We start from the raw sequence: 112,248 nt of genomic DNA on the forward strand, positions 1-112,248 counted from the left end.
CGATAATCACATATAGCAGTAAAAAGGCCTTCTTTGCCGCCAAAATATTTATAAATAGATGCTTTGGAGCCTCCAGCATGTTGAACAATATCATCCAAAGACACAGCATCGTAGCCACGTTCCAAGAATAGCGTATTGGCGCTTAGCAATAATGCTAAACGTCGTTCTTGACCACGGCGAGTATGGGGCATATCACAACCAGAAGTTTCAATATGCGGAAATGGATGTTGCATGCAGTAACAATAGCGAAAATGAAATTGAAGATGGAGTATAACAAATTAAAGCACTTAACGCCTGACACTCAAAATAATAACAAAATCAAAAAATGAATGATAATTCATTTTTATATGACTAAAGTTTTAGAGCAAAAATACTAAACGGTCACATATCAAACTAAATTTATAGATATACTAAAAACTCGATAATTATAGTAAACACTGTGGAAAGGAATATGACAGAACAATCGTCTGCAGGCTTAAGATTTAGACAAGCATTAGAAGTGGAAAAGCCATTACAAATCATCGGAACTGTAAATGCATATGCAGCAATGATGGCAAAACAAGTTGGCTATAAAGCAATTTATCTATCAGGCGCAGGTGTTGCAAACTATTCCTATGGTCTTCCTGATTTGGGAATGACGAGTTTAGATAATGTGCTTGAAGATGTTCGTCGTATCACTGAACGTGTAGATACGCCTTTGCTTGTGGATATTGATACAGGTTGGGGCGGTGCATTTAATATTGCACGAAGTATCAAGCAAATGATCGCTGCTGGAGCTGCTGCAGTTCATATTGAAGACCAAGTTGCGCAAAAACGCTGCGGACATCGTCCGAATAAAGAAATTGTGTCACAACAAGAAATGGTAGACCGTATTAAGGCTGCTGTTGATGCAAAAACTGATTCTAATTTCGTGGTCATGGCACGTACAGATGCACTGCAAAAAGAAGGGCTTCAAGCTGTCATTGATCGTGCATGTGCATGTGTTGAAGCTGGAGCTGATGCTATTTTTGCGGAAGCGATGACTGACATAAAGATGTATAAAACAGTCTGTGATGCTGTTGGTGTGCCTGTGCTAGCGAATATCACTGAATTTGGTGATACCCCTTATTATACGACCGAAGAGCTAGCAGAACAGGGGATTTCAATGGTGTTATACCCATTGTCTGCGACACGTGCGATGCAGAAAGCAGCATTAGAAGTGATGCATTCAATTCGTAAAGACGGCACGCAAGTGAATGTTATTGATAAAATGCAACAACGAAAAGAATTATACGAGTTCCTTGATTATCATACTTTCGAAAACACACTAGATAAGCTATTCACTCAGGAGAAATAAAAAAATGGCTGAAGGAAAAGTATTGACTGGCGCAGGATTGCGTGGACAAGTCGCAGGTAAAACAGCACTTTCAACCGTTGGGAAAAGTGGTGCAGGCTTAACATATCGTGGTTATGATGTTCAGGATTTGGCGGAAAATTGCCAATTTGAAGAAGTTGCTTATTTAATTTTCTTTGGTGAACTACCTACGGCGCAACAACTTGCGGACTATAAAGCAAAACTAAAATCACTGAGAGCGTTACCGCAAGCATTAAAAGAAGTGCTTGAACGTATCCCAGCAGATTCACATCCTATGGATGTTATGCGTACAGGTGTTTCTATGTTGGGTAACTTAGAAACAGAACAGTCCTTTGGTGAACAGCAAGATATAGCTGATCGTATTTTGGCAACATTGCCAGCCATTATTTGTTATTGGTATCGATATAGCCATGATGGTGTTCGTATCGAAGAAAATACTGATGACGACTCAATTGGTGCTCAATTCTTGCATTTATTGCGTGGCGAAAAACCTAATGAATTGCATGAACAAGTCATGAATGTTTCTTTAATTCTCTATGCAGAACATGAATTTAATGCTTCAACATTTACGGCACGTGTGTGTGCTTCGACGTTATCAGATTTACATTCGTGTATTACAGGTGCGATTGGTTCTTTGCGTGGTCCACTGCATGGCGGTGCAAATGAAGCGGCAATGGATATGATTGAGCAATGGAAATCTCCTGAAGAAGCTGAGCGCGAAATGCTGGGTATGCTCGAACGCAAAGAAAAAATCATGGGCTTTGGTCATGCAATTTACAAAGACAATGATCCACGTAATGGGATTATTAAGGTATGGTCTGAGCGCTTGGCTAAGGACGTAGGAGATACTGTTTTATATCCAGTATCAGTACGTTGTGAAGAAGTCATGTGGCGAGAGAAAAAATTATTCTGTAATGCTGATTTCTTCCATGCTTCTGCTTATCACTTTATGGGTATACCAACGAAGCTATTCACGCCAATTTTTGTGATGTCTCGTGTAACAGGATGGGCGGCACATGTGATGGAGCAGCGTGCGGACAACCGTATTATTCGACCAAGTGCAGATTACACAGGACCTGAATTACGCAAAGTTGTACCAATTGAACAGCGTGCTTGAAAAGCATAATAAAAAGCTCCTTCGGGAGCTTTTTATTTTGTTGAGCTGAGTAAAATGGCATCTTGTTTTTCGTAGCCTGTTTCAGTAGGAATACCCATGTAACTAATGACTGCAACGCGATAATTGGGGAAAGTGTAAGGAAATGCGTAAAGTTTTTTGATCTGAGGTAAATTACGATGATATCGAATATTCTCGAATTGTTGACTTTTATACTTTGAAGGATCAGAGCTTTGGCTGAGTTGTACCTGAGATTGGAATTTACTTACTTTAATTTCAGGCACGTTTAACCAAAAATTTCCAGTCTGTTTTCTTTGTCTATTGAATTTTAGTTTAGCAGTCTTGGGACTTAATGGTGTTGGTTTGACAAGGCGAGCTTGAATACTTTGAATTTTGCGTAGCGTATGCTGAATTTCAGTAATGTGATTTCGGCTATTTAATGGGGTATAAATGGATTGAACCTTAATCGCTTTATGTGGGTTTCTGCTGTTGAGCAAATAATAATAGAGTGTTGGTAGTCGACCAGATTCATCATGGTAATGGCGTAAATAATATATTTTATGATCTTTAATATCTGAACCTAGTACTTCTATTGTCTCCGGACCGCTGACTGTGGCAAAGGAGAGTGAAGAAATAAGGCAGAAGATGATACCTAGATAAGTTTTATGCTTTAAGTGATTATTGTTCATTTGGACTCATCTTTTTGTATTTTATATTGAGCATGATTTAAAATTTTAGAATTATGATGAAGAATAGGTTAATCAATTGTGTTGATTAACCTAAATCTAGAAGTTTACTCGGCAGTAGTGCTTACAACTTCATCTTCATCATCTTCAGCAGTATCCATTCCTAATTCTTTTAGCTTACGAGTCAAGGTATTGCGACCCCAACCTAAAAGCTCAGCAGCATGGCGTTTTCTTCCTCGAGTTTGTTGTAGTGCCGCATTAATTAAGGTGCGTTCAAACATAGGCGTGGCGATATCCAATAATTTCATTTCGCCATTTTTGAGTTTTTGTACAGCCCACTGACTAAGCAACTCATCCCAATGCTGAATAGCGATACGATCTGCTTGATTGTGTGGATGATTTGGATCATCAGATTTTTGGATTGGTAGTTGTTTTAACTCAGAAGGAAGATCTTCTGGGTAAACCTCTCGTCCAGTAATCATCACTGTCAGCCAGCGACATGTGTTTTCAAGTTGACGTACATTACCTTGCCAAGGCAACTGTTTCATGTATTCAATAGTTTCTGTACGTAAAATCTTTGGACTTACACCAAGTTCTTTACCTGCTCGTGCGAGAAAGTGTTGTGCGAGCATCGGAATGTCTTCCGAGCGGTGAGCAAGTTTAGGAATATGAATACGAATTACATTCAGACGATGATAAAGATCCTCACGGAAGCGTCCATCATGTACTAATTTTTCTAGATCTTGGTGAGTCGCAGCGACAATGCGGACATCAACACGCACTGGAATGTGTCCACCGACGCGATAAAACTCGCCATCAGCTAAAACACGCAATAAACGCGTTTGGGTTTCGAATGGCATGTCCCCAATTTCATCAAGGAATAATGTACCGCCATTGGCTTGCTCAAAACGACCTTGTCGCTGAGTATTAGCGCCAGTGAATGCACCTTTTTCATGACCAAATAATTCAGTTTCAATCAAATCTTTCGGAATGGCAGCCATATTAAGCGCAATAAATGGCTTACTGCTACGAGGTGAATGACGATGCAATGCATGAGCGACTAACTCTTTACCTGTACCTGACTCACCATTAATTAATACCGTAATGTGTGATTGCGACAAACGTCCAATTGCTCGGAAGACTTCCTGCATTGCAGGAGATTCTCCAATGATCTCAGTTGATTGAATTGGCTGTACGGTTGATTTCGCAGATTCTTGTTGTTGGAGCTTATTAATGTGCATGATGGCACGATTGACAAGTGCTAAAGCCTCATCAATATCAAATGGTTTTGGTAAATATTCAAAAGCACCCGTTTGATAGCTTGATACTGCTGACTCTAGATCCGAATGTGCCGTCATGATGATCACAGGTAGATCAGGATAATGACCTTTGACTTTAGCGAGAAAGGTAAGACCATCAATTCCTGGCATCCGTATATCTGTCAAAATTACATCAGGTGTATCATCAAGTAACTGATCCAGTGCAGATTGAGCTTCTTCGAAACTGGTAACATCTAAACCTTCTTCTTTAAATGTTTTTTCTAGAACCCAACGCATGGCGCGATCGTCATCTATTACCCAAATTTTATTTCGCGACATGGTTTAACTCCCAAGGTATATAAAGACTAAATACGGTTTTGCCCGGAACGGATTGGCATTCAATCATTCCATTGTGTTGATGCATAATATTTTGTGCGATGCTCAGACCTAAGCCTGTTCCTTTAGCGCGTCCTGTGACTAATGGATAAAATACGGACTCTAAAATTTCCTCTGGAACACCAGGGCCGTTATCTTCGATATCAATTCGAACAGTTGAGCGATGTAAAGTTCCGTTAATCGTGACAAGGCGATGAATACGTGTACGCAGGGTTAATTCAGGTTGAGTGTCTTGAAAAAACTCTTTATTTTCAGTCATGGCCTGAATAGCATTTACACTGATGTTCAACATCACTTGAATAAGTTGATCCCGATCTGCTTCAACATCAGGTAAAGAAAGATCATAATCACGAGTAATTTTAATTTTCTTTTTTGTTTGGTTCACAATCAGAGAACGAACGCGTTCCAAAGGCTCGTGAATATTTACAGGTTCATAGCTTGGTAACTGCCGAGAACCGAGCATTGTGTCAGCAAGATTTCTCAGGCGATCTACTTCACTAATAATAATGTCCGTAAATTCTTTATATTCAGGATCATTTAAACTACGTGCCAATAATTGAGTTGCGCCACGTATGCCCCCTAATGGATTCTTAATCTCATGCGCGACACCTCTGATTAATTGGCGTGCGACCTGATGTTGTTGAATAAAATTTTCTTCTTTAGAAATTTTCAACATTCGATCAATTGGATTGAGTTCAATCAGAAGGAGGGGGTGATAACTTTTGCCAGTGTTAAGTTGGGCAACAGAATAGTCAACATGTACATCTTTAAAGTTCACAATAATAGTCGCTTCACGGCGGGTATAAGCTTGCCCCGTGAGTAATGTATTTGTGAGCGCTTCTTCGGTGTTAAATGAATCACCTGGAGATTGTAAAATACTGAGCACAGATTGACCTGATGCTCTTAATAAGCTGATATCAAAGAGTGCTTCACATGAGGAATTTAAATAAAAAATATTTAATTCACTATCGACTAAAAGTATCGCAGTGCTCAAGTTGTCTACGAGTAAACGGTAATCAATCGTTGGTTGTTGATTCATTAACCTCAAAATCCTGTCTTAAAATAGAGCAATTGCATCTATGTGTTTTTCCATCACTGCTCACAAAGAGGGAGTTATTTAATTTTAACGTCCTCAAATAAAGCAAAATATGAGCCAACTTTGTTTGAAATCGTTAAAAACAACTAAAATGAACTCATTTATTAAGAAAAAAAGCGCGAAGCGATTGCAAAATATTCATGCAAAGTTGGGTTTATTTAATAATGCATCATATTGGTGCGATTGCAATATTTTTTAAAATTTATGGGAATATTTTGGTGCGTTATGCAAAGAGTGGGGTTTTCAACTGTTTTTATGAATTGAAAAGACATACAATACGCGGATTCTAGTGGAGCGCAGATTCATGAAATCCCCCAAAGTCGGTTTTGTTTCTTTAGGTTGTCCTAAGGCATTGGTAGATTCCGAGCGAATTCTTACTCAGTTAAAAACTGAAGGTTATGATGTAGCGTCGGATTATGACGGTGCTGATTTAGTTGTTGTTAATACCTGTGGTTTTATTGAATCTGCAGTACAAGAGTCATTAGACGCGATTGGTGAGGCGATGAGTGCGAACGGTCGCGTCATCGTAACAGGTTGTTTGGGTAAAGATGAAGAAAAAATTCGTCAAATGCATCCAAACGTACTTAAAGTTACTGGTGCAGCAGCTTATCAAGAAGTAATGGAAGCTGTGCATCAATATGTTCCTGAACCTCCTAAACATAATCCGTTTATTGATCTTGTGCCAGAACAAGGTATTCGATTAACACCAAAACATTATGCATATTTGAAGATATCTGAAGGCTGTAACCACCGTTGTACCTTCTGTATTATTCCAAGTATGCGTGGCGATCTCGTATCTCGCCCAGTTGGTTCTGTATTAGACGAAGCGGCGGCTTTAAAACGATCTGGTGTAAAGGAAGTCTTGGTTATTTCTCAAGATACTTCGGCATATGGTGTAGATACAAAATACAAGCTTGATTTTTGGAATGGTCAGCCTGTAAAAACTAAGTTCTATGATATGTGTGAAGCATTAGGTCAATTGGGTATTTGGGTGCGTCTGCATTATGTCTACCCATATCCACATGTTGATGCGGTTATCGATTTGATGGCACAGGGTAAGATCTTGCCTTACTTAGATATTCCATTCCAACACGCTAGCCCTAAAATTTTAAAACTAATGAAGCGTCCAGCGCATAGTGAAAACACGCTAGAGCGTTTAAAAGTTTGGCGTGAAAAGTGTCCTGATTTAGTCATTCGTTCAACATTTGTTGTTGGCTTCCCGGGTGAAACTGAAGAAGATTTCGTGCAACTTCTAGATTGGTTGAAAGAAGCTCAGCTCGATCGCGTTGGTTGTTTTACATACTCTCCAGTTGAAGGTGCAACTGCAAATGATCTGCCAGATCATGTGCCTGAAGAAATTAAACAGGAGCGCTACGAACGCTTTATGCAGGTTCAGCAAGAAATTTCTGCTGCAAAGCTACAAAAGCGTATTGGTCAAACCATGACCGTGCTGGTTGATGATCTAGAAGAAGAGTTTCCAGTTGCAGTGGCGCGTTCTTATGCAGATGCTCCAGAAATTGATGGAAATGTCTTTGTAGAAGATATTGATAAGAGCAAGATTAAAGCAGGTGATTTACTGGTTGTTAAAATCACTGATGCGGATGAATACGACCTTTATGCAGAATTGATTGAAATTAAAACCGCATAATTGTTTGAAGTAATACATATAAATGAATTCGGATATTGGAGTTTGTAATGTTAGATTCTAAAAAACCACGCTTTGGTCGTATTCTGCTAAAACTTTCGGGTGAAGCGCTAGCAGGCAATAAAGATATGGGTATCGACGCACAAGTGCTTGATCAAATGTCTTTATCTATTGCTCACTTGGTTGGTCTAGGTGTGCAAGTTGGTATCGTTGTGGGTGGTGGTAACCTTTATCGTGGTAGCCAATTACAGCAAGATGGGTTGGTTGGTCGTGTAACAGGTGATCAAATGGGTATGCTAGCAACTGTGATGAACGGTTTGGCGCTACGAGATGCATTGGTACGTCGTAATATTAAAACCCGTTTAATGTCAGCATTACCAATCGGTACAGTTGTAGAATCATATTCTAGCCGTGATGCGATTCGTCATTTAAATAATGGTGAAGTTTGTGTGTTTGTGGCGGGTACTGGTAATCCATTCTTTACGACAGATACCGCTGCTTGCTTACGTGGTATTGAGATTGAGGCCAACTTAATTCTTAAAGCGACTAAGGTAGATGGTGTCTACAATAAAGATCCAAGCAAATACGAAGATGCTGTTAAATATGATGCATTAACATTTGACCAAGTCTTAGATGAGAAACTTGGTGTAATGGATTTAACCGCGATTTGCTTATGCCGTGACCATAATGTTCCACTTCAAGTATTCGATATGAATAAATCAGGTGCGTTATTGTCAGTGGTTATGGGTGAAAAAGAAGGTACTCACGTTACTAATTGATGTACGTGGCTTTCAAAGCTATTTATACTAAACACTATTTTGATTTAAATTTTGAGAATTAGGTAAGGAAGATCACATGATTAACGATCTTAAAAAAGATGCTGAAGAGCGTATGAATAAATCATTGGACTCATTAGAGCATGGTTTTGCTAAAGTTCGTACAGGTCGTGCACATCCATCAATTCTTAACGGCGTAATGGTTCCTTACTATGGCTCTGATGTGCCATTAAACCAAGTTGCTAACATTGGTGTTGAAGATTCGCGTACATTGCTTGTTCAACCTTTCGAGCGCACCATGGTTGCTGCAATCGATAAAGCAATTCGTGAGTCAGATTTAGGTTTGAACCCAATTACTGCTGATTCAATTCGTGTACCAATGGCGGCATTAACTGAAGAAACACGCCGTGATATGCAAAAAGTGGCACGTAACGAGGCTGAAAATGCAAAAGTTGCGATTCGTAATATTCGCCGTGATGTATTAGGTGATATTAAAGCGTTGTTGAAAGAAAAAGAAATTTCTGAAGACGATGAGCGTCGTGCTGGCGATGAAATCCAAAAAATCACAGATAAATTTGTTGCTGAAGTTGAAAAGCGTTTAGCAGCAAAAGAAGCTGAGTTGATGAAGGTCTAAGCTATATAATGACCATCTCAGCAGAGCTTCTGCCACAACATGTTGCCATCATTATGGATGGCAACAATCGTTTTGCAAAAAAGAAACATCTACAAAAAGGTGATGGACACCGTGAAGGAAAAAATGTCCTTGATCCGATTGTAGAGCATTGTCGTAAAGTGGGTGTAAAAGCACTTACTGTTTATGCCTTCTCAAGTGAAAACTGGAATCGACCTCAATATGAAGTTGATTTGCTCATGAAATTGTTGCAAGAGACGATTAATGAACAAATTCCTCGAATGATAAAGTTTCAGATTGGGCTCAGATTCATCGGGGATCGCTCTCGTTTATCGCCAGAATTGCAACAATTAATGTTGCAAGCAGAACAAAGGACTGCTACTTTCACAGAAATGACGCTCACAATTGCTGTGAGCTATGGTGGAATGTGGGATATCGCACAAACTGCTAAAACAATCGCACAACTCGTCAAAGAACAAAAAATTGATGTTGATCAAGTTGATGTTGATTTGTTTGCTCAGCATGTCAGTTTAGGTGACTTACCTCCAGTCGACTTATTGATTCGTACTGGTGGTGATTATCGATTGTCTAATTTTTTATTATGGCAATCTGCATATGCTGAGTTGTATTTTACTGAGACGTTGTGGCCAGAATTCACAACAGAAGAATTGGATCATGCCTTTGGTGTGTTTTTAGGGCGTGAAAGGCGCTTTGGAAAAACCTCTGAGCAGGTCCAACAAGAGAAAATAGAGAACTAATAATGTTAGAGCGGATAATTACCGCATTGATTTTAGTGGCTGTAGTCTTGAGCTGTATGTTTGCAACTACATCCATTTATCCAATGTTAGCGTTAATGATTATCGCTGCCGGGGGGGCTGGCTATGAGTGGTTTAAACTCATGCCTCGTCAAACTGATCAAGTGAATAAATTTAAAGCAGGATGCTTTGGTGTAATCACTGCGGTATTTTCTGCAATTGCGCTTTATTTTGATGATCTAGTACTGCTGTTGTGGAGTGCTTCGATTATTACTTGGGTTATTACCATTTATTGGGTTAAGCAATATCCTCTTTATGATGCGTGGTATAACACTTCACTGAATTGGATTGGTGTAGTGATTATTAGCGCTGCAGTATCGGCAATATACGAAGTCTGGATAAGTTCACCTTGGTGGCTCATGTATCTATTCCTCTTAGTGTGGGGTGCTGATAGTGGGGCGTATTTTGTAGGTAGGAAGCTTGGTAAGCGTAAGCTTGCACCTGAGGTGAGCCCGAATAAATCTATTGAAGGGTTAATCGGTGGTGTAATTACAGTCATCATTGTTATCTTATTTGTACAATTTAACTATTTAGATTTAACCGCAGTAGAGCATATTCTATTTTTACTCCTATCTGTGCTGACAGTATTTAGCTCAGTTCAAGGTGATTTATTTGAATCAATGATTAAGCGTCGTGCAGGTATTAAGGATTCAGGTCGTATTTTGCCTGGTCATGGTGGTGTATTAGATCGCATTGACTCATTGCTTGCTGCCGCACCTATTTTTGCTGCGGGAATATTTGTTTTAAAACTTGTTGGTGTAGATTTATAGATGTCTCAATCAGTATGTATATTAGGTGTAACGGGTTCAATTGGACAAAGTACCTTAAAAGTCATTGATCGACATCCAGAGAAGTACAATGTTTTTGCGGTATCTGCATTTAGTCGTGTAGAGCAGTTAAGCGAAATATGTCAACAATATCATCCACAGTATGCTGTTGTACCTTCAGGCAAGGTGGATGAACTACATCAATTTTTCAAATTAAAAAATATCACTTCAACCGAAATTCTCTCTGATGAGTCGGGTTTAATCGCTGTTGCTGAGCATCCTCAGGTTGATATCGTGATGGCGGCGATAGTGGGTGCGGCAGGATTATTGCCAACACTCGCTGCTGTTCAAGCGGGTAAGCGTGTTCTTCTAGCAAATAAAGAATCGTTGGTGATGTCTGGTGACATCATGATGAAGGCCGCTAAAGAGAATAAAGCCTTATTATTACCTGTAGATTCTGAACATAACGCAATATTTCAGTGCCTGCCTCAAAATTATTTACAATTAGATACAGGTGGTAAACCCCAGTTAGGTGTTTCACAAATTTTGTTGACTGCTTCTGGCGGTCCATTTTTGCATCATACGCTAGATGAGCTCAGTAATGTGACACCTGCACAGGCTTGTAAGCACCCTAATTGGTCAATGGGACAGAAGATATCAGTTGATTCGGCAACGCTAATGAACAAAGGTCTCGAGTTGATCGAGGCCTGTCATTTATTTTCAATTCAAGAACATTTTGTTACAGTGGTTGTGCACCCACAAAGTATTATTCACTCAATGGTTCAGTATGTTGATGGTAGTACTTTGGCTCAAATGGGTAATCCTGATATGTGTACGCCGATTGCACATGCATTTGCATGGCCAGATCGGATTGAAACACATGTTCCTCCGCTAGATTTATTTCTAAACGATACGCTTAATTTTATGCAGCCTGATACTGTACGCTTTCCAGCGTTGCAATTGGCTCGTGAAGCAATGAAGTCTGGAGGATTGGCGCCTGCGATCTTAAATGCTGCAAATGAAATCGCGGTTGAAGCATTTTTAAAAGATAAAATCAAATTTTTAGATATTCCTAAAGTTGTTGAATCCACTTTGAATCATGTTCAAAATTCAAATGCTGATTCTTTAGAGCTAATCTTAGAGACTGATGCGCTTGCACGTCGCTATGCTATTCAACTCACGAATTCACTGAGTACCTAAGATGAATATACTTTTCATTATCGTCGCGGCTATTTTGCTTCTAGGTCCATTGATTGCAATTCATGAATTTGGACATTACTGGGTAGCACGAAAACTTGGCGTTAAGGTTCTTGTTTATTCAATTGGATTTGGTCCAACAGTTCTAAAGTGGACCTCTAAAAAGTCAGGCATTCAATATCAGCTCTCTGCATTGCCTTTAGGTGGTTATGTAAAAATGCTAGATGAGCGTGAAGGTAATGTAAGTGCAGAGGATTTACCTTATGCGTTTAATCGGCAATCCCCTTTAAAACGAATTGCAATCGTTGCTGCGGGACCACTTGTTAATTTAATTTTTGCTGTTTTACTTTTTTGGATTTTGTTCTTACCAGCTCAGGAACAATTAAACACTCGAGTTGGTAAAGTGATTGAAAATACGCCAGCCGCACAAGTAGAGATGCGTTCTGGTGATAAAATCATAGCAGTGGATGGAACTGCGACACCAACTTGGGAAAAATTGAATTATGCGCTGATTGATCGCGTAGGTGAAACTGGTACGATTCAAATTCAAGCTGATCGTGATGGTCAGGTACAAACTTTTAATTTACCGATTCAGCAATTTTTAAAAGATCAGTCTCAATCACCATTGGATGTCTTGGGGTTTTTACCATATCGACCTCATATTCAACCAGTTGTACATAAATTATCTGAAGATGGTGCTGCTATACGCCAAGGGATGAAAGAAGGTGATGTAATTGTCGCGATTGATAATAAAAAAATTAACGATTGGTTAGAAGTTGTTGATATAGTACAAAAATCACCAGAAAAACTATTGAATATCGAAGTGATGCGTCAAGGCGAGATTGTTCAATTAAAGGTCATGCCGCAAGGAAAGCGTGACAATATGGGCAATACGACAGGAATGTTGGGAGTGCAAGCTCAATCTGGTCAGATCAATATTCCTGCTGAATATAAGCATACAATTCAATATGATCCAGCGGAAGCTTTTGTGGTTGCGGTTGAAAAAACGGGTCAATTATCTTCTATGATCCTTGGCTCAATTGTCAAAATGATTCGAGGATTGATTGGGTTGGATAATCTCTCGGGTCCAATTACGATTGCTAAAGTTGCAGGTCAAAGTGCTGAAATGGGGTGGCAAACTTTCATTTCATTTATGGCATTAATGAGTGTAAGTTTGGGGATATTAAATTTGCTTCCGATTCCGATGTTGGATGGTGGGCATTTAGTTTATTACATAATTGAATTAATTCGTGGTAAACCTGTTTCTGAACAAATACAATTGGTTGGATTAAAAATTGGTATGGTGTTGCTGGGAAGTATGATGTTTCTCGCAATATTTAATGATTTTATGCGTTTATAAGCGTTATAGATGGATAATTAACTTACTGGAAAACAATAGGCATGCAGCACAAACATTTATTTATGCCATTGGCACTCGTTAGCGCAATGGCAGCAGTACAACAAGTATATGCAGCAGACGAGTTTATCGCGCGGGATGTGCGTGTTGATGGATTAGTTCGACTAACGCAAGCTAATGTACTCGCAATGTTACCGGTGAATGCTGGGGATCGCATTAATGATCCAGTGATTGCGAATGCGATTCGTGCGTTGTATGCCTCTAATTCGTTTGATGATATTCAAGCTTTCAAAGAAAACGATGTTTTGGTTTTCAAAGTCGTTGAACGTCCTATTATTTCTAAAATCAATTTCAAGGGTAATAAGCTCATTCCAAAAGAAGCCTTGGAAGAGGGCTTGAAGAAAATGGGTCTAGCTGAAGGTGAGGTGCTCACTAAATCTGCACTTCAGACGCTAGAAACTGAGCTTGAACAGCAGTATTCACAACAAGGTCGCTATAATGCGGATATTCAGGTCGAAACTGTTGCAAAAGCCAATAACCGTGTTGATGTCAATATTAATTTCATTGAAGGTAAACCAGCTAAAGTTTTTGAAATTAATTTAATTGGTAATACTGTATTTAAAGACGATGAAATTAAGCAAGTCTTTGCTGTCAAGGAAAGCGGATGGTTATCTGTCATTTCCAGAAATGATCGCTACGCGCGTGAAAAAATGGCAGCAAGCCTTGAAGCATTAAGAGCTTTATACCTTAATAAAGGTTATATCAATTTTGAAATTACCAACTCTAATTTGAATATCAGTGAAGATAAAAAAAATATTTTCATTGAAGTTTCAATGAATGAGGGTGAGCAATTTAAATTTGGTGAAACCAAATTTTTAGGTGATGCTTTATATAAAGACGAAGATCTTCGTGCACTAAAGATTTATAAAGATGATGCAACTTACTCACAAGAGTTGGTGAATGCAGTAAAACAGTTGTTACAGCGTAAGTATGGTAATGCTGGTTATTACTATGCTGAAATTAATGTTGTGCCTCAAATTGACAATGAAACAAAAAAAGTTAATTTGAATTATTACATCAATCCGGGTCAGCAAGTTACGGTTAGACGTATTAATTTTACAGGTAATACCAAGACTGCTGATGAAGTTTTACGTCGTGAAATGCGCCAGATGGAAGGTGCATTAGCGAGTAACGAAAAAATTGATCTTTCAAAAGTCCGTTTAATGCGTACTGGATTTTTCAGTAAAGTAGATGTTAAGCCGGTACGTGTTCCGGGGGCGCCTGATCAGATTGATTTGAATATCGCTGTTGAAGAACAACACTCAGGATCAAGTACTTTAGCTGTGGGTTATTCGCAAAACGGGGGTATTACGTTCCAAGCAGGTTTAAGTCAAACTAACTTCTTAGGTACAGGTAACCGTGTAGCGATTGATCTTTCTCGTTCTGAGACACAAGATTATTATAACCTAAGTGTTACTGATCCATACTTTACAATTGATGGTGTCAGCCGTGGTTACAATCTCTATTATCGTAAGACGAAATTAGACGAAGACTATAACGTTAACAATTATGTTACAGATAGCTTCGGTGGTGGTCTGAGCTTTGGTTACCCTATTGATGAGAATCAGAGCTTAAGTGCTGGTATTAATATTGATCAAACTGAAGTAACGACTGGTCCATTTGTTTCTACTTATGTGCGTGATTATTTACTTGCCAATGGTGGTAGGGAAACAAGTACTGGTAAGTATTGTCCAGTCGACTTAGAGCCAATTAAAGATGATAACGGTAATGTAATTGGTTATGAACCTTGCTCTGAACCTGAAGTTGAGTACGGTAATGAGTTTAAAGGTGATTTCTTTACTTATAGTTTAAATTTAGGTTGGTCTTATAACACATTAAATAATCCACGCTTCCCAACGTCGGGTATGTCTCATCGTGTTAATGCAGAGATTGCATTGCCGGGTAGTGATGTTGAATATCAGAAGGTAACATACGATACTCAAGCCTTTATTCCTTTAGGAAAGGATTTTGTATGGCGTGGTTATGGTAAGGTAGGTTTCGGTAATGATTTACCATTCTATAAAAACTATTACGCTGGTGGTTATGGGTCTGTTCGTGGTTATGATAATAGTACATTAGGTCCAAAATATCCGAGTATTACAGATGCTGCTCTAACTCGAGAAGATAGAAACCCTGAAGAGGTGGGGGGTAATGCATTAGTTCAATTTGGTACTGAATTAATCTTACCAGTTCCTTTTAAAGGCGACTGGGCGCGACAGGTCCGTCCTGTTATTTTTGCAGAAGGTGCTCAAGTGTTCGACACTCAATGTGACGTACCTACTGGAAATATTTATTTTGGCGCAACCAATTCGACTGCATTCGATGCTAGACAATACTGTAAAGACAACTTTGGTTTCGATGCTGGAAATATGCGATATAGTGTTGGTGTAGGCTTCACATGGATTACGATGATTGGTCCACTATCATTAAGCTATGCGTACCCACTGAATGATAAGCCTGGTGATGAAACTAAGTCTGTTCAATTTGAAATTGGTCGTACTTTCTAGTACGGCCTTTTGCCTTTAAGGAATAATAATGAATATGTTTAAAACAACGATTTCAACGGTTTTACTCACATCTGTAGTTGGCTTTGCGCATGCAGCAGGATATGGAGTAATTGATTTAGAAAAAGTCGTTGAAAATAGCACGTACTTAAAACAGCAGAATACTCAGCTTGAGCAGACAATTAAACCGCAAACGGTAAAATTAGAACAATTGGGTAAAGAAATTGAAGCGTTGGCTAAATCGGCTCAAGCCAATCAATCGAATGCCCAGCAACTATCCTCTCAATATCAAACGAAGATGAACGAATTTCAATCTTTGCAACAGACTGTTCAATCACGTGTTCAAAGCACCATTCAAAATACAAATAAAGTTTTCGACTCAAGAATTAAACAAGTTGCTGAACAATTGCGCAAAGAAAATAATCTTGATTTAGTTTTAAATAAAAATGCTGCCTTGGCATATGACCCAAAATACGATTTAACTGCTAAAATGATTCAAAAGGTTAATGCAATCAAATAGTCAATGAAATCAAATCAATTTCGTCTCGATCACTTGGCCAAACTTGTACAAGGCCAAGTTATTGGTGATGCAGATCTGTTGCTAGAGGGTCTTGCAAGTTTAACTCAAGCGAACTCAAACCAAATTTCTTTTGTAAATTCTGATAAGTATTTAGACGAAGCGATTTCATCTCAAGCAGGTGCCTTAATTGTCACTTCTGAGATGCAGGCTCAGCTTAATCAGCATAATAATTTTATTGTCGTACAAAATCCGTATCTTGCTTTCGCGATTTTAACTCATGTGTTCGAATCTAAAACTGTGCAACGTGGAATCGAGGCCACCGCAGTAATCGATCCGAGTGCTATGATTGGAGATAATGTATACATTGGTCATTACGTTGTAGTTGGCCCACATGCCGTGATTGGTTCAAATACAGTAATTCATTCGCAAACTAAAATTGATGAGTATGTTGAAATCGGTGAGGATTGTTTCATTGATTCGCATGTCACGATTACGGGTCGATCTAAAATTGCTAAACGTGTTCGTATCCATGCGAATACCGTAATTGGAGGAGAGGGTTTTGGCTTTGCTCCTTATCAAGGTAAGTGGAACCGAATTGCTCAACTCGGGTCTGTTCAAATTGGAAATGATGTCAGAATTGGTTCTAACTGTAGTATTGATCGTGGCGCTTTAGATGACACTATACTTCATGATGGTGTGATTATTGATAATCTTGTGCAAGTCGCACATAACGTTCAAATCGGTGAAAATACTGCAATTGCTGCAAAATGCGGTATTGCGGGCAGTACTGTGATTGGCAAAAACTGTATCCTTGCAGGTGCTTGTGGTATCTCAGGACATCTAAAAATTGTAGATAATGTGACGCTAACAGGAATGTCAATGGTCACAGGTAGCATTTTAGAAGCTGGTACATATTCTTCAGGAATGGGATTGCTCGAAAATTCTCGTTGGAAACGAACAGTTGTTCGTCTAAGACAATTAGCAGATGTGCCATTGACCAAATTAGTCAAACGAATAGATGATATGCAGGCTCAGTTAGAGTCAATCGAATCAACTTTAAAATTGCGTAAATAATATGACAGAGTCTACTTTATCTTTTTCAATTCCTAAATTGCCGATGAATATTCAAACAATTCGTGAATATTTGCCGCATCGTTATCCATTTCTATTGGTAGACCGTGTTACAGAAGTGACTGAGAATGGAATTGTCGGATTTAAAAATGTCTCCATAAATGAAGAGTTTATGCAAGGTCATTTTCCAGGTTATCCAATCATGCCGGGTGTCTTAATCGTTGAGGCGATGGCACAAATTTCTGGCGTTCTTGGCTTTATTATGAACAATGAAAAACCCAAACCGGGTTCACTTTTTCTTTTCGCTGGCGCTGAAAAAGTTCGTTTTAAAAAACAGGTCGTTCCTGGTGATCAACTCGTGTTAAAATCAGAGCTTGTAATGCAGAAACGTGGTATTTACAAGTATCTTTGTAGTGCGAGCGTTGATGGTGTAATTGCAGCGACAGCTGAAATTATTATTTCTCATCAGAAATTAGAGCAAGCATGAGTAACAGTGATTTAATCCACCCTACAGCAATTATTGATCCTACGGCAACGATTGCTTCTGATGTAAAAATTGGTCCTTATTCGATTATTGGTCCTCATGTGACGATTGATAGTGGGACAGTGTTACATTCTCATGTGGTGGTTGGTGGATATACTCGCATCGGTAAATCAAACGAAATTTTCCAGTTTGCCAGTGTGGGTGAGGTGTGTCAGGATCTTAAGTATGCTGGTGAAGAAACTTGGCTTGAGATTGGCGACAACAACAAAATTCGTGAGCATTGCAGTCTGCATCGCGGTACAGTGCAGGATCAAAGTATTACTAAAATTGGTAGTAATAATCTGTTGATGGTCAATACGCATATTGCGCATGACTGTGTGGTGGGTAATAACAACATTTTTGCAAACAATGTTGGTGTCGCAGGTCATGTGCATGTTGGTGACTTCGTTGTTGTCGGTGGCAACTCCGGTATTCATCAATTCTGTAAAATCGACTCATACAGCATGATTGGTGGAGCATCATTGATTTTGAAGGATGTTCCTGCTTATGTGATGGTGTCTGGTAATCCGGCGCATGCATTTGGAATGAATGTAGAAGGTATGCGTCGTAAGGGGTGGTCCAAAGATGTAATCAATGGTTTACGAGAATCATTTAAGTTGATTTATAAAAGTGGTCTGACGACACAACAAGCCATTGAGCAGATTACTGCTGAAATTTTACCAAATGTTTCTGAAGCTCAGCTCCTCATAGATTCTCTAAATGAATCTAAGCGCGGTATTGTTCGTTAAGAGCTTTTGCTAGCAATAAAAAGACATCTTATGATGTCTTTTTTATTTAACTTTTTTTGAAATATCCAGCTTCTTCTGAGTCAGGATAGGTGCTTAGTAGTTTATTTTTATAAATTTCAGCAGTTTGAGCGTTTTTATTTACATCTTTCGCGATGCTATACAGCTGATATAAAGATCGCGCTGCTTTTCCTGAATTTGGAAACTTCGAAGCGACAGTTTCATAGTGTTTTCTTGCTTCTTCATAATTGGGTGGTTCAATTGCTAAATTGAATTCAGCTAACCAAAAATAGGCATTACCTGTATACACACTATTTGGATTGTTACGTACAAAGTTTTGCATAGGTGCAATGGCTTTTTTTGCGCCACCTTGTTTGTATGCATCTAAGGCAACTGTATAAGCCGCTTTATCAAGTTCTTGTTGGTTGGTTTGATTCAAGTTCGTTGCATTTTGTGATGCTGTGGTATTGGAGTTAGTGCTAGTGCTTGGTGCAGTTGGCTCGTTAGGAATGGGTGGTGCAGCATTAGGATCATCGGCATTGGACTCCTCCACAGGATCAATTTTTTGTTGAAGGAGTTCTAATCTTTGATCTAGATCTGTATAGCGATTTTTTAATTCGTTGGTCAGTTGATTAATTTGATGTTCTTGTTCTTCTAATTTGCCTTGAAGTGCACGAATTTGATTTTCTAAGCGTTGATTTTGTTGGATAAGCTGCCAACTGGTGTTGGTAGGGGCTGTAGCGGTGTTATTCGCTGCGACTGCTGTTTGGTTCAAACTCGAATTTTGGCTTAATCCTTTTGATTCGATAGGAATATTGGCAAAAACTGATGTTGAGCTCATCAATGCTAGTGCAAGAAAAGTACGCTTATTGAGCATGTTCATTATTCCATTTGTGTCCATACTCAAATTTGAACTTTGAGTATTTTCAATTCTTAATAATCAGATCATTAAAAACGTCATAGCATTTAAAATCAATATAAATTTACAATGAAACTGTATAAATGAAGAAATTTAAGTTGAATTTATTTAGATGAAAAATATCAAGTTTGTTGTTAATAGATTAGTAAATATTCACTTGAACTTTTTTAGTGCCTTTAAAGCCCATTATGGTCTTGCAAGATCATTAAAAATCTCTATACTCTGTTCTTGCAATGGTAGCCCTGCTGGTGGCTTCGCAATTGTACTCTGAGAACCCCGCCAGGACCGGAAGGTAGCAACGGTATCAGAACTATGATGTGCCGGAGTTTTGCTAGTAGGGTTGCCACCATTATAATAATTTATCTCTTATTCTTCATTCTCTTTTCGTTTTATAGCTTTCATAATCGCATCCATTTCAAAGCCTCTATATTGTAAAAAGCGAATTTGTTTTGCTTTTAATTTTGCGTCCTGAGCAACTTCATAGCCATATTTTTTGACTTTCAATAAGTATGCTTGTTCATACCAATCTATTTCTTCCATTTCTGGTTCAGCCAAGGCTTTATCAACGTGTTTGCTTTTAAGCGCTAGCTTTATTCGATTTGGACCTTTTCCTTTACGTAATTGGCTGCGTACCATCATTTCTGCAACGCGAGCATCACTTTGATAATTTTCTCGCGCTAGCTCATCAACTAAGCTCAAAACCTCTTCCTTATTTTGTGCATACAAAGCAAGTTTATCAATTAAGTCTTTTTTTGAGTATTCTTTGCGAGTTAAGACTGCAAATGCATACGATCTCAAACGAGTCCCTGTTAAGCCTTTATTCTGTGCTAGATCTGATGAATGAGTGTCATCTAAATCACATTCATCTGGTGCTTGATTGGCGAGGTATTGATTAGACGAGTGTTGATCGTTAATGAGATGTTGAGGTTCATCTTCATTCATTATTGATTTTAAGTCCTCATAATGAATGAACTTGGGAAACTTCTCTGACATTTTAAATCCATGCTCTTAAACAAAAGCGCCCATAATTTGGGCGCTTCGATTTCAAATTTTTTGAAAAATTATACTTCAAATAAATCAGCTTCTTCGTCATTTTCTTCGGTTGGAGCTGGTGTTGCTGTGGTTAACAACTGTTCACGAATCATGCGATCAAGATCTTGTGCAAGTTGAGGATTTTCCTCAAGATGACGAATCACGTTGTTCTTACCTTGTCCAATCTTGTTACCTTGGTATGAATACCAAGCACCAGCTTTTTGAACAAGTTCTTGTTGTACAGCGAGATCGACCAATTCAGCAAGCTGATTTGTACCTTTACCGTACATGATTTGGAATAATGCTTCACGGAAAGGAGGTGCCATTTTGTTCTTCACCACTTTAACGCGTGTTTCAGAACCAACAATCTCATCGCCTTCTTTCACTTGACCAATGCGGCGAATATCTAAGCGTACAGAAGCATAGAATTTGAGCGCATTACCACCAGTAGTGGTTTCTGGACTTCCAAACATGACTCCAATTTTCATACGAATTTGGTTAATGAAGATCACCATGCAGTTGGAGCGCTTTGCATTACCTGTAATTTTACGCAATGCTTGGCTCATCAAGCGTGCTTGTAGACCCATATGAGAGTCACCCATTTCACCTTCAATTTCGGCTTTAGGGGTTAAAGCTGCTACAGAATCGACAACAATTAAGTCGATAGCGCCAGATCGTACCAGCATATCTGCAATTTCTAGTGCTTGTTCACCGTGATCAGGTTGTGACACCAATAAGTTATCGATATCTACACCAAGTTTGCGAGCATATTGAGGATCTAAAGCATGCTCAGCATCGATAAATGCACAAGTACCACCAGCTTTTTGACATTGCGCAATCGCTTGAAGTGTCATGGTGGTTTTACCTGATGATTCTGGACCATAAATTTCAATAATACGGCCTTTAGGTAAACCACCAATACCTAGTGCGATATCCAATGTAAGAGAGCCTGTAGATACAGCTTCTACAGCTTGAACAGTATTGTCACCAAGGCGCATTACCGTATTTTTACCAAATTGTTTTTCAATTTGGCTTAAAGCAGCACTCAGTGCTTTGCTTTTATTATCATCCATCTCATAACCTCAAAACGATGTAAATCACTGATAATTTAAGTGGATGTCTTTAATTAAGTCTAATGTCCACGGCATTTATAGTGACAGAAAAAATCGGACTGTTCTATAATTTTAAACTTCAAAACGACAGTATTTGTCGCTTTAACTTATTCATCATCGTATGACCAAACTTCGTCATATTGCTGACCATTTTGTTGACGGAATCTTGTAATATCACGTCGATCTTTTTTGCTTGGTCGATGATCTGGTCGTGCAAGATTATGCAATTTTCTTTGTGCAGAAAGCAACTCACGACGCGCGATACTGACTTCAGTTTCTTCATAGAGTAATTGTGCAGTAGGTGCCCCGCCTCGTACAGATGATAATGCTTTCACAATGACGGTTTTCTTTTCAAATCCCTGCTGAATCGTTAACTCCATTCCTACACGTACTTCTCTGGAAACTTTAACACGATCATTGTTGTGATGAACTTTACCACCTTCTATTGCTGCTTTGGCAATTGAGCGGGTTTTAAAAAAGCGTGCTGCCCAAAGCCACTTATCAATTCGCATTGAATCTGTGATTTTAGTTTCATGCTGTTTTGACATTCATTTCTTTCTCATGGTTAATTTGGTCTAAATAGGGGATTAATGATCTTAGATCATTGATTGCAGGATACTGAAGTTTAGACCTTTCGCGCTCAGGTTGAGCGCTAGATGGTTGGGTAATTGTGATTAGATGCTCAATACCAAAAGATTTAGCACCTTCGAGTACAACCGCAGTATCATCAACGAGAACGCAGTGACGAGGTTCAAATGGGTGCATTTGCTGTAATTGATCCCAAAATTCAAAACGCTCTTTAGCAAAACCGATCGTTTCGCTGCTGATCATCACTTCAAAATAAGAGGTGAGGTCAACTTGATTCATTTTCAATGCCAAACCTCTTTCATCAGCATTGGTGACTAACCACATTCGGTATCCAGCTTGCTTAAGGCTTGATAATAACGCAATGCATCCCTGTCTCGGCTTGATGAATTCTTTGTGATCGTGTTGAAGCTGAAAAGTATTAACGCCGACTTTGGCTGTCCAAAAGCGCGTAGAATACCAATCGAGCGTGTGCTTATGATCTTGATAAAATTTAAATAGAATTTGATTGCTCTGCTCTAAACTGATTTGATGAGTTTTGGCATGTCGCTCAGGGAGTTTGTGATTCCAAATTAAATCGTCAAAAGCAAGATCGAGTAGGGTTCCATCCATGTCGAACATGATGATGGGTTTATTCATTCATCTTTCCTCAGGTATTGTTGCAATTTAGCACAAATAAAAACAACAAAATGGGTGTTATTTAAATATCGATTTACACCATCATTTGATGCAAAAGGTTGGACTCGCATCAGCATTTTAAAATTGAACTTCAAGAATGGGTGTGCGTGGTGACTTCTATATTTCATTCCATTCGTATTATATCGAATTAGATGTGTGAGGTCACAAATTTAGATCTTGATAATGAATACAAAAATAGTATAGAAGTCGCTATGAAAGCATCATATTTGTTGAAAATGGTGCATAGGAGTTTGAAGTATGACAAAACATGATAATAGTTCGAAACCACACAAAGAATCTAATGAGGATAAAGGGAATCAGGACTCTTTTAAAAATAAAGAGCCTGTAAAAAAACCGAATGAACAGCCTGAAAGTCCAGTCAAAGAGCAAAAATAAAAAACAAGCCTTCTTTAAGAAGGCTTGTTTTTTTATGTTGATACTGACTCTAAGGCGCGCTCTGATTTTTGGAACTATTGCGGGTGTTATTTAAGATGTATTGAGGGTTGTTGGCAATCACGCTTCGGATTTTGTTTTAAAAGTGTTAGAGTTCTTATGATTGAAATGGGTTATGTGTTTCAAAGTGGTTATATTTTATAGGTTTGCTACTATAAATATAAATCCAACAATGCAAATTAAATCACGCTGCATTTTAGGCTGAGGTTCTTAATATGATCGTCGTGCTTAGAGTGTGTAGCGCCAGAAAAAATAGGTTTTATCCATGTTTATCACAACGCATGCTCCCCAAGATCAACAAATGTTAAATTTGGTTCCGATTTTGGCTGTTGCAAGCCAAATATTATTAGAAGAATATCAAAACTATTGTGCTGGACGTGATTTTAAAATCAACGAAAAAGATGACCATTCTCCTGTAACTCAAGCAGATTTAAAGGTCAATCAATATCTGCTCAGAGAGCTTGCAAAACTTACACCTGATATTCCGATCATTTCTGAAGAAAGTGATTATTCAGAGCGACATGAATGGCCTCAATGTTGGATGCTAGACCCTTTGGATGGTACGAAGGAGTTTATTCATGAACGTGATGAATTTACAATTAATCTGAGTCTTATTCAGAACCATCAAACTGTATTTTCAGTCATAGTCGTGCCGACTGAGAAAGTTATGTATATGGGCTATTTGACGGATCTTCCTTATAAATATTCATTTATGAACAATATTTGGGAAAAATATTGCAAATTTAAAGCCTCACCAGTCGATGCCATCCAAATTGGGCTGAGTCATAGTAGTAAAAATCCTAAGTATCAACACTATATTGATTATATTGAAAGAGAAATACCGGTTATACGTCGTGAAGCTGGAAGTGCTTATAAATTTTGTATGATGCTTGAGGGTGAAATAGATATTTACCCAAGATTTCATCCAACCTCCGAGTGGGACACTAGTGCTGGACAAGGCTTGCTAGAGAGCATAGGAGGTGGTTTGTTGACCTTGGATTCTGTGCCATTTACCTATAATCAGCGTGATACTGTTTTGAATAATGGTTTTATCGCCTATCGTGATCCTGAAATGAGGCAATTGGCTTTAGATGCGTTGTCAAATGTACTTTAGGGGAGTGGAACTATAATTTCATCGTGTTATAGTCAAATTAATTTCATTTATTAGAATTATTATGTCGCTGAAGTTGCTTCCTCCAAGTATGCTCAGAGCGGTTGATTTACTGCCCGATGTTGCTGTGCCTGTTACACTATTTACTCGCCACTCAATTCGTGAAATGGTGGTGGGCCAAGGACTCGCTGGATATGATTTGCAATTAACAGATCAAGGTAAGGATTTGGCACAGGCTTGGGGGGCTTATCTTATTGATCAAACAGATCGTGTGATTGAACACTGTATTTCTAGTCCAATTCAACGTTGTATTGATACTGCAGCACTGATGATTCAAGGTGCTGATCAAATCAATCCTAAGTCAAATACCCATCATATTAAAATTGTTGAGCAGGGGCTTTTGGTCGAGCCTGGTAGCTTCGTTTTAGATATCGAGCAAGCTGCGCCATATTTTAAGCAACAAGGTGCTTTGGGATTTATTAATAGCTTTGTAAACAATACTTTACCTGGGATGAAGCAGCCAATTACAGGTGTGATTGATGTTTTACATTTGCTTTATCAAACTCACCCTCAACAGAATCATGGATTAAGTTTGGCGGTTAGCCATGACACTATTCTGGCTGGTATTCTGGCTGTGATTTCAGGTAAAACACAGATTATTCAGCAGGATTGGCCAGAAATGATGGAAGGTTTGTTTGTTTGGTTTGAAGGTGAAGCATTCATAGATGCAAAATTGAAATGGATATGGCGTGGTGAATGTAATGAGCTGTCTATTCGTGAATTTGTAGAGCAAGAAAGATAGTAATTTTAATATTATTTAAGTATTGTTGATAAATTTAAAATATAAAAAAAGCCCTTAAAGGGCTTTTTTTAACGCAACTTAGTTAGAAGCTAGAGCTTTAACTTGTGCATTTAAACGGCTCTTATGACGAGCAGCTTTGTTCTTATGGATGATACCTTTGTCAGCCATACGGTCGATTACAGGTACTGCAGTTTTGTAAGCTTCAGAAGCTGCTGCATAGTCACCTGCAGCGATCGCTGCTACTGTGCGTTTAAGGTAAGTACGAACCATAGAACGTAAGCTTGCGTTGTGTTTACGTGCTTTAACGTTTTGACGAGCACGTTTTTTTGCTTGAGCAGAGTTTGCCACTCGTGCACTCCTTGAAATTGATTGGTCTGGGCGGGCTGAAATTTCAACTAAATACAAACATTAGAAGAATTTACACCAGCCCGTAAACAAGTGCCATATTGTGATTAAATGATGCGGCAAAGTCAAGTCTTGACATGCTTTGACAACATTTTTGATGCAGATAAAATGCGGTTAGCACGTTAGATTAGATAAATATTGGAAGGAATGGCGAAAAAATGATTAAAAATATTAAAAGTGCAATAGTTATAGGGGCAACTGGTTTAGTTGGTCGATCTTTGGTAAATCATTTGAATCAATTGGTAGATTGCGAAAGAATTGTCGTAGCTGTTCGTAAGCATGATGAACAATTTGAACAGTTCACCAAAGTTGATCAGTTGGTCATTGATGACTTTTTAATGTTAAATGATGAGGACGCTTCTGAATTCTCACATGCGTTTAGTTGCCTAGGAAGTACAATTAAAAAAGCAGGCTCTAAAGAAAATTTTTACAATATCGATTTTGAGATAAATGCTCATTTTGCTGATTTGCTCGTGAATACCGATACTTTTTTTGCAATTGTAAGTGCGGAAGGTGCGAATGAAAGATCTCCATTCTTCTATAATCAAGTGAAGGGAAAGTTAGAAAATTATCTAAAATCATTATCACTCTATCAATTGGCGATCATTCGACCTTCACTCTTAATTGGTGAAAGAGCTGAAACAAGGACACTCGAAGATATTTCTCAGAGTATTTTCAAGCGAGTATCGCAATTTCTGCCAAATACATTCAAATATAAGCCAGTGACAGCAGAGCAAGTCGCTAATACTATGGTCGTGAGCGCAAGAACTCAAAATGAAAAAATTAAGATTTATGATAATTTAGAGATTCAAAAACATAACTGAGGGTATAAAAAGTGACAACGCCAACATTTGTGACGTGTGATTTACTGGATGACCATCCTGATTTAGATATTCAAGTATTGTATCCATCTATTGATGGAAAATTCTTCAAAAGTTACGGCGGTGTAAAAAGCTTTGGGGGTGAAGCTGTCACTGTTAAATGTTTTGAGGACAATTCACGAGTAAAAGAGTTACTCGCTACAGATGGGCAAGGCAAAGTTTTAGTTGTAGATGGTGGTTCTTCCATGCGTTGTGCATTGATGGGAGATATGATTGCTGAGTCTGCCGTTAAATATGGATGGGGTGGTGTCATTATTAATGGTTGTGTTAGAGATGTTGATGCTATTGCGAGTTTAAATCTAGGCGTGCACGCACTTGCGGCTATACCTCAAAAAAGTAATCGCAAAGGGGTGGGCGAAACCAATATCACGATTCAAATTGGAAATATCACAATCCAACCAGGTGATTATATCTATGCAGACAATAATGGAATTATTGTGTCCAAGACAAAATTAGTCGATTAATTTAAATAAAACAAAAACGAGGTAATCAGTATGGTGATTCATCAATTAAAAGTGGCTCAGGCGCTAGCTTCAGCTGTTGCAGAAGGTGGACGTGGGACTTCAGGTACACCGTTTCCTAAACAGCCAGAAAAAGCATTAAAGCTTTACGAATTTGAAGGATCACCATTCTGTCGTCGTGTAAGAGAGGTGTTGACTTTACTTAATCTTGACTACGAAGTGTATCCTTGTCCGAAAGGTGGAAGGGTCTATCGAGATCAAGTAAAAACACTTGGTGGTAAGATTCAATTTCCTTTTTTAATTGATGAAAATACTGGGGCTAAACTTTACGAGTCTCAGGATATTATTCACTATCTTTTTAAGCATTATGGTGAGACAGGTCAAACACCGAAGCAATTCTCACACTACCCCAAATTGCCTGTAGTTGCTCTAGCTGGAACACTGATTAATGGTGCTCGTGGGATTTTTATAAATAAAGCGATTAAGCAGAGACCACAACCCGAGCATTTAATTGAGCTGTGGGGGTTTGAAGCGAGTCCATACACCAGAATCGTGCGCGCTGAACTCACAGAACTTGAATTACCATTTAAGTTTCATAATGTTGCTAAAGAACGTTGGCAGGATCAAGGACCAGCGATTTTACGATTGAAGCCTGGGAAATATATTCCTTTGGCTGGCGGTAAACGCGAGCAGGTTGTAAAGGTAATGAATCGCAAGGGGAAGGATATACAAGTCCCGTATTTAGTTGATCCTAATACAGGCGTAAAATTGTTCGAATCGAAGAAGATTGTAGAATATTTAAGAAAAAATTACGGTTAATTTTAGTTTGAGTGCTTTTTGGTCATGAATATAGGTGTATTCGTGACCAAATGCTAAGATAAAACATTATTTTGAGTTTTCAGCTTTTCTTACCGAACTATGTTTAAAAAAATTTCTGATTTGTTTCAAAAAAAACCATCGGCTGAGCAAGTTTATTTACAGACCCATCAAATTCGTCATGATCCTGAATTAGGATATATTATCGATGACGTTGTTTTGAATGAACTAAATGAAAGATTGTCATATTTTTCGAACCGAAAGGTTACTCGTTTTGATGATTTGGAAAATTTATTTTATCGGGGAATGTTGATCAAAGAGAAAATAGATCTCGAGTTGAATACAGGTCGTTTTACTACGAGATTAGGTAATAATCAACAGAATCTAGAACAGTTAAAAAAATTCGTGATATTGCTCAATGATTATTATCGTGAATTCAAACGTGAGCGCTAATGTTTGCGACTGAATGTTTGTGATATCTAAAAATAACTCATTCTCGATTTTGAACATGATAAAATAGTGCAATGTCCTACCAGACTTTTAAAGCGATCTTCATGTTCCAAAAAGAAATTTCTCAACTTAATCTATCACAAATAAAATCTGGCGAAAAAAGATGGTTAGGGGCGCTTAAAGGCTCTGCCATCGCTTTGCTTTTAAAAGAAATAAGTCAAAACTCTGATCGACTCTTTGTTCTGGTAGCTAGAAATAATCAACATTTAGCTCAACTTGAGAGTGAACTTGAATTTTATGGTGTGAAGCCCACCATCTTTCCAGATTGGGAGATCTTACCTTACGATCGGTTGTCTCCGCATCAAGATATTGTCTCAGAAAGATTATCAGTGCTCTCTAATATGCCAGCAAAAGGGATACTACTCATTTCAAGCACAACTTTGGCACAACGTGTTGCGCCGACGTCTTGGGTGTTAGGTGAGCATTTTGATATTAGCGTTGGGCAAAAATTTGATTTAGAAAAGCAGAAACAACGCCTGATTCAGGCTGGTTATCATTTGGTCGATACTGTATATGATCATGGAGAATTTGCTGTTCGGGGAAGTTTAGTTGATATTTTTGCTTCAGGGCAAGATGCTCCAATTCGAATAGATTTGTTTGATGATGAAATTGATTCTTTGAAATTTTTTGATCCAGAAACTCAAAGGACCACGACGAAACTTGAACATTTTAAGGTTTTACCAGCTAAAGAGTTTCCTTTAAAAGAAGGTAGAGCTCAATTTCGAGACCGTTATGCTGAAGAGTTTCCAACGGCGAACCCGAAAAAAAATCCGATTTATCAGGATGTAATGGAGGGTATATCTTCACCCGGATTGGACTATTACTTTCCGCTGTTCTTTTCAAAAAAAGAAATGCTAGAACAAAGTAGTATTACATCATACTTACCAAATCATTCCATTGTCATTACAGATCGAAATATTGAAAGTGAATTAACTCAATTTTGGAAAGATATTTATCAGCGTTATGAAGACCGACGTCATAATGTTGATCAACCTTTATTAGCTCCAGAACAAATCTTCTTTCAACAAAATCAAATTTTTGAACAACTCAATCAGTTTCCTCGTATTATCGCATCTGACGAAGTTTTTGAACCTAAAGCGGGTGTAATTAATACCTCTGCTGAACAGCCACCTCGTTTAGCGGTAGAGCCTAAACATCAACAGCCATTTCATGCTGTAAAATCATTTATTGATGCTGCGCAACACCCTGTCTTACTCGTTGCTGAAAGTGCGGGACGTCGTGAATCGTTAAAGGACTCCTTGCGAGCAAGTATGGGTGAAATTCCTGTTGTAGAGCATTATCAGGAGTTTATTAATCAACAATATTCAGTAGCAGTAACGCATGCACCACTTGAACGTGGCTTGGAGATTAAAGGACAAATATCTGTCATTTCAGAAAATCAACTCTATGAGCATCGTGTTGTACAACGCCGTAGAAAACGCCAGCATGAAGTTTCTGAAGAGTTCTTAGTTAAAAGTTTAACTGAATTAAGTATAGGTGCTCCTGTAGTTCATATTGATCACGGTGTAGGTCGCTATGCGGGATTAGTGACTTTATGTATTGATGAGCAAGACCACGAATTTTTGCAACTTAATTATGCTGATGATGCCAAAGTCTATGTTCCTGTCACCAATTTGCATCTGATTAGTCGATACAGTGGAGGTGATCCTGATTTAGCACCACTGCATAAACTTGGTACTGATGCTTGGAATAAAGCTAAGCGCAAAGCACTAGAGCAAATACATGATGTTGCAGCCGAACTTCTTCATATTCAAGCAAGACGCCACTCAAAACCAGGTATTCAATTTGAATTAGATCACACTGCTTATATGCAGTTTGTTAGTGGTTTTGCTTATGAAGAAACGCTTGATCAAGCGAATGCTATCGAAGCGACTTTATACGACATGCAACAAGCTAAACCAATGGATCGTTTAGTCTGTGGTGATGTTGGATTTGGTAAGACAGAAGTGGCGATGAGAGCTGCTTTTGTTGCTGTACAGAACAATAAGCAAGTTGCTGTTTTAGTTCCAACAACTTTACTTGCGCAACAGCATTATGAATCTTTCAAAGATCGATTTGCTGATTGGCCTATCCGTATTGAAGTGTTATCTCGATTTGGCTCAAATAAAACACACTTAAAAACGATCGAAGATTTGGCAGAGGGTAAAGTTGATATCGTCATTGGAACGCATAAAATTTTGCAGGAAAATGTCCAGTTTAAAGAACTTGGATTGATGATTGTTGATGAAGAACATCGCTTTGGTGTGCGAGATAAAGAACGTATTAAAGCGATGCGTGCCGATGTAGATATGCTGACGCTAACCGCTACGCCAATCCCGCGTACCTTAAATATGGCGTTTTCAGGTATGCGTGACCTCTCAATTATTGCTACACCACCTGCACGCCGTCTCGCTGTTAAGACCTTTGTCAATGAGCAGACCGATGCCACGATGAAAGAGGCGATCTTGCGTGAACTATTACGTGGTGGTCAGGTTTATATTTTGCATAATGAAGTGGATACCATTGAACGAGCGGCTGAAAATATTCGGTTGTTAGTTCCTGAAGCTCGGGTTGCAGTTGCGCATGGTCAAATGCGTGAGCGTGAGTTAGAACAGGTCATGCAGCAGTTTTATCATAAAGAATATAATGTATTGGTGTGTTCGACCATTATTGAAACGGGAATTGATGTACCAAATGCCAATACAATTATCATCGAGCGAGCAGACAAGCTAGGTTTGGCACAACTTCATCAACTGCGTGGTCGTGTGGGGCGCTCTCATCATCAAGCCTATGCGTATCTGATGGTTCCGTCTATTAAAGGCTTAAAAGGTGATGCTGAAAAACGACTTGATGCCATTCAGCGTGCTTCTACTTTAGGCGCTGGTTTTGTATTGGCAACAGAGGATTTAGAAATACGTGGAGCAGGCGAGCTTTTAGGTGAGCAACAAAGTGGTTCAATGCATGCAATTGGATATAGTCTATATATGGAAATGCTTGAGAAAGCGACTAAAGCTATCCAAAATGGTAAGACTCCTAACTTTGATGCCCCTTTGTCACTCACGGCTGAAATTAGTTTACATATGCCTGCATTAATTCCAGATGAATATTTAGGTGATGTGCATCAGCGTTTATTGTTCTATAAGCGAATTAGTAATACGGATACACAAGAAAAACTCGATCATATCCGTATGGAGCTTATCGATCGTTTTGGTGTGCTACCTCAACAAGTGAAATATCTTTTTACTGTTCATCAGGTGCGTATAAAAGCAGAAAAATTAGGTATTACCAAAATTGATTGGAGTAAGCAGGGTGGCCAAATTGAATTTTCACCTGATACTCCTGTTCAAGCGATGAGTATTATCCAAATGATGCAAAAACATCCGACATTTTTTAGAATGGACGGTGGTCAACGTCTGAAAGTGATGGTTATGCTTGAGGAAAATGATAAAAGAATTCAGTTTATTAATGATCTTTTAGATGAGTTGATGAGAGGGCTCAACTGATCTAAGTTGGGCTTGAATCTAGACTTGTTCATTGCTCAAAATGCACTGGCTGACAGTCAACCTTATAGGTTGATTTTTTAGCGATGCATTGCAATGAATGAGTGAGATTCAAATCAATGAAATACATATTTTTTTGTATCGAAACACATGACTAATAATACTCAGTCTAAAACTGTTGTGTTAGTATTAGCTATCCATTTAATTTTTGCGTCATTTATAAATATATGTTTAGTTTGCATCCACAACTTGCTCAAGATACTTTTTTTGTTGGCGACTTTCCACTTTCAACTTGTCGTTTAATGAATGACATGCAATTTCCATGGTTGATTTTGGTACCGCGTGTTCCTGGTGTAACTGAATTATATGAATTAAGCCAAGCAGACCAAGAACAATTTTTAAGAGAATCTAGCTGGTTATCTAGTCAATTATCTCGAGTTTTCCGTGCGGATAAAATGAACGTTGCAGCACTAGGAAATATGGTTCCTCAACTTCATTTTCATCATGTAGTTCGTTATCAGAATGATTCTGCATGGCCTAAGCCTGTTTGGGGTGCTTCACCTGCAGTTCCTTACAGTAATGATGTTTTAGCGCATATGCGTCAAACGCTCATGCTCGCGCTACGTGGTCAAGGTGACATGCCTTTCGATTGGCGTATGGAGTAAATACGTCAATTTCAAGGAAGAATAAAAATAATGTGAATTGAGGTAATAGCAATTGCCATTTGAACGAATGCTGGATAAAGAGCCACAGCAGTTTGAAGTACTCCTCAGGATGATGGGGTATGTGATGATCGCGATTCTTGTTGTGATCTATTATTTCACTTCACAAAACCAAAATTATCAGATTTTATACCCTCTATTTATTTTCTTGCTGATTCTATTGGCACCCCGAATTTCACACAGTATCCAATATCGTTATGGTAGTAAAACCAGACGTTTTGCGTTCTTTATTATTGATGTTGTTGTTGTAGCTACCGCCTTAGCAGCAGTGCATTTAAGTTTGTTGCCAACATTTGTTTTCCTGTTTGGATTGGTGTTTACCGCCGTTAATAATAAAATTTCGATGATGGTGAGTTCGATTGCAATTTTAGTTGCGATCATTGTTTTTTATATTTGTACAATTTTTATTTTTGGTTTTGAAGATTATTTCCAGCAAACTTCAATCGAATTGTCCGTAGTCTCGTGTATATGTGCGATTCTTTTTGTGAATTTTGCTAATTATTATCAGAATCGACGTGTAAAAAAATTAGATGCTCAACGTCAAACTTATTTTAAAGAAATGAATCGATATATTGAGTTATCGAATCAGTTAAGCCGCTATGCACCAATTCAATTGTGGCAATCAATCATGCGTGGTGAAACTGAAGCGAAACTTGAATATAAACGAAAAAAAATTACGATTTTTTTCTCTGACATTCAGGGATTTACTGAGCTTTCAGAGACTCTTATTCCAGATGACTTAGCTTTTGTTTTGAATGATTATCTGAGCCATATGACTGAAATTGCCAAGCAATATGGTGGAACAATTGACAAGTTTATGGGAGACGCGATTCTCATTTTCTTTGGAGATCCAGATTCGCAAGGGGTTGAGCAGGATGCCAAAAATTGCATCGATATGGCGATGGCAATGCGTCAACAAATGAAATTTTTGCGTGAACGCTGGGTGAAAATGGGATACTCAGCACTGCATATACGTATGGGCATTAGTACAGGTTATTGTCACGTTGGTAACTATGGCGCAGTTCATCGAATGGCATATACCATTGTTGGGCGGGATGCAAATTTAGCTGCAAGACTTCAAAATGCTGCAGAAATTGATGAAATTTTAATCTCGGATGAGACTTATAAGTTAGTTAAAAACTATTATCTTTGTGCACCTCAGGAACCTATAGAGCTGAAAGGGATTCATGGTTCAATTAAAAGTTGGCAGGTCATGGAAAAATATAGCACCAAGCAAACCCATCAACATTGGTTTGATTACGAGTACAAAGGGTTTCAACTGGTGCTGAATATGGAAGAAGTACAAAATTACGAATATGCTGAATTAATCGCAGTTTTAGAAAAAATGATTGAACGTATTAAACTTCAGCAGGATTTAACCAACTCTTCTGGTATTGTGAAGTTAAAACTATCTGATGAAGTAAAATATCTAAATTAGGATTTTATATCTACATAAATAAAAAGGTCACTTAAGTGACCTTTTTTATATGGTTTTACAAATGATTAATGATTTTCAGAAGCATGGTTAATCGTGTACTTCGGAATTTCAACTTCTAAATCATCATTTTCAATTTTTACTTGACAAGAAAGACGTGAATCAGGCTCTAAACCCCAAGCACGATCGAGTAAATCTGCTTCTACATCATTCATTTCTTCAAGACCGTCAAAACCTTTACGAACAATGACATGGCAGGTCGTACAAGCTGCAGACATATCACAAGCATGTTCAATTTTGATACCATTTTTTAGAAGGCTTTCGCAAAGATTGGCATTTTGCTCAACTTCAAACTCAGCACCTTCAGGGCAAATTTGCGCATGTGGAAGAACTTTAATACGTGGCATAAATTTTTACCTATGTTTAGTTTGAGTTTGACCAATCGTCAAGCTTAGTGCCTTTGAGAGCATGATCAATATGTTGATTCATTCGTTTTGCAGCAAATGCATCACTATGAACTTTTAACGCAGCAACAGCAGCTTCAATTGCTTCAATATCAGAAGTTTCAAGTTGTTGAGCCAAATGAGTTTGTGCAGAAATTAAATCCTGAGCTTCCTGTTCAGTCAAGAGTTTAATATCAGCTTTAAGCGCTTGAGAAAGAGCTTCAAGTTCTCGTTGAGCTTCAACTTTAGTTTCATGTAAATGACGAAGGGCTTTATCTTCTGCTGCAAATTTAAAACCATCAACCAGTAGGCGCTCCATATCAGTATCAGATAAACCGTATGATGGTTTAATATCAATCTGAGCTGAGACGTTAGATGTTGTTTCACGAGCAGATACCGATAAGAGACCGTCAGCATCGACTTGATAAGTCACTTCAATGCGTGCTTGACCAGCAGTCATCGGTGGAATGCCGCGTAAAACAAAACGTCCGAGACTACGGCAATGTTCTACTAAATCGCGCTCACCTTGGACAACATGGATTAACATCGCAGTTTGACCATCTTGATACGTGGTGAACTCTTGACGACGAGCGACAGGAATTGCAGTATTACGTGAAATTAATCGCTCTACTAATCCACCCATGGTTTCAATACCAAGTGATAATGGTGTTACATCAAGTAGTAAAGAACCATCGGTGCTATTACCAATTAATTGGTTGGCAGTAATTGCAGCACCAATTGCAACGACTTCATCTGGATTAATGGTACACAGGGGTTCTTGACTAAATACTTCTGCTACAGCTTTTTGTACCGCATAAGAGCGAGTAGAGCCACCAACTAAAACGACATTTTTAATATCGTCTAATTCCAATTTAGCATCACGTAATACTCGTTTGCACACTGAAATCGTTTTATCTAGAGCAACTTTAATGATGCTTTCAAACGTTGCACGATCCAATGTTAATTCGTTTTCTAAAAGCTGAAGATTAACTTGATCTTGGTCCGATAAAGCTTCTTTCGCTTTACGTGCTGCAACAAGGAAGTGTGCATACTCGTTATCATCTAAGGTCTCGATATTGAGCGATTTTTTAGCCCACTTGACGATAAGACGATCTAAATCATCACCTCCAAGTGCAGTGTGTCCACCTGTAGCGAGTACCTCAAATACACCCTGTGATAAACGTAGGATGGATACGTCGAAAGTACCACCACCTAAGTCATAAATCACATAGTTTTGATCTGTACTTAAATTTGTTGCTTGATCTAAACCATACGCTACAGCTGCTGCTGTAGGTTCGTTTAATAATCTCAGTACGTTTAAACCAGCGAGCTGTGCAGCGTCTCGTGTTGCTTGGCGTTGTGCCTCATCAAAATAGGCAGGTACTGTAATGACAGCACCATTTATGGGATTTTTTAAACTTGCTTCAGCACGATCTTTTAGATTTTTTAGAATTTCAGCAGAAATTTCGACAGGTGTTTTACGACCTTGCGCTGTTTCAAAAGCAGGCATCTGATTGTCTTCACCCACCAATTGATATGGGTGTTGAAATTTAATATCAGCTTTTGAGCGTCCCATAAAACGTTTTACAGAGACAATAGTATTCTGTGGGTCACGAGTTATAAACGGTTTTGCGTCATTGCCGAGCACAGTAGAGTTTTCAGCATAATGTACGATAGAAGGAAGTAACACTTGACCTTGTTCATCGTTTAGAACTTTAGGTTTGCCAGAAAGCACAGTTGCTACAAGAGAGTGGGTCGTACCTAAATCAATACCAATAGCAATGCGATGTTCATGTGGCGCACTTGATTGTCCAGGTTCAGCAATTTGCAAGAGTGCCATGTGTTAAATCCCTTGAAAATAAAACAAAAAAATAAAATTAGAATTCGTCATCTAAGTCAAAATCTTCATCATCGAGAATACGATCTTCAGCTTGATGTATATCATTCATCACTTTTTGGAAGAAACGTAATTTTCGAACAGTATCGCGAGACTCAGCCCAATCTTCAGCTTCAAAGTCTATTTTGAATTCGCGAACTAAACCATCAATCCATTGTTGCACTTCAGTTTTTAAAGATGAAAGTTGTTCAGAACTTTGAGCTTCATCTAACTGTTCACGAATTTCTAATGCAGATTGTAAAAATTCGAAATCATTGATGGATTGATCTAAATGATAGTCTTGTTTTTTGAGTGTAAGTAAATATCCAGCACGGCTGTCAACTTGAGATAAAACTTTATAAGCTTGATTGATTTCGCTAGATTTGATCAAGGCTTGGTCTTTATTTTCAGCTTTATCTGGATGATATTGTTGCTGCAATTTTAGAAAGTTAGCTTTCAAAGTTGCTAAATCAATATCGAGTGCTACAGGGAGATTAAACAACTCAAAATGATTCATGGATTGGAAATTCCAAAATAGTGAAAAATAAAAGTGGGCGCTGAATAGAATTAAAACAGTGCAGGGCACTGTTTTAATCAGGTAAAAAGAGAATGATTATCTTAAACAGTGAAAGATTCACCACAACCACATTCACCTTTTTTGTTTGGGTTGTTGAATTCAAAACCTTCGTTTAGACCATTTTTAACATAGTCCATTTCCATACCTTCTAGATAAACAAGGCTCTTCGGATCAACGAAAACTTTAACCCCAAACTGTTCAAAGACTTGATCATGTTCGTCAACTTCATCAACGAATTCGAGAACATAAGCCAATCCAGAACAACCTGAAGTTTTCACACCAACGCGAATACCTTCACCCTTACCGCGATTCAATAAATAATTGCTGATATGAGTTGCAGCATTTTCAGTTAAATTGATCATGAAAACTCCATTCAATCATCAAGCGCTAAATTAAGCTTTCGCTTTTTTGCTACGGTAGTCTTCTACAGCAGCTTTAATTGCATCTTCTGCAAGTACAGAGCAGTGTACTTTTACAGGAGGAAGCGCAAGTTCATTTGCAATATCAATATTCTTGATTTGCTGTGCTTGGTCTAAAGTTTTACCTTTTAGCCATTCAGTTACAAGTGAACTTGAAGCAATTGCAGAACCACATCCGTAAGTTTTGAAGCGAGCTTCTTCAATTACACCATTCTCATCCACTTGGATTTGAAGACGCATAACGTCACCACAAGCTGGTGCACCGACCATACCTGTACCTACGTTTTCTGCGTTTTTATCTAAAACACCAACATTACGAGGATTTTCGTAATGATCAATCACTTTTTCGCTATAAGCCATGATGCGTCTCCAAACCTCAGGGTCGGCTGATAATATTTAATATGGGTGCATCTTATTAAATTTCAATATTTAAGCTTAATAAGATGCATGTGTTTGGTTTAAATTAGTGTTCTGTCCATTCAACTTTCGACAGATCAATCCCTTCTTTGTACATATCCCAAAGTGGAGAAAGGTCACGTAATTTTTCTACAGCAGCTTTTGTCACTTCTAGTACGTGATCAATGTCTTCTTCAGTCGTATATTTACCAAAACTGAAGCGAATTGAACTGTGTGCTAACTCATCAGATAAGCCTAATGCACGAAGAACATAAGAAGGTTCTAATGTTGCAGAAGTACAAGCTGAACCAGATGAAACAGCAGCATCTTTAAGTGACATCATTAAAGATTCACCCTCAACGAAGTTAAAACTTACGTTTAAGTAGTTTGCTACGTTTTGAGTCGGATGACCATTTAAGAAAACTTGTTCAAGATCTTGTAGACCATTCCAAAGTTTGTCACGTAGAGTGCGTAAGCGAGTTTGTTCAGCAACTAGGTTTTTACCTGCAAGTTCAAATGCTTCACCCATACCAACGATTTGGTGTGTTGCAAGCGTACCAGAACGCATACCGCGCTCATGACCACCACCATGCATTTGAGCTTTAAGACGCACACGTGGACTACGACGTACGTAAAGTGCACCGATACCTTTAGGGCCATAAATTTTGTGAGCAGAGAAACTCATTAAATCAATTTTCATGGTTGATAAATCAATTTCAACTTTACCAGCAGCTTGAGCGGCATCTACGTGGAAATATGTCTTATTCGCACGAGTTAATTCACCAATAGCGGCAACATCAGTCACAGTACCAATTTCATTATTGACCATCATTAATGAAACAAGAATTGTATCTGGACGTAAAGCAGCTTGAACCATTTCAGGAGTAATTAGACCTGTTTGAGCTTCTGGTTCAAGATAGGTAATTTCAAAGCCTTCTTGTTCTAATTCACGGCAAGTATCTAAAATTGCTTTATGTTCAATTTTACTCGTAATGATGTGTTTGCCTTTTGAAGCGTAGAACTGTGCAACACCTTTCAGTGCAAGGTTGTCAGATTCTGTAGCGCCAGATGTCCAAACGATTTCGCGTGGATCTGCTTTTACAAGATTTGCAACTTGCTCACGAGCGTATTCAACTTTTTCTTCAGCTTGCCAACCATATGCGTGCGAACGTGATGCAGGGTTACCAAAAGTCCCATCGAATGTAAGGCATTCCATCATGCGCTCAGCAACTTGTGGGTCGACTGGAGTCGTTGCAGCATAATCAAGATAAATTGGACGTTTCATGTCAAATACCTGTAACCGATAAAAGGGCTGAATCTAATGGAGCTGTATTCTGGCGGATCGCAACAGTTTGAACGTTATCGCGAGCAACTAAATCAGCAAGAGAGATTTTAGCTAAGTAATCGGCAATGTGGAGGGAGAGTTCTTGCCATAAATCGTGAGTTAGACACATTGCGCCATTTTGGCAGTTACCTTTGTGGTCACAACGTGTTGCATCAACAGTTTCGTTTACAGCTTCAATAATTTCTAAGACCGTAATATCAGAAGCATTACGCGCTAAATGGTATCCACCATTAGCACCACGTACACTCGAAACCAAGCCATGACGCTTTAATTTAGCAAATAGTTGTTCTAAATAAGCCACAGAAATAGTTTGGCGAGTAGCAATTTCTGCCAAAGTAATGGTTTGTTCAGTCGGCTGCAAAGCTAGATCAAGTAATGCAGTCACTGCGTAGCGACCGCGAGTGGTTAAGCGCATGATTCGATACACGTGTAAAAGGCTAGATGATGAAATTTTATGAATTCCGACTAATTTAGTCAAGTATTTTTTCTAAAAACCAACTAAATTAATCGGAATTAAATATGGCGAGGATTTAAACAGATAAAACTTTATTATTTTAATAAATAATCAATAAATTATACACGATTAAAGCCACGAAGAGAACCGAAACTATCCCGAACGCAATATTGATACGTTTTTGGTTGGTTTGCATGCGACGAATACGATTTTTATATTGTTTTACCTCTACTTGAAGTGTATTGATTTTAGATCTTTGTAAGTCAATTTTTTCAAGTAATGGTGCAATGCGTTTTCTCGAAGCCTTTGTATCTTGGTCTTCAGAAGCTGTTGTTAACCAGTTTTTCCAATCTGAAAGTAATTTCGGTGTTGAGAGATGTAATGCTAAATCTCTGAATTCGTCTTTAAGGGTTTGATCACCTTCAATACGCATTTTTTTCAAACTTCTGCGGTTTGCAAACCCGAAAATTTGAATGATATCGACTAAAGTACTACTTACCTTGAGGTCAGGTTCTTTTTCTGGCGCTTGAAGGTCAAATAAGATGCCTTTATCCGTAAATTGGATATAGAAGTCAAAATAGGGGATATAGCTATTCATTTTAATTGTAATTTGTTGTTCTACAAATTTTTTTGCTTGAAGGCGAACAACATGGTCATGTTTTAAGACGAAAGAATAGAATGTCTCTAAAACTAACATAACAATGTTAAGCAACAAACGGGTATGACCTTGTTGTTGTTGCGATTCACTCATAAAAAAATCCTATTCAAATTTAATAAATCTAAAAAGTTCTATTAACACAAACTTAAATTAAGTCTAAGATTACATCATTTATCATTGCTTTGTAGAACAGTTTTGAACAAGGTTCAATAGCGATATTTGATATTATCAATGTATTTTATGCACGAATAGTCAGTTTAGAGGCTAAAATATACAGGAGTGTAATGGTGGATCAAGATGTAAATAACAATAAAGAACAGGAATTAATGGACAACTCACAACCTGCAAACTCACGTAAAACAAAGCATCAACGCAAGTCCACACTTGATTTTCGTAAATATACTAAACAAATTTGGCTTGCTGGTTTAGGTGCTTTTTCTCGCGCAGAGGAAGAAGGTAATAAAATGTTTGACTCTTTAGTCAAAGTTGGTGAAGAGCTTGAATCAAAAACGGTTGAATTTACAGATCAAACAGTAAACAAAGTTGCGGAAAAAACTAAAGAGTCTGTTACGGATAAAAAAGATAAGGTGGAAAAACTTTTAGATCATGGGGTGAGTACTTCGCTTAATCGTATTGGGCTCGTCTCAACTAAAGATGTACAACATCTTGAGAATATGATTTTAGATATTCACCAGAAATTAGATGTGCTCATTGCTGAAAATCAAGCTTTACGAGCCAAACTCGAAAAAAAATGATGGATTTAGAGATAAAACTGTAATTTTGGTATTTTTTGTCGCTTATTTTGATCAAAACAGGTCGAGCAGTATTGCGTTTCCCCCCAAAGCATTGCTATAAAGTCGTCATGGCCTTTTAAAATACAAGCCTTGGATTTTAAACAAACGATATAAGAGGACGTAATCTTCATGAATAAATCAGAATTGATTGATGCGATTGCAGAGAAAGGGGGATTGTCTAAGACTGATGCTGGTAAGGCATTGGACGCGACTATTGCTTCTATTGGCGAAGCGCTGAAAAAAGGTGACTCTGTTACTTTAGTAGGATTTGGTACTTTCAGCGTTAAAGATCGTGCTGCACGCACTGGTCGTAACCCGAAAACTGGCGAAGAATTACAAATTAAAGCAAGCAAAGTTCCTAGCTTTAAAGCTGGTAAAGGTTTAAAAGATTCTGTAGCTTAATTCTTATTAAGTCCAAAACGCGCCGACTTGGCGCGTTTTTTATTAAAAAGAAAATTTATGGCTTCATCTGATATATTCGGTTTGGATTATCAGTTAGAATCGCTTTGAAATAAAATATTGGAATACCTATGGAATCGTTTCGTAAACTCATTAAAGGGTGGCTCGGCAAAGTCCTTCTAGTATTATTTTTGACACCATTGGCATTGGTCGGTATTGAAGGCTATTTCGGTGGTGGAAACAAAGATGGGATTGCTAAAACCGTTAATGATTTAGAAATTTCTAATAAAGAGCTAGAAGTTCAAACGAAGAATTATAAAGATCAATTCTTACAAATGGTTCAAGGTGATGAATCACTTCTGAATCAATCGTATATTGAACAAATGGCTCTAGATAGTTTAATTGATCGTGCTTTATTGGTTCAGCAGGCTGAAAAGTTAGGCATCAGTTTAAGTGATGCTCAGATTGAACAAATGATTGCTCAACAGCCAAGTCTGCAGGTTGATGGTAAATTTTCACAACAAACTTATGAAAACTATCTTCGATCAATTAATATGACGAGCCAGGGTCTAATCCAAAATTTAAGACAAGATCATGCGCTTCAAATGTTAGTTTCAAGCATTCGTGATAATTCTTTGGTAAGCCAAAGTGATATTCAGCAAATCGCAAATCTACAAGGTGAGCAACGTACGTTATTTATGTCATCTGTAAAATTGGATGATTACAAAACGTCTGTAAAAATAACTGATGCTGAAGTCGCTGCTTATTATGAAAAACATAAAGTGCTGTTTAAGCAACCTGCCTCAGTTGATCTTGATTATGTATTGGTAACGCCTGCTATGGTAGCAAATGCCACAACAACTGTTACAGATGCAGAATTAAAACAAGCTTATGATCAATATGTAACTCAACAAAATAAAAATGCCAAAGTTGAAGTCCAACATATTTTGATTACAACAGATAATCGTACTGCGCTTGAGGCTGAAAAAATAGCCAATGATGTTTATGCAAAAATTCAATCAGGATTATCTTTTGCAGAGGCTGCTCAACAGTATTCTGAAGATTCTAGTTCCAAAGATAATGCGGGTCGAGTTGATGGTTATGAAGCCGGTGTATTCGGTGATGCTTTTGATAATGCAGTTCAAGCTTCAAAAGGTACGATTTCTAAGCCAGTAAAAACCGATTTTGGTGTACATATTATTCAAGCTAAAGCTGCTCAAGTGAATGTTGCTAGTTTTGAGTCTGAAAAAGCACGTCTTGAAGCTGATTTATTAAAATCTAAAAATGCCAATGCTTATTCTGATCTAGTAAATGGTTTGAATGAGCTCGTTGTAAGTAGCGATGCTTTAGATGTAGTCCCTCAGGAATTAAAATCGGCTAAATTGGTTACTGCGAATAATGTAACTCTTGCCACTCAAAATACAGTCCTAGCGGATCCTGCTGTAAAAGCTAAGATCTTTAGTCAAGATGTAAAAAATGGTGATCGTAATGCGACCAGCAATATACAATTGGCGAATGGTGATACAGTTTGGTTGAAAGTTCGTGAATACCGTGAAGCTGGTGTTCAACCTTTATCAGTAGCCAAAGCGAAGGTTAAAGAAAAGCTGTTGAATCAAAAGGCATATGAAGCTGCTCAAGCAAAAGTTGCTGCAATGTTAAAGGATTTTAAAACACTACCTTCACAGCAGGTTTTAACTAAGCATCAGCAATCTTTCGTAAATGCAGGTGTGTTTACTCGTTCTCAAGGTCTTAAACGAGAAATTGAACGTGCTGCATTTAGTGTGCCTGCACCTAAAGCAGGAATGTGGTCTGTGACTACAGCTCAATTACCAAATGAAATGGTAATTATCGGTGTGGCTGAGGTAAAAAAACCATCTATGGATTCGATTTCGGCTGAAGAAAAACAGCAGCTTGCACAGCTTTATCAAAACTATCGTGGTACACAATTACTTAAAGATTACACTGAGTATTTAAAGTCAGTTGCAAAAATTAAGTAACTCACCAGTAATTCTATCTTCATAAAAAAAGCACTTCGGTGCTTTTTTTATTTTGCTATGATTTATTTAATTCGATTAATTCAAATAAGTATTCCGATACTGGCTTGGACTGCATAGATAATGTTTTTTGAAGGCTTGACTAAATGCAGTCTCTGATGAATAACCAACTTTGTGCGCGATTTGTTGGATTGAAAGCTGGCTCAAGCGTAAAAGTTGACTGGCTAATCTTAAACGGTGTTTCTGTAAGTATGCTAATGGTGTTTCATTCACCATATTTTGAAATAAATGAGCGAATTTTGAACGCGACATAAAGCAAGTTTCTGCCAATGATTCTACAGTCCAGTTTCGTTCTGGTTGGCTGTGAATCGCTGAAAATGCAGGGCTCAATTCTGGGTGAGTAAGTGCATTTAACCAGTTATTCTGATCTGTAAGCGTGGAAATGTAATCTCTCACGCATTCGATTAACATAATACTCACCACGTGATCCATAATCTTATGGCGACCAGGTCGGTTCATCTTGGTTTCATCAGCCACGAAATAAAGCCCGATCCTTAACCACTCCGGCTCTCTAGCATTCAGTGCATTGTTTAAATGGATATAAGTGGGTAAGGCTTGAATCAATGGTCCACCCATAATACTGTCCATGTTAGATCGTATACTGAAGATGAGAGATTTCTCAGATTTATCATCTTCGTCACCGAGGATAATTTCATCATCTCTTAAACCTTTAAATAAATGATCTATTTGAGTAATGTTGACTAATGTTTGTTCTTGATGGCTATAGGCTTGATGTGACATTCCAGAAGGAATAATTGCCATATCTCCAGCTTTTAAGTGTAGCTTTTCGCCATTTTGAAATTTAAAAAAGGCTTCACCGTATAATAAAATATAGGTAATCATGGCTGTTTGATGACTTAACTCAAAAGCCCATTTACCTTGTGCTTGAAGGTAGAGATATTCCGTATTTTTGAGGTGAATATCTTCAAAAACTTGACTGAGGGCATCCATGTTTTTCGTATATTCCCTATACGCTTACAATTGCTGAATCTTAACATGTGTAAAGATTTCTATAATGTATTTTAGCTTCAAAATCGTTGTGGAAATACGACTCAATAGCTTTTTTGGACGATTACGACTGTATTTGAAATTTGAAATGAACAAAGATAAAAATAAGAAATAGAAAAGGAAAATTGCAAGTGAATGCAAAGGTAAAAGTTGAAGAGTTATTGAGTCAGAACCCGATAGCGCAAGGCTTACAACTGGATAAGAAGCGTTACTTATGGTTGCTTAGTCCAGCACTACCTGTATTAGGGATGGGCTTTTTGGCTGGATATCAATACGGACCTAAAGCAACTAAAAAATTGTTTGCATTAGGTGGACCTTTATTATTACACGTAATTATTCCCACCATTGATGCTTTGGTCGGTACTGATGAGAATAATCCGAGTGATGAGCAGATCAAAAAATTAGTCAGTGATCCTTACTATGATCGTATAGTAAAAATGTTTGTTCCTTTACAATATGCAGCCAATTTTTTTGCTGGATACGTGGTCTCTCGTAAAGAAACCCCATTGTTGGATCAGTTGTTGATTGGTTGTACTATGGGGTTGATCAACGGTATTGGTGTGAATACTGCCCATGAACTATGCCATCGACCGAAGCGTGCAGATCATTATTGGTCACACGTGACACTAGCACCACTTGGATACAATCATTTCCGTATTGAGCACCCATATGGGCATCATAAGCGCGCAGCTACTCCAGAAGATCCAGCGACTTCTAAGATGGGTGAGACCTTTTACGAGTTTCTTCCAAGAACCATTAGCGGTGGCTTGAAGTCAGCAATACAGATTGAAAAACATCGATTAAATCGTAAGGGTGAGTCGTTCTTTTCACTGAAAAATGAGTTATTTCACGGCGCAGCCATTAGTGCAACTTTTCACGCAACGATGCTAAAACTGTATGGTAAGAAAATTTTACCATTCTTAGCCATACAGTCACTTTACGGTGTGACTTTATTTGAAATGGTCAACTATCTTGAGCACTACGGCTTATTGCGAGAAAAGAAAGAAGATGGAAGTTATTCGCGTACTATGCCTGAACATAGTTGGAATAATAATAACATCACAACCAATCTATTCTTATACCAGTTGCAGCGCCATTCGGATCATCATGCTTATCCGACACGACCATTCCAAGCATTGAGAAACTTTGAAGAAGCGCCAGTGTTGCCAAGTGGATATGCGACGATGTTGATCCCAGTTTTAATACCTAAGTTATGGTTTAAAATTATGGATAAGCGCGTATTTGACCATTATGGTGGCGATTTAAATAAAGCCAATATTCATCCAAAACGACGAGCAAAAATTTTTAAAAAATTTGGTGTTATTGATAAATTATTGGGCTAACACTCAAAAATAAAAAAACCGACCATGGGTCGGTTTTTTTATAATACTTTTAACATGCGTATTTCGCATGCATCACTATGTCCAGTATTTCCTAATGGGTGTTGTAGATGTTGAAAACCTAATTTTTCATATAATTTTACAGCCTGCCAGAGAGATGCTGTGGTTTCGAGATAAATTTGCGTGTAACCCTGATCTCGTGCAAATTGGATACATTTTTCTAGAATTTGTTTTGCAAAACCCAAACCTCGTATTGAGGGCATAAAATACATTTTTTGTATCTCTAGGGTGTTTTCGTGGCCCAGCAAAGGTGCAATGCCCCCACCACCAAAGACCTCGTGTTGGTCATTGCTAATAACCCAATATATGGAGTGAGGTTTTGTATAAACGTCATAGAGTTGATCTAGAATTGGATCTGCTACTGCGAAGCCTGATTCAGCAGCGAGAGCAAACTCCACTGAGACTTCACGAATGATTTTTGCAATATGGGGATTATCTTGGGGTTGAATAGTTCGAATAAAGTACATAATTGATGAAACTTAGTAAATCTTCACAGAGTATATCTAAGTTTCATCGGAGTTGAGTTTAATTCAACGTGATTTATTTCAATTCGCTTGATGATTTTCCAAGTTCACGGCGCGCAACAATAAGCTGTTGAATTTGTTGTGTACCCTCGAAGATATCTAGTATTTTGGAGTCACGCGCCCATTTTTCCAACAACTCATCTTCGGTATAGCCTACACTTGCAGCAAGTTCGACACACTTCAATGTAATTTCATTACAAATTCGTCCAGCTTTCGCTTTTGCAATTGAAGCTTCACGCGAGTTAGGCTTTTTATTGTCAGCCATCCATGCAGCTTTTAGGGTTAATAAACGAGCAGCTTCCCATTCTGCTTCCATACGATAAATCTGAGCTGCAATATTTGAGGATTGAAGGTAGGGGGTGGCATATTCAGCATCTAGTTGGTCTTTAAAAATTTCCTTGATACGCTCTAAAGACGCTTTAGAGCACCCAACTGCCATTGCGGCCACAAGAGGGCGTGTATTATCAAAAGTTTCCATGACGCCAGCGAAACCTTTTGCAACATCGATTTCAGCATTGCCTAATAAATTTGCAGCAGGGACACGACAATCGATAAAGCGAATGACAGCAGTATCTGAAGCTTTAATTCCGAGTTTATGTTCAAGACGTTCAACGGTCATGCCAGGCGTGCCTTTAGGAACAACAAATGATTTGATTGCTGCACGCCCAAGTTTTTTATCGAGTGTTGCCCAAACCACGACTGAATCAGCTCGTTCACCAGAAGTGACGAAAATTTTCTCGCCATTTAAAATATAATCATCACCATCTTTAGTCGCTGTGGTGCGTATTGCTGCAGAATCAGATCCACAGCCTGGCTCGGTAATTGCCATCGCAGCCCAAGTTCCTTTGAAGCGTTCAAGTTGCTCTTCATTGGCTACAGCAGCAATTGCAGAGTTACCTAATCCTTGGCGAGGCATGGTAAGTAATAAACCAGTATCGCCATAACAAATCTCAATTACACCCAAAGCAGTAGACATGTTCACGCCATTTTTGTTGCCTTGAGTCGTATCTCCACGTTTATTGACGGCAGCGCCAGCATTCATGCCATCGCCACCTTCATTCATACCATCCAATAGGGATGCTAACATGTCGAGTTCTTTGGGATAAGCATGTTCAGCTTTATCATATTTGCGTGAAATAGGGCGAAGCACGTTTAACGCTGTCTGATGAGCTTGATCAACAAGCATTTTAAATTTTTTCGGATTTTCTAAATTCATCATCTTTGTCCTTAAATTTTTATTATTTGATTAAGCATGTAAACCAGAATGCATAATGGCAGTAGCACGCAAATCTCGATACCAACGTTCAACTGGATGTTCTTTGGTAAAGCCATGTCCACCTAAGAGTTGTACGCCATCAGTGCCAATTTTCATTGATTTTTCTGCGCATAAAATTCGTGCTAAATATGCTTCGCGATGGAAACTTAAACCTGATTCTGCACGGCTTGCAGCATTCAAAACCAACATTTTCATAGCATCAATTTCAATAGCCATATCCGCGATCATAAATGCAACACTTTGACGGTGGGATATTGGTTCACCAAATGCGGTGCGTTCATTGGCATACTGAATGCAATATTGTTTAACCGCTTGGCATGTACCCACTGCCATTGCACACCACATTAAATTGCCCAGATCAATGAACGCTGAATAATCAAAATCTTGCTCATTTAGTTTAAATGCTGGTGTGTTGTTAAATTTTAGGCTCACAGATTGGGTTGCTTTAAGCCCCATTGCTGGATTTGCTTTATATGAAATCGTTTCATTTCGCTCAACAATGAAAACCTGAGCTGTTCCATCTAAATCTGCGGAAACCAATAAAAGATCTGCCTGCTCACCTAGAATAACGATAGTTTTTTCACCATTAATGACAAAATGATCGCCTTGGCGTGTCGCTTTTGTTTTTAATTGGAAAGGGTTGAAAGCAGGTGTATTTTCCTGAACAGCAAAAGTTGCAAATAGATCATCTTGTTCGCTAAATGCCGACAAATACTTATTTTGAATCTCTGCTGAACCCCACTGTGTAATTGCATTAATGACTGAGAACGTGGAGAGTAATGTAGCTGTTAATGAGAAGTCACCTTGTGCAAGTTGCTCTGCGATCAGCACATTTGTAACCACATTCTTTTCTGAAGCAACGCCGCCGTATTGTTCAGGCAATGCATAATAATTGACACCTAAATCTTTAAATTGAGCCCATAAGTTTTCTGGAAAAGTAGCTTGGTGGTCGGCTGTATGTGCTAGGGGGTAGAGAACTTCATGAGCAAATTGTTGCATCGCATCAACAGTCATCTGTTGTTCTTCAGAAAGGCTGAGATCAAATAACCCTTTTTGCTGATTGGATAGACGTTGAGTCGGAGTATTGGATTTTTGTTTAAAAATTTTCTGTGTAGAGCCCAAGGTTTTAAATCCAGCCTTAGAACCTTGATAAAGCGAGCGTTCGATAATTTTTCTTAGTTTTAATTGATCGATTAAATCACTGCCTGCGAGCTTAGTGATCAAGGCTAAGCCTAAACCTTGCGCTTTGTTTGCGATATCATTCATTGTTGTAAATTCCCTGATGGTTTTTTTATACAACAAGATCGTGACATGTGTTTAGTGAAATGACTATGTCGAAAATGACTAGCTTAAAAGACTTTTTTGACCAAACAGATAAATGGTAATTGAATAGGTATTCTAATGAAATTTAAGATATATTCTTTTTAGTAATTAAATTTTTTATTTAATAAATTGACCATAGTGACACGATAGATCACTATGGTCTTTGTTCCTTAAACATATGATTGGATCATTTTGCGCACATTTGTTTTTGCTTCGATCACAGTCATGAATGTATATGCACCTATGAACTTACGACTGATGAACATAAATTCTTTCGGTGGAACTGAAAAATAGCGCGATGCCATCGACTTGGATGCTCGTTGCATCACACGGCTATGCAGTTGGCTTTGTTTCCAATCATAGCGCTGCTGTTCATCCATAATGCCTGTTGGTAGGTCTGGATTATTGCTATAAGTACTAAAAGCTTCAGTAGCTAGAAGGAACACTTTTGCCATGTCGGGTTTAATGCTTAATGGCATTGCATCGAAAAACTCATAACCTGTCATAGCATTGACCATGGCTTGAGCATCATGATGATAGCCCGCGGTAATTAAATTACGAGCTACCTTGAGGAGTTGATCATCAAATTGACGGATCGCACCGAAGTCTAAAAGAATGATTTTATCTTCAATTTGCGCGCCGTCACCTAAGCGTACTAGGTAGTTACCAAAGTTAGGATCAGTCTGCATCTCGCCCCATTCAAACACTTCACGAACGGCAATTTCAAGCGATGCTTCACCTAATTTGTTGCGACGCTCCTGAGGGAGTGAAAGCATGACTGGGCTATTAATCGGAACACCACGCTCAAAAGTCATACAAAGCACTTGATCTGTACAATATTGATCAATAATTTGTGGAACAACATAACGCGGATCATCTTTTAAACGCGCTCTAAAACGACGTGTTGTTTCAGCTTCAATTTTGTAATTTACTTCACGGTGCATCATTTCGCGAACCTCATCAAACCATTGATCAAATTCACGAGTTTGAGGAACCATGCGTGTAAGTTTGAGCATGTTCTTAAACAAGCTCATATCTGAGTCAATTGCGCTTGCTACACCTGGATATTGAACTTTGAGCACCAATTCAAGACCATCAGACTTACGTGTTGCACGGTGAACCTGTGCTAATGATGCGGTGCCTAAAGGCTCATGATCAATGGTGAGATCATCGAGTTTAGAGCCAAGTTGGTTGCGCAGTTGCTCATGGATCGCAGGCCACGCGAGGGCAACGGTCTGATTATTTAAAGTGTTTAAAGCTTGCGTGATCTCTTCAGGTAGAAAATGCTCACCATATAACGCCATCATTTGACCAATTTTGACGATAGAGCCTTTTAATTTACCGATTTCAGCAACAAGATAGTCAGCTTGTTCTTTCATCGCTTGTTTACGTTTTTTTTCTTTTTCTTCTTCGCTTGAAAAAATAGAACTCGCACTTGAAGCAGCCCAGCGTGTGCCAGCCAGTAGAGAAGCTTTCGCAATCGAAAGACGGCGATCCATTGAAGAAGTTTTTAATTGTTTAAGCTTTTCATTCTGATCTGACATGAAGTTTAGGTCCTTTAAGCGAATCGCGCAGAGAAATCATTGTATTGAATATTACATGTTATGAACGTATTAAAATAGTTCAAGTATTTCAATATCAGGTGTATAAATGGTCAATTTATTCAAACTTAAATAGCCTAAGCTTTTTAAATTCGATATTTAACTGGGAGTTGAGCTCGAGTAGACAGAGACACGCGATACTCAGAGATGAATAACTTCATTAAGTTGACAACAGTTTCATGAATAAATCCAAGGGCATATGCTTTGATAATAATGACGCTAGGTAAGCTGAAGAAAAAATATTTAACATCATCCAAACTTGGATTTTCAAAAATTTGATGATCCATCAAAAATTGCTTAAGAAATTGTTTTTCTGTTGTGACACGAGGGGAAGAATCATCACTCCAGTAATTTTGACGCATTGCCATTAAATTATTGTGTTTATAACTCATACTTTAACTTTTGAAATTCACTTTAACTTTTATTAGTTTGAGTCTAAATTTTCTTTTTCAAGTCTGGTGAGCTTTTCGAGAGTCAAAAAAAAGCGGGCAAAGCCCGCTTTTTTTAACAGTTAATTAAACTGCTACGATGTCAACAGCGTTAGGACCTTTAGGACCTTGAGTTACGCTGAATTCAACTTGTTGGCCTTCAGCCAAAGTTTTAAAGCCTGAACCTTTGATTTCGCTAAAGTGAGCAAAAACGTCAGGACCGTTTTCTTGTTGGATGAAACCGAAACCTTTAGTTTCGTTGAACCATTTAACTGTACCTTTAACAGTATTAGACATAATAGGAATCCTAATAAAACTTTAATGTTATGAGTTTGAACTCAATGATGTAACTTGGAAAAAAAATGAAACTTAAAATCTGAAACCAAACGTAGGATTATGACTAACACTGCGAAATAAAAGATTTAATGAAACAACATAAATTTTCTAGTTGGCTTCGAGTATACACGATTATTTTCAATATCGTTAGTTTTAATCAACTTTCTCGCTATTTTAAAACCTGAATGAGTAGACCTTATTCAATGGATAATTCTAACTATTCAAATTTTCAATACAAATTTGCCGAATAACACGGATAGAACTTTTTATTAATAGGATAAAACAAGGTATCATAGACCGTTTTTAAAAAATTGACCTTGGAGACGCCTTAAGTGGATCGACCGACTATTAGCCCTGAACATCTACAGGAAGCCGCTGAAAACTTAACAACTATTCGAGATTTTATTCGTTTTGGAGTTACAGCATTACGTCAATACGATGCACACTTAGGTCAAGGTACTGAAGATTATTTTGCTGAAAGTTCTGCTTTAGTTTTACAAACTTTGTCACTAGACTGGAATGCCGATGCTGAGATTTTAGACTCAAAATTGCTGCCAAGCGAAGTTGCGGAATTCTTGAGTTTACTCGAACGTCGTATCAATGACCGTGTTCCTACTTCATATTTATTAAATCTTGCTTATTTCTTTGGTAAACCATTTTATGTAGATGAGCGTGTACTGATTCCACGCTCACCAATCGTTGAGCTGATTGAAAATCGTTTTGCACCTTATTGTTTGACTGAAAATGGTGAAATGGGTGAAGCGGTCAATAATTTGCCAGTGAATCCAAATCCTAAAACTCCACAGCGTATTTTGGATATGTGTACTGGCTCTGGTTGTATCGCAATTGCTTTGGCATATGCATTCCCTGATTCTGAAGTCGATGCTACTGATATTTCAAAAGAAGCCCTTGAAGTTGCACAAATCAACTGTGAGCATCACAATAAACAGTATCAAGTCGCTTTATTGGAATCTGATCTTTTCGCTAAAATACCTGCCGAAAATCAATATGATTTAATTGTTTCTAATCCGCCGTATGTCGATGCTGAAGATATGGCAGATTTACCAGATGAGTTTCATCACGAGCCAGAATTGGCATTGGCAGCGGGTCAAGATGGTTTGGATCTTGTGCGTAAAATGCTGGCTCAAGCCGCAGACTATTTAACTGAAGATGGTTTAATCGTCATTGAAGTGGGCAACTCAGAATGGGCGATGAAGCAAAACTTTAATACTGTTGATTTCTACTGGTTGCAATTCCAACGTGGTGGATCAGGTATTTTTGCACTGACTGCAGCACAATGCCGTCAATATCGTGATTTATTCATTCAATCTGTTCAAGTTTAAAGGAGTTGTTGAACATGGCTGGCAATAGTATTGGACAATTGTTCCGTGTAACAACTTGTGGTGAATCTCACGGTGTTGGTTTGATGGCGATTGTAGATGGAGTTCCACCAGGTCTAAAGTTATCAGCTGAGGACTTACAAATAGACTTAGATCGTCGTAAACCAGGTACCTCTAAATTTGCAACACAACGCAAAGAACCAGATGAAGTTGAAATTATTTCAGGTGTGTTCGAAGGTAAAACCACTGGGACATCCATTGGTCTTTTAATTCGTAATACAGACCAAAAATCTAAAGATTACGGTAATATCGCACAAACTTTCCGTCCAGGTCATGCAGACTATACTTATACACAAAAGTATGGTTTCCGTGATTACCGTGGTGGTGGTCGCTCAAGCGCACGTGAAACAGCGATGCGTGTTGCAGCGGGTGCAATTGCTAAAAAATTCTTATTTGAAAAGTTTGGTATTGAAATCCGAGGGCATGTAACACAAATCGGAACTGAAAAAACAGAAAAACTAGATTGGAATGAAGTGCCGAATAATCCATTCTTTTGTGGTGATGTTGATGCCGTACCACGCTTTGAAGCACTTGTGACATCATTGCGTGAAAAAGGAACAAGCTGTGGAGCACGACTTGAAATTATTGCTTCTAAAGTACCCGTAGGCTGGGGAGAACCTGTTTTCGACCGTTTAGATGCTGATATCGCTCATGCGATGATGTCAATTAATGCGGTTAAAGGTGTAGAGATTGGTGATGGTTTTGGCGTGGCTGAACAATTTGGTCATGAAACACGTGATGAACTGACAACTGATGGCTTCTTAGCGAATCACGCTGGTGGTATATTAGGTGGTATCTCAAGTGGTCAAGATATTCGTGTATCAATTGCACTAAAACCTACTGCTTCTATTACCACACCAGGCAAAACGATTACCATTAATCGTGAAGATACGGATGTTCTTACTAAAGGTCGTCACGATCCTTGTGTGGGTGTTCGTGCGACACCAATCGCTGAAGCGATGCTTGCAATCGTGTTAATGGATCACTTTATGCGTCATCGTGCCCAAAATGCCGACGTTGTTGCGCCATTTGAGCCAATTTAACCAAAGTAAAAAAGCGTATGATGTAAAAAGCCAGATGATTGATCTGGCTTTTTAATATAATTTTAAAATTGCAATTGAACGTTTTATGGGGAATTCAATTGAAAATAAGGATATTGGTTGGGGCGATGGTCTTATGCGGATTATCGTATAGTTATGCGAATGGCTTAACACAATCTCAGTTTGATATTGAAGTGAAGTCAATTTATAACGAAATTGAAGCGAGTCAAATTCGATTACATCAATCGGTCGATAGTAAGCAGAATATTTCGTTGATCATTCAAAGAGCTTGTGAATATGCAGATGCATTAAATGCTTTAGAGCGAATAGCACAAAAGAATATTCATATGGCTAAAGCAAAAGAAGAAGCATTATTTGCAAAAAAAATGAGAAATTCTTTTGAGTTATCATTCCAAGATTTAGGAACAAGTTATCAAAAAAGTTGTAAGCCTTAAAAAAAAGCCAGTTCAACAAACTGGCTTTTTAGTGAATAATTCATTTATTCGATAGTTTGACCTGTATAACCTTTGATAAATGTTAAGTAAGCAGAAGACTTCTGACCGTCAGCTTGCAGGATGGGACGAGTCACTTCGCCGTTAGCTGTCACGATTTTTAGATCAATTTGTTTTGCGTCTCTAAATGAGTTTAAAAAACTTACAGGAACGACAATAAAATTAGATGAATTCGTTACACCAGCTGCAGTTGCATATTGGGTTGGTTGAATTGTTGAATAGACATAAGGCTGACCATCAACAATAAAGTTCAATTGTTTTATATCGTGCTGTATAGTGTCATTTACATCTGCAGTTATTTTAAAACCATTACGCTTTTCATCATTCCAACGGAGTGCAAGCTCAGGGCAAATTTCATCAGTAGCACAGATGAGAGGTCCTTTGGTTACAACACGTTCTGGATAACTTCCTGCACAACCTGTTAATACAACCAATGCTGAAATAAGCGCTAGTTTGATTTTCATGATTTTACCTATTGTCTTGTTTATTATAACTGTGTACACAATTTGTTAAATCTAACGAAAAATTCTAAAAAATGAAATACCTAGCAGTCTAATAACACGTTGCAGTTTTGTATCGATGATTAAAAAAAGACCCATAGTGGGTCTTTTTTTACTTTTGCTTAAATTGTTGGTAGCCACTTTTAAATGTTTGATAGGCAAATGATGCATGCCCATCTTTTAAAATGCTATGCGTAATAGCACCTTGATCTGTCACTACAGCAATATCGATAGATTTAGACTGATCAAACATAACGACAAAATTCATTGGTACATCAATGTAATTTGAAGAGTTAATGAGATCGGAATTGTTGACTGATCGTGTATTGGTTTGAGTTAAAGTTGTATAAGGATAAGTTTGACCATCTAGCGTGAAAATCACTTGCTTGATATCAAAAGATTTTCGATCAAATAGATTGGTATGTACTCTAAATAAATTATTGCTCTGCTGTTTCCAATCAAATGTTAACTCAGTACATGGTTTTGATGGTTCACAAATCACCTGACCACGTGTTTCAATTCGCTTGGCATTTTCTGAAGGTTTAAAATCAATAACATTAGATGCATAAGCTTTTGCAGAACTTGCATTTGGTTTATTGGATACAACGATACACCCACTCAGTGAAAGAGCAGTAAGAATAGATATAAATTGAACTTTCATTATTATCAACCAGTTAAATAGATGTTGTTTTTGTATATGCTAAATTTAGCATACAATCCATATAAATGTTAACCAGTTATCAAAAAATATATATTTATTGTCGTGTTTTGCTATTTTTCTTTTTGTGATGCTTGTCAGGTTGCTTGAATTAAGTTTAAAGGTGGTAAAAAATAATTGATTGAGTCCTTTATGGTCAAACATTTCTATTTTTGATTGAACACTTTTCAAAAGGTGATATAACTAAAAATAAAGCGTTAATAAAAGAGTATGAAATGAAAACGACTGTGAAATATGTGGTGCTGAAGAGCAAAGACTATCAATTGGGCACTCCATTGTTTGAAGAAACCATCGAGGCAGACTATGCGTATTTCGATTCAATTCCATCAGTCATTCAGTACCAGAATCATGAGTTTAAAGTGAAGTCAAAAGAACTTAATCGAAAGCAAATATTTGATGACTTTGAAGAATCACAAACAATCTTAGTTAAAGTCATCGCACTGAATTAATTTAAAGGCAGCCTTGAGCTGCCTTTCTTATTCTCATCACTATTCATTATCTATTTTATAATATAGTTCTATTCGAAATTAAGCACGGTTCAATATGCACCAAACATTCCCAATCCAAAGTAGGTTAGGTGGATTCTACTTTTTCTACTATGCGATTGTCGGTACCTTCATGCCGTATTGGAGTCTATATCTGCAAGATCAGGGATTTAGCTTTTTAGAGATTGGGTGGCTTAGTGCAATTGCAATCATGACACGTTTTTTTGCGCCGTTTATTTGGGGTTGGGTGGCGGATAAAACGGGTAAAAGAATGCTATTGGTGCGAATCGCAACATGGATGGAAGCGAGTATATGGTTCCTCATTTTTATTATACCCAATAATTTTCAATCAATTGCCTTGTTAATGTTGATCTTCAGCTTTTTTCAAAATGCGATACTTGCTCAATTTGAAGGCGTTACATTATTTTGGTTAGGCGAAAAACGAAATGAACTTTATGGCAAAGTGAGAAAATGGGGATCGATTGGGTTTATTGTTGGTGTTTTCTTTATTGGTCTAATTCTTGAAATCATCGATATTCAGTATCTCCCGATTTTATTACTGAGTATTTCATTTCTGGCGTTCTTATGGTCATTTACAGTAAAAGAACCGAAGGGCGCACCAAAAGCCCAAAAAACACTTGAATCCATTATTCCAGTCTTAAAACAACCAGTTGTGAAAGCAATTTTCTTAATTGAGTTCATTATGTTGTTTGCTCAAGCACCATTCTATAGTTTTTATAGCAATTACTTACAGTCATCTGGATTTAGTACCACAGCAACAGGATTTCTTTGGTCAACAGGTGTTATTGCTGAAATCATGATGTTTGCCTATGCATCATTTTTTTTAAATCGTTTTACATGGCGTCAGTTGGTTGCGATCTGTTTATGGATGACTGGGCTTAGGTTTTTGATTGTTGGTTTATTTCCTGAAAGTTTTGTTCTCCAATTTCTCTCCCAGACAATGCATGCATTCAGTTTCGGTTTATTTCACTTATTGGCGATGCGCATTATTTTTGAGCACTTTTCTGCTGGGCAGCAGGGTAGAGCTCAAGCTTTGTATAGTACGATGTGGGGCTTGGGTGTGGCATCTGGAAGCGTATTGGCAGGACAGTATTGGGAGCTGATTTCTGGCAGCTATATTTTTATCATTGCAGGAGCTTCAACGTTGATTGGTTTCATATTTTTATCCGCTTTACCAAATCTCAAGCCCACTGAAGCAAGATAGTGACTTATGATGTTTGAGTCAATAGTAATTGCGGATCCACGCATAATCTATTTCGTCCTTCAGATTTCGCTTGATAAAGGGCAACATCTGCACGATTAATCAATTGTTGGAATGGGGTGCCAGACGGAAGTTGTTGATAACTTAAACCTATGCTTACACTAATATTGAGATGTTGATTTTGCCTGATCATAATCGGTGTTTCTGCCACGCGGTCGCATATACGCTGTGCGATTTTAATGCAGGCTGGTAGGTTACTATCTTTAATTAAGATGGCAAATTCTTCACCGCCAACTCTACCGAATAAATCATTTGATCTAATTTGAGATCTGACGATATTGCTAAAGTCTTTGAGAACAATATCACCTATTTCATGTCCATATTGATCATTAATTTTTTTAAAGTGGTCAATATCGAGTAGTAGAATAGACACGCTGTGAATATTGGATTTCGCCTCCCTATGAGTTGAGTCTATCGTCTTTTCGCTTTCTTCATAAAAATATCGGCGATTCATAGTCGTTGTTAAACTGTCATGGTTCGCTAAATATAATATTTGGTGATATAGCTTTTGGCGATTCAAACTAATAATTGATAATGTTAGTGGGCCTAAAGCCAGCATGAAAAGACCGATGCGAACAGACAGTGTTGTCGAAATAAATGCTTCTGGAGATTCTGTTAGATAATATGCACTTAAGCTGTTGTATAAGAACATACATACAAAGCAGTTGATGATTGCAACCAACAATAAATTGTAGGTTAATGCTGCCCAGATGAGTGCTCCGATCGGGAACATGATGGCGCCAGGGCCAATAAAAAAGTGAGTTAGAATTACAGATACAACGACAAATATGAAGGGTAAGACAAAGGGCAAACTTAAACGTTGATTTTTTTGATTTACAAAATATTGTTGAACTGTAGTTTTGTTTGGTAATGCGAGAACAATAGGTAAAAAAGCGACAAAGTTAAGAATTTCACCACTCCACCACATGCCAAAATCAACCCAAATACGGCTGAGTTCCATAAAGCTGTTAGGAACATAAGGGATGGTTAAAATCGCAAAGGTTGGGCTCGCTAGGCACCCGCCAAAAGCACTAATTAAAAATAAGTAAACAAATGTAAGACCTTTATTGAATTCTTGATAATTGATTTTTAACCGATTCAGTAGGTATAAGGTCACTAATGGGTTTAGCAAGTTAGCAAGAGTTAACAACCAAGTAAGTTGTAAAGTGTTGCCAGTACCTAGGTCTGCAAGCATATACCCAGAAAAGGCCCCAAGCCAGCCACCAAGATTATTGAGATAACTAAATCTTAAAAAAAGACCAAGTAGTACGGCATTTGCAGGCCAGAAAATTGCAAGAAATGAGAGAGGTCGACCAAGTATTCCAGCCAAAGCACAAAGTGTAATGATGAGCATGACAATCAAAAAAGATTGTGCATTGTTTTTAATCAGCTCTGTTCGTATCCATATGGTCATACTTAACGTATATTCCCTTGCATAAAATCTTATATTTTTAAGCTTTCTGTGAGGTATAGAATGAATATTATTCTGATAAGAATATATTTTTGCACTAATAAATCAATAGATCGCATTAAACTGCTGATGATTTAAAGTTCATCAATAGGGAATTCATTTTCTTATATAAAATTGTTCTTATCACGTTAATTCTATGAGTTTTCTTGCTGAAATGTGCTAATTTAGTTCTAAACGTTGACCTATAGATGTTGTATGAAAAAAACAGTTTTTTTTGCACCTTTACTTTTATTAATGACGTCTTTTTCTTCTGCCGATCAAAATGTCCAAGCGCAAGCTAAAGGTGCTGATTTACAACAGCCTGAAAATAATATTCGAATCAACATGCGCCCAGAAATTTTAGGTTTATGGGGAATGGAAATTCCAAATAATAAAAAATGTGTTGAGTATTATAATTTCCGTGGTAACAATGAGGTGGTCGTGAATAGTGCTAAAGAGTGGTCGGTCGGTTTATTTGAGTATCAACCATCTCAAGACAGCTCTTCGGGCTTGTTGCCTACCTTGGTCATGCAAGTCAATTATGAGAACAACGAAAAAGACTGCTCTGGTAATCAAGTAGATCAGGCAGGAGATTTGTCTCAATATTTTGTAAAATGGGACAATCCGAATCAAATCAATTTCTGTGCATCTGAAAAGGGTGGACAATGTTTTGCAAAACTTAATCGTATATTGCCTTAAGCTAAAATCTTTGCAGTCTATTCTTCAATAATAAAAAAGCCTCTTGAAAAAGAGGCTTTTTTATTCATCTTGTAAAGCTGTAATTACTCAGCTTCGCTATGTCCTTGTACCTGTTTCAACAAATGTTTCTCTAAGTAGTGAATATCCATAGCTTGTTCTGCAAAGTTCTTATCTTCAAGGATGAGATCTTTGTGTAGCGGAATATTGGTTTTGATTCCAGTTAAGATCATTTCATCTAAGGCTTGTTTCATACGAGCCAAAGCGGTTTCGCGATCTTTACCATGTGCGATTAATTTAGCAATCATCGAATCATAGTAAGGTGGAATGCTATAACCTGGATAGATATGAGAATCTAAACGGATGCCTGCACCACCTGGTGTGTAGAATTGCTCGATTTTACCTGGTGATGGAAGGAAGGTGGTTGGATCTTCTGCATTAATACGGCATTCAATTGCATGACCGTGTACTTTGATTTGATCTTGTTCTAGATTTAAACCAAGACCAGCGGCTACACGAAGCTGTTGTTCAATAATATCGACACCCGTTACCATTTCAGTCACAGGATGTTCTACTTGAACACGTGTATTCATCTCAATAAAGAAGAACTCACCATCTTCAAATAAGAATTCGAACGTGCCTGCGCCACGATACTGCATTAATTCGCATGCTTTTACGCAAGCTGCTAAAATTTCAGCACGAGCTTCTTCTGGAAGGTTCGGAGCAGGAGCTTCCTCAAGAACTTTTTGATGACGACGTTGTAATGAACAGTCACGATCATATAAATGTACGGCGTGACCATTACCATCGCCAATCACCTGTACTTCAACATGGCGTGGCTTTTGAAGGAAACGTTCCATGTAAACCGTATCATCACCGAACCACATTTCAGCATCACGTTGAGCTGCTTGTACAGACTCCAACAGTGTATCAACACGTTCAACAATTCGCATACCGCGACCTCCACCACCAGCAGCAGCTTTAACGATAAGTGGGAAGCCAATCTCTTTTGCTTCGGCCAAGGCATTGTTTGGTGTTACAGCATGAGCTGAACCTGGAACGGTTGGTACACCAGCTTTACGCATCGCCATAATCGCTGACACTTTATTCCCCATAAGGCGAATATGTTCAGGACGTGGACCAATAAAGATAAAACCAGAACTTTCTACAATCTCAGCAAATTCAGCATTTTCTGATAAAAAGCCATAACCTGGATGAATTGCATCTGCACCAGTCACTTCCGCTGCTGTAATAATTGCAGGAATATTTAGATAACTTTCGCTACTTGCACCAGGACCAATACAAACGGCTTCATCAACAAAGCGTAAATGCATGAGGTCTTTATCGGCATCCGAGTAGATACCGACTGTTTTAATACCGAGTGTTTTGCAAGCACGTGTAATACGCAGTGCAATTTCACCTCGGTTGGCAATGAGAACTTTTTGCAACATACCAACCCCCAACGATTACGCGCGGTAGCGGAATAAAGGTTGACCGAATTGGATTACATCACCATTTTTAACTAAAATTTCTTCAATCACACCACTTTGAGTTGCCTCAATTGGGTTCATGATTTTCATTGCTTCAATAATTCCAAGCGTTTCGCCTGCTGAAACAGTTTGTCCTATATTTACAAATGGTGCTTCGCCTGGACTTGGTGCAGCATAGAACACGCCAACCATTGGTGAGGTTTCAACAGCACCACGAGAAGCTGGTTTCACAACTGGAGCTTCTGGCGCAGCAGATTGTATTGGTGCAACACCAGCGGCTACGATAGGATTACGACGCGCTAAAGCAATGGATTGATCACCTTCTTTTACTTCAATAGATTGAAGATCCGATTCAATCATTAAGTCGATGAGCTTTTTAATTTTGCGAATATCCATGAATTCGTATTCCTAAGGTTAAAGATGTGTAGAAGTTTGAATTTTTTGCACGGCATGAGTTAATGCAAATGAATAACCCTGTGCGCCTAGTCCACAAATGACACCGACAGCTTTATCTGAGAGATAAGAGTGGTGTCTAAATGCTTCACGTGCGTGAACATTTGAAAGGTGAACTTCAATAAATGGGATCGCAACACCTAATAGGGCATCACGTACTGCTACTGAGGTGTGGGTCAGTGCAGCAGGATTGATGATGATAAATTTTATACCATCAATTTGGGCTTGATGAATTCGGTCGACAATGGCACCTTCCCAATTGCTTTGGAAGGTTTCAAGTTGAATTGAACTTTCTTGAGCTTGCTGTATGAGTTGATGATTGATATCGTCTAAAGTTAAATGTCCGTAAACTTCAGGTTCTCGCTTTCCTAGCAAATTTAAATTTGGTCCATGTATGACCAAAATGGTCGAACTCATGAAGACAGCTCCAATATGAAAGTTGCAATATAACCTTGCAAGATGTCTGCAAAGTTTGCATATTATGGCATGTTTTTAAGCTTTTCATTTATATTTTGTTTCAAAAATAGCAAAAAAACAATGTCGTCAATGAGCTGTATTTTGAGAACTTTGCAGTCAATTGGCAATGTTAAAAAATTACATTTTTCTTTTAATTCTTCGAGTCTGCTATTTTAAACCGAATTGACCAAAAGTATTCATTTGTTTTGTGTAACCGCCATATGTGAGTCATCAATAGTCAGCATTTCTGACCATGAGGTGGTATAGCGTGGAGAGTGGTGCAATTGCTTCATTTTCCATTGTTGTTGATTGGTATGATAGCCCACTTGAATACAATGCTTTCCAAAGCGGTTTTTCATAGCGCCAATTGTTGTCATGAGTGAATCTCGCTGCTGGATTAAATCATGAGGCTGCCAAAGGTCATGTGTATGTGTTTTTTTAGCACTCAAAGCAGAAAACATGACGGAAACTTTTACATAACGTATATTTTCTTTAAATAAAACATCAATTTGCTGTTGTGCTGCATGGGTCAGGATTAATAAATCATCCGTCGGATATTCCAAACCAATTACATGAGAATGTGATTTCTTGAATGGTTTTACTGGAATTTTTTCATAAAGAGACACATGGACACAGGCGCATAATTGTTCTTGCTTGGTTAAACGCTCATGAGCCCGACTTAAATGAAAAATCATGGCTTGCTTGATTAATGCTTTATCCTTTAATGCTGATGCAAAACTTCGTGATGCTAAGATTCGTTTAGACGGTAAATCAGGATCTTCTAGTGAAATACAGGACTGACCTTTTAGCTCACGAATGGTACGCCCCATGAGCACTGAAAACTGCTTCATCAAATAGTGTTCATTGGCAAAAGTTAAGTCATAGCAATTATAAATACCGTAACTTTCAAGTTGTTTACTAATTTTTCGACCTACGCCCCAAATTTCCGATACTGAGGTTTCTATAAGTAATTGATCAAAACTGCATGGATCCAAATCCAATAAAGAACACACTCGGTTAAAACCAGAACGTTTTTTGGCAAAGTGATTGGCGAGTTTAGCTTGTGTTTTACTGTAACCAATCCCGATACAACAAGGTAAACCGATCCATTGTTGAATACGGTCGACTAATTCTCGACAAAATTTTTCTAAATCAAAAAGACTTTGATAATGTGTTAGGCGAATAAAACATTCATCAATTGAATAGGGCTCTAGATCTGAATCTGCATGAAAGTGTTGCTCTAAAATAGTGAAAAAGCGACTAGACATATCGCCGTAGAGGGCATAGTTGCTTGAAAATACTTTAACACCAGCCTTAAGCATATCTTTTTCAATTTCATACCATGGCACGGCCATGCCAATATTGAGAGCTTTCGCTTCCTCACTACGAGATACGACACAACCATCGTTATTACTTAAAACAACGACCGGTTGACCATTTAAACTTGGATTAAATACACGCTCACAACTGACATAGCAGTTATTAATATCAATGAGCGCAAAAATCTCTTGATGATAAATATTTTGCATAGGAGTAGGGTGAACTGCTTAGATCAATTTATTTCAGTTTTTTTAAAATACAAGTCACTACACCCCAGACCATGATTTGTTCTTCGCTACGAGGATAGATGTCAGGGTAGTCTGGATTCTCGGCTTTTAACCATAAAAGGATCGTTCCATCATTTTGTTTTTCTAACATTAATCTTTTTACTGTGAATTCATTATTAATCAGCGCCAAGACGATATCACCATGTTCTGCATTCAAACTCCGGTCAATCAAGATTTGATCACCAACTTCAATCCCTGCATTTTTCATTGATAACGAATTTACGCGTAGTATAAAAGTAGATGCTACGTTGTGAACCAAGTATTCATTTAGATCAATATGTCCTTCTACATAATCTTGTGCTGGGGAAGGGAAGCCTGCTGCCACAGATTCAATAGGATAGGCGATTTTTAAACGTGTTCTAAATTGGATTGGTGAAATTTCAATTTGTTGATTGAAATCATCTTCAGGTCGTATTTTTAACCATTCTTTAATTTGAATCACTTTTGATTCAGGAACACGCATTACTACTGTTTTTTCTGAAAACTGTGATTTTCGACCTGCATTGGCACGTTTACCACCATGTAGAGAAGCGGTATTTGTTGCTGAAATATTTGAATTGCTGCTCATATGAAATTCCCCCCCCCATTTAATCTTGAATATGTAACAAAATCAAGATAGCAAAAAAAACATTGTAAAAACAGATTGTTTCGTCGGATTGATTGTGCTTATACGACACTATGCTTAAAATTAGGTCTGAATTTATGATGAAAATGGAATCATCCATGTTGCAAGATTTTATTGAAGAGCAAAAATTAGTCTGTGAGGAGTTTGATTCTGCTTACATCAAAGTGAATGAAGATGATGTTGTTGCTGTGGCTAAGCATACTTTAGATCAAGAGCCAATCGTCGGTTTGCGTAATAAGCCTGAACCAGGTGAGAAAGTGGCATGGTTTATTTATGGTGGTGAATTAGGCGAGGGCGAAGATTTTTTTGAGACGATGACGGTGAAAGAGCTTGAAGAAATTTTACCCGATGCCATTCCATTTCTTGCATTGGAAACAGGTTTCCGTTTTATGATTGATCGAGATGATTATGAGGATGTTTGGAAAGTTGAGCCTGATTTAGGAATCTAATGCGCATGTTATGGGTGAGGTTGATTTTTGTAGGTTTAAGTTTTGTTGTATCACAACAGGTTGTAGCGAATGATTTGATTGATGCACAACAGATGGTGTATCAGCAAAAACTGGATCATGAAATGCAGCTGATCGAACAAACCAAGCAGATTTTAGATGATGAACACAGTACAGCCACACCGATGGAGCAACAACTTGCTTTATGCGGAAGGTTAAAGGCCTATCAAAACATTGTTGGTTTAGCAGACCAGTTTATTCAAGTTGAACAAGCACATGTAATGAAACGTATTGCGCAATTTTATTTAAATCAGCAATCTACGAGTTTTCAGCAATCGGGCATGACAATTGATGATTGGTGTAGCGCAAACTAGCAAATTTGTCAGATATTGATATGAATTTGGACTGAATTGATAACTCGAGCTTTATTATAATTTTTTGCGTTGAGTTGACGTATTCCAATTTCCCTGATTGACACGCGACATCTTAACCATCATTAGTCTAGGTGATGTCTAAACCCGCTGCATAGCGGGTTTATTAATGTCTATTTCACTGATTAATTCATTTTTTAAAGCTACGAACTGACTCGATATGCTATGTAAATCAAAAAGTAGTTTTGGTTTACAGGCAATTGGCGGGCTTTGGTATTCCGGCTAATCGACTTAGATGGCGAGCAACTAGGCCTGTTTTAAACTTTTCTTGCAATACTGCATTATCAATGTCAGCGCTGACGTGTTTCATTAAAAATTTGATTAAGGGACGAGTTGCAGGAGAATGACCAAATTGAGCGTAGAACTGACGCACCGCATGCAATACTTCGAAATGCCAAGCTGTTAGCTCAAGCTCGAGTGTATTCGCGAGTACTTGCGCTACATTTTCATTCCAAATGGTATAGTCAACTAAATGACCATCTTGATCGAGTTCAAGGGATAATTCAGTGGTCATGGTAAAACCTAAGTCAATAAATTTGTTTTATTTAAGGCTAATACAGCGTGTAAAGCCCAGAATGATATCTGCAAAAGTGGTGTAATCAATCACTTCAATTTGAAAATACTCGCCGTTCAATAGATGCGAAGGTAATAACTCAGCATCTCGATCTAAAACGTAGACCTTGTTTTGAATCGTAAGTACAGATGGTGTAAACAATGCCAACACCGCATCCCCCATAAGCACTAAAGCATCATTAGTATCCAGTGATTTTTGAACCTGTTGAATACAATGTTCAGTATTTGCAAATTGAGATTGTATTAAATAAAGCGTTTTATCGGTCATATGAGTTACCAATACAGCACATGGTCAAAGCTTTGAATTAACTCTTTATTAAATTCAATAAATTTAATTTCATGCGTAGTATGTTGAACAAAGGGATTATCTTGTTGATTGGATTCAACCAAAATAGGGCTTAGATCGTAAAACTCAAAGCTATCGACGAGGTTGGAAGCCAGTTTAAACGCATGTTTAATGGGTTCGAAGCTTAATTCGGAACGGAGTAAACTTAAGGCTGCGCCTTGCAATAAAACTTTTACTTCAGCGCCAAAAGTTGCTAAAACCATGGTTGCAGAAAGGCTCTCATGAACTTGTAGCGAGTTGAGATTTGATTGGGTTAATATAACCAGTACAGATTTCACACAATTTACCTTTCAATTGCAACAATCAATGAAAAATGAATAATTTAGAATTGAACTAGACGTGCTGAAGATGAGACAGCATCTGCCAATTCACCGAGTCCTACCAGCTGAAAACCTTCGGCCAGATTATGGGACTCAATGTGATGGCGTTGAGCATTTTCAGCATCAGTGATTCCACGTGCTAGGGCAGCACTTACGCAAACAGGAAGTTTGATATTTAATTTTTGCCACTCTTGTGTGAGACTTCTTTGATCATCTGGCGACCACTGTAAGTTGTTTGCAACTTGAACGCCGTCTTGATAAAAGAAAACTCGAAAAATTTCGCCTTTCGCTTGCAATGATTGTGCGAGTCCTAATGCATGCCAAGCATGGATTGAGCTAGGTGCCGAGGTAATTAGTAATAACGTACTCATTTAAAACTTCGCATAGGGTGATCAAACTGAAAATAGCTTGTTCAGGCTTTTAAACAAAAAAGGTAGTATACAATGATTTTAGTGACAGGTGGATTAGGCTTTATAGGTTCACACGTTGTTTTAAGCTTATTGGCACATGGTCAAGAAGTTGTCATTGTAGATAATCTTGCCAATGCGAATTTACAAACGCTTGAACGTCTTGAATACATTTCTGGGATGTATGTACCTTTTGTAAAGCTAGATGTTAGAAATACGCCTGCTCTGAATAAAGTTTTTGAGCAGTACTCAATCCGTGCTGTTATACATACTGCAGGATTTAAGTCTTTAGAGGAATCTCGCTTAAAACCACTTGAATATTATAATGATAATGTCAGTTGCATTATGAGTCTGATGCGTGCAATGCAACGAACTGGTGTACGAACATTATTGCATCTTTCAAGTATGGCGGTTTATGGCACTTCGAGTTTGAATCTAAATGAAGAACATCCTCTCAATTTTGCCAATCCAAACCCTTATATTAAATCCCAGCAAATGATTGAAGAGATCATCCGTGATACCTCTAAAACGGACGAAGAATGGAGTATTGCGATCCTGAGACTAGCAAATGTAGCTGGTGCTTTTGAACATGGAGTTTTGGGTGAAGTGGTTGCCCCTTTACCTAAAAATATTTTGCCTTTGGTGTTACAAGTCGCAGCCATGCAGCGCGATTCCATTCAATTACAAAAGAATGCCAAGACAAAAGACCAAACGGTTGAACGAAGTTTTGTGCATGTCATTGATGTGTGTGAGGCAGTCATTGCAACTTTAAAGTGGTTATTTAATCAAAGATCAACGTGCGAAGCATTTGATATCGCAGGTCAGCCAACTTCAATTCAAAACTTGATTAATACGGTAGAAAAAGTGACTGAAACAAAAATTCGAATTGAGGAAACTGATTATGTTTTCCAAGAATTAGATCAAATTGGTTCGAATAGTTTAAAAGCATTTGAATTATTGAAATGGAAAGCACATCGATCACTAGAACAAATGATTGAAGATCAATGGCGATACTATCAAAGCACCTTTAATAATTAAAATGATAATCATTTACATTTATGGTTTTTTTGATTAGCATCAAATCAACGGTGGATGAATCCGAATCAAACATGATTCTTCCAAGGAATAGCGAAATATTTGAGGCTGATATGCAAACACGTATAGAACACGACACGATGGGTGATGTAGAAGTACCAAGTGATGCGATGTGGGGGGCTCAAACCCAGCGCAGTTTGCAAAATTTCAAAATTGGTGGTGAGCGACTTCCTCGTGCGATGATCCGTGGTATGGGGCTGGTCAAAAAAGCTGCTGCACTTACTAATGCTGAGTTAAATCAGATTCCTGCTGAATTGGCGAATTATATTGTGGGTGCTGCAGAAGAAGTGATTACGGGGCAATGGGACAGTCAATTTCCATTAGTGGTATGGCAAACAGGTTCTGGTACTCAAAGTAATATGAACTGTAATGAAGTCATTGCAAATATTGCGAATCAAAAACTGGGTAATCCGCTTGGAGCACAAAAACCCGTTCATCCAAATGATCATGTTAATCGAGCTCAATCTACAAATGATTCGTTTCCAACAGCGATTCATGTCGCTGCTAGTTTACAGATCAATGAGTTACTGATTCCAGCAGTTCAAGCTTTACGTGAAACTTTACATCAGAAGTCTCAAGAATTTTCAAATATCGTTAAGATTGGGCGTACACATTTACAAGATGCAACGCCGTTAACTTTAGGCCAGGAATTCAGTGGTTACGTATCCCAACTCGATCATGGATTAAAGCGTCTAGAGCAAGCTTTAGAAGGGTTATATGAATTGCCATTAGGTGGTACAGCTGTCGGGACAGGTCTAAATGCTCATCCTGATTATGCTATAAATGCAGCAAAAAAATTGGCTGAGCTTACGGGTTTACCTTTTGTGACTGCACCAAATAAGTTTGAAGCACTAGCAGGACGTGATGCTGCAGTATTTGCTTCTGGCGCACTGAAAACACTTGCTGCGAGTTTAAATAAGATTGCCAATGATATTCGTTGGTTAGCGAGTGGTCCTCGTTGTGGTTTTGGGGAGATTTGTATTCCTGAAAATGAACCAGGGTCGAGTATTATGCCGGGTAAGGTGAATCCTACTCAAAGTGAAGCTATGACGATGGTTGTTGCGCAGGTTTTGGGTAATGACACGACGATTAATATCGCTGGTGCTTCAGGTAATTTTGAACTAAATGTTTTTATGCCGGTTATTGCTTATAATTTACTGCAATCAATTCAGCTGCTAGGTGATGCATGTAATAGCTTTAATGAGCATTGTGCTGTGGGGATTGAGCCGAACCAAGATAAGATTGATTATTTCTTGCATAACTCGTTGATGTTAGTTACTGCATTGAATCCTGTGATTGGTTATGAAAACGCGGCAAAAGTTGCTAAGACAGCATATAAGGCAGGTAAAACACTTAAACAAGTTGCTGTAGAGCTGAATTTAGTCACAGCTGAGCAGTTTGATGAAGTCGTTGTACCTGAGAATATGGTTTCACCTAATGTGAAGTGATTTTGATTTGGTGAATTTTATGATTTGAATGTTGATAACATATATTGACAAGCAACTGTCTTTAATATATTGACCAATTATTCATTTCAGAATACTATTTATATAACGACCTTTCATACGTCACTTAAGGCTTTTACAAAGGAGACAATCATGAATAATTATAAAGCTCGTCTAATCCTTGAAGAAGGCTATGGATTAGGTTGAGACTCATTTAAATTTGTGTAATAAAAAAGCATCCATTAGGGTGCTTTATTTTTGAGTAAAATAAAATTGAATTACTTTTATACTTATCTTCTGATAATTCCATATGTCACTGTAATTGCTTATTTTTATATTTATCGTAGAGATAATTTCTTTATTAAGATTAGAAGTAGTAATCAACTCCTTCTCATCTTAATTTTATTAGGTATCACGTTTGTAGAAATATTAATTTGGAAAAGTTTTTTTGAAGATTATAAATTTCTAAATTTTGATATAGAAAATACAGATGGGCAGTTTAAAACGACAGCATTAGTTACGGTTTTAGCAGCTATAGCTGCCGTTTTTGGTTGGATTTTTACTTCAAGGGTGCAAATGATAAACACTATAAGAAGTCATTCAGTACAAGTATTGATGAATAGTAGGAATTCTACTGCGTATATTGCTAAGGTTGATATTGCAACTAAAATAAGAAGGAATTTGGGGAAGGATCAAAACGTAGAGTCGAAAGATAAAGTGCAATTGACTAGAGAAAAATTTAATTCATTGGAAGATGAGGAAAAATCGGCTGTAACATATTTATTAAATTTTTTGGAATTTGTAGCAATTGGAATCAGACATAACAACTTAGATGAAGACTTAATAAAAAGTAGTTTCAAATCAATACTTAAAGCTAATTACAATCTCTTCCAACCTGTAATTGAATATTTAAGAGAGATTGATAGTCCTAAAATTTACAATCAACTTGAAATTTTGCATAAAAGGTGGGAAGAGAACAAAAAACCAGAATGTATCAATTGTAAGCAAGGTATTGATGATGAAGTTCAGAATAGAAAGAAACATAAATTTAATAATCTTCGGAACATTACATTAACAATTTTAACGGGCTCAGGGTGGCTAATAATGATAGCTATCATAAGAATTAATAGAGAAATTAACGAAATACTCAACAGAGGAAGATTTATTATGCGATAACTGCAAAACATTAAAAAAATAAGTAAAAACTTCATCACATAGTCATGTAATTATTATGAGATTGATTAACTCGTCACAATTGTTAAAATACGCATTGCTTTTAATTGCTGTTGTATCAAAGTTCTTATCTTAGACTTAAGACAGCCAATCTACGGAAATTTTCAATGCTCGATATATATTTAACAGATGTTCAAAAAAATGTTCAATTTCAAGATTATCCAGGTGAACATCCTGTTAAATTTATTCTTAACTTTAAAAAAATCTTCCCAAGTATTATGGAATTACTACTTCCTGTTCTACCTAAAGATGAAAATCTAGAAGACATGACGTGGGAATCAACAACAAAAGATTTTGAAACGTTCAGACTCCTACTGACAGGTTGGGGTGTGATTGAACTGCGTCTAAATGCCATTACACAATTCAAAAATCGAGAATTTGCAGATCAGCTAGTAAAAACTGCTCAACAAAAAAGAGTAAAGTTTTCTAAAGACCACCCTAAGCTCAGTACAGTAGATTTAGACTATTTGTTCATGCATGAAGTTCATACGGCGATTGATGCTGAATTAGTAGAGTTAGGTGAAAAATTCTATTTGCCAACCTTACGCTCCCTATGGAAAAACCAAGTATCGGCTCAGGTTCTTGAGGCTAAATTTTAAGCTTATATATGCCAAGACAAGCCCTCTATTATGGAGGGCTTTTTACTGTTGGGTAAAAAAAATACGAATAAAATCAGATCTTCTAATTAGGGTTCAAAATGGATAGATGTTGGTCTGATAAATGCTTAATGTAACACTACAACATATTTGATTTGTTGAATATTTAATCTTATGTTAAGTATTTCTAATGAATTAAAAGTCAGAGTATCGTATTTCCCCGAGGAAATACCAAAGGATTTCAGAAAATGTCGAATCAATTTTTAGATTTAATTAAAAAGCGCCGTACGATTTATGCTTTAGGAAAAGCAGTTGAACAATCTCCTGAGTACTTAACAGATCTTATTCAGAATGCGATTAAACAAAGCCCATCATCTTTTAACTCTCAATCTTCACGTGCGGTAATTTTATTTAACGCTGAACATGAAAAGTTTTGGGGCTTTGTGAAAGAGAAGCTAAAGTCATATGCGAAGGACGAGGCGAGTGCAGCAAAAACTTCTGCAAAAATGGATAGCTTTGCTGCAGGCGTAGGCACTGTATTATTTTTCGAAGAAATGGATACGATCACTGACTTACAAGAGAAATATCCTTCGTATGCGGAAAACTTCCCAATTTGGGCGGAACATTCAACAGCAATGGCACAGTTTGCGGTTTGGACAGCTTTGCATACAGAAGGTTTAGGTGCAAACCTTCAACATTATAATCCGATTGTAGATGATCAAGTCCAAACTGAATGGGCTATACCAGCTTCGTGGAAACTACGCGCACAATTGGTATTTGGATCTAAGGAAGGTGAAGCTTTCGATAAAGGCTATATTGACGACGCCACACGTTTTAAAGTGTTTAAATAAAATATGGGAAAGCACTCATAGGAGTGCTTTTTTTAAACCCATAAATAGCCTAAGCATTTTTTGTATTTTGAACGTTTTTCCCATGTAATACATAATATAAGACAATGCAAAATAACGTCCCAATAGCACTATATAAATAGAGTTGTTGGTAACTGATCAAGTCTAAAGCTAAACCTAAGAAATAAGGACCGAATCCTAAACCTGCATCTAAAAAGATAAAGTAAGTTGAGGTTGCAAATCCCATCCGTTCCAAACTAGTACTTTTTACTGCTATTGTTTGGCAAATTGATTGGATATTACCGTATCCTAAACCTAATAATCCTGCGCAAATCAACAAGAGACCCGAACTGTTAGCTTGGCTCAACAAGAAGAATGCAAGTGCCATAATGAGAAAGGCTGGATACATAATTATATTTTCGCCTTTCTTATCCATCAGTGGTCCCGTAATAGGACGAGAGAGCAGAATCGTCAACGCATAAATGAGAAAGAAAAACGATGCTGCTTCAACCAGATCGATTTCTTTGGCATAAAAATTGATAAACGATAGAACACCTGAATAGAAGAGGGAGCTTACCAACATGATCAGAGCAATGGGTAAGGCGCTCTTTTCAATATATTGAGATAGAAAACTATTTTGAGTATGGGCCTGATCAGGTATAGACGAAACCTGATGCAATTGAGGAACTTGAATAAATAATGCTGTAATTAAACATAAAACTGCAAGGATTGAAGATAGGGCAAAAATAATGTTGTAACTGACATGAAGCATTAGCCAGATTGCCAAAAATGGTCCAATTGCAGTTCCTAAAGTACTACTCATACTGTAGTAACCTATACCTTCACCACGACGGGTTGCGGGAATAATTTGAGCGATAATTGTGCCAAATACGGTGGAGGCAACCCCCATCATAAAGCCATGCAAGAATCGAACGATTAATAAGGTTCCAACCTCTAAATGGAGAAAATAAAAGCCTGAAAATATGAGAAATCCAGTGAGTCCGACCAGCATGGTGACTTTAGAACCGAATTTAACGAGGAATTTAGCCACCAATAAACGACCAATCAGTGTACCCACAATAAAAAGTCCTGATACTAAACCAGCCTGCGCCGTCGTCGCTCCAAGTTCTGTTATCGAAAATCCCACAATGACAATGACGAGAAGATAAAAAGTCAGTACCAATTGAAAGTTAATTAAACTGACCAAAATAAAGTTACGTGTCCAAAGAGGCTGATTAACTTGATTTGAGGAAGTACTCATAACTCCTCCACGATATTTAAGCTTTTATAACGCTCTAAAATAGACAAAAACAGTTGAAGTGTCTCAGCACTTTGAGCAATGTCTTCAGGATTTACTTGATTCAAAAACTGTTGTTCAAATTGATCAATCTGAATTGTACAAATTTGATAAAGATCTCTACCTTTTTCGGTTAATTGAATTAATTTTTGGCGTTTATCAGATGATTCTAAAAACTGAATAACATCTAATTTATGTAAAGTATTAATGCGTTTTGCAATTGATGGTTTAGAAACATTGAGTTCATGAGCCAAATCAATTGAAGTGATGGAGTCATGATCATAGATATGATAAATCAACTGCCACATTGAATAGTTCAGTTGGTATTGAGCCAAGATATCATTTAAACGGTCACTAAAGAGTCGCGCACTTCGCAGCAATACGACACGGAATTTGGGAGAATTTTGCATATAGTTAACCAAGCTAACTAGTTTGTTGGCTTGAATCTACGCTCAATTATTAGACGAATCAAGCGTAATGAACTTATTGATAATCAGGGTATTGAAAATATTAGTTTTTTTGTTTTCTAAAAGTACTTGGTCGAATAGGACGGGTCCCGCGCCAGAGACCACGTTTATTGCGTTTTGCACTATCTTGTAGCGAGATCATATATTTTAATTGCTTTGGATCACGTATGTATTCTTCGTAAACCCACGCACCACCACGCCTCACTAATTCTTCATTCATATTCTTGCGATAGCGGTAGACCACACCCACGCAACGTCCATAACGATCAATATCCGTGATTTTTACACGAACAATTTTACCTTGAACCATTTTCTTAACTAAGCGTTGGGATTCAAGCCCGTAACTTTGATTAGATTCAGGCGCATCTACAAAAGCAAAACGTAATTTAGTTTTAGAACGCCTCAAATTCAAACGATGGCAGGAGAGGGTGTCACCATCACTCACCGCTGTAACACGGCACCAATAAGTTTTTTCTTTTTTAAAAGGTTTAAATACTTGAAGAAGATAAATCCATATTTGTCTGAAGATAATAAGAAGTAACAAGCATAAAATTGCACCAAGCCCAATGAGCCATGATGCAGGGAGTTGATCAAACATAGAAAATACAAGAGAAAACAAGCCTTAATATGATAAATCAACTCGAAGTGAGTGTTTGATTCAATATTGAACAGATGGTGTTCACACAGATTTTCAACTAAATAGCCTAAGCAAAAATTTTATTAATTTCTGAAATTAAATATTCAAACTTTTGATGTGATGCTAATTGTGAATTCCAATAAATTCCCATTTTCATTAAAGGAAATTCAACAGGGAGTTCAGAAATTTTTAAATCTTGAGGTAATTTTAAATTTTTTAAAATACTAAAAGGTAAGGTTAACAATGTGTCAGGATACTCCTTCAAAATTTGTAGTGCTGTTGAGTAATGTTGACAGCGTAAAAAAATATCACGTTGAATATTCAACTTTTTAAAATGTAAATCTTCAATAAGCACACCAGAATGCCTTGATGAAACACCAATATGTTGGGCATGTTTGTATTGTTCTAAATCTTCGATGGTTGTCAAACCACATATGACAAAGCGATCATTCACTAAAGGGTTAAAATAAATTTTCTCATCAACTTTCTGTTGAAGATCGACCACTAAATCAAGTTGCTGTGATAATAAATCTTTTGCCCAATTATTTCGATCTAATTTGATACTTTGAAACCGTGTCGCTAGTCCTAAATCACGAAAATGACGAATTAACTGCGGAAAAATTAAAGGCTCAATTTCATCATGAATTGCTATACGGATAGATTGAATCGTCAATGGGTCAAAAGATATATGATGAGTAGAGATATGCTGAATTGCGATTAATGTTTCTTTTATTCGCGGATAAATTTGATGTGAAAAGGGTGTCGCAACCATCTTTATACCACTTCGGATAAAAAGATCATCTTTCAATTGTAATCTTAATCGCTGTAAAGCATGACTGGCTGCAGATTGTGTAATACACATCAAATTTGCGACTTTGCTGATACTTTGATGTTCGTATATCGCAATAAATAATGGATATAGATTGATATCAATGTGTGAAAAAGCGCTCAGATCCACAGATTCCTGATGAATTATATTCATAAAGTAATATTTAAATAAATCATTTCATTCATAGTAGGTTTCAAGCTATGTTGATGTAAAGCGTGATGAGAATATAGTTCGAGGGATTAATGTTTCAATTAACGGAAAAAGCTAAACACTTTTATGATTTAGCACAACGCTTTATTCAAGACGAAATAGAGCCTATAGAACAAGAATTTTGGCATAAAGCTCATCAATTAAATTCAAGTGATGAGTGGACATCATGGATGTGGCCAGCAGAACTTGAAGTACTCAAACAAAAAGCTAAATCGCAAAATTTGTGGAATCTTTTTTTACCAGACCCAGAATTTGGTCAAGGTTTAACAGTTCAAGAATATGCACACATTGCTGAGTTAACTGGCCGTAGTTTATTGGCTCCTACGGTTTTCAATTGTAATGCGCCAGATAGCGGTAATATGGAGTTAATTTGGCGCTATGGCTCAGAACAACAAAAAGAGCAATGGTTAAAACCTCTCTTAGACGGAAAAATTCGATCCGTATTTTGCATGACTGAACCAGAAGTTGCTTCTTCAGATGCGACGAACATGCAAGCCACTGCTGTAATTGAGGGAGACGAAATTGTTTTAAATGGACGCAAATGGTGGTCTTCGGGTTTAGGCGATCCTAATGCAAAAATCATTATATTTATGGCACATACACCAGACGCAAATAAAGGTCGACATCAACAACATTCAATGGTTTTAGTTCCAGTTGAAACTGAGGGCGTAAAAATTGAAAGAATGTTACCTGTATTTGGTGATTATGATGCGCCACACGGTCATGGAGAAGTAACCTTTAATAATGTTCGTGTTCCAGTCACTCATTTTATTGGTGGAGCAGGTCAAGGGTTTGAGATTGCACAGGGGCGACTTGGTCCAGGACGTATTCATCATTGCATGCGTTGTATCGGTGCTGCTGAGAAATCATTGGAATTAATGATTGATCGTGGAATGCAAAGAAAAGCATTCGGTAAGGAAATTTTGAAACTTGGTGGTAATTTGGAAAGAGTCGCGGAAGCGCGTGTTGCCATCGATCAAGCACGTCTTTTGACCTTATATGCGGCATATAAAATGGATAAACTGGGCAATATGGCTGCACTCACTGAAATCTCTGCAATTAAAGTCGTTGCACCTAGTGTTTTGGAAAAAGTTGTCGATATGGCAATGCAAATTCACGGCGGTGCAGGTCTATCTAGAGATACGCCATTGACAGGTTTTTTTGCACAAGCGCGTGCATTACGTTTGGCAGATGGGCCAGATGAGGTGCATAAAGGCATGATTGCAAAATTGGAACTTGCGAAACGTGGTTTTTCAACTCGTCATTCTCAATAAGATGAGCACTCGATTTAAGGAAGAAATATGTCAGTTATAGATACAGCAGGGCAAGTCAGACGTGGTGAAGAGCTCGATATCGTTTCAGTCACAAACTGGTTAAATCAAAATGGTGTGGAAGTGATTGAGCCTGTAGAAGTTACACAATATTCTGGTGGAGCTTCAAACTGGACATACCGGCTAAAATATAGCAATGCAGATCTGATATTAAGAAGACCACCCGCAGGAACCAAAGCCAAATCTGCTCATGATATGGTTCGAGAACATAATGTTCAGAAAGCTTTAAAAGATCTATATCCAGTCGTGCCCAAAATGCTGGCATTATGTCAGGATGAATCTGTACTCGGATGCGATTTTTATGTGATGCAGCGAATCGAGGGAATTATACCAAGGGCAAAGCTTCCACCAGAACTAAAACTCACTGAATTTGATGTGCATCAGCTTTGTATAAATGTTTTAGACAAATTGATTGAATTGCACCAAGTTCCTTATCAAGGAACAGCACTTGAGCAAATTGGAAAAGGTGAGGGGTATTGCCGTCGTCAGGTCGAAGGTTGGGACAGTCGCTACGACAAAGCCCATACCATCAATGTGCCGACCTTTAAGTTTGTACGAAATTGGCTTAAAGACAATATTCCTGAGGATTCAACCAACTGTATTATTCACAACGATTGGCGTTTTGATAATGTCATTTTGAATCCTCAACAGCCTACTGAGGTCATCGGGGTGTTGGATTGGGAAATGGCGACAATTGGTGATCCACTTATGGATTTAGGATCAGCCTTAGCATATTGGGTTGAAGAAAACGACAATATGATCTTTAAATCGACACGTCGACAACCTACACATCTTAAAGGCATGTTTACACGTAAAGAAGTTGTGGATTATTACCTAGAAAAAACAGGACTAAAGCCATCTAACTGGACGTTCTATGAAGTTTTTGGGATCTTTAGATTAGCGGTCATAGCACAACAAATTTATTATCGTTATTACCATAAACAAACGGATAATCCTGCATTTAAAGATTTTTGGATTGTGATTCATGCATTACATATTCGTGCTTTAAAACTTATAGGTATACAAAAGCTTGAAGCGAATGAAATTGCAAAAACTTATCTCGCAAAATTACAGGATATTCTGCCAAGATGACGACAATATATTTGGTCAGACATGGTCAAGCTTCATTTGGTGCTGAAAGTTATGATCAGCTTTCTCAGAAAGGTGAAGTTCAAGCACGTGTGTTGGGACAATATTTTCAAAAGTTACTACAAGAGCGACCATATGTCATAGCTGGCTCGATGAAACGTCATCAGCAGACGGCGGATATCTCTATGAAAGAGTGTTTTCCTGACAGTCAGATTGATATCGATCCACATTGGAACGAGTTCAATCATCAACAAGTGTTTGCAAAATATGAACCACGTTTTGCAGATCCTGCATTACTTAAAAAAGATGTTAGTCAAGCGGTAGATCCACGTGCCTATTTAGGAAAAATTTTTGAAGGTGCAATTCAACGTTGGACCAATGGTGATCATCATCATGATTATGACGAAAGCTGGCTTCAATTTCAGCAAAGAGTACTTCAAGGCTTGAACAAACTATGTGTACAACTTGAAAAGGAAAAACCTCGCTATGCCGTAGTTTATACGTCTGGTGGTGTTATATCTGTTGTTGCAGGGCATTTACTTGGTTTAAGTGCAGACAAAACTTTTGCATTGAACTGGGCAATCACCAATACCAGTTTTACCACCTTAAGATTGGTTGGTACAGAACCACAATTACTCAGTTTAAATGAACATCATTATTTAAAAGAACAAGATCGTGATTTGCTCACTTGGATTTGATCAAGGCTATATGCCATAGAGAGAAAATGGAATGAACAAAACTATATTAATTACAGGTGCAAGCTCAGGTATCGGTGCTGGGATGGCACAAGAGTTTGCAAAAAAAGGATATAACCTAGCGATCTGTGCACGTCGTTTAGAAAGGTTGTATGCTTTAAAAGATGAAATAGAACAACGCTATCAGGTAAAAGTAAGTGCGAAGGCATTGGATGTCACGGATGATGAGCAAGTCTTCCGTGTATTTAAAGAGTTTAAAGATGAGCTAGGCACTATCGATCGAGTGATAGTCAATGCTGGTGTGGGCGAAGGACGTCGTATCGGTAAAGGTAATTTTGCGATTAATAAAGCAACAGTTGAAACTAATTTTATTTCTGCGATGGCACAATGTGAAGCAGCGGTCGAAATTTTTAGATCTCAAAATTCAGGACATTTAGTTGTAATTTCGTCGATGAGTGCTTTGCGTGGTATGCCAAAACATCTTACAGCTTATGCTGCCAGTAAAGCGGGAATTGCGCATTTAGCCGAAGGGATTCGAGCTGAACTTCTTGGAACACCAATTAAAGTTTCAACGATTTATCCTGGTTACATTCGAACTGAAATTAATGAAGGTGCTGGAAAATTACCTTTTGAGGTCGATCAAGCCACAGGATCACGACTATTAGCTGAAGCAATCGAAAAGCAACCAGTCAAAGCATATGTTCCAAAGTGGCCATGGTTGCCATTGGGTTTTGCAATGAAGGTTTTACCGCTTCAGCTCGTCAATAAGCTGAGTTAAAATAACGTCTTATAAATCCCACATTTAGTGGGATTTATTTTTAAAGAAATATTTCAAAGCATCTTGTATGACGATTTGCCAAACGGCATATGAATGTCCGCCTATATATTCTTGATAGTGAACATTGTGTCCCTGATCGATTAAATCCTGAGCGACAATCGGAGAGGTTTCTAGAATGCTTAAGCTATTATTTTGTCTCGAATTTTCATAGCTATTGGCTGAAATATACCAATTGAGTTTCTTTGTATTGTCTAATGTTGAAGCTCTGATCAGTTTACTCATACCATTGATTGTATCGTTTGGATCAGATTTCCACCAAAATGAACCAGAAAGTGGCACGACGTGACTAATATCATTGGATGTTTTTAACGCCAAATAAGCAGAACTCAGACCACCTAAACTTGAACCCAATAAGACTGTTTTGTTGTGATCATGTTGGTAGGGCAAATGTTGACTCATCCAAGGCAATAATTCTTCTTGAAAAAACTGTGTGTATTCTGGATTGGGGCTAAGTTCTTTAGCACGTAATTGATCATTTGGGTGTCCAACAAAAACAGCCTGTATAGGTGGGAGTTGCTGTTGTTGAACCAACTGATCTAATATCTGGGGAACTTTAACAAAATGCGCATATTGCTCACCATCAAAAAAAATCAGAGTGATATATGATTTTCCGACTTGAGGTGGAGTTGCATAAATCTGAATAAGACGATCATTTCCCAAAACTTTACTTTTCAACACGGATGAAACTAATTGTTTTTCACTATTTTCAGCCATTTGAGTTGGATCAATAAAATTGGGCGCTCGACTGAGTTTTGCGATATTTTCATTCCTCAGCGTGGTATTCGTTTTTAAGGCAATGTTTTTAGAATCAAACCACTTATGAGGATTGAAAGGGTCGAGTTGTTGTACCTTTAAAATAGATCGACGCTGATCTCGTGATTCTTTTAAATTTGGGTTTAAATGTGGGCAGTAATTTGATAAATATCCATCGATATTCGGCGAATCCACAGCAAAACTATAACTTCCGATAAATCTTGAATCGACAATACTTTCTTTAAACCAAATATCAGTACCTTTAAGCCGAGTTAACCATTCATGATCATTACTCGGACCACCGATTAATCGCACATTGTGTTTTGCACCACGATATAAATAAATGACACGTTGGTGTGTTTCATTAAAATCTTCAATTATTGGGGTTTGATTTTTACGAATTTCCGACCAAAATTGATCGAGGAGATGATTTTTTTGCTCAGGATGCATCTGAATCTTGTTTTGGATTTGCTGAAGCACTTTACTTTTGGCATCCATATCTTCACATGCAGGGGCATAAGGTTGAGTGCTGACTTGTAATGAATTATTTACAGAAAGATCAGCACTTACTGCGGCACTCATTAACATCAATATAGAAAAAAATTTGATAGGATGATTCATAGATTATAGCTTTGAATTAATCATTGTAAATGATAATTATTTTCAATAATAAATAGCAATGAAAATATCAAAAAATCGTTTAAAATAGGAAATATCAAAACCTAAAATCAAATACATGTTTCTTAAATTAGCGACAATCGCACTCATTCCAGCATTACTTGTGCAAGGTTACCAAGTCAAGAAAAATACACCTCGTTTAGCAGAAGCTTTGGGGGAAAGAAATGGTTTGGTTGGGAATGGCCCTCAAATATCAATTTTAATTTTAGGTGATTCAGCTGCTGCTGGTGTGGGTGTGCAATTTCAAGAAGATGCGCTAAGCGGAACATTGTTACAAGAACTAAGAGATCATTTTCAAATTCGCTGGTCATTAATTGCAAAAACTGGAAATCGTACTTCAGATGTAATTCGAACTATACAGGCTATTAATGACGATCAGTTTGATATTGTAGTAACTTCGATAGGGGTCAATGAGGTAACACAGCTCATCTCACCACATAAATGGATCTGCCTACAAGAACAATTATATTCACTGATCGCTGAGAAATTTTCACCCAAGCTCATTATCGCGACTGGAGTTCCACCGATGAATGAGTTTCCTGCATTACCAAATCCTTTAGCTTGGTTGTTTGGAAAATATGCCCATCAAATGAATGTTGAATTGGAAAATTGGATTGAACCACAACCAAAATTTGAATTGGTTAAATATGATTTGGATGAGTATAAACAACTCAATTTGAAGATGGCTGAGGATGGATTTCATCCAAGTAAAGAAATCTATCAGCTTTGGGCAAAAAAAATCAGTTCGATTATTCAAAATCACTTTAAATCGAAAAATTAGACCGAAATTTGATATGACTGATATCGAAACACATCCACTTGAGCCATTTTTACCTCAACAAGCCAAACTGCTCATGCTTGGCAGTTTTCCTCCGCCGAAAACAAGATGGAAAATGGATTTTTATTATCCGAATTTTCAAAATGATATGTGGAAAATATACGGGTTGATCTTTTTTCAAGACCCGCATTATTTTCTAGACCGTGAAAATAAACAATTCAAAGAGCAAATGCTAAAAGATTTTCTAAATGAGTTGGGCATTGCAATATTTGATACAGCCTATCAAATACGGCGTTTGAAAGACAATGCCTCAGACCAATTTCTAGAAATCGTTACACCGACAGATATGTTTCTATTGCTTAAAAAAATTCCATATTGTCGAGATATTATGACCACAGGTGATAAAGCAACTGAGACCTTATTAAAGTCAATGAATGCATCTGTACACACTAAAGTTAAAATGGGTACAGTCGTGGATCTGCAATTTGATAACAAAGATATCCGAATTCATCGTATGCCATCTTCTTCAAGAGCTTATCCTTTAGCTCTTGAAAAGAAAGCTGAATACTATCGTGAACTTTTCCAGTCAATTGGATTAATTTAACATCGTATTTAAGTAAATCGAGATGCTTATTACACATCATAATCTACATAATCCCACAAGTTTAAACGTGATTTAATTTCTTTACGAATATGTGGAAGCATATTGAGTAGAGTACCATCAATCCATAAAGATAATGCTTGAGCAGATAATTCTTGTCCTTTTTCATCAACTAAGCGGGCACCCTTCACAATCACGAGTGTTTGCTCTGAGACAGAGGTTTCAATGCCTTTGAACAAAACTTGTAACTCATGACCATTGTCTAAAATTAACCAAGCCAATTCAATTTGAACATTATGGTTAGACTTTAAGGTGATAGAACCTTCAATTAGGTCTTCATCAGTAAGGCAATCATAATCAACACTGATTTTAGCTAAATACCATTCATGCTGAGATAAATCTTCAAGGGATAAAAAAGGCGTGAGTATGTCGTTCAGATTATACTGTCGACTAAGATCAAAAAATTGCATGGGAGTAGAGTAGAACCAAGGGTTCAAAAAATAAAACGTGAATAATAATGCAATTTATCCTGGTTGTACAAACCAGTCACAACAAAGAATTTACATCATCCATTCGATTGGGAGATAGGACAAAGACTTGAACATAAATCTCTGAAAACGAGTCGTTTCAGGGTCATGATCATGTATTAACTTTTCTTCACCTCGTTGTTCTTCCCATCTTAAGTTTTGATGTGCATCCAAATGTAGTTGATAGGCAACTTTGGGAAGATTTTCATTTAAAGATTGAGATATCTCTGTTTTAAAATCGGCTGACTCAATGATCAGTCCAAGTTCAGTATTCAAATACGCTGAACGTGGATCAAAATTGAATGTTCCAATAAAAACTTTATCATCTACAGTAAAAAATTTAGCATGAAGCCGCGACGCATTTTTTCCTTTCGCAGGAATAACATTACCCGTCATAATTTCATACCAAGTCCGATCAGACCGTTCAATATAAGGTTTAAACTCGTAAAGTTTTACATCTGACCTTAAGAGTGAGGTTCGATATTTTTGATAAAATGCATGAACAATCGGGACATCATTTGCCAAATATGAGTTTGTTAAAACTCGAACTTTGACATTCTGCTCACTCAATTGTTTGAGTAAAGACTCACCATGAACAGTAGGAACAAAATAGGCAGACACCAAGTTTATTTCTTGAGCAGGTTTCCCCATAATGGATTTGAACTGATTAAACAGCAGTTCATGAGATTGAGCTTTCGCTCTGATTTTATTGGGGCTGTCTGCAACAAAATGAGCTTTAGACCAGCGAATAGGATGTTTTTTTAAATTTTCTTCTAAAAAACGTTCTGCTTGATCAATACGTTTTTTAGTTTCAGCACCTTGAAAATTTTGCTTGGTTGAATAATACGATCTTAAATGCGCCAATTCTTTTTGAGACTCAGGAATTATTTGCTGAATATCATAACTCAGCTCATCATTCCAAAATTGGTGAAACACCGTGTTTGCAGCTGAAACTGATTGCCCTGCAAATAAAATATCCATATCCGCGAATTGAAAATTGTCACTGGCATCAAAATATTCATTACTGATATTACGCCCCCCAGTAACAGCAATCGCTCCGTCAGCAATAATCAGTTTGTTATGCATTCTATGATTGATTTTATTAAAGCGAAACACATAATCCAAAACTCTAAAGCTGCGAAATTTGTAGGGATTGAATAGCTTAATTTCGATATTGGGGTGTTCAGACAATGCACTTAAGGTCGAGTCTAATTGAGTGCCATTTTGATCATCAATTAACAGTCGAACCTTCACATTACGATCAGCTGCTTTAAGTAGGTCAGACAATAAATGCTGACCAATCACATCATTTTCCCAGATATAGTACTGTAAATCGATCGTATGTTGTGCTTCACGTATTAAATGAACACGTGAAGCCATACTCATAAAAGGATCATGAAGCGGTAAGAATGCAGTTAAACCTTGTTCAATATTGCGTTTTGTTTCTGGTGTATTGCTGAGCCAATGTGTTGTATGAGGTTGGATTGGGGCTTGTTTTATACTTGTATTCATCGCCAAATTACATCCAGTTAAAATAAAGAATGTGAGTAAACACAATATATATCGCAACATAAGCATCAAAGCTGTCGTTCCTAAATCTTATTATTCAGTTGTATGGCTATAATATCATCAATCAAATAGTTGAATGTTTTTATCAAAAGCGGTTACTGTAACTTATCTGTTAAATCTTAATTTACAAAGGAAGTTTTCATCATGAAATCACGTGCAGCGGTGGCATTCGGTCCAGGTCAGCCATTACAAATTGTTGAATTAGATGTTGCTCCACCACAAGCTGGTGAAGTATTGGTGAAAATTACGCATACAGGTGTTTGTCATACTGATGCATTTACACTTTCTGGTGAAGACCCAGAGGGCGTATTCCCTGCGGTACTGGGTCACGAAGGTGCAGGTATTGTAGTTGAAGTTGGTGAAGGTGTAACCAGTGTAAAACCAGGTGATCATGTCATTCCACTTTATACTGCAGAATGTGGCGAATGTTTGTTCTGCAAATCAAATAAAACAAACTTATGTGTCTCTGTACGTGCCACTCAAGGTAAAGGTGTTATGCCTGATGGAACGACTCGATTCTCGTATAACGGCGAACCTATCTACCATTATATGGGATGTTCAACATTCAGTGAATACACAGTTGTTGCCGAAGTATCGTTAGCAAAAATTAATCCTGAAGCAAACCCTGAACACGTTTGTTTATTGGGTTGTGGCGTGACGACTGGTATTGGTGCGGTTCACAATACTGCAAAAGTACAGGAAGGTGACACTGTTGCTGTGTTCGGTTTAGGTGGTATTGGTTTAGCAGTTGTTCAAGGTGCTAAACAAGCCAAAGCTGGCCGGATTATTGTAGTGGATACTAATCCAGAAAAATTTAAATTGGCTGAGCAGTTTGGTGCTACAGATTTCCTCAATCCTAAGGACTATGATCAACCTATTCAACAAGTCATTGTAGAGATGACTGGCTGGGGTGTTGATCATTCATTTGAGTGTATCGGTAATACAAACGTAATGCGTTCAGCGCTTGAATGTGCACACCGTGGTTGGGGGCAATCTGTCATTATCGGTGTGGCTGGTGCAGGTCAAGAAATCTCAACTCGTCCATTCCAATTAGTGACTGGACGTAAATGGATGGGTACAGCATTTGGTGGTGTAAAAGGTCGTACTCAATTACCAAAAATGGTTGAAGATGCGATGAAGGGTGACATTCAATTAGAACCTTTTGTTACTCATACTATGGGGCTAGAAGACATTAATAAAGCCTTTGACTTAATGCACGAAGGTAAATCAATCCGTACAGTTGTACATTTTTAATTGGGCAATAAAAAACGGGCGATATGCCCGTTTTTTTGTTTTTAAGCGGTAGCTTTCAAAACTTCTGCAATTGATTCAGCCACATAATCAATATTATTCAAGTTTAATCCTGCTGCGCACATACGGCCACTACGGACTAAATAAATACCATATTTATCTTTCAAAATATCCACTTGTTCGCCAGTCAAACCTGTATAACTGAACATACCTTGTTGTTTTACTAGATAGCTAAAGTCACGTTCAGGCAGAGCCGCACTCAATTTAGCATTTAACAATTCACGCATTTTAATAATACGTTCACGCATTTCTTGTAATTCAGCTTGCCATTGAGCAGTTAGATCTGCGTTGTTTAACACGTTTTCAACCAACAATGCACCTGTGCTTGCTGGACTAGAATAAATACGGCGTACAGTTGCTTTTAATTGTCCAAGCACTTTTTGAGCAGTAGCTTGATCATCACAGACAAATGTTAAGCCGCCGACACGCTCACCATACAGTGAGAAGATTTTTGAGAATGAATTACTCACAATGAAATTCATACCTGATTTATCTAAAGCACGAATAAGGTATGCATCTTCTTCAAGACCTTTACCGAAACCTTGGTAAGCGATGTCAAGGAATGGAATAAGATCATTCGTCTTAAGTACTTCGATCACTTGATCCCATTCTGCTGGCGTTAAATCTGCACCAGTTGGGTTATGGCAGCAAGGATGAAGCAAAACAATACTTTTTGCTTTTAGTGTTTTTAATTCCTCAAGCATTGCTGGAACGTTAACGCCATTTGTATCAGCATCAAAATAAGGATAGAAATGAGATTGGATACCAGCGCCATTAAAAATTGCGATATGGTTATCCCAAGTTGGCTGACTTACCCAGATATCTGACTCAGGGAAATATTTTTTCAAAAAATCAGCACCAACTTTAAGTGCACCTGAGCCACCAAGTGTTTGAATCGTGACAGCACGACCATCTTTACGCGCTTGACTATCAGGACCTAAAACTAATGCTTGAGTCGCTTCGTTATAAGATTTCAAACCATCCATTGGTAAATAAAGTTTAACTTTATCGTTGCTCGGTTCAATATTTTTGTACGCAGCTTTGACCGCATTTAACTGAGGTACAATACTGTCTTCGTTATAATATAGACCAATACTCAAATTCACTTTTTGAGTACGCTCATCTTTACTATATTCTTCCATAAGTGAAAGAATAGGGTCACCTGCATAAGCATCTACATGATGAAACATGGTCTAAATTTCCTAAAATGTTCAAAGTAAAAAGTTTAATCGGATAATATATATAATTTCCGCACGATCACAAGATCGAATTACAGGACTAATTTTTATAAAACTCAATACTTTTACTTATAACCGAATTTTTTTGATTGTCTTTAATTTACTGAATTATATAAATAAAAATTAAACTAACACTAAAATACAAAATCTACTGTTAGAATTTGAATCACATTTTTAAAGCTATTTGAGTATATATATGCGACTAAATGCTGAGATCACCAAATCAAATGCGAATCAACGTCAACCTGCTCTTGTTCTGATTCATGGTCTTTTTGGTAGTTTATCGAACCTCGGCATGCTCGCGAGAGCATTTCAGGAAACGCATGATGTCATCCAAATTGATTTGCGTAATCACGGTTTATCACCTCATTCTAATCAAATGAGTTATCAACTCATGGCGCAAGATGTTGTAGAAACTTTAGATGATATGAATGTGCAACAATTTCACATCATTGGTCATTCGATGGGGGGGAAAGTTGCTATGCACTTAGCAAACCTTGTACCACATCGAGTAGTTAAGTTGATTGTACTTGATATGGCACCCGTCGCTTATCAAAAATCTCATCATGATCAAATTTTCAAAGCTTTAGAAGAAGTTCAAAAAGCTCAAGTTGTTTCAAGAAAGGAGGCAACCGAGTTGATGCAGAAATATATTAATGAAATTGGCGTTATTCAATTTCTGCTCAAATCTTTCCGCAATGGACAGTGGCTATTTAACTTAGATGCACTTAAACAACAATATTTTCAGATTTTGTCATGGGAAAGTCTTAATCCACAATCGAATGAAACTTTGTTTTTAAAAGGAGAATTATCCGATTATATTAATCTCGAGCGCGATAACGATCTTATTCGGTTTCAATATCCTAAAGCTAAATTTGTGACGATTGATGGCACTGGACATTGGTTACATGCAGAAAAACCAAGTGAGGTTATCAAAAACATTAAAGATTTTTTATAATAAATTAATAATAAGTTTAGATTATTTTTATATTAGTCGATACCTACTTAATATAAGTAGGTATTTTTTTTTAATTAAAATCGGAATTATTTAATTCTAAGATGTCGAATTATCAAATAAATTCATTATTGTGTCGTATTTCATTATTTTTTATGCATTTTGTCTATTTAATATTCACAAGTGATAAAAATTATGTATCATGCAGAAATGGTATTTGTATTAATTTAATCCATTTAAGTGTTATTATTATCACGTATTTTAAAATTAATGATGATTAATAATCATTATTAACGAAATTTAAATACTGATTAATTAAATTCTAAATTTTTACGCTGATTTTTGTATTCGTCATTTTGATGGGTTGTTATTTTCGAATAGGTGAACTATGAGCATTCTGGATCTGAATAGAGCTGATCATTTACAGTCCAAAGCTGTGCCTTTGCATCTAACACTGTCAGATGACTTTAAATTTGCACTCGATTTACTGCCCAATTTGATTTGGGTCAGTCACACCAACTCAGGGTATTGTAATCTCGCACTTAAACAATATATCGGTGCGGATACGCAAATCTTACGTGACGTAGACTGGCTTAAATTTGTTCATCCTGATGATGCTGAACATCTTTATCAGATTTGGAATGATGCTCAAAAAAACGGTCAGAAATTTGAAAAAGAGTGTCGTATAAAAAATAAATCAGGTGAATATCTTTGGTTCTTAATGCTTGCTGAACCTAAGGTGATTCAATCCAACCAGCAAAATTGGATGATAAGTTGCACAAATATCCATGATCGTACAATCAAAATGCGTGAAACTGCTGAGGCCTTGCGTGCCAATACAGATATGCTCGATGTCAGCGTAGACTGTATAAAAATTATCACACCAGATGGCAAGCTTGAACACATGAACAAATCTGGATGCATGGCATTACTGGGTCAAGAGCGTGTTAAGAAATTTGGAATGGATTGGTTAACGCTGTTACCACCTGAAGTACGTGAACAGGGGGCAAAAGCGATTAAAACAGCAGCTCGAGGGAAGAATGCCCGTTTTGCGGGGATGAGCACACACGGCGATACTGTGATGTATTGGGATAATATTTTAACACCTGTGCATGATGAACAAGGAAATACGACCAGTATTCTCTGTGTATCACGTGATATTACCCGTCAACGTGTTGCCGAAGCTAAACTAAAAATCAGCAGTGAATATGATGATCTGACTGGTCTGATGAATCGTCGTGCCTTCAAAAATAAATTAAAAGCGGCGATTTCACAAGCAAATCGTGAAAAAACACTTATTGGTATGATGTTTATTGATCTCGATCATTTTAAAAACATTAACGATACTTTAGGTCATCCTGCTGGAGATCATCTACTTAAAGTCTTATCTAAACGTCTGCAAAAGAGTTTAGATCGCAAGTGTATTGTTTCACGTTTAGGTGGAGATGAATTTGCAATTATTGTCTCAGGGATGACCTCAGAAGAAGAATTACATCAAACCACACAGAAAGTGCTTAAACAAAATATTGCCCCCATTACTTATGCAGGAAAAGTGATTAATAGTGGGATGAGTATTGGATGTGCCATTTATCCTAAAGATGCTCAAGATGTATTCGGATTGATGAAATGTGCGGATACCGCTCTAAATGATCTTAAAGAAAAAGGTCGTGGTGGGTATCGTATGTATGATGACGAAATGTTTGCACTTGCTGAAAAGAAGATGCAACAACTTGATACTGCTCGCTATATCATACAGGACAATTTAATCGAACCGTATTATCAACCTAAGGTTCGCTTAGATAACTGTCAGCTAATCGGATTTGAGGCTTTGATGCGTTGGCATGATACACAGCAGCAACTTCATTATCCAGCTTCAATCTCAGAAGCGTTTAACGATTATGAGCTGGCCAGTAAAATCAGTGAAATCATGCATCAAAAGATTTTCAGTGACATGGCAGATTGGATGTCTAAGGGCGTTCAACTTGTACCGATCTCAATTAATGCCTCTCCAGTTGAATTCATGCGTGACAATTATGCAGAATTGTTAATTCAACGTTTAGAACGACATCAAATTCCTGCTCATTTAATCGAGGTTGAGATTACAGAACATATTCTGGCTGAGCGTGGAATAGAATTTGTGATTCGAGCACTACAAAAGCTCAAAAATTATGGTCTTCGAATCTCATTGGATGATTTCGGAACCGGTCATTCTTCAATGACGCATTTAAGAGATTATCCTGTCGACTGTCTCAAGATTGATTATGCTTTTGTGAATCGAATGAATGAGGAGAAGTCAATCAATTCAATTGTAGAGGGCATTGCTAAGCTCGGACCTATTCTGTCATTGGATGTGATCGCAGAAGGTGTCGAAACATGCCAACAGCTCTTAAGTCTTCAGGATGTTGGCTGTGCATATGGTCAAGGCTTTTTATTTAGCCAAGCGATTTGTAAGTCTGAGGCTGAGCAACTGATGCTCAAACAAGTATGTGCTATAAAAGATTGGCTTCCTACAGATAAGCAATAAACCATTGATATATTTGAGTTATGATTGATATAACAATATTTTTTATATAAATTGCTTGTCAATCAGCCTATTTATGCGTATTTTACTTTTAAGGGTTATATTTTAGATAATTTGATGAAAACGACACACTTGATTACTAACGCTTATTATTATTTTTGGCAATTTAACATCTAGTTGCCTAGACGCGTTCGGGCAACAAAAATGTTGCCCATCAAGTTTATACCTGATTGGCAACACCAATCAGGTTTTTTTTCATCTCAACAAATATAGGAGCATCTCATGAAAACATTGAATACTTTTTATTTTAGCAACGGTTATTGGTTCTATTTTAGTCAAGAACAAAACCCAGCCAATAGACACCTCACGCTCAAATAAAAGATAGGGCAATTGCTGCCCAAAGGAATTCAAGATGAATGCAATTAATTCTCAGCTTATAACCACAGCTCAACATACTTTAGAAAAAAAATTAAGCTTACCATTAGAACTAAAATCAGCTTTACCAGTTAGTCCGATAGTTTCACTTCAAATTCGTCAACATCGCCAAACAATACAAGACATTTTAGCGGGTCATGATCCACGTTTATTGGTCATTACTGGTCCATGTTCGATTCATGATCCTAAAGCAACCCTCGAATACGCACAAAAATTAAAACAACTGCAAGAACAAGTCAAAGATCAGATTTTCATCGTGATGCGTACTTATATTGAAAAACCTCGCACCACTGTAGGATGGAAAGGCTTCTTGTATGATCCAGATTTAAATGGTTCAGCAGATATGCAAAAAGGACTTGAACAGTCTAGATCACTCTTCATTCAAATTGCTGAAATGGGTTTGCCGTTGGCCACAGAAATCTTAAGCCCAATGGCAACAGGATATTTTGATGATTTGATTTCATGGGGCGCGATTGGGGCGAGAACAAGCGAATCGCAAATTCACCGTGAAATATCTAGCCATATGCCTTATAGCATTGGGTTCAAAAATGGTACAGATGGATCAATCCAAATTGCATTGGATGCCATTCAGTCCGCTTCACAACCGCATCAATTTCTTGGTTTAAGTCAAGATGGTGGTCCAAGCATTTTATCTTCAAAGGGTAATCCGCACGCACATTTGATCTTACGTGGATCGAATCAGGGTACAAATTACCAATTCGCTGAAATTAAAAAGATTCAAGAAAACAATAATCATGTATTACCAGCTTTGATTATTGATTGTAGCCATGGGAATAGTGCTAAAAATCCATTGAATCAACCTGCTGTATTAAAGCAAATTGTGAATGAACGACCTCAAACACAAGTCCGTGGCGTCATGCTAGAAAGCTTTTTAGTCGATGGCAATCAGAAAATTTCTGATCACATGACTTATGGTCAATCAGTGACTGATGGATGCTTGGGTTGGTTAAATACAGAGCAATTGATTTTGGATGTTGCTCAACAACTCTCCTAATATAATTCGTAAAAAAGAACCCATGAAATATGGGTTCTTTTTTTTTGCCTTTAAGATTTGAATGTTTGTTTAAAGCATTAAATATTTGATGAAACAGCTGAAATAACCTTATATTTCTATTAGTATTTTAAGTATTTAATATTTATAACTTGGGGAAATTAATGTTCAGTAATGAATTACTTAGCGAAGCTCGGCAATTCATGTTCAGATTGCTTAAAAGCGTTTTTGAACACGAGGGATCAGATTTATTTATTTCAGCTGATTTTCCTCCAAGTATGAAACATCAAGGTTCAATGAAGCCTTTAAGTTCTCAAGCTTTGACTGCAGAAAAAACAAAACTATTCGCTTATAGCTTAATGAATGAAAAACAAAGAGCAGAATTTGAGAGTGAATTAGAATGTAATTTTGCCATTAATGTCCCAGATGTATCGCGCTTTCGCGTGAATGTTTTTCAACAGCAACTTAATGTAGGGATGGTCATTCGTACCATTACCTCTGAAATTCCAAACTTTGAAAAGTTGAAATTACCAGAAACATTGAAAGATGTGGTAATGGAAAAGCGAGGTTTAATTCTAGTGGTTGGTGGCACTGGATCGGGTAAATCTACTTCACTTGCTGCCATGATTGATTACCGTAATGAGAACTCAGCAGGGCACATCATTACTGTAGAAGATCCAGTTGAATACGTGCATAAACATAAAAAATCAATGGTCACTCACCGAGAAGTCGGAGTGGACTGTCACTCATGGCATAATGCGCTTAAAAATACACTTCGTCAGGCACCAGATGTAATTTTAATTGGCGAAATCCGTGATACGGAGACCATGGAGCATGCGATCGCTTTTGCAGAGACTGGTCATCTGTGCTTAGGCACGTTACATTCGAATAATGCCAATCAAACCTTGGATCGAATTATCAACTTTTTCCCTGAAGAACGGCGCAATCAGTTGCTTATGGATCTTTCATCAAATATGAAAGCCATTATTTCTCAACGTTTAGTTCGAACTGAAGATGGTGTCGGACGTAGAGCTGCTGTAGAAGTCATGCTAAATACACCTTTAGTTTCTGATTTGATTTTGAAAGGTAACTTTCATGAGTTGAAAGAAATTATGACCAAGTCGCGAGAACTTGGTATGCAAACATTTGACCAAGCATTATTTGATTTATATAACGAAGGTGCGATCAGTTATGATGAAGCCATTCGTAATGCTGACTCTAAAAATGAATTACGTCTACAGATTAAGCTAAAAAGTACACGCGTCCGAGAGAATGCTGAAACCTCTTCACAAACCTTCAGTATGTTTGATGAAGATGCAGAGAGCTAATTAAATAAAAAAGCCTTCATCTGAAGGCTTTTTTTTGGACAAATTTTTAGCTATCTAGACCGCTTTAACTTTAGTTTGAACAACGAAGCGGTAAAACAGCAAGCTCAAAAGCGTCAATATCGCGCATAATATATATGCAATCGAATACTGATAGTGTGTGATCACAATACCTAGAATAAAAGAACCTAATGCGATGCCAATATCGTAAAAGGTGTAAAAAGTTGAACTCGCATGTCCAACTCGTTCACGTGCTACAGCTTGAATGGCTTGCGTTTGGAGACATGGCTGAGCAGACCCAAAGCCTATACCAATAAAGACAGCAGATATCAATAATCCGGCAGCAGAATGAATTTGGCTTAGAATGAATAGCCCAATGCTAAAGCTCACAATCGCTGGATAGACAACGTAGGCAGGACCCTTAGAGTCATATAACTTTCCTGTGAAGGGTCTTAGAAGCATCATGGAAATTGCAAAAACAGCAAAGAATAAGCTTGCATAGGTCAATAAATTTTTTGATTCAGCATATGTCGAGATAAAAGACATGATACTTGCATAAGAAAATGAGATGAGCATCGCCATCATCGCAACAGGTAAAGCTTTAATCTCAACAAAATCATGAACACTAATTTTTGTTTTGCGCTTAACAGTTTGAAATTGTGTCTGGATCGGAATCAAAAAGCAGAACAAATAACCAATAAAAACAATTGCAGCTAAAAGTGTAGCCACTGGAATATATCCCCATGGTTGAATGAGAATCAAGCCCAACATGGGTCCTAGTACAATGGCAAGATTGACTGACATGACAAAATAGCCCATGCCTTCACCTTTACGCTGATTTGGAATGAAGTCATTGACGATTGGTATCATGGCAGTGGTCAAAATACTGAACCAAATTCCTTGTAGTAACCGAATGACCAGTAATAGGGTTAGATTATCAGCAAAGATATAAGCGAAAGAGAGCAGTACAAAAAATGACTCAGAGATATAAAGTGCTTTTTTAAGCCCAATCTTCTCGATAATGAGACCGGTAAACGGTCGTATTGCGATCGATGAAGCTAGAAATAAAGTCAGTGCAAGCCCAGCTTGGGTAATATTACCATTTAAATCATTAAGAATATAAATTGGCAATATCGTTGTCTGAGCAAAATAGAAGATGAAAATAAATAAGTTATTAATTAGACACAGAATAAAAGATTTATTCCATAGATGCTCAGCATGTATAGAGGACATAGACAACCTTGAAAAATTGAACCATTAAAAGCTTCAATCTGTGCCAAATAAAATTATTTTTGGTTTTGGTCAGCAATGAAGTAGGGAGAGAAGTTGAATTAATTATAATCAAATTACATGAAAATTACATCAAAAAGTGAGCCATTCATCCGAAAATGTATAAATAAAAAACCAGTCCGTAGACTGGTCATAAATATCACAAACCTGATTCATAATCTGTATTTGAGAGAAGTTGTTCCACATCTGCCAAATTAGATGGTTTAATTTTGTAGATCCAGCCTTTGCCATAGGGATCATCATTTACAAAATCTGGATCATCTTCTAGATTTTCATTAATTTCTACAACTACACCACTTACAGGAGCATGAATATCAGAAGCTGTTTTCACAGACTCAACTACACCCGCTTGTTCACCAGCAGTCAATTCACGACCTACTTCAGGTGCTTCTACATAGACAAGATCACCCAATGCATCTTGTGCGTGATCTGAGATCCCAGTAACAACGAGATCACCTTCAATACGTACCCATTCGTGTGTGCGAGCATATTTAAGCTCTGAAGGATGATTCATCACGACTCCTCAATTCGATTTGAAAAATTTTCTTGTGTTATACAGTGTTTTATTTAAAAACGAAAGTTCTATAAATATGGATCTTTACGCCAACTGCTTGGACTTCGACCACTCCAACGTTTAAATGCACGACTGAAATTCGCAACATCTGAATAACCGAGTTCATCTGCGATTTGTTCAAGTGAATAGTCAGTACGTGACAGTAGGGAGGTTGCATGACGATATCGAACTTCATCCACTAAGGTTGAAAAAGAAGTTCCTTCTGCAGCCAACTGACGTTTCAGTGTACGATCAGACATATGCAGGCGATCTGCCACATTTTCAATACTTAAATAGTGCTGTTCAGAATGTGTCAAAATATCGCGAACACGCATTGAAATTCGACGGCGTTCTCCAAGCTCTGATAGTTCTGCTTCACACTGATTAATTGCAATTTGACTGGCAATCGGATCTGCGTTAACCATCTTCAAGCCTAAATAACTTTTATCGAAACTGGCAAGAAAATGAGTCTGGTCAAAATGAATAATCGTTTTAGGGTGTAGACGACTGATGTATTTGTCAAAGCCTTCAGGTTTAGGAAAGTCGAAATTAATTTCGCCATACAAATCATTTATGCCTGTCAGTGCTTTTGCCATGGTAATGACACCAAAAGTCAAAGCCATGACAATTTCAGTTCTCAGCGGTTCAAGATCAATCTCACATTGTAACTGCAAAGAAACTTGTTCTGTAAATGTCGAAAAATGAAATTGCAGAAAAGGCATACGCAGTTGTATAAAGCGGTTGGCTAAAATAAGTGCATCAGTAATCTCATTCGAGGTCATAATGGCATAGCCAATAAAACCATGGATAGAAATCCGCATTTGGTTACCAAGATGATAACCAAGAGAACTTTCACCTGTCATTTTGCGCGCGAGAATAATCATCTCATTCGCTACTTGTAGTGGAATTCTAAATTCAGGATCGGCAAGTTGCTCGTTGGTGAATCCAAAGGGAGCGAATAGCGACTCAGCACTATAACCCCAACGAGAAACAACATCTAAAAGTAAGAGTCCATAAACACCTGGAATGCCTAAATCTGGGCGAACTGAAACTGTTTTCATGTGCGATCCATTGCTTTACACAATTTTTTTCATAATTTTTGGTGAAAATAATACTGACATAAATTCCAGATAGAAAATACCAATTTTGTCGGACAAATCTAGTGTGAAACCGATGTTTAAGCCTTAAAAACGACAATTTTTGTGGTTGAAATTAACAAAACATCACCATACTGATTTTTTGTTTGTGTGACATAACTCACAATTCCACGATCTAGCTTTGTTTTAGAAGGATTGATAGCAACAATTTCAACTTCCACATGCAAACGATCACCTGCACGAGCTGGTTTTGGCCATCTTAAGCTTGACTCTGAACCGATAAGCCCCTTGGCAATTGGAAAACATTCAGTCCAGAGACGCATGGTAATGGCTGAAGTTTGCCAACCACTGGCTGCGATACCTTGAAAAATAGGATGATCTTTTGCAGCCTCTTCATCAGTATGAAAGACTTGAGGGTCATATTTTTGTGCAAATTCTTTAATTTCTTCGAGTGTTAACTCATATTCACGACTTTTAAACTGATCACCCACTTTTAAATCATCAAGATAAAGCATCTTCGTCTAATTCCTTGTCTTTCACTTTTTGTTCAACTAAAAATCCACCCGTTTGGCGTTGCCAAAGTTGGGCATAAATTCCATTCTGTTGGATCAGCTCATCGTGAGATCCTTGTTCTACGATATTTCCTTGATCCAAAACAATTAATCGATCCATTTGAGCAATGGTTGAAAGTCGGTGTGCAATTGCAATTACCGTTTTACCTTCCATCAAGTCATCAAGGCTTGCCTGAATCGCCGCCTCAACCTCTGAATCGAGTGCGCTGGTTGCTTCATCCAAAATCAAAATTGGAGCATCTTTTAGGAATACCCGTGCGATTGCTATACGCTGTCTTTGCCCACCAGATAATTTTACACCACGCTCACCCACATAAGCGTCATATCCTGTCTGACCACGTAGATCTGTAAGCTGCGGGATAAACTCTTCTGCCCGAGCTTTACGGACAGCTTCATACATTTCTTCATCAGTCGCTTCAGGTCGACCATATTTAATATTCTCAGCAACACTTCGATGCAGCAAAGAAGTATCCTGCGTCACGAGTGCAATATTTTTTCTTAAACTATCTTGGGTGACTTCGTCAATCGCTTGACCATCGATATAAATTTTACCTTGTTGGGTTTGATAAAAATGAAGTAGTAGTTGGATCAGTGTCGATTTTCCAGCACCAGACCGACCAACGATTCCAATTTTTTCACCCGGTTTAATTTCTAAATTCAAGTGATTAATAACATTTTTTTGATTATATGCAAAGCTCACATTATCAAATTTAATTGCACCAGAATGTACCTTGAGTGGCAGTGCAGCTTCTTTGTCTTGAATTGCTATTGGTTTGGCTAGCGTGGTCATCCCATCTTGGATGGTACCAATATTTTCAAATAAGGCTGAAGTTTGCCACATCATAAAAGAAGCCATACTATTCAGCTTTAAAATCATGGCTGTCGTTGCGGCGATCACACCGATGTTTGCTTCACCAATAAACCAAAGCCAAACTGCTGTACCTAAAACGCCAAAGAATAAAATTGCGGTCAGTAGATTAATGCTAATTTCATAAGCAGTTCCCAGACGCATCTGGGTATACACCGTCTTCATAAAAAGTTGCATAGACTCTTTGGCATATTGGCTTTCACGACCAGCATGTGCAAACAATTTTACTGTTTGTATATTTGTATAAGCATCAGTCACACGACCAGTCATCACCGCGCGTGCATCAGCCTGCTTTTTTGAAATTTTTCCAAGTCGCGGGATAAAGAAGGATGCCGCGCCAATGAATAAAATCAACCATGCCATCAGGGGAATAAGGAGAAGAGGGGAGACGTTTCCTAAAACCACACTGATGGTAATAAAATAAATCACCACATAAGTAACGATATCCCCCAAAATTACCCAAAATTCACGAACTGCAAGTGAAGTTTGCATGACTTTAGCTGACAATCGACCTGCAAAATCATTGTGAAAAAAGTCTAAACCTTGAAGAAGTAATAAGTTGTGAAAACGCCAACGCAAGCGCATTGGAAAGCTACTGAATAAAATCTGATGCCTTATGATTGATTGCAAACTTGCAAAGAAAATATTAGCAAGTAGAAAACCAGACAAAATCATCAGATTTGTTTGGTTATTTTCGAGAAAATTTTGAGGCGTCGATGCGGACAACCAATCAACTAAATGACCAATTTGAGAGAAGAAAATAGCTTCAAATGAAGCTGTTGCTGCAGTAAATAACACCAACACCAAGAGATAGCGCTTAACTCCTGATGCTGCTTGCCAAACAAATGGAAAAAATTTCTTCGGCAAGGGCTGATTTAAATCTTTGGATGGATATGGATCAACGAGTCTTTCAAACCACTGCAGCATACGACTAATCTTAATTCATCTAATCAAAACTCAGTTTACTGTGTCTTGAGGAATCTTGAAATCATTCCCAGAAGGAATCTGGAATATTTTTAATCCGAATTCAGGAAGAATCGCCAAAAGATGATCAAAAATATCGGATTGGATCGCCTCATAAGCCACCCAAGCTGTCGTATTTGTAAAAGCATAAATTTCTATAGGCAAACCTTCACCTGTCGGTTGTAATTGACGAACGATTAAGGACTGATTTTGTGCAATACCTGGATGATTTTTTAAATAGTATTCAATATATGCGCGGAATGTTCCTAAATTGGTTAAACGACGTTGGTTATTGACCCCATTATTTGCATATTGCTGATTAAAGTTTTTTAACTCAGTTTGTTTCTCATCCAGATATTTTTCTAAAATCAGAAATTCTTTAAGTTTGCTGTATTCCATTGCAGATAAGAAGTGAACACTATTTTGATCGATATAGAGTGCACGTTTAATACGACGAACACCTTGCTCTTGCATACCTCTCCAGTTCTTAAAAGTATCTGTCACCAAACGATTGGTCGGAATAGTGGTATAGGTCTTATCAAAGTTTTGTACGGTCACCGTATGTAATGACATATCAATGACATCGCCATCCGCATTTAAGGTTGGCATTTCAATCCAATCACCAATTCGAACCATGTCATATGAAGAGATTTGAACTGAAGCCACTAGAGATAGAATTGTATTTTGGAAAACCAGCATGAGCACTGCTGCCATTGCCCCGAAACCTGCCAATAGCGTGAAAACATCTTTTTTAAGAAATGTTCCTAAGACCATCAGAGCACAAACAACAAAAATAATCAGTTTAACTAACTGTAAATAACCCTTAATTGGCTTATTGTGAGATTTAGGATTACGTTGATAAATAATATTAAAGATGGTGAGAAGCTGACTAATTGCCAAGGCAATGGTCAAGAAAATGAAGGCTTGTGCAAACATCTGAATCAATGTAATGACTTTTTCAGACAGGTGTGGAACCGTCACAATTCCATTCATAATAACCAATGCTGGGACAATGTTTGCAATTCTTCGAATAACGCTATGTTCCGCTAAGACATCACTATAACTAAAACGTAGTTTGCTAATAATTTTGCGAATACCACGGACGACCACTTGTTGAGCAATAAAATTTGCGATAAATGCAATGAGAATAAGAATGCTCAGAGAGGTCAACATCTCTAACCAAGGAAATTGATCTGACCATTCTTGGATTTGAGTTACAAAATTTAATCTGTCCAACTTGATCACCTCTAAATGAATTGGTATTAGCTTAATGGTTTAAGTTATTAAATTTATTAGAGTTAACGTTTATCAAACAGAATAGATTAAATTAATTACTTGAAATAAATTTTATGAACTTCTATTTTAAATAAAATTAATGTGAATTAAGTCACACTATAAAATTTCCTAGATTATCGTCATTACATTTTTAAATTATAAAGCTTATCTTGTAACCAGATTTTTTTTCATTCTCAATCTCACTGTATTCTTAACCTACACGAAAGGTCCTGAAAGAAGCATTATTGAGCTTGTTCATTTTCAGCATTTTGAAAATGAAAAAATAATATGAGAAAATCAATCCATTATTTTTTTTAAGCTCTCCATAACAACATCGATTGAAAAAAATCGAATCAGAGAATAAAAGACGAGCGCAGAAAATTGATAGAGTCTTCTCGTGATGGTTGGACGCACCAATATGACCTAAAGCATCTTAATCATGAATTTATACCCGCTACACCGCAATCTGAATCACACATCAAGCGTAAAAAAAGCCTAATAAATTAGGCTTTTGAGGAATTCACCACATTAAATCATCTGGAATAACATAAGCTGCATATGGATCTTCCTCATCTGTAATAGCCTCATTTTTCTCAGCATTATTCACAATAATAAATCCTTCGACTTTTTCATTAATCCGCTCAGATAACGCTCTTGGTATAACAGCATAACCTGTTTGATCTTTGGCGATAACTAATGTGCCTGCCACGAGTGCATTGTAAACTTGTTGATTAATATAAATTTTCTTAATTTTATTTTCATCAACGAACTGGTAGCTGATTTCACCATCAATATCTTTGATTTTATGCTGACCAATCATTTGCACTACTGCTGCACGTAATGCTTTTTCATCTTGCTGGCGTTTGATTTCAAGATTAAGACTCTGATCTTTTTCTAATTTTTGCTTTAAATCTTGTTCAATCTTAGCTTTAATCTCAGCTTCATTGCTTTGACCCGTGCGTTGCTCATGCACAGCTTGTTTAGAAAGTTTTTTAGCCTTTTTTTGATCGACTAAACCGGCTTTGAGCAATTGTGCTTGCAAGGCATTTTTTACCATGAGTAATACCAACTACGATTTTTGAAAATAACAATGACGGAAATATAAAATCCAATAGATCAGGGTCAGTAAAAAACTTAAACCTGCAGGAATTAAAAATGCTTCTAATTGTAAATAAGGATAGCTGAATGCCGCAACAGTACTGCCAATAATAAAACCAAATAAAATCACTAAATGCAAAATAACTTTTCTGGATTCCGTTGTAAGACCTCTTACAAAATATCCAAATGCTAAACCAAGATCGGTTAAGACACCAGAAAGGTGAGTCGTGCGAATAATCGCACCTTTATAATGACTTACCATGGCATTTTGTACACCCATCGCACAACATGCCCATAGCAGTGCATAACGAGGATAATAGGGAATAAATACCCAACAGAGCAGAATAAAAAAAGTCACTAAACTCAATGGTAGACCATATCTGCGTCCGAGTTTAAATTGACTATTCCCCAATATCAGACCGCTAAAACTAGAGCCTAAAACATAACTCAGGATAATAAGAATCAGAAAAAATACAGCTTTGAAATCATGGTCAATAATACCGATCGCAAGCAGACTTGCATTGCCTGTCATATGTGAAACTGACTGATGTAATAGAGAAATGAGACCCAAAACGTTGATCATGCCTGCATTTACTGCAAGCATGAAAGCCCCAAATTGTACCCAGTTTGGAAGGAATTGAAATGGCATATCTTTCATTCTAAAAGTTTATGCCATGAATATATTATTTTGAAGGAGCGCGATCAACCGCAGCAGTAAACAATACATCTGTAGATGAGTTGAGGGCTGTTTCAGTTGAATCTTGTAGAACACTGATCACCATACCGATGGCTACAACTTGCATAGCCACATCTGGTGAAATATTGAATAAGCCACAAGCGACAGGAATCAATAACAGTGAACCACCCGCTACACCTGAAGCACCGCAGGCAGAAACAGTAGCCACAACAGAAAGAACAAGCATTGTAGTAAAGTCAACGGAAATACCAAGTGTATTCACCGCTGCTAATGTTAATACAGTAATCGTTACTGATGCGCCCGCCATATTAATTGCAGCTCCCAACGGGATTGCTACACTCGATGTCGATTCATTCACGCCCAAACGCTTGGCAAGATCCAAGTTCACCGGAATATTTGCTGCTGAACTACGGGTGAAAAATGCGGTGATCCCACTTTCACGTAGACATTGAATAACCAATGGATAAGGATTTGAACGCGTAACAAATGCCACCATAATTGGGTTAATTACAAGTGCAACAAAGAACATAGTCCCTAATAGAACAGACAATAATTGTGCATAACTTGCTAAGGTTTTAAGACCTGCATCTGCAAAAGTCACTGCAACAAGTCCAAAAATACCGAAAGGTGCAAAACTGATGACAAGACGAATCACGTGATTCACGGCATTCGCAGCATCCGTCAGACACTGTTTTGTGGTGTCTGTGGCATGACGAAATGCTATACCCAGTGCAACAGCCCAACCCAAAATCCCAATAAAGTTTGCTTCACTTAATGCAACGATAGGATTCGCAACAAAACTGAGTAATAAATTTTTAAGAATTTCAGTCAAGCTGCCAGGTGGTTGTAAATCAGCTTGCGCAGCGACATCTAAGAAAAGAGTGCTTGGAAATAAATTACTCACAATGACAGCAGTTAACGCAGATAAAAACATACCTACGGCATACATCATCATAATGGGTTTGATTTTCGCACTGCTGCTATCACCAACTTTAAAGTTTGCAATCGAAGAAAGGACCAAAACAAAAACAAGAATTGGTGCAACAGATTTAAGGGCTTTAATAAATAAATCACCCAGCAAGCTTAATTGTGGTGCAACTTGAGGAAAAAATATAGCCACCAAAACGCCAAGAATAATGGCGATAATGATTTTGGTGACTAAACTCAAACGTGCTAGAGCAGTGAACATAACTGAACCTAATAATGCCGAGTCTGGCTTAAAATCGGATAAATAAGTGGGGTATTCTATACTTAAAAATGATTTTAAATATAAAACTTATTCATAATAAAAATTAAGTGAATCAAATCACTGGATTTTTTTTGATAATTCTTACTTAAGAATATCAAATTCTTATGCAAAAGATGATTTATTTTCGCTGAAATGCGGGTCTAATTCATACACTGCTTGGAAATGAGTGAGGTATATTTTACCTGTCAGATGATGTATCCAATTGGTTGAATTTAAGCGATCCATAACAGGACCTTTAACTTCGCTTAAGTGTAGTTGAATATTGAGTTTAGATAACTCAGAATTCATTTCTTCAAGAGTCTCTAAAGCTGAATAGTCAATATTACTAATACTGGAACAGTTAATGACCACATGTTGAAGCTCATCATGTTGGCTAACCTCTGAAATAATAAATTCCTTCAGGGTGTTTGCATTGAGAAAACTCAAATTTTCATCAATTCTCACCGAAACGAGCCTTTTACTGGTAATAACCTGGTGTCTTGAAATATTTCTAAAATGCTGCGTGCCTTCAACGAGACCAATCACTGCAATATGTGGACGGCTAATTCTCCATAACAGCAACACAAATGTTGAAATAATACCCACCATTAAGCCTGTCGTAATATCTACACACAGCACTCCTAAAAATGTAAGAGTCATTGCTAAACCATCTGCTTTAGAATATTTCCAAGCCTCTATAAATGGTTTAATTTCAACAAGTTTCCATATCGACACAATGATTGTTGCAGCCAATACTCCTAAAGGTAAATATTCAAATAGGCTTGTAAAATATAGACTGACCACAATAATAAGTAGCGAGGATAAAACCCCAGCCATAGGTGTTTTTGCACCAGCATCAGCATTGACCACTGTACGTGATAAGCTACCAGTGACAGGAAATGCGCCACTGATTCCAGCGCCAAAATTTGCAACACCGAGCGCAACAAGCTCTTGATTACTGTTCAAATTACTACGTGATTGAAAAGCCGTAGCTTGCGCGATCGAAATAGATTCAACGAAACTCACCATAGCGATCATTACTGCGCCAGGAAGCAATATTTTTACCATGTCCCAAGTCCAGTACGGCATTTGAATAGGGGGTAATCCACTTGGAATTTCACCTACTGTTTTAATTCCATAGGCAGTTAAATCAAAGGATTGAACCAGTAAGATTGAAAAAAGCACTAAGCATAACGGTAATGCTTTTTGTACAAATTGCATTAATTTTTGATGATTTGAAAATGCTGGAATTTTAAGTAATTGTGGTAAATAAATGAGCGCTAAAATTGAAGCTAAACCCAAAGATAAGCTGGCCAAATCATATAAAGAAATATATTGAGCCAAACTCGTAAAAAATTCGATTAAATTACTGGATTGCAATGGAATATTAAGAATAAATTTTATTTGACCTAATGCAATTAAGACAGCTGAAGCAATGATAAAACTCTTAATCACAGGATGGCTAATGAGACGAATCAAAAAACCAAATCTAAATAGTCCCAATAAAAATGAAATTATGCCAACCATTACTGCTAGCAAATAGGCAGCTTGAATATAGACTGGTGAACCCACTTCATATAATGGCTGTAATGTAGCAAAAGTCATCATGGAGATTAATGCAACTGGACCAATTGAAAGGGTAGTACTCCCTCCAATCAATGCATAAGCAATCATAGGGATAATACTGGCATATAACCCCATAATTGGAGGTAAGCCTGCAATCATGGCATATGCCATGCCTTGTGGTACAAGCATTGCAAGCACGATCACAGATGCAAGAAAATCAGATTTAAAATCTTGAGTATTGTATTTTTTTAACCATTTCCAAGCTGGAAAGATTCGTTCCACAGAATGCTTCGTTAAATCCATACAAATCTCTAAATCACATTTATGTATATATTATGCATAAAAAGTGATAAACAAGCACTGAGTATTGTTGATAAGGATCATCAAGAATTTGATTAATGATCCTTAGCGTATGAATTTAATCGAATATTTTTTTAAAAGGTTGTATGTGTTCAAGCTGATAAGCGAGATCTATCAGTAAACGTTCTTGTCCCAAATCAGCAGAAAGCTGAATACCTATCGGTCTTGAATCTAATTTGGTCATACCCATCGGCAATGATATCGCTGGAGCACCTGCGATATTCTGAATAGGTGTGAATGCCACATAATTCCTTAAACGCTCAAATAAAACATCAAATTCGAGTTGAGGTGAAAGATATCCAATTTGAGGCGAAACATGCGCTAAAACTGGCGAAAGGATGACATCATATTGTTGGAAGATTTTTTGATAGATGCGCTGGATTTGCTTTAAACGGTATAAAAATAAAGGGGTTTTATAGAAATTTTTCCTGTACAAGCTTGCAAGCCCAACTGTTAGATGATCTAACTCATTCACGTTAAAATCTTTGCCAAGTAGCGGTTTTCCAAACTGTTGAATCATAAATGATAAAAAACCCCAATAGTGGCTGAAATCATCTACAAACGAATCTGGAATAGGAAGTGAAAATTCTTCAATATGATGACCTAAATTCCTGAGTAATTGAGCAGTAGACTCAACAGTTTGACGGGTCTCAGCATCAGTATTGGTTTGCAATGAATCATAAACAAGACCAATCCGTAAAGGTTTGCTGGATGGATGCTGGATTAAGCCAATTTCGGGTAATTTTTTTGACTTATATTGTTTTTCCATTTCAGCAAAGAAAAACGCGGTATCCCGCACAGAACGTGTTAAAACACCATCTGAAACAAGGTCAATTGGTAAATACTGCGAACCTTCATTTGGATACCAACGACCACGTGTCGGCTTTAAACCGACTAAACCGCAATTTGCTGCAGGAATTCGTATCGAACCACCACCATCATTTGCATGTGCAATTGGTACTACGCCTGATGCAACGAGTGCCGCAGCTCCACCTGAAGAAGCTCCACACGAATAATCAGTATGCCAAGGATTGCGTGTGTAATCCCCAGACTTAAATTCTGTTGAAGCATTTAAGCCAAATTCAGGCATTTTGGATTTACCCAGTGCAATTAAGCCTGTATCTAACATTTGTTGAGTAATTTTAGAGTTTTTGATCTTTTCCTTGGATTTGAACGATGTTGATCCTTGTTGCGTAGGAAAACCAATAAGATCCAAATTATCCTTAATAAATGTAGGCATTGCAGAAAAAATCTGATTTGGTTTAAAAGTAGGCGATTTAAGTATTTGTTCGAAGTTTTCGAATTCAATTGCATTTAGCAGAGGATTTACGAATTTTGCGCGTTCAATCGAAGCTCTTAAAACTTCATCAATTGAGATGTCTTTAGATTGAATTCTGTTTGAGAGCTCAATCGCATCACTTGTACCTAATATATCATCCGTGAAAGCATGAATTCTTTTTTGATTATCCATAATCGATTTTCTTTAAAATTGACTAAGCATATGTATACACATGAAATATTGATTTGTCGATTGACCAGAGATTGATTCGCCACAATTTCGCATAATGTGTGCGGAATTATGTTACATAGCTGATTTGCTTGAATATTTTTATAAGCAAATCAGCGTTATTTAACATTAATTCGCATTATGCGATATTAGTCTTTTCCTAATACTTCTTCCCTATATTTTAGTACGTCATTTGCTGTTATGTCCTTTAAATGCTTTCTTATGAGCGTGTGAAGTACGTCACTTTCCTTAATTCTGATTTTTTTTTCAATCATAAAGTCTAGGGTCTTTCTTTCTAACATTTCTGTTTCTTCGTCTCTTAATCTTTGCGTTTGTGCCATTTTGGGAGTCCCTTACAAGCAATTTGTGATAAATAATAATAGAATTTGTTGAAATGTTATTTGTGATGTTGTATAAATTATTCAAAATGTGATTTGTGATTTATTACAATGGATAAAACTCAAGCTTTCGAGATTGTTTCCAAGATTGTTTATGACAGGGCTGTTCAGCTTGTAATCTCTGGAAATCCTGCTTTTGATTCAGAATTGGTTTTAGCTCATTTGGAAATGGTCCTTGTTGAGTGGGGTTATAAGTCTGCTTTAGTTGCTGAATATCACGATTCATTAAAACAAGAAAATGATAATTTTCGAGCTATGGGGATTCACTAATGTCTAATTGGTCTATTAATCAGAATTACATTAATGAAAATGATTTGGCTGAAAATCAGAAAAAAAACCGCAATTTGATTTCAACCCCCACTAATAAGATGGGGGTAACGAAAAAAGAATTCACAATGGACACAGCGGATTGGGATTTAGTCACCCCATTTGAGCGTGAGTTTCCAACTCCTTATATGCACATGGTTATGACTTCAAAAGGTGTTAAACCTGTTCAATGTCGTTTACCTGCTGATAATGAAATTTCTGTTGTTGATTGGGTAAATTTTACATTCGGTATTGAAACAATTTCAAATGAATTGCTTGATGATGAAGAATATCCCTTAGATGAGTTTAAATGGAATAGAGCGGTCGAATTATTTGACGAAACTCTACAGCATATTTTTGGATTTGGAATAAGTCATAAACAAGATAAAGGACGTAATTTTTACAAAGAAACATATTCTTTAGGTGAAGATATGGGGCTTCTTTGTATAGGCGGACAAAGAAATACAATCTTGGTGATGATCAATGGTCGTGGTTGTGCATTCGGCAATTCAGGTTGGGAAAGACGGCTTTACAATTTTTTAAATACTACTGCTAAACGTCCAAAATTAACACGTGTTGATTTGGCACACGATGATTTTGAAGGTTTAAATATCAATGTTGATTGGGGTAATCAACAAGATGATTTAGGCGGTTTTCAGTTAGGCAATAGAGCGCCCAATATTGAATACAAAGGTAATTGGAAAAGACCTAATGGTAGAGGTCGAACTCTTAATATTGGCTCTCGTGAAAGTGGAAAGTATTTAAGACTTTATGAAAAGGGTAGAGCTGAAGGTGATCCTAATGACAACTGGCAACGTGCTGAAGTTGAATTAAAGTCTGTAGATAGAATTTTACCTTTTGATATTTTGCTTGCACCAAGTGAATATTTTATAGCTTGTTATCCATGCTTTGAATTTTTAGCAAAGCATTTACAGCCTGCAAGAATAGAAACAATTAAAAAGACTGCTCAAATTAATGCACAGACTGCTATTGAAAATTTAAAACATCAATACGGCAAATATATCAATATTTTTAAACAAGTTTTTGAACCTGAAGAATTAATTAATCTAATTTCATGTTCTGATCCGCTTGCTTATCCCAAGCGTTTAGATCATGTCCTTATTACTGCTCGGAGAATGTAAAAATGATGCAATTTAAAAACAAAGTAAAAATCTTAGGTGCTAAGTCTGTAGATTTTAAACCTGATGATAATTCGGGTCGTCATTACAATCATGTTTCACTTTATTGTGAAATTCCTTTGAAAAACACGGATGGTACTGCGGTTGGTAATGCTTGTGAAGTTTTCAACTGGCAAGACAATAGAAATTTCGTACTTCTACAAAATCGTAAATTTCCTTTAGAAGCTGATATTACTTTTGAAATGGTTACATCAGGTAAAACAACAAGTTTTGTTGTTCTTAATGTGGAATTACCAAATGAGCCTAAAGTTTAATTTTATAGTCTATACCTGTCCTATCTGCGGAACAGCAGTTAAACAAGGTTATTTGGACTTTCATATTTCAGCCTGCAAGGGCTAAGGATTGGCTAACAGATGAATGAATCATGCACTTTTTTAATTGATGGTTTCAACATATCTGATTTAGCCATAACAGGTACGCAAGCATCGCAAATTATTATCGCTATTGCTTCGTACTTTCTTGTCATGTGGTTGCTTAGACAACTGCGTTTTAATGTTAAGTAAGGAGTCCGACATGGATACTAAACAAAAATCAGCACTCGTTGGCGTTTCTATCATCCCTGCAATGCTAGCAACAACTTCTGCGAACGCTGCATTAACTTTGAACACTGAACAATTCACTACTGATATTGCAACTGCTGAAACTTTCGGTATCGCAATTGGTTTAGCCATTCTTGGCTTTGTAGCTGTGTTGGCTTTAGTTAAAAAAGCTCGTGGCGCTGTGAAGTAATAACGATTACGGGCGATGTGAGCGACTTGGGAGCGAATGTCGCCCGTATGAGTTTAGGAGACCATTATGGATGAGCCTAGTTTACTAAATTGGATACTTGTCGCAATTGCCACAGCAGGCTTAAAAATATTATTTAGATAATTAAAGGTATTGAAAATATGAAACGTGTAATTATTTTATTACCTTTAGTTATTTATTCTTCTTTTTCATTTGCATCCGAGCAAGACAAATTAACAAAATGGAATAACCCAGTTTCTAAGGAAATACGTCAGGCTCACGCTGATAAATTAGCTCAAACGACATATAGAGAAATTAATGTAAAAGATGCTCGTGTATCGGACGACATTTCAAAAGTTTATCCGCAGATTGAAACAAAAGTTACCAAGGATGGATCTGCAACTCGTGTTGTGGCTGAAGCTGTTTTAAATACTGATAAGGAAAAAGTCGCAAAAGATTGGGCTAAAAAACTAAATACTGCTGCTAAATTTGGTACTGGCGTTTTAGGTAGTGCAGCTTTAGGACTAATGGTAAATGAACTATTACATGCAATTGATTATGTGATGGGAGAAGGTGGAGAAATAAGAAGAAAAAATGTTAATCCTGACGATCCATATCATCAGTATTATTATCAAGCTTCAACTTCAGCAATAAGTAATTACGATTCAAAAACAAAATTTTCGAGTTTTACTGAAGCATGTCAATTTTTTGATAATAAAAAAACTACATATAGTGGGACACTAAAATATGTCAGAACTCAATTAGAATCACATACTTTTGCCACCTGTTGGTATCAGCCAAGTATTTACACGGATGGCTATACAAATACTTATGTATCAGTTCATCGTATAACAAATCCTTCTTATAATCCTGCTGCGCCTTCACCTATTGCACCTGCAACCGAAACAGAAATAAAAGATGCTATTAAAACAAAAGTCTTAGATAAAGCATCTACTGATTCAACTGCAAGAAATTTAGCAAAAAAACTTGTCAAAGATTCATACGCACGCATATGGGACGATAAAGGTAATTCATTAGAAATCCGTGGTGATGTATCTAATAAACAAAAAGATATCGTTTCATCTGATAACCCTGCTAACGATGGACATTCTACAAGTACACCAACTATTTCGGATGGTAAAAGTGGATCAGGTTCATCATCATCAGATTCATCATCATCAGGTACAACTGAGGGAACTACTTTCAATCCTGATGGTTCTGTCGCTTCAAGTTCTGTAACAACAACCACAACAACGACTACAAGTACAACAAACATTGAGTTTGAATTACCTGCATTTTGCGATTGGGCTTCAACGGTTTGTGAATGGTTAGATTGGACAAAAAAAGATGATGATTTACCTGCCAAAGATCAATCAGATTTAAATGTCGAAGTTCCATTTGAAGAAAAAAACGTCTCTGTATCTTGGGGCGCTCAATGTCCTGCTCCAACTTATGAGACTGTTTCTCTACACGGAGTAACTGCACAAATTAAAACAACTGATTTCACTTATATCTGCGATTTAGACTGGTTAATTAAACCTTTTGTAATTGGATTTGCTTCAATTTCTGCATTATTCATTCTCTTTGGTTTCCAACGAGGGGGGGATGATTAATGGGTTCTTTTCTTTACAAAATATTAGATTTATTTGCCAACAACTTTTTTAGACAGTTTCTGACAAGTTTAGGAATAGGTTTAGCTGTTGGTGTTCCATTTTATTTATTACTTTCAACATATTTAGATCGTGCAATTACTCAATTCAATGCATCCCCATATTTAGGCTTACTTGCTGTTTTCGGTATTGATACTGCTTTGTCTATTATCTTTACTGCTGTGCTTACTCGTGCCTACTGGGAATCTATGCGAATTAGGACAGTAAGGAGAGGTTAAAATGCCTAGTATTTTAGTCACTGGTAAGCCCGGTGAGGGTAAAACACACTTCGCAATGAAACGTATTAAACAGGCTTTAGCAGAGGGTAGACCTGTTTATACAAATATTGACGGTATTAAACTTGATGTTTCACCTATTCCAGTAAACTCTAAAGGGGAATTAGATTGGACATTAACACAAGAAGCTAATAAAGAATTAGGCATTAAAGGTGCTTTAATTGTTTATGATGAAGCTCAAAAACTAGTAGATAATAATGATATCCGATATTTCGCTTATGCAAATCGTGAAAAACTATCTAATCGTGATGTAATCAAGGAAATTGAATACCATAGACATTCAGGTCGAGATTTAATTTTCATTACTCAATCACCTAAATTTCTTCATTTACATTTGCTTGAATTAATTAATGAACATTATCATTTAACAAGACTTAGAAAAGAAAAAAGAAGTCAGGTTTCATTGTGGCGTTCTTGGCAACAGAATCCTGATAGTCAAGCTGCTATGGATCGGGCAGAAGATATTTTTTTTGAAAAGTTTGATACTCAAATATTTAACGAATATAAATCAACCGAAGCTGTTACAGATGGCAAAATTCGCATTCCTGCTCATTATTATAAATTAGGTGCAATTGCAGGTATTTGTATATTTGGCGCAATAGCCCTTTTGGCTAATGCATTGGGACATTTCAGCGATGGTCGAAGAATAGGTCAACCTGTTGAAGATATCAACAAAGCTAAAGAACAATTAGAACAACGTGATAAAAACTCACCATCTTCAAAAATAGAGACAGATAACGCAAACGTTAATCAAGAATGCAGAAAAGCTGAAAATGTTGATAAGCCTGAATGCATTAAATGGTTTGATGATTTAACAAAAAATAATGCTTCTGTTCTTCCTGATCCTTTCGGTGGTGTTCAAGTTATCTATGATCCAACAAAGCCATACGACTTAGAAGATATTCAAAAAACTGTACGTTATGAAGTAACACAAAAGCCTCTATTTTCAGGATGTATAAAGAAAAATGGTAAATATTACGGCTACACTCAACAAGGTACATTGCTTGATGTATCAACTTCTGATTGCAGAAAACTTATAGAAGATGGTGACAGACCATTTAATTATTTTAAGGAAAATAACAATGCTCAATTATCTGTTCAAGCAACTGATACGAAACTTACTGAACCGACTAATGAATTATCTATTCAGGAACAACCGTACCAAGCGCAAAATTACATCGAACCACACTTACAAGCAAAAACTGTAAATGGTGCAAATTCATCATCATTTAGTTTTTAACTCAACATTCTAGGAGCTATACAAATCCATTATTTATATGTTTTTTTAACAGCATGTATTTGTTTAGCTGCTTGTATTTATTATTTATTTGGTAGGGATTAGCGAGTGTCTACGAGCGACACAAAGGAAGAATGAATTAAATTTTCTTCTCCTTGATTACAAGCTCCCATTAAAACCTAAGACTTAGAAACAGAGCGTCCGTATGGCGCGAACTGATGGAAATTATTATGACTTTTGGAATATTTGATGTGGTAATGTTTGGATTATTATTTGCTGTATTAAGGTGGAAAAATGCGTGATGTTAAACCTGAACCAATACCAGAAGAAGCATTAAAGATTCTTGAACAAGAGAAAAAAACGGATCAGAAGCCATCAAAATTTTTTTATTTATCATCATTTGTGGTTGGTATTCTTTTATATTTAATAATACGCAATTTCGCATAATGTGTGCGGAATTATGTTACATAGCTGATTTGCTTGAATATTTTTATAAGCAAATCAGCGTTATTTAACATTAATTCGCATTATGCGATATTAGTCTTTTCCTAATACTTCTTCCC

At 37.4% G+C, this 112,248-nt stretch carries 117 protein-coding genes and 1 other RNA gene (1 of these 118 cut by a window edge); 61 read left to right on the forward strand and 57 right to left on the reverse strand.

Annotated elements, in window-relative coordinates:
* Positions 1-233, reverse strand: the 5' end (the start) of a protein-coding gene (locus FTV32_RS02450; RefSeq protein WP_180027799.1) for a TetR/AcrR family transcriptional regulator. It extends 421 nt beyond the left edge of the window; only the first 233 of its 654 coding nucleotides appear in the window; its start codon is at positions 231-233; the stop codon falls past the left edge of the window.
* Between the two features lie 218 nt (positions 234-451).
* Here FTV32_RS02450 and prpB point away from each other — a divergent pair, with 218 nt between their 5' ends.
* Both prpB and prpC read left to right on the forward strand, forming a co-directional pair.
* Positions 452-1,336 (forward strand): methylisocitrate lyase, encoded by an 885-nt coding sequence (prpB, locus tag FTV32_RS02455; protein ID WP_180027800.1) that lies wholly within the window; start codon positions 452-454, stop codon positions 1,334-1,336.
* A 4-nt stretch (positions 1,337-1,340) separates the two neighbouring features.
* On the forward strand, positions 1,341-2,471 hold the full coding sequence (gene prpC, locus FTV32_RS02460) for a 2-methylcitrate synthase (RefSeq protein ID WP_092766353.1): 1,131 nt from the start codon (positions 1,341-1,343) through the stop codon (positions 2,469-2,471).
* Positions 2,472-2,503: 32 nt separating this feature from the next.
* Here the strand turns inward: prpC and FTV32_RS02465 are convergent, their stop codons facing one another.
* From FTV32_RS02465 to glnL, 3 genes are all read right to left on the reverse strand, one after another.
* The gene (locus tag FTV32_RS02465) at positions 2,504-3,157 is read right to left on the reverse strand and encodes an aminotransferase (RefSeq protein WP_180027801.1); all 654 of its coding nucleotides are present in this window, start codon (positions 3,155-3,157) and stop codon (positions 2,504-2,506) included.
* A 104-nt stretch (positions 3,158-3,261) separates the two neighbouring features.
* Positions 3,262-4,752: a nitrogen regulation protein NR(I) gene (glnG, locus tag FTV32_RS02470; RefSeq protein ID WP_035263676.1), complete on the reverse strand. Its 1,491-nt coding sequence runs from the start codon at positions 4,750-4,752 to the stop codon at positions 3,262-3,264.
* Positions 4,739-5,848 (reverse strand): nitrogen regulation protein NR(II), encoded by a 1,110-nt coding sequence (glnL, locus tag FTV32_RS02475; protein ID WP_180027802.1) that lies wholly within the window; start codon positions 5,846-5,848, stop codon positions 4,739-4,741. The genes glnG and glnL overlap by 14 nt, the downstream gene beginning before the upstream one ends.
* A 361-nt stretch (positions 5,849-6,209) precedes the next feature.
* On the opposite strand from glnL, the gene rimO reads away from it, so the two are divergent.
* The 12 genes from rimO (at position 6,210) to lpxA (ending at position 18,520) form a co-directional block, all read left to right on the forward strand.
* Complete coding sequence (gene rimO, locus FTV32_RS02480; protein WP_180027803.1) at positions 6,210-7,553, forward strand: 30S ribosomal protein S12 methylthiotransferase RimO; 1,344 nt, start codon at positions 6,210-6,212, stop codon at positions 7,551-7,553.
* A gap of 47 nt (positions 7,554-7,600) precedes the next feature.
* A complete protein-coding gene (gene pyrH, locus FTV32_RS02485) occupies positions 7,601-8,329 on the forward strand; it encodes a UMP kinase (RefSeq protein WP_035263670.1) in 729 nt (242 codons plus the stop codon).
* Between the two features lie 76 nt (positions 8,330-8,405).
* Positions 8,406-8,960: a ribosome recycling factor gene (frr, locus tag FTV32_RS02490; RefSeq protein WP_035263669.1), complete on the forward strand. Its 555-nt coding sequence runs from the start codon at positions 8,406-8,408 to the stop codon at positions 8,958-8,960.
* An 8-nt stretch (positions 8,961-8,968) separates the two neighbouring features.
* Complete coding sequence (gene uppS, locus FTV32_RS02495; RefSeq protein ID WP_180027804.1) at positions 8,969-9,715, forward strand: polyprenyl diphosphate synthase; 747 nt, start codon at positions 8,969-8,971, stop codon at positions 9,713-9,715.
* A gap of 2 nt (positions 9,716-9,717) precedes the next feature.
* Entirely contained in the window at positions 9,718-10,542 is an 825-nt protein-coding gene (locus FTV32_RS02500) for a phosphatidate cytidylyltransferase (protein ID WP_035263666.1), read from the forward strand.
* Positions 10,543-11,739 (forward strand): 1-deoxy-D-xylulose-5-phosphate reductoisomerase, encoded by a 1,197-nt coding sequence (gene ispC / locus FTV32_RS02505; protein ID WP_092766348.1) that lies wholly within the window; start codon positions 10,543-10,545, stop codon positions 11,737-11,739.
* 1 nt (position 11,740) lies between these two features.
* Positions 11,741-13,096, forward strand: coding sequence for an RIP metalloprotease RseP (gene rseP, locus FTV32_RS02510; protein WP_180027805.1), 1,356 nt, complete (start codon positions 11,741-11,743; stop codon positions 13,094-13,096).
* A 41-nt stretch (positions 13,097-13,137) separates the two neighbouring features.
* A complete protein-coding gene (gene bamA, locus FTV32_RS02515; protein ID WP_092766346.1) occupies positions 13,138-15,660 on the forward strand; it encodes an outer membrane protein assembly factor BamA in 2,523 nt (840 codons plus the stop codon).
* Between the two features lie 28 nt (positions 15,661-15,688).
* Complete coding sequence (locus FTV32_RS02520; RefSeq protein WP_373683274.1) at positions 15,689-16,177, forward strand: OmpH family outer membrane protein; 489 nt, start codon at positions 15,689-15,691, stop codon at positions 16,175-16,177.
* Positions 16,178-16,180: 3 nt separating this feature from the next.
* Entirely contained in the window at positions 16,181-17,251 is a 1,071-nt protein-coding gene (gene lpxD, locus FTV32_RS02525) for a UDP-3-O-(3-hydroxymyristoyl)glucosamine N-acyltransferase (RefSeq protein ID WP_180027806.1), read from the forward strand.
* 1 nt (position 17,252) lies between these two features.
* Positions 17,253-17,735: a 3-hydroxyacyl-ACP dehydratase FabZ gene (gene fabZ / locus FTV32_RS02530; protein WP_180027807.1), complete on the forward strand. Its 483-nt coding sequence runs from the start codon at positions 17,253-17,255 to the stop codon at positions 17,733-17,735.
* A complete protein-coding gene (gene lpxA, locus FTV32_RS02535) occupies positions 17,732-18,520 on the forward strand; it encodes an acyl-ACP--UDP-N-acetylglucosamine O-acyltransferase (RefSeq protein ID WP_035263657.1) in 789 nt (262 codons plus the stop codon). Before fabZ ends, lpxA begins: the two co-directional genes overlap by 4 nt.
* Before the next feature lie 46 nt (positions 18,521-18,566).
* On the opposite strand, the gene FTV32_RS02540 is transcribed toward lpxA, so the two are convergent.
* Entirely contained in the window at positions 18,567-19,394 is an 828-nt protein-coding gene (locus tag FTV32_RS02540) for a YbgF trimerization domain-containing protein (RefSeq protein ID WP_180027808.1), read from the reverse strand.
* 285 nt (positions 19,395-19,679) lie between these two features.
* On the opposite strand from FTV32_RS02540, the gene ffs reads away from it, so the two are divergent.
* Positions 19,680-19,776: signal recognition particle sRNA small type (gene ffs, locus FTV32_RS02545), an RNA gene on the forward strand.
* Between the two features lie 26 nt (positions 19,777-19,802).
* Here the strand turns inward: ffs and FTV32_RS02550 are convergent.
* From FTV32_RS02550 to FTV32_RS02565, 4 genes are all read right to left on the reverse strand, one after another.
* Positions 19,803-20,429 (reverse strand): regulatory protein RecX, encoded by a 627-nt coding sequence (locus tag FTV32_RS02550; RefSeq protein WP_180027809.1) that lies wholly within the window; start codon positions 20,427-20,429, stop codon positions 19,803-19,805.
* 68 nt (positions 20,430-20,497) lie between these two features.
* Entirely contained in the window at positions 20,498-21,541 is a 1,044-nt protein-coding gene (gene recA, locus FTV32_RS02555; protein WP_035263652.1) for a recombinase RecA, read from the reverse strand.
* A gap of 146 nt (positions 21,542-21,687) precedes the next feature.
* Positions 21,688-22,128, reverse strand: coding sequence for an RNA-binding S4 domain-containing protein (locus FTV32_RS02560; protein ID WP_035263651.1), 441 nt, complete (start codon positions 22,126-22,128; stop codon positions 21,688-21,690).
* Complete coding sequence (locus FTV32_RS02565; protein WP_180027810.1) at positions 22,112-22,804, reverse strand: HAD-IA family hydrolase; 693 nt, start codon at positions 22,802-22,804, stop codon at positions 22,112-22,114. The genes FTV32_RS02560 and FTV32_RS02565 overlap by 17 nt, the downstream gene beginning before the upstream one ends.
* 297 nt (positions 22,805-23,101) lie before the next feature.
* Here FTV32_RS02565 and FTV32_RS02570 point away from each other — a divergent pair, with 297 nt between their 5' ends.
* The 3 genes from FTV32_RS02570 (at position 23,102) to FTV32_RS02580 (ending at position 25,209) form a co-directional block, all read left to right on the forward strand.
* Positions 23,102-23,239 carry a hypothetical protein gene (locus FTV32_RS02570; protein ID WP_171076720.1) on the forward strand — a complete coding sequence of 46 codons (138 nt, stop codon included), beginning with the start codon at positions 23,102-23,104 and terminating at the stop codon, positions 23,237-23,239.
* A 322-nt stretch (positions 23,240-23,561) separates the two neighbouring features.
* Positions 23,562-24,410, forward strand: a complete 849-nt coding sequence (locus FTV32_RS02575; RefSeq protein ID WP_180027811.1) for a 3'(2'),5'-bisphosphate nucleotidase CysQ — start codon at positions 23,562-23,564, stop codon at positions 24,408-24,410.
* A gap of 61 nt (positions 24,411-24,471) precedes the next feature.
* Positions 24,472-25,209: a histidine phosphatase family protein gene (locus FTV32_RS02580; protein WP_180027812.1), complete on the forward strand. Its 738-nt coding sequence runs from the start codon at positions 24,472-24,474 to the stop codon at positions 25,207-25,209.
* A 78-nt stretch (positions 25,210-25,287) separates the two neighbouring features.
* On the opposite strand, the gene rpsT is transcribed toward FTV32_RS02580, so the two are convergent.
* Entirely contained in the window at positions 25,288-25,557 is a 270-nt protein-coding gene (rpsT, locus tag FTV32_RS02585; protein ID WP_035263646.1) for a 30S ribosomal protein S20, read from the reverse strand.
* Positions 25,558-25,772: 215 nt separating this feature from the next.
* Here rpsT and FTV32_RS02590 point away from each other — a divergent pair, with 215 nt between their 5' ends.
* The 7 genes from FTV32_RS02590 (at position 25,773) to FTV32_RS02620 (ending at position 33,942) form a co-directional block, all read left to right on the forward strand.
* Positions 25,773-26,438: a nucleoside-diphosphate sugar epimerase gene (locus FTV32_RS02590; protein WP_180027813.1), complete on the forward strand. Its 666-nt coding sequence runs from the start codon at positions 25,773-25,775 to the stop codon at positions 26,436-26,438.
* An 11-nt stretch (positions 26,439-26,449) separates the two neighbouring features.
* Positions 26,450-26,959, forward strand: a complete 510-nt coding sequence (gene rraA / locus FTV32_RS02595) for a ribonuclease E activity regulator RraA (RefSeq protein ID WP_180027814.1) — start codon at positions 26,450-26,452, stop codon at positions 26,957-26,959.
* Positions 26,960-26,989: 30 nt separating this feature from the next.
* On the forward strand, positions 26,990-27,775 hold the full coding sequence (locus FTV32_RS02600) for a glutathione S-transferase N-terminal domain-containing protein (protein WP_180027815.1): 786 nt from the start codon (positions 26,990-26,992) through the stop codon (positions 27,773-27,775).
* A gap of 99 nt (positions 27,776-27,874) precedes the next feature.
* The gene (locus FTV32_RS02605) at positions 27,875-28,225 is read left to right on the forward strand and encodes a hypothetical protein (RefSeq protein WP_180027816.1); all 351 of its coding nucleotides are present in this window, start codon (positions 27,875-27,877) and stop codon (positions 28,223-28,225) included.
* A 101-nt stretch (positions 28,226-28,326) separates the two neighbouring features.
* Positions 28,327-31,785, forward strand: a complete 3,459-nt coding sequence (gene mfd, locus FTV32_RS02610; protein WP_180027883.1) for a transcription-repair coupling factor — start codon at positions 28,327-28,329, stop codon at positions 31,783-31,785.
* A 224-nt stretch (positions 31,786-32,009) separates the two neighbouring features.
* A complete protein-coding gene (locus FTV32_RS02615) occupies positions 32,010-32,447 on the forward strand; it encodes an HIT domain-containing protein (RefSeq protein ID WP_035263634.1) in 438 nt (145 codons plus the stop codon).
* Between the two features lie 52 nt (positions 32,448-32,499).
* Positions 32,500-33,942 (forward strand): adenylate/guanylate cyclase domain-containing protein, encoded by a 1,443-nt coding sequence (locus FTV32_RS02620; protein WP_180027817.1) that lies wholly within the window; start codon positions 32,500-32,502, stop codon positions 33,940-33,942.
* Between the two features lie 65 nt (positions 33,943-34,007).
* Here the strand turns inward: FTV32_RS02620 and fdx are convergent, their stop codons facing one another.
* The 8 genes from fdx to FTV32_RS02660 all read right to left on the reverse strand — a co-directional run bounded on the left by fdx (position 34,008) and on the right by FTV32_RS02660 (position 40,200).
* A complete protein-coding gene (gene fdx, locus FTV32_RS02625) occupies positions 34,008-34,346 on the reverse strand; it encodes an ISC system 2Fe-2S type ferredoxin (protein ID WP_035263630.1) in 339 nt (112 codons plus the stop codon).
* A 16-nt stretch (positions 34,347-34,362) separates the two neighbouring features.
* Positions 34,363-36,222: a Fe-S protein assembly chaperone HscA gene (hscA, locus tag FTV32_RS02630; protein WP_180027818.1), complete on the reverse strand. Its 1,860-nt coding sequence runs from the start codon at positions 36,220-36,222 to the stop codon at positions 34,363-34,365.
* Positions 36,223-36,259: 37 nt separating this feature from the next.
* Positions 36,260-36,775, reverse strand: a complete 516-nt coding sequence (gene hscB / locus FTV32_RS02635) for a Fe-S protein assembly co-chaperone HscB (RefSeq protein ID WP_180027819.1) — start codon at positions 36,773-36,775, stop codon at positions 36,260-36,262.
* A gap of 101 nt (positions 36,776-36,876) precedes the next feature.
* Entirely contained in the window at positions 36,877-37,197 is a 321-nt protein-coding gene (gene iscA, locus FTV32_RS02640) for an iron-sulfur cluster assembly protein IscA (protein WP_035263624.1), read from the reverse strand.
* Positions 37,198-37,227: 30 nt separating this feature from the next.
* Entirely contained in the window at positions 37,228-37,614 is a 387-nt protein-coding gene (iscU, locus tag FTV32_RS02645; RefSeq protein WP_035263622.1) for a Fe-S cluster assembly scaffold IscU, read from the reverse strand.
* 103 nt (positions 37,615-37,717) lie between these two features.
* Positions 37,718-38,935, reverse strand: coding sequence for an IscS subfamily cysteine desulfurase (locus FTV32_RS02650; protein WP_035263620.1), 1,218 nt, complete (start codon positions 38,933-38,935; stop codon positions 37,718-37,720).
* 1 nt (position 38,936) lies between these two features.
* A complete protein-coding gene (locus FTV32_RS02655; protein ID WP_035263618.1) occupies positions 38,937-39,410 on the reverse strand; it encodes an Rrf2 family transcriptional regulator in 474 nt (157 codons plus the stop codon).
* A gap of 139 nt (positions 39,411-39,549) precedes the next feature.
* Positions 39,550-40,200: a hypothetical protein gene (locus tag FTV32_RS02660; RefSeq protein WP_180027820.1), complete on the reverse strand. Its 651-nt coding sequence runs from the start codon at positions 40,198-40,200 to the stop codon at positions 39,550-39,552.
* A gap of 233 nt (positions 40,201-40,433) precedes the next feature.
* Between FTV32_RS02660 and FTV32_RS02665 the strand changes: the two genes are divergently transcribed.
* The 3 genes from FTV32_RS02665 to FTV32_RS02675 all read left to right on the forward strand — a co-directional run bounded on the left by FTV32_RS02665 (position 40,434) and on the right by FTV32_RS02675 (position 43,297).
* Complete coding sequence (locus tag FTV32_RS02665) at positions 40,434-40,862, forward strand: phasin family protein (protein WP_092766445.1); 429 nt, start codon at positions 40,434-40,436, stop codon at positions 40,860-40,862.
* A gap of 168 nt (positions 40,863-41,030) precedes the next feature.
* Positions 41,031-41,303: an HU family DNA-binding protein gene (locus FTV32_RS02670; RefSeq protein ID WP_035263613.1), complete on the forward strand. Its 273-nt coding sequence runs from the start codon at positions 41,031-41,033 to the stop codon at positions 41,301-41,303.
* Positions 41,304-41,431: 128 nt separating this feature from the next.
* Positions 41,432-43,297, forward strand: coding sequence for a SurA N-terminal domain-containing protein (locus tag FTV32_RS02675; RefSeq protein WP_180027821.1), 1,866 nt, complete (start codon positions 41,432-41,434; stop codon positions 43,295-43,297).
* 75 nt (positions 43,298-43,372) lie between these two features.
* Here FTV32_RS02675 and FTV32_RS02680 read toward each other — a convergent pair whose 3' ends face one another.
* The gene (locus FTV32_RS02680; RefSeq protein WP_180027822.1) at positions 43,373-44,305 is read right to left on the reverse strand and encodes an AraC family transcriptional regulator; all 933 of its coding nucleotides are present in this window, start codon (positions 44,303-44,305) and stop codon (positions 43,373-43,375) included.
* A 188-nt stretch (positions 44,306-44,493) separates the two neighbouring features.
* Between FTV32_RS02680 and FTV32_RS02685 the strand changes: the two genes are divergently transcribed.
* A complete protein-coding gene (locus FTV32_RS02685; RefSeq protein ID WP_035263607.1) occupies positions 44,494-45,705 on the forward strand; it encodes an alkane 1-monooxygenase in 1,212 nt (403 codons plus the stop codon).
* Between the two features lie 38 nt (positions 45,706-45,743).
* Here FTV32_RS02685 and FTV32_RS02690 read toward each other — a convergent pair whose 3' ends face one another.
* The 6 genes from FTV32_RS02690 to FTV32_RS02715 all read right to left on the reverse strand — a co-directional run bounded on the left by FTV32_RS02690 (position 45,744) and on the right by FTV32_RS02715 (position 51,211).
* Positions 45,744-46,229 (reverse strand): GNAT family N-acetyltransferase, encoded by a 486-nt coding sequence (locus tag FTV32_RS02690; RefSeq protein ID WP_180027823.1) that lies wholly within the window; start codon positions 46,227-46,229, stop codon positions 45,744-45,746.
* 73 nt (positions 46,230-46,302) lie between these two features.
* Positions 46,303-47,502, reverse strand: a complete 1,200-nt coding sequence (locus tag FTV32_RS02695; RefSeq protein ID WP_180027884.1) for an acyl-CoA dehydrogenase family protein — start codon at positions 47,500-47,502, stop codon at positions 46,303-46,305.
* A 30-nt stretch (positions 47,503-47,532) separates the two neighbouring features.
* Positions 47,533-48,828, reverse strand: a complete 1,296-nt coding sequence (locus FTV32_RS02700; protein WP_092766330.1) for an acyl-CoA dehydrogenase family protein — start codon at positions 48,826-48,828, stop codon at positions 47,533-47,535.
* A gap of 227 nt (positions 48,829-49,055) precedes the next feature.
* Positions 49,056-50,429 carry an AarF/ABC1/UbiB kinase family protein gene (locus FTV32_RS02705; protein ID WP_092766329.1) on the reverse strand — a complete coding sequence of 458 codons (1,374 nt, stop codon included), beginning with the start codon at positions 50,427-50,429 and terminating at the stop codon, positions 49,056-49,058.
* A gap of 143 nt (positions 50,430-50,572) precedes the next feature.
* Positions 50,573-50,878 (reverse strand): hypothetical protein, encoded by a 306-nt coding sequence (locus FTV32_RS02710; protein ID WP_180027824.1) that lies wholly within the window; start codon positions 50,876-50,878, stop codon positions 50,573-50,575.
* Between the two features lie 123 nt (positions 50,879-51,001).
* On the reverse strand, positions 51,002-51,211 hold the full coding sequence (locus FTV32_RS02715; protein WP_035263597.1) for a cold-shock protein: 210 nt from the start codon (positions 51,209-51,211) through the stop codon (positions 51,002-51,004).
* A 371-nt stretch (positions 51,212-51,582) separates the two neighbouring features.
* Between FTV32_RS02715 and prmB the strand changes: the two genes are divergently transcribed.
* From prmB to FTV32_RS02730, 3 genes are all read left to right on the forward strand, one after another.
* The gene (prmB, locus tag FTV32_RS02720; RefSeq protein WP_035263595.1) at positions 51,583-52,593 is read left to right on the forward strand and encodes a 50S ribosomal protein L3 N(5)-glutamine methyltransferase; all 1,011 of its coding nucleotides are present in this window, start codon (positions 51,583-51,585) and stop codon (positions 52,591-52,593) included.
* Between the two features lie 14 nt (positions 52,594-52,607).
* Entirely contained in the window at positions 52,608-53,693 is a 1,086-nt protein-coding gene (gene aroC, locus FTV32_RS02725; RefSeq protein WP_035263593.1) for a chorismate synthase, read from the forward strand.
* A 98-nt stretch (positions 53,694-53,791) separates the two neighbouring features.
* Positions 53,792-54,145 carry a hypothetical protein gene (locus FTV32_RS02730; protein ID WP_143047393.1) on the forward strand — a complete coding sequence of 118 codons (354 nt, stop codon included), beginning with the start codon at positions 53,792-53,794 and terminating at the stop codon, positions 54,143-54,145.
* 44 nt (positions 54,146-54,189) lie between these two features.
* Here FTV32_RS02730 and FTV32_RS02735 read toward each other — a convergent pair whose 3' ends face one another.
* Complete coding sequence (locus FTV32_RS02735; protein ID WP_035263591.1) at positions 54,190-54,666, reverse strand: hypothetical protein; 477 nt, start codon at positions 54,664-54,666, stop codon at positions 54,190-54,192.
* Positions 54,667-54,814: 148 nt separating this feature from the next.
* Positions 54,815-55,363, reverse strand: a complete 549-nt coding sequence (locus tag FTV32_RS02740; RefSeq protein WP_092766323.1) for a hypothetical protein — start codon at positions 55,361-55,363, stop codon at positions 54,815-54,817.
* 272 nt (positions 55,364-55,635) lie between these two features.
* On the opposite strand from FTV32_RS02740, the gene FTV32_RS02745 reads away from it, so the two are divergent.
* Both FTV32_RS02745 and FTV32_RS02750 read left to right on the forward strand, forming a co-directional pair.
* Complete coding sequence (locus FTV32_RS02745) at positions 55,636-55,869, forward strand: hypothetical protein (RefSeq protein ID WP_035270711.1); 234 nt, start codon at positions 55,636-55,638, stop codon at positions 55,867-55,869.
* A gap of 94 nt (positions 55,870-55,963) precedes the next feature.
* Positions 55,964-57,130 carry an MFS transporter gene (locus tag FTV32_RS02750; protein ID WP_035270708.1) on the forward strand — a complete coding sequence of 389 codons (1,167 nt, stop codon included), beginning with the start codon at positions 55,964-55,966 and terminating at the stop codon, positions 57,128-57,130.
* 4 nt (positions 57,131-57,134) lie between these two features.
* On the opposite strand, the gene FTV32_RS02755 is transcribed toward FTV32_RS02750, so the two are convergent.
* On the reverse strand, positions 57,135-58,601 hold the full coding sequence (locus FTV32_RS02755; protein WP_180027825.1) for a GGDEF domain-containing protein: 1,467 nt from the start codon (positions 58,599-58,601) through the stop codon (positions 57,135-57,137).
* Between the two features lie 252 nt (positions 58,602-58,853).
* Here FTV32_RS02755 and FTV32_RS02760 point away from each other — a divergent pair, with 252 nt between their 5' ends.
* The gene (locus tag FTV32_RS02760) at positions 58,854-59,336 is read left to right on the forward strand and encodes a hypothetical protein (protein ID WP_035270703.1); all 483 of its coding nucleotides are present in this window, start codon (positions 58,854-58,856) and stop codon (positions 59,334-59,336) included.
* A gap of 83 nt (positions 59,337-59,419) precedes the next feature.
* On the opposite strand, the gene accC is transcribed toward FTV32_RS02760, so the two are convergent.
* From accC to FTV32_RS02785, 5 genes are all read right to left on the reverse strand, one after another.
* Positions 59,420-60,784, reverse strand: coding sequence for an acetyl-CoA carboxylase biotin carboxylase subunit (accC, locus tag FTV32_RS02765; protein WP_035267832.1), 1,365 nt, complete (start codon positions 60,782-60,784; stop codon positions 59,420-59,422).
* Positions 60,785-60,799: 15 nt separating this feature from the next.
* Complete coding sequence (gene accB, locus FTV32_RS02770) at positions 60,800-61,219, reverse strand: acetyl-CoA carboxylase biotin carboxyl carrier protein (RefSeq protein WP_180027826.1); 420 nt, start codon at positions 61,217-61,219, stop codon at positions 60,800-60,802.
* 18 nt (positions 61,220-61,237) lie between these two features.
* Positions 61,238-61,693, reverse strand: a complete 456-nt coding sequence (aroQ, locus tag FTV32_RS02775) for a type II 3-dehydroquinate dehydratase (protein WP_035267826.1) — start codon at positions 61,691-61,693, stop codon at positions 61,238-61,240.
* Between the two features lie 236 nt (positions 61,694-61,929).
* Positions 61,930-63,261 (reverse strand): Y-family DNA polymerase, encoded by a 1,332-nt coding sequence (locus FTV32_RS02780; protein ID WP_035267823.1) that lies wholly within the window; start codon positions 63,259-63,261, stop codon positions 61,930-61,932.
* A gap of 28 nt (positions 63,262-63,289) precedes the next feature.
* Entirely contained in the window at positions 63,290-63,907 is a 618-nt protein-coding gene (locus FTV32_RS02785; RefSeq protein WP_257219868.1) for a LexA family transcriptional regulator, read from the reverse strand.
* Positions 63,908-64,062: 155 nt separating this feature from the next.
* Between FTV32_RS02785 and FTV32_RS02790 the strand changes: the two genes are divergently transcribed.
* A complete protein-coding gene (locus FTV32_RS02790) occupies positions 64,063-64,413 on the forward strand; it encodes a hypothetical protein (RefSeq protein WP_180027885.1) in 351 nt (116 codons plus the stop codon).
* On the forward strand, positions 64,413-64,784 hold the full coding sequence (locus tag FTV32_RS02795; RefSeq protein WP_180027827.1) for a hypothetical protein: 372 nt from the start codon (positions 64,413-64,415) through the stop codon (positions 64,782-64,784). Before FTV32_RS02790 ends, FTV32_RS02795 begins: the two co-directional genes overlap by 1 nt.
* A gap of 247 nt (positions 64,785-65,031) precedes the next feature.
* Here FTV32_RS02795 and FTV32_RS02800 read toward each other — a convergent pair whose 3' ends face one another.
* The 4 genes from FTV32_RS02800 to tusD are packed head-to-tail and all read right to left on the reverse strand — an operon-like array spanning position 65,032 to position 66,451.
* Positions 65,032-65,355, reverse strand: a complete 324-nt coding sequence (locus FTV32_RS02800; protein WP_035267814.1) for a TusE/DsrC/DsvC family sulfur relay protein — start codon at positions 65,353-65,355, stop codon at positions 65,032-65,034.
* A gap of 27 nt (positions 65,356-65,382) precedes the next feature.
* Positions 65,383-65,682 carry a DsrH/TusB family sulfur metabolism protein gene (locus FTV32_RS02805; RefSeq protein ID WP_180027828.1) on the reverse strand — a complete coding sequence of 100 codons (300 nt, stop codon included), beginning with the start codon at positions 65,680-65,682 and terminating at the stop codon, positions 65,383-65,385.
* Positions 65,683-65,687: 5 nt separating this feature from the next.
* Positions 65,688-66,038 (reverse strand): hypothetical protein, encoded by a 351-nt coding sequence (locus tag FTV32_RS02810; RefSeq protein WP_035267809.1) that lies wholly within the window; start codon positions 66,036-66,038, stop codon positions 65,688-65,690.
* Between the two features lie 44 nt (positions 66,039-66,082).
* A complete protein-coding gene (gene tusD, locus FTV32_RS02815; protein WP_035267807.1) occupies positions 66,083-66,451 on the reverse strand; it encodes a sulfurtransferase complex subunit TusD in 369 nt (122 codons plus the stop codon).
* A gap of 72 nt (positions 66,452-66,523) precedes the next feature.
* Between tusD and FTV32_RS02820 the strand changes: the two genes are divergently transcribed.
* The 5 genes from FTV32_RS02820 (at position 66,524) to FTV32_RS02840 (ending at position 71,707) form a co-directional block, all read left to right on the forward strand.
* Positions 66,524-67,525: an NAD-dependent epimerase/dehydratase family protein gene (locus FTV32_RS02820; RefSeq protein ID WP_180027829.1), complete on the forward strand. Its 1,002-nt coding sequence runs from the start codon at positions 66,524-66,526 to the stop codon at positions 67,523-67,525.
* Between the two features lie 110 nt (positions 67,526-67,635).
* Positions 67,636-69,030, forward strand: coding sequence for a class II fumarate hydratase (gene fumC / locus FTV32_RS02825; protein ID WP_180027830.1), 1,395 nt, complete (start codon positions 67,636-67,638; stop codon positions 69,028-69,030).
* 255 nt (positions 69,031-69,285) lie between these two features.
* On the forward strand, positions 69,286-70,203 hold the full coding sequence (locus FTV32_RS02830) for a DUF4760 domain-containing protein (protein ID WP_180027831.1): 918 nt from the start codon (positions 69,286-69,288) through the stop codon (positions 70,201-70,203).
* 164 nt (positions 70,204-70,367) lie between these two features.
* Positions 70,368-70,859: a hypothetical protein gene (locus FTV32_RS02835; RefSeq protein WP_180027832.1), complete on the forward strand. Its 492-nt coding sequence runs from the start codon at positions 70,368-70,370 to the stop codon at positions 70,857-70,859.
* A 245-nt stretch (positions 70,860-71,104) separates the two neighbouring features.
* Positions 71,105-71,707: a nitroreductase family protein gene (locus FTV32_RS02840; protein WP_180027833.1), complete on the forward strand. Its 603-nt coding sequence runs from the start codon at positions 71,105-71,107 to the stop codon at positions 71,705-71,707.
* Between the two features lie 49 nt (positions 71,708-71,756).
* Here the strand turns inward: FTV32_RS02840 and FTV32_RS02845 are convergent, their stop codons facing one another.
* From FTV32_RS02845 to FTV32_RS02860, 4 genes are all read right to left on the reverse strand, one after another.
* On the reverse strand, positions 71,757-72,965 hold the full coding sequence (locus FTV32_RS02845; RefSeq protein ID WP_180027834.1) for an MFS transporter: 1,209 nt from the start codon (positions 72,963-72,965) through the stop codon (positions 71,757-71,759).
* Entirely contained in the window at positions 72,962-73,411 is a 450-nt protein-coding gene (locus FTV32_RS02850; protein ID WP_179997997.1) for a MarR family winged helix-turn-helix transcriptional regulator, read from the reverse strand. Before FTV32_RS02850 ends, FTV32_RS02845 begins: the two co-directional genes overlap by 4 nt.
* A gap of 100 nt (positions 73,412-73,511) precedes the next feature.
* On the reverse strand, positions 73,512-74,066 hold the full coding sequence (locus FTV32_RS02855; protein WP_180027835.1) for a thermonuclease family protein: 555 nt from the start codon (positions 74,064-74,066) through the stop codon (positions 73,512-73,514).
* Positions 74,067-74,172: 106 nt separating this feature from the next.
* Entirely contained in the window at positions 74,173-75,087 is a 915-nt protein-coding gene (locus FTV32_RS02860; protein WP_180027836.1) for a LysR family transcriptional regulator, read from the reverse strand.
* A gap of 89 nt (positions 75,088-75,176) precedes the next feature.
* On the opposite strand from FTV32_RS02860, the gene FTV32_RS02865 reads away from it, so the two are divergent.
* From FTV32_RS02865 to FTV32_RS02880, 4 genes are read left to right on the forward strand one after another with little or no spacing between them, the layout of a single operon-like run.
* Positions 75,177-76,418: an acyl-CoA dehydrogenase family protein gene (locus tag FTV32_RS02865; protein ID WP_180027837.1), complete on the forward strand. Its 1,242-nt coding sequence runs from the start codon at positions 75,177-75,179 to the stop codon at positions 76,416-76,418.
* Between the two features lie 27 nt (positions 76,419-76,445).
* Positions 76,446-77,567, forward strand: coding sequence for a phosphotransferase family protein (locus FTV32_RS02870; protein ID WP_180027838.1), 1,122 nt, complete (start codon positions 76,446-76,448; stop codon positions 77,565-77,567).
* The gene (locus tag FTV32_RS02875; RefSeq protein WP_092766308.1) at positions 77,564-78,262 is read left to right on the forward strand and encodes a histidine phosphatase family protein; all 699 of its coding nucleotides are present in this window, start codon (positions 77,564-77,566) and stop codon (positions 78,260-78,262) included. The genes FTV32_RS02870 and FTV32_RS02875 overlap by 4 nt, the downstream gene beginning before the upstream one ends.
* A 31-nt stretch (positions 78,263-78,293) precedes the next feature.
* Positions 78,294-79,037: an SDR family oxidoreductase gene (locus FTV32_RS02880; RefSeq protein WP_180027839.1), complete on the forward strand. Its 744-nt coding sequence runs from the start codon at positions 78,294-78,296 to the stop codon at positions 79,035-79,037.
* Between the two features lie 24 nt (positions 79,038-79,061).
* Here FTV32_RS02880 and FTV32_RS02885 read toward each other — a convergent pair whose 3' ends face one another.
* Positions 79,062-80,432, reverse strand: coding sequence for an alpha/beta hydrolase-fold protein (locus FTV32_RS02885; protein WP_180027840.1), 1,371 nt, complete (start codon positions 80,430-80,432; stop codon positions 79,062-79,064).
* 154 nt (positions 80,433-80,586) lie between these two features.
* Here FTV32_RS02885 and FTV32_RS02890 point away from each other — a divergent pair, with 154 nt between their 5' ends.
* Together FTV32_RS02890 and FTV32_RS02895 are read left to right on the forward strand one after the other, a co-directional pair.
* On the forward strand, positions 80,587-81,309 hold the full coding sequence (locus FTV32_RS02890) for an SGNH/GDSL hydrolase family protein (RefSeq protein ID WP_180027841.1): 723 nt from the start codon (positions 80,587-80,589) through the stop codon (positions 81,307-81,309).
* Positions 81,310-81,322: 13 nt separating this feature from the next.
* A complete protein-coding gene (locus tag FTV32_RS02895) occupies positions 81,323-81,910 on the forward strand; it encodes a uracil-DNA glycosylase family protein (RefSeq protein ID WP_180027842.1) in 588 nt (195 codons plus the stop codon).
* A 29-nt stretch (positions 81,911-81,939) separates the two neighbouring features.
* Here the strand turns inward: FTV32_RS02895 and FTV32_RS02900 are convergent, their stop codons facing one another.
* On the reverse strand, positions 81,940-82,377 hold the full coding sequence (locus FTV32_RS02900; protein ID WP_180027843.1) for a hypothetical protein: 438 nt from the start codon (positions 82,375-82,377) through the stop codon (positions 81,940-81,942).
* A gap of 90 nt (positions 82,378-82,467) precedes the next feature.
* On the reverse strand, positions 82,468-84,012 hold the full coding sequence (locus FTV32_RS02905; protein WP_373683276.1) for a phospholipase D family protein: 1,545 nt from the start codon (positions 84,010-84,012) through the stop codon (positions 82,468-82,470).
* A gap of 135 nt (positions 84,013-84,147) precedes the next feature.
* Between FTV32_RS02905 and FTV32_RS02910 the strand changes: the two genes are divergently transcribed.
* Entirely contained in the window at positions 84,148-85,257 is a 1,110-nt protein-coding gene (locus FTV32_RS02910; protein WP_092766302.1) for an S-(hydroxymethyl)glutathione dehydrogenase/class III alcohol dehydrogenase, read from the forward strand.
* 41 nt (positions 85,258-85,298) lie between these two features.
* Here FTV32_RS02910 and FTV32_RS02915 read toward each other — a convergent pair whose 3' ends face one another.
* Positions 85,299-86,504 (reverse strand): amino acid aminotransferase, encoded by a 1,206-nt coding sequence (locus tag FTV32_RS02915; protein ID WP_035267772.1) that lies wholly within the window; start codon positions 86,502-86,504, stop codon positions 85,299-85,301.
* A gap of 244 nt (positions 86,505-86,748) precedes the next feature.
* Here FTV32_RS02915 and FTV32_RS02920 point away from each other — a divergent pair, with 244 nt between their 5' ends.
* From FTV32_RS02920 to FTV32_RS02935, 4 genes are all read left to right on the forward strand, one after another.
* The gene (locus tag FTV32_RS02920; RefSeq protein WP_180027845.1) at positions 86,749-87,510 is read left to right on the forward strand and encodes an alpha/beta fold hydrolase; all 762 of its coding nucleotides are present in this window, start codon (positions 86,749-86,751) and stop codon (positions 87,508-87,510) included.
* 385 nt (positions 87,511-87,895) lie between these two features.
* The gene (locus tag FTV32_RS02925; RefSeq protein ID WP_180027846.1) at positions 87,896-90,031 is read left to right on the forward strand and encodes an EAL domain-containing protein; all 2,136 of its coding nucleotides are present in this window, start codon (positions 87,896-87,898) and stop codon (positions 90,029-90,031) included.
* Positions 90,032-90,440: 409 nt separating this feature from the next.
* Entirely contained in the window at positions 90,441-91,478 is a 1,038-nt protein-coding gene (locus FTV32_RS02930) for a 3-deoxy-7-phosphoheptulonate synthase (RefSeq protein ID WP_180027847.1), read from the forward strand.
* Positions 91,479-91,639: 161 nt separating this feature from the next.
* Positions 91,640-92,803: a PilT/PilU family type 4a pilus ATPase gene (locus tag FTV32_RS02935; protein ID WP_035267499.1), complete on the forward strand. Its 1,164-nt coding sequence runs from the start codon at positions 91,640-91,642 to the stop codon at positions 92,801-92,803.
* Between the two features lie 54 nt (positions 92,804-92,857).
* Here the strand turns inward: FTV32_RS02935 and FTV32_RS02940 are convergent, their stop codons facing one another.
* The 12 genes from FTV32_RS02940 to FTV32_RS02995 all read right to left on the reverse strand — a co-directional run bounded on the left by FTV32_RS02940 (position 92,858) and on the right by FTV32_RS02995 (position 106,215).
* Entirely contained in the window at positions 92,858-94,033 is a 1,176-nt protein-coding gene (locus tag FTV32_RS02940) for an MFS transporter (RefSeq protein ID WP_035267500.1), read from the reverse strand.
* Positions 94,034-94,229: 196 nt separating this feature from the next.
* Positions 94,230-94,604, reverse strand: coding sequence for a glycine cleavage system protein GcvH (gcvH, locus tag FTV32_RS02945; protein ID WP_035267502.1), 375 nt, complete (start codon positions 94,602-94,604; stop codon positions 94,230-94,232).
* 68 nt (positions 94,605-94,672) lie between these two features.
* Positions 94,673-95,704 (reverse strand): AraC family transcriptional regulator, encoded by a 1,032-nt coding sequence (locus FTV32_RS02950; RefSeq protein ID WP_180027848.1) that lies wholly within the window; start codon positions 95,702-95,704, stop codon positions 94,673-94,675.
* A gap of 116 nt (positions 95,705-95,820) precedes the next feature.
* A complete protein-coding gene (locus tag FTV32_RS02955) occupies positions 95,821-96,255 on the reverse strand; it encodes a MaoC family dehydratase (RefSeq protein WP_179997979.1) in 435 nt (144 codons plus the stop codon).
* Positions 96,242-98,107, reverse strand: a complete 1,866-nt coding sequence (locus FTV32_RS02960) for an ABC transporter ATP-binding protein (RefSeq protein WP_180027849.1) — start codon at positions 98,105-98,107, stop codon at positions 96,242-96,244. The genes FTV32_RS02955 and FTV32_RS02960 overlap by 14 nt, the downstream gene beginning before the upstream one ends.
* A gap of 30 nt (positions 98,108-98,137) precedes the next feature.
* Positions 98,138-99,379 carry a mechanosensitive ion channel family protein gene (locus tag FTV32_RS02965; protein WP_180027850.1) on the reverse strand — a complete coding sequence of 414 codons (1,242 nt, stop codon included), beginning with the start codon at positions 99,377-99,379 and terminating at the stop codon, positions 98,138-98,140.
* A 559-nt stretch (positions 99,380-99,938) separates the two neighbouring features.
* Positions 99,939-100,475, reverse strand: a complete 537-nt coding sequence (locus FTV32_RS02970; RefSeq protein ID WP_180027851.1) for a DUF2058 domain-containing protein — start codon at positions 100,473-100,475, stop codon at positions 99,939-99,941.
* A 12-nt stretch (positions 100,476-100,487) separates the two neighbouring features.
* Positions 100,488-101,165 (reverse strand): YoaK family protein, encoded by a 678-nt coding sequence (locus FTV32_RS02975; protein ID WP_180027852.1) that lies wholly within the window; start codon positions 101,163-101,165, stop codon positions 100,488-100,490.
* A 34-nt stretch (positions 101,166-101,199) separates the two neighbouring features.
* Positions 101,200-102,402, reverse strand: a complete 1,203-nt coding sequence (sstT, locus tag FTV32_RS02980) for a serine/threonine transporter SstT (protein ID WP_180027853.1) — start codon at positions 102,400-102,402, stop codon at positions 101,200-101,202.
* A 162-nt stretch (positions 102,403-102,564) separates the two neighbouring features.
* Positions 102,565-104,310, reverse strand: coding sequence for a SulP family inorganic anion transporter (locus FTV32_RS02985; protein ID WP_180027854.1), 1,746 nt, complete (start codon positions 104,308-104,310; stop codon positions 102,565-102,567).
* Between the two features lie 115 nt (positions 104,311-104,425).
* Positions 104,426-105,838 carry an amidase gene (locus FTV32_RS02990; RefSeq protein ID WP_180027855.1) on the reverse strand — a complete coding sequence of 471 codons (1,413 nt, stop codon included), beginning with the start codon at positions 105,836-105,838 and terminating at the stop codon, positions 104,426-104,428.
* A gap of 185 nt (positions 105,839-106,023) precedes the next feature.
* Entirely contained in the window at positions 106,024-106,215 is a 192-nt protein-coding gene (locus FTV32_RS02995; RefSeq protein ID WP_180027856.1) for a hypothetical protein, read from the reverse strand.
* Between the two features lie 108 nt (positions 106,216-106,323).
* On the opposite strand from FTV32_RS02995, the gene FTV32_RS03000 reads away from it, so the two are divergent.
* The 8 genes from FTV32_RS03000 to FTV32_RS03035 all read left to right on the forward strand — a co-directional run bounded on the left by FTV32_RS03000 (position 106,324) and on the right by FTV32_RS03035 (position 112,132).
* Positions 106,324-106,542 (forward strand): hypothetical protein, encoded by a 219-nt coding sequence (locus tag FTV32_RS03000; RefSeq protein ID WP_180027857.1) that lies wholly within the window; start codon positions 106,324-106,326, stop codon positions 106,540-106,542.
* A 98-nt stretch (positions 106,543-106,640) separates the two neighbouring features.
* Positions 106,641-107,720 carry a replication initiation factor domain-containing protein gene (locus FTV32_RS03005; RefSeq protein WP_373683279.1) on the forward strand — a complete coding sequence of 360 codons (1,080 nt, stop codon included), beginning with the start codon at positions 106,641-106,643 and terminating at the stop codon, positions 107,718-107,720.
* Between the two features lie 2 nt (positions 107,721-107,722).
* A complete protein-coding gene (locus FTV32_RS03010; protein ID WP_180027858.1) occupies positions 107,723-108,031 on the forward strand; it encodes a hypothetical protein in 309 nt (102 codons plus the stop codon).
* 259 nt (positions 108,032-108,290) lie between these two features.
* Positions 108,291-108,506 carry a hypothetical protein gene (locus FTV32_RS03015; RefSeq protein ID WP_180027859.1) on the forward strand — a complete coding sequence of 72 codons (216 nt, stop codon included), beginning with the start codon at positions 108,291-108,293 and terminating at the stop codon, positions 108,504-108,506.
* A 158-nt stretch (positions 108,507-108,664) separates the two neighbouring features.
* Positions 108,665-110,116 (forward strand): virulence factor TspB C-terminal domain-related protein, encoded by a 1,452-nt coding sequence (locus tag FTV32_RS03020; protein WP_180027860.1) that lies wholly within the window; start codon positions 108,665-108,667, stop codon positions 110,114-110,116.
* Complete coding sequence (locus tag FTV32_RS03025; RefSeq protein ID WP_180027861.1) at positions 110,116-110,391, forward strand: DUF2523 family protein; 276 nt, start codon at positions 110,116-110,118, stop codon at positions 110,389-110,391. The genes FTV32_RS03020 and FTV32_RS03025 overlap by 1 nt, the downstream gene beginning before the upstream one ends.
* A gap of 1 nt (position 110,392) precedes the next feature.
* Positions 110,393-111,688, forward strand: a complete 1,296-nt coding sequence (locus tag FTV32_RS03030) for a zonular occludens toxin domain-containing protein (protein ID WP_180027862.1) — start codon at positions 110,393-110,395, stop codon at positions 111,686-111,688.
* Between the two features lie 291 nt (positions 111,689-111,979).
* On the forward strand, positions 111,980-112,132 hold the full coding sequence (locus tag FTV32_RS03035) for a hypothetical protein (protein ID WP_180027863.1): 153 nt from the start codon (positions 111,980-111,982) through the stop codon (positions 112,130-112,132).
* Positions 112,133-112,248: the final 116 nt, after the last annotated feature.

The sequence above is a fragment of the Acinetobacter sp. YH16032 genome, assembly GCF_013417345.1.
Taxonomy (GTDB): Bacteria; Pseudomonadota; Gammaproteobacteria; order Pseudomonadales; family Moraxellaceae; genus Acinetobacter.

Coding starts and splice junctions, on each gene's coding strand:
- prpB (WP_180027800.1), top strand. CDS start 452: ATGACAGAACAATCGTCTGCAGGCTTAAGATTTAGACAAGCATTAGAA.
- prpC (WP_092766353.1), top strand. CDS start 1,341: ATGGCTGAAGGAAAAGTATTGACTGGCGCAGGATTGCGTGGACAAGTC.
- FTV32_RS02465 (WP_180027801.1), bottom strand. CDS start 3,157: ATGAACAATAATCACTTAAAGCATAAAACTTATCTAGGTATCATCTTC.
- glnG (WP_035263676.1), bottom strand. CDS start 4,752: ATGTCGCGAAATAAAATTTGGGTAATAGATGACGATCGCGCCATGCGT.
- glnL (WP_180027802.1), bottom strand. CDS start 5,848: ATGAATCAACAACCAACGATTGATTACCGTTTACTCGTAGACAACTTG.
- rimO (WP_180027803.1), top strand. CDS start 6,210: ATGAAATCCCCCAAAGTCGGTTTTGTTTCTTTAGGTTGTCCTAAGGCA.
- pyrH (WP_035263670.1), top strand. CDS start 7,601: ATGTTAGATTCTAAAAAACCACGCTTTGGTCGTATTCTGCTAAAACTT.
- frr (WP_035263669.1), top strand. CDS start 8,406: ATGATTAACGATCTTAAAAAAGATGCTGAAGAGCGTATGAATAAATCA.
- uppS (WP_180027804.1), top strand. CDS start 8,969: ATGACCATCTCAGCAGAGCTTCTGCCACAACATGTTGCCATCATTATG.
- FTV32_RS02500 (WP_035263666.1), top strand. CDS start 9,718: ATGTTAGAGCGGATAATTACCGCATTGATTTTAGTGGCTGTAGTCTTG.
- ispC (WP_092766348.1), top strand. CDS start 10,543: ATGTCTCAATCAGTATGTATATTAGGTGTAACGGGTTCAATTGGACAA.
- rseP (WP_180027805.1), top strand. CDS start 11,741: ATGAATATACTTTTCATTATCGTCGCGGCTATTTTGCTTCTAGGTCCA.
- bamA (WP_092766346.1), top strand. CDS start 13,138: ATGCAGCACAAACATTTATTTATGCCATTGGCACTCGTTAGCGCAATG.
- FTV32_RS02520 (WP_373683274.1), top strand. CDS start 15,689: ATGAATATGTTTAAAACAACGATTTCAACGGTTTTACTCACATCTGTA.
- lpxD (WP_180027806.1), top strand. CDS start 16,181: ATGAAATCAAATCAATTTCGTCTCGATCACTTGGCCAAACTTGTACAA.
- fabZ (WP_180027807.1), top strand. CDS start 17,253: ATGACAGAGTCTACTTTATCTTTTTCAATTCCTAAATTGCCGATGAAT.
- lpxA (WP_035263657.1), top strand. CDS start 17,732: ATGAGTAACAGTGATTTAATCCACCCTACAGCAATTATTGATCCTACG.
- FTV32_RS02540 (WP_180027808.1), bottom strand. CDS start 19,394: ATGCTCAATAAGCGTACTTTTCTTGCACTAGCATTGATGAGCTCAACA.
- FTV32_RS02550 (WP_180027809.1), bottom strand. CDS start 20,429: ATGTCAGAGAAGTTTCCCAAGTTCATTCATTATGAGGACTTAAAATCA.
- recA (WP_035263652.1), bottom strand. CDS start 21,541: ATGGATGATAATAAAAGCAAAGCACTGAGTGCTGCTTTAAGCCAAATT.
- FTV32_RS02560 (WP_035263651.1), bottom strand. CDS start 22,128: ATGTCAAAACAGCATGAAACTAAAATCACAGATTCAATGCGAATTGAT.
- FTV32_RS02565 (WP_180027810.1), bottom strand. CDS start 22,804: ATGAATAAACCCATCATCATGTTCGACATGGATGGAACCCTACTCGAT.
- FTV32_RS02570 (WP_171076720.1), top strand. CDS start 23,102: ATGACAAAACATGATAATAGTTCGAAACCACACAAAGAATCTAATGAG.
- FTV32_RS02575 (WP_180027811.1), top strand. CDS start 23,562: ATGTTTATCACAACGCATGCTCCCCAAGATCAACAAATGTTAAATTTG.
- FTV32_RS02580 (WP_180027812.1), top strand. CDS start 24,472: ATGTCGCTGAAGTTGCTTCCTCCAAGTATGCTCAGAGCGGTTGATTTA.
- FTV32_RS02590 (WP_180027813.1), top strand. CDS start 25,773: ATGATTAAAAATATTAAAAGTGCAATAGTTATAGGGGCAACTGGTTTA.
- FTV32_RS02600 (WP_180027815.1), top strand. CDS start 26,990: ATGGTGATTCATCAATTAAAAGTGGCTCAGGCGCTAGCTTCAGCTGTT.
- FTV32_RS02605 (WP_180027816.1), top strand. CDS start 27,875: ATGTTTAAAAAAATTTCTGATTTGTTTCAAAAAAAACCATCGGCTGAG.
- mfd (WP_180027883.1), top strand. CDS start 28,327: ATGTTCCAAAAAGAAATTTCTCAACTTAATCTATCACAAATAAAATCT.
- FTV32_RS02615 (WP_035263634.1), top strand. CDS start 32,010: ATGTTTAGTTTGCATCCACAACTTGCTCAAGATACTTTTTTTGTTGGC.
- fdx (WP_035263630.1), bottom strand. CDS start 34,346: ATGCCACGTATTAAAGTTCTTCCACATGCGCAAATTTGCCCTGAAGGT.
- hscA (WP_180027818.1), bottom strand. CDS start 36,222: ATGGCACTCTTGCAAATTGCTGAACCTGGACAATCAAGTGCGCCACAT.
- hscB (WP_180027819.1), bottom strand. CDS start 36,775: ATGAATCATTTTGAGTTGTTTAATCTCCCTGTAGCACTCGATATTGAT.
- iscA (WP_035263624.1), bottom strand. CDS start 37,197: ATGATCAATTTAACTGAAAATGCTGCAACTCATATCAGCAATTATTTA.
- iscU (WP_035263622.1), bottom strand. CDS start 37,614: ATGGCTTATAGCGAAAAAGTGATTGATCATTACGAAAATCCTCGTAAT.
- FTV32_RS02650 (WP_035263620.1), bottom strand. CDS start 38,935: ATGAAACGTCCAATTTATCTTGATTATGCTGCAACGACTCCAGTCGAC.
- FTV32_RS02655 (WP_035263618.1), bottom strand. CDS start 39,410: ATGCGCTTAACCACTCGCGGTCGCTACGCAGTGACTGCATTACTTGAT.
- FTV32_RS02660 (WP_180027820.1), bottom strand. CDS start 40,200: ATGAGTGAATCGCAACAACAACAAGGTCATACCCGTTTGTTGCTTAAC.
- FTV32_RS02665 (WP_092766445.1), top strand. CDS start 40,434: ATGGACAACTCACAACCTGCAAACTCACGTAAAACAAAGCATCAACGC.
- FTV32_RS02670 (WP_035263613.1), top strand. CDS start 41,031: ATGAATAAATCAGAATTGATTGATGCGATTGCAGAGAAAGGGGGATTG.
- FTV32_RS02675 (WP_180027821.1), top strand. CDS start 41,432: ATGGAATCGTTTCGTAAACTCATTAAAGGGTGGCTCGGCAAAGTCCTT.
- FTV32_RS02680 (WP_180027822.1), bottom strand. CDS start 44,305: ATGGATGCCCTCAGTCAAGTTTTTGAAGATATTCACCTCAAAAATACG.
- FTV32_RS02690 (WP_180027823.1), bottom strand. CDS start 46,229: ATGTACTTTATTCGAACTATTCAACCCCAAGATAATCCCCATATTGCA.
- FTV32_RS02695 (WP_180027884.1), bottom strand. CDS start 47,502: ATGAATTTAGAAAATCCGAAAAAATTTAAAATGCTTGTTGATCAAGCT.
- FTV32_RS02700 (WP_092766330.1), bottom strand. CDS start 48,828: ATGAATGATATCGCAAACAAAGCGCAAGGTTTAGGCTTAGCCTTGATC.
- FTV32_RS02705 (WP_092766329.1), bottom strand. CDS start 50,429: ATGTCAGATCAGAATGAAAAGCTTAAACAATTAAAAACTTCTTCAATG.
- FTV32_RS02710 (WP_180027824.1), bottom strand. CDS start 50,878: ATGAGTTATAAACACAATAATTTAATGGCAATGCGTCAAAATTACTGG.
- FTV32_RS02715 (WP_035263597.1), bottom strand. CDS start 51,211: ATGTCTAATACTGTTAAAGGTACAGTTAAATGGTTCAACGAAACTAAA.
- aroC (WP_035263593.1), top strand. CDS start 52,608: ATGGCTGGCAATAGTATTGGACAATTGTTCCGTGTAACAACTTGTGGT.
- FTV32_RS02735 (WP_035263591.1), bottom strand. CDS start 54,666: ATGAAAATCAAACTAGCGCTTATTTCAGCATTGGTTGTATTAACAGGT.
- FTV32_RS02740 (WP_092766323.1), bottom strand. CDS start 55,363: ATGAAAGTTCAATTTATATCTATTCTTACTGCTCTTTCACTGAGTGGG.
- FTV32_RS02745 (WP_035270711.1), top strand. CDS start 55,636: ATGAAAACGACTGTGAAATATGTGGTGCTGAAGAGCAAAGACTATCAA.
- FTV32_RS02750 (WP_035270708.1), top strand. CDS start 55,964: ATGCACCAAACATTCCCAATCCAAAGTAGGTTAGGTGGATTCTACTTT.
- FTV32_RS02755 (WP_180027825.1), bottom strand. CDS start 58,601: ATGACCATATGGATACGAACAGAGCTGATTAAAAACAATGCACAATCT.
- FTV32_RS02760 (WP_035270703.1), top strand. CDS start 58,854: ATGAAAAAAACAGTTTTTTTTGCACCTTTACTTTTATTAATGACGTCT.
- accC (WP_035267832.1), bottom strand. CDS start 60,784: ATGTTGCAAAAAGTTCTCATTGCCAACCGAGGTGAAATTGCACTGCGT.
- accB (WP_180027826.1), bottom strand. CDS start 61,219: ATGGATATTCGCAAAATTAAAAAGCTCATCGACTTAATGATTGAATCG.
- aroQ (WP_035267826.1), bottom strand. CDS start 61,693: ATGAGTTCGACCATTTTGGTCATACATGGACCAAATTTAAATTTGCTA.
- FTV32_RS02780 (WP_035267823.1), bottom strand. CDS start 63,261: ATGCAAAATATTTATCATCAAGAGATTTTTGCGCTCATTGATATTAAT.
- FTV32_RS02785 (WP_257219868.1), bottom strand. CDS start 63,907: ATGAGCAGCAATTCAAATATTTCAGCAACAAATACCGCTTCTCTACAT.
- FTV32_RS02790 (WP_180027885.1), top strand. CDS start 64,063: ATGTTGCAAGATTTTATTGAAGAGCAAAAATTAGTCTGTGAGGAGTTT.
- FTV32_RS02795 (WP_180027827.1), top strand. CDS start 64,413: ATGCGCATGTTATGGGTGAGGTTGATTTTTGTAGGTTTAAGTTTTGTT.
- FTV32_RS02800 (WP_035267814.1), bottom strand. CDS start 65,355: ATGACCACTGAATTATCCCTTGAACTCGATCAAGATGGTCATTTAGTT.
- FTV32_RS02805 (WP_180027828.1), bottom strand. CDS start 65,682: ATGACCGATAAAACGCTTTATTTAATACAATCTCAATTTGCAAATACT.
- tusD (WP_035267807.1), bottom strand. CDS start 66,451: ATGAGTACGTTATTACTAATTACCTCGGCACCTAGCTCAATCCATGCT.
- FTV32_RS02820 (WP_180027829.1), top strand. CDS start 66,524: ATGATTTTAGTGACAGGTGGATTAGGCTTTATAGGTTCACACGTTGTT.
- fumC (WP_180027830.1), top strand. CDS start 67,636: ATGCAAACACGTATAGAACACGACACGATGGGTGATGTAGAAGTACCA.
- FTV32_RS02835 (WP_180027832.1), top strand. CDS start 70,368: ATGCTCGATATATATTTAACAGATGTTCAAAAAAATGTTCAATTTCAA.
- FTV32_RS02840 (WP_180027833.1), top strand. CDS start 71,105: ATGTCGAATCAATTTTTAGATTTAATTAAAAAGCGCCGTACGATTTAT.
- FTV32_RS02845 (WP_180027834.1), bottom strand. CDS start 72,965: ATGAGTACTTCCTCAAATCAAGTTAATCAGCCTCTTTGGACACGTAAC.
- FTV32_RS02850 (WP_179997997.1), bottom strand. CDS start 73,411: ATGCAAAATTCTCCCAAATTCCGTGTCGTATTGCTGCGAAGTGCGCGA.
- FTV32_RS02855 (WP_180027835.1), bottom strand. CDS start 74,066: ATGTTTGATCAACTCCCTGCATCATGGCTCATTGGGCTTGGTGCAATT.
- FTV32_RS02860 (WP_180027836.1), bottom strand. CDS start 75,087: ATGAATATAATTCATCAGGAATCTGTGGATCTGAGCGCTTTTTCACAC.
- FTV32_RS02865 (WP_180027837.1), top strand. CDS start 75,177: ATGTTTCAATTAACGGAAAAAGCTAAACACTTTTATGATTTAGCACAA.
- FTV32_RS02870 (WP_180027838.1), top strand. CDS start 76,446: ATGTCAGTTATAGATACAGCAGGGCAAGTCAGACGTGGTGAAGAGCTC.
- FTV32_RS02875 (WP_092766308.1), top strand. CDS start 77,564: ATGACGACAATATATTTGGTCAGACATGGTCAAGCTTCATTTGGTGCT.
- FTV32_RS02880 (WP_180027839.1), top strand. CDS start 78,294: ATGAACAAAACTATATTAATTACAGGTGCAAGCTCAGGTATCGGTGCT.
- FTV32_RS02885 (WP_180027840.1), bottom strand. CDS start 80,432: ATGAGTGCCGCAGTAAGTGCTGATCTTTCTGTAAATAATTCATTACAA.
- FTV32_RS02890 (WP_180027841.1), top strand. CDS start 80,587: ATGTTTCTTAAATTAGCGACAATCGCACTCATTCCAGCATTACTTGTG.
- FTV32_RS02895 (WP_180027842.1), top strand. CDS start 81,323: ATGACTGATATCGAAACACATCCACTTGAGCCATTTTTACCTCAACAA.
- FTV32_RS02900 (WP_180027843.1), bottom strand. CDS start 82,377: ATGCAATTTTTTGATCTTAGTCGACAGTATAATCTGAACGACATACTC.
- FTV32_RS02905 (WP_373683276.1), bottom strand. CDS start 84,012: ATGCTTATGTTGCGATATATATTGTGTTTACTCACATTCTTTATTTTA.
- FTV32_RS02910 (WP_092766302.1), top strand. CDS start 84,148: ATGAAATCACGTGCAGCGGTGGCATTCGGTCCAGGTCAGCCATTACAA.
- FTV32_RS02915 (WP_035267772.1), bottom strand. CDS start 86,504: ATGTTTCATCATGTAGATGCTTATGCAGGTGACCCTATTCTTTCACTT.
- FTV32_RS02920 (WP_180027845.1), top strand. CDS start 86,749: ATGCGACTAAATGCTGAGATCACCAAATCAAATGCGAATCAACGTCAA.
- FTV32_RS02925 (WP_180027846.1), top strand. CDS start 87,896: ATGAGCATTCTGGATCTGAATAGAGCTGATCATTTACAGTCCAAAGCT.
- FTV32_RS02930 (WP_180027847.1), top strand. CDS start 90,441: ATGAATGCAATTAATTCTCAGCTTATAACCACAGCTCAACATACTTTA.
- FTV32_RS02935 (WP_035267499.1), top strand. CDS start 91,640: ATGTTCAGTAATGAATTACTTAGCGAAGCTCGGCAATTCATGTTCAGA.
- FTV32_RS02940 (WP_035267500.1), bottom strand. CDS start 94,033: ATGTCCTCTATACATGCTGAGCATCTATGGAATAAATCTTTTATTCTG.
- gcvH (WP_035267502.1), bottom strand. CDS start 94,604: ATGAATCATCCTTCAGAGCTTAAATATGCTCGCACACACGAATGGGTA.
- FTV32_RS02950 (WP_180027848.1), bottom strand. CDS start 95,704: ATGAAAACAGTTTCAGTTCGCCCAGATTTAGGCATTCCAGGTGTTTAT.
- FTV32_RS02955 (WP_179997979.1), bottom strand. CDS start 96,255: ATGCTTTATCTTGATGATTTAAAAGTGGGTGATCAGTTTAAAAGTCGT.
- FTV32_RS02960 (WP_180027849.1), bottom strand. CDS start 98,107: ATGCTGCAGTGGTTTGAAAGACTCGTTGATCCATATCCATCCAAAGAT.
- FTV32_RS02970 (WP_180027851.1), bottom strand. CDS start 100,475: ATGGTAAAAAATGCCTTGCAAGCACAATTGCTCAAAGCCGGTTTAGTC.
- FTV32_RS02975 (WP_180027852.1), bottom strand. CDS start 101,165: ATGCCATTTCAATTCCTTCCAAACTGGGTACAATTTGGGGCTTTCATG.
- sstT (WP_180027853.1), bottom strand. CDS start 102,402: ATGTTCACTGCTCTAGCACGTTTGAGTTTAGTCACCAAAATCATTATC.
- FTV32_RS02985 (WP_180027854.1), bottom strand. CDS start 104,310: ATGGATTTAACGAAGCATTCTGTGGAACGAATCTTTCCAGCTTGGAAA.
- FTV32_RS02990 (WP_180027855.1), bottom strand. CDS start 105,838: ATGGATAATCAAAAAAGAATTCATGCTTTCACGGATGATATATTAGGT.
- FTV32_RS02995 (WP_180027856.1), bottom strand. CDS start 106,215: ATGGCACAAACGCAAAGATTAAGAGACGAAGAAACAGAAATGTTAGAA.
- FTV32_RS03000 (WP_180027857.1), top strand. CDS start 106,324: ATGGATAAAACTCAAGCTTTCGAGATTGTTTCCAAGATTGTTTATGAC.
- FTV32_RS03005 (WP_373683279.1), top strand. CDS start 106,641: ATGGGGGTAACGAAAAAAGAATTCACAATGGACACAGCGGATTGGGAT.
- FTV32_RS03010 (WP_180027858.1), top strand. CDS start 107,723: ATGATGCAATTTAAAAACAAAGTAAAAATCTTAGGTGCTAAGTCTGTA.
- FTV32_RS03015 (WP_180027859.1), top strand. CDS start 108,291: ATGGATACTAAACAAAAATCAGCACTCGTTGGCGTTTCTATCATCCCT.
- FTV32_RS03020 (WP_180027860.1), top strand. CDS start 108,665: ATGAAACGTGTAATTATTTTATTACCTTTAGTTATTTATTCTTCTTTT.
- FTV32_RS03025 (WP_180027861.1), top strand. CDS start 110,116: ATGGGTTCTTTTCTTTACAAAATATTAGATTTATTTGCCAACAACTTT.
- FTV32_RS03030 (WP_180027862.1), top strand. CDS start 110,393: ATGCCTAGTATTTTAGTCACTGGTAAGCCCGGTGAGGGTAAAACACAC.
- FTV32_RS03035 (WP_180027863.1), top strand. CDS start 111,980: ATGCGTGATGTTAAACCTGAACCAATACCAGAAGAAGCATTAAAGATT.